The 106,822-nt window shown below is 69.0% G+C and carries 114 protein-coding genes and 1 riboswitch (1 of these 115 only partly in view); of the genes, 55 read left to right on the top strand and 59 right to left on the bottom strand.

What is annotated here, in order from left to right:
* Positions 1–104: 104 nt before the first annotated feature.
* The 4 genes from ACQ5SP_RS00580 to ACQ5SP_RS00595 all read right to left on the bottom strand — a co-directional run bounded on the left by ACQ5SP_RS00580 (position 105) and on the right by ACQ5SP_RS00595 (position 3,072).
* The gene (locus tag ACQ5SP_RS00580; RefSeq protein ID WP_430935341.1) at positions 105–371 is read right to left on the bottom strand and encodes a DUF3764 family protein; all 267 of its coding nucleotides are present in this window, start codon (positions 369–371) and stop codon (positions 105–107) included.
* Between the two features lie 62 nt (positions 372–433).
* Complete coding sequence (locus tag ACQ5SP_RS00585; RefSeq protein ID WP_430935343.1) at positions 434–961, bottom strand: cupin domain-containing protein; 528 nt, start codon at positions 959–961, stop codon at positions 434–436.
* Between the two features lie 303 nt (positions 962–1,264).
* Entirely contained in the window at positions 1,265–2,143 is an 879-nt protein-coding gene (locus ACQ5SP_RS00590; protein WP_430935345.1) for a LysR family transcriptional regulator, read from the bottom strand.
* A gap of 266 nt (positions 2,144–2,409) precedes the next feature.
* Positions 2,410–3,072 carry a GntR family transcriptional regulator gene (locus ACQ5SP_RS00595; RefSeq protein ID WP_430935347.1) on the bottom strand — a complete coding sequence of 221 codons (663 nt, stop codon included), beginning with the start codon at positions 3,070–3,072 and terminating at the stop codon, positions 2,410–2,412.
* A 137-nt stretch (positions 3,073–3,209) separates the two neighbouring features.
* On the opposite strand from ACQ5SP_RS00595, the gene dctP reads away from it, so the two are divergent.
* From dctP to ACQ5SP_RS00620, 5 genes are all read left to right on the top strand, one after another.
* The gene (dctP, locus tag ACQ5SP_RS00600) at positions 3,210–4,193 is read left to right on the top strand and encodes a TRAP transporter substrate-binding protein DctP (protein ID WP_430935349.1); all 984 of its coding nucleotides are present in this window, start codon (positions 3,210–3,212) and stop codon (positions 4,191–4,193) included.
* Positions 4,194–4,273: 80 nt separating this feature from the next.
* Positions 4,274–4,870: a TRAP transporter small permease gene (locus ACQ5SP_RS00605; protein ID WP_430935351.1), complete on the top strand. Its 597-nt coding sequence runs from the start codon at positions 4,274–4,276 to the stop codon at positions 4,868–4,870.
* Positions 4,870–6,186, top strand: coding sequence for a TRAP transporter large permease (locus ACQ5SP_RS00610; RefSeq protein WP_430935353.1), 1,317 nt, complete (start codon positions 4,870–4,872; stop codon positions 6,184–6,186). Before ACQ5SP_RS00605 ends, ACQ5SP_RS00610 begins: the two co-directional genes overlap by 1 nt.
* Positions 6,183–7,430 carry a malonyl-CoA decarboxylase gene (locus ACQ5SP_RS00615; RefSeq protein WP_430935355.1) on the top strand — a complete coding sequence of 416 codons (1,248 nt, stop codon included), beginning with the start codon at positions 6,183–6,185 and terminating at the stop codon, positions 7,428–7,430. Before ACQ5SP_RS00610 ends, ACQ5SP_RS00615 begins: the two co-directional genes overlap by 4 nt.
* A gap of 11 nt (positions 7,431–7,441) precedes the next feature.
* Entirely contained in the window at positions 7,442–8,959 is a 1,518-nt protein-coding gene (locus tag ACQ5SP_RS00620) for a malonate--CoA ligase (protein WP_430935357.1), read from the top strand.
* A gap of 227 nt (positions 8,960–9,186) precedes the next feature.
* Here the strand turns inward: ACQ5SP_RS00620 and ACQ5SP_RS00625 are convergent, their stop codons facing one another.
* Positions 9,187–9,840, bottom strand: a complete 654-nt coding sequence (locus tag ACQ5SP_RS00625) for a class I SAM-dependent DNA methyltransferase (RefSeq protein WP_430935359.1) — start codon at positions 9,838–9,840, stop codon at positions 9,187–9,189.
* 143 nt (positions 9,841–9,983) lie between these two features.
* Here ACQ5SP_RS00625 and ACQ5SP_RS00630 point away from each other — a divergent pair, with 143 nt between their 5' ends.
* Positions 9,984–10,964: a DUF808 family protein gene (locus tag ACQ5SP_RS00630; RefSeq protein WP_430935361.1), complete on the top strand. Its 981-nt coding sequence runs from the start codon at positions 9,984–9,986 to the stop codon at positions 10,962–10,964.
* Here ACQ5SP_RS00630 and modC read toward each other — a convergent pair.
* The 16 genes from modC to ACQ5SP_RS00710 form a co-directional block, all read right to left on the bottom strand.
* On the bottom strand, positions 10,961–12,052 hold the full coding sequence (modC, locus tag ACQ5SP_RS00635; RefSeq protein ID WP_430935363.1) for a molybdenum ABC transporter ATP-binding protein: 1,092 nt from the start codon (positions 12,050–12,052) through the stop codon (positions 10,961–10,963). The two genes, ACQ5SP_RS00630 and modC, sit on opposite strands and share 4 nt — an antisense overlap.
* The gene (gene modB / locus ACQ5SP_RS00640; RefSeq protein WP_430935365.1) at positions 12,049–12,747 is read right to left on the bottom strand and encodes a molybdate ABC transporter permease subunit; all 699 of its coding nucleotides are present in this window, start codon (positions 12,745–12,747) and stop codon (positions 12,049–12,051) included. The genes modC and modB overlap by 4 nt, the downstream gene beginning before the upstream one ends.
* Before the next feature lie 10 nt (positions 12,748–12,757).
* Positions 12,758–13,549, bottom strand: coding sequence for a molybdate ABC transporter substrate-binding protein (gene modA, locus ACQ5SP_RS00645; protein ID WP_430935367.1), 792 nt, complete (start codon positions 13,547–13,549; stop codon positions 12,758–12,760).
* 68 nt (positions 13,550–13,617) lie between these two features.
* Positions 13,618–14,001, bottom strand: a complete 384-nt coding sequence (locus ACQ5SP_RS00650) for a winged helix-turn-helix domain-containing protein (RefSeq protein ID WP_430935369.1) — start codon at positions 13,999–14,001, stop codon at positions 13,618–13,620.
* A gap of 67 nt (positions 14,002–14,068) precedes the next feature.
* The gene (locus ACQ5SP_RS00655; protein WP_430935371.1) at positions 14,069–14,878 is read right to left on the bottom strand and encodes a division plane positioning ATPase MipZ; all 810 of its coding nucleotides are present in this window, start codon (positions 14,876–14,878) and stop codon (positions 14,069–14,071) included.
* A gap of 97 nt (positions 14,879–14,975) precedes the next feature.
* Positions 14,976–15,197, bottom strand: a complete 222-nt coding sequence (gene rpmE / locus ACQ5SP_RS00660; RefSeq protein ID WP_430935373.1) for a 50S ribosomal protein L31 — start codon at positions 15,195–15,197, stop codon at positions 14,976–14,978.
* A gap of 11 nt (positions 15,198–15,208) precedes the next feature.
* A complete protein-coding gene (gene rplS, locus ACQ5SP_RS00665; protein ID WP_430935375.1) occupies positions 15,209–15,592 on the bottom strand; it encodes a 50S ribosomal protein L19 in 384 nt (127 codons plus the stop codon).
* Between the two features lie 49 nt (positions 15,593–15,641).
* Positions 15,642–16,475: a tRNA (guanosine(37)-N1)-methyltransferase TrmD gene (gene trmD, locus ACQ5SP_RS00670; protein ID WP_430935377.1), complete on the bottom strand. Its 834-nt coding sequence runs from the start codon at positions 16,473–16,475 to the stop codon at positions 15,642–15,644.
* Positions 16,472–17,389 carry a hypothetical protein gene (locus tag ACQ5SP_RS00675; RefSeq protein WP_430935379.1) on the bottom strand — a complete coding sequence of 306 codons (918 nt, stop codon included), beginning with the start codon at positions 17,387–17,389 and terminating at the stop codon, positions 16,472–16,474. The genes trmD and ACQ5SP_RS00675 overlap by 4 nt, the downstream gene beginning before the upstream one ends.
* Complete coding sequence (gene rimM / locus ACQ5SP_RS00680) at positions 17,389–17,895, bottom strand: ribosome maturation factor RimM (protein WP_430935381.1); 507 nt, start codon at positions 17,893–17,895, stop codon at positions 17,389–17,391. Before rimM ends, ACQ5SP_RS00675 begins: the two co-directional genes overlap by 1 nt.
* Positions 17,892–18,035, bottom strand: a complete 144-nt coding sequence (locus ACQ5SP_RS00685) for a hypothetical protein (protein WP_430935383.1) — start codon at positions 18,033–18,035, stop codon at positions 17,892–17,894. Before ACQ5SP_RS00685 ends, rimM begins: the two co-directional genes overlap by 4 nt.
* Before the next feature lie 16 nt (positions 18,036–18,051).
* Positions 18,052–18,459, bottom strand: coding sequence for a 30S ribosomal protein S16 (rpsP, locus tag ACQ5SP_RS00690; RefSeq protein WP_430935385.1), 408 nt, complete (start codon positions 18,457–18,459; stop codon positions 18,052–18,054).
* 46 nt (positions 18,460–18,505) lie between these two features.
* A complete protein-coding gene (locus tag ACQ5SP_RS00695) occupies positions 18,506–18,802 on the bottom strand; it encodes a chorismate mutase (RefSeq protein WP_430935387.1) in 297 nt (98 codons plus the stop codon).
* On the bottom strand, positions 18,799–19,314 hold the full coding sequence (locus tag ACQ5SP_RS00700) for a GNAT family N-acetyltransferase (RefSeq protein WP_430935389.1): 516 nt from the start codon (positions 19,312–19,314) through the stop codon (positions 18,799–18,801). The genes ACQ5SP_RS00695 and ACQ5SP_RS00700 overlap by 4 nt, the downstream gene beginning before the upstream one ends.
* Positions 19,311–20,807 carry a signal recognition particle protein gene (ffh, locus tag ACQ5SP_RS00705; RefSeq protein ID WP_430935391.1) on the bottom strand — a complete coding sequence of 499 codons (1,497 nt, stop codon included), beginning with the start codon at positions 20,805–20,807 and terminating at the stop codon, positions 19,311–19,313. The genes ACQ5SP_RS00700 and ffh overlap by 4 nt, the downstream gene beginning before the upstream one ends.
* A 236-nt stretch (positions 20,808–21,043) precedes the next feature.
* Positions 21,044–21,652 (bottom strand): FMN-dependent NADH-azoreductase, encoded by a 609-nt coding sequence (locus ACQ5SP_RS00710; RefSeq protein ID WP_430935393.1) that lies wholly within the window; start codon positions 21,650–21,652, stop codon positions 21,044–21,046.
* 101 nt (positions 21,653–21,753) lie between these two features.
* Between ACQ5SP_RS00710 and ACQ5SP_RS00715 the strand changes: the two genes are divergently transcribed.
* Positions 21,754–22,635, top strand: coding sequence for a LysR family transcriptional regulator (locus tag ACQ5SP_RS00715; RefSeq protein ID WP_430935395.1), 882 nt, complete (start codon positions 21,754–21,756; stop codon positions 22,633–22,635).
* A 47-nt stretch (positions 22,636–22,682) separates the two neighbouring features.
* Positions 22,683–23,609 (top strand): DMT family transporter, encoded by a 927-nt coding sequence (locus ACQ5SP_RS00720; protein WP_430935397.1) that lies wholly within the window; start codon positions 22,683–22,685, stop codon positions 23,607–23,609.
* On the opposite strand, the gene ACQ5SP_RS00725 is transcribed toward ACQ5SP_RS00720, so the two are convergent.
* A complete protein-coding gene (locus tag ACQ5SP_RS00725; RefSeq protein ID WP_430935399.1) occupies positions 23,592–23,942 on the bottom strand; it encodes an ArsR/SmtB family transcription factor in 351 nt (116 codons plus the stop codon). The genes ACQ5SP_RS00720 and ACQ5SP_RS00725 overlap by 18 nt on opposite strands.
* A gap of 228 nt (positions 23,943–24,170) precedes the next feature.
* Between ACQ5SP_RS00725 and ACQ5SP_RS00730 the strand changes: the two genes are divergently transcribed.
* From ACQ5SP_RS00730 to ACQ5SP_RS00750, 5 genes are all read left to right on the top strand, one after another.
* On the top strand, positions 24,171–24,551 hold the full coding sequence (locus ACQ5SP_RS00730) for an AtpZ/AtpI family protein (protein ID WP_430935401.1): 381 nt from the start codon (positions 24,171–24,173) through the stop codon (positions 24,549–24,551).
* The gene (locus tag ACQ5SP_RS00735; protein ID WP_430935403.1) at positions 24,535–25,287 is read left to right on the top strand and encodes a F0F1 ATP synthase subunit A; all 753 of its coding nucleotides are present in this window, start codon (positions 24,535–24,537) and stop codon (positions 25,285–25,287) included. Before ACQ5SP_RS00730 ends, ACQ5SP_RS00735 begins: the two co-directional genes overlap by 17 nt.
* 48 nt (positions 25,288–25,335) lie before the next feature.
* Positions 25,336–25,572 (top strand): F0F1 ATP synthase subunit C, encoded by a 237-nt coding sequence (locus ACQ5SP_RS00740; protein ID WP_430935405.1) that lies wholly within the window; start codon positions 25,336–25,338, stop codon positions 25,570–25,572.
* Between the two features lie 80 nt (positions 25,573–25,652).
* Complete coding sequence (locus tag ACQ5SP_RS00745) at positions 25,653–26,186, top strand: F0F1 ATP synthase subunit B' (RefSeq protein ID WP_430935407.1); 534 nt, start codon at positions 25,653–25,655, stop codon at positions 26,184–26,186.
* A 5-nt stretch (positions 26,187–26,191) separates the two neighbouring features.
* Positions 26,192–26,755: a F0F1 ATP synthase subunit B gene (locus ACQ5SP_RS00750; protein WP_430935409.1), complete on the top strand. Its 564-nt coding sequence runs from the start codon at positions 26,192–26,194 to the stop codon at positions 26,753–26,755.
* A gap of 66 nt (positions 26,756–26,821) precedes the next feature.
* On the opposite strand, the gene ACQ5SP_RS00755 is transcribed toward ACQ5SP_RS00750, so the two are convergent.
* The 3 genes from ACQ5SP_RS00755 to ACQ5SP_RS00765 form a co-directional block, all read right to left on the bottom strand.
* Positions 26,822–27,595, bottom strand: a complete 774-nt coding sequence (locus ACQ5SP_RS00755) for a FadR/GntR family transcriptional regulator (protein ID WP_430935411.1) — start codon at positions 27,593–27,595, stop codon at positions 26,822–26,824.
* Positions 27,596–27,695: 100 nt separating this feature from the next.
* Positions 27,696–28,355, bottom strand: coding sequence for an OmpA family protein (locus ACQ5SP_RS00760; RefSeq protein WP_430935413.1), 660 nt, complete (start codon positions 28,353–28,355; stop codon positions 27,696–27,698).
* A gap of 67 nt (positions 28,356–28,422) precedes the next feature.
* A complete protein-coding gene (locus tag ACQ5SP_RS00765) occupies positions 28,423–29,274 on the bottom strand; it encodes a methylated-DNA--[protein]-cysteine S-methyltransferase (RefSeq protein ID WP_430935415.1) in 852 nt (283 codons plus the stop codon).
* 146 nt (positions 29,275–29,420) lie between these two features.
* Between ACQ5SP_RS00765 and nth the strand changes: the two genes are divergently transcribed.
* Both nth and ACQ5SP_RS00775 read left to right on the top strand, forming a co-directional pair.
* Entirely contained in the window at positions 29,421–30,065 is a 645-nt protein-coding gene (nth, locus tag ACQ5SP_RS00770) for an endonuclease III (RefSeq protein ID WP_430935417.1), read from the top strand.
* The gene (locus tag ACQ5SP_RS00775; RefSeq protein WP_430935419.1) at positions 30,062–31,057 is read left to right on the top strand and encodes an adenosine kinase; all 996 of its coding nucleotides are present in this window, start codon (positions 30,062–30,064) and stop codon (positions 31,055–31,057) included. The genes nth and ACQ5SP_RS00775 overlap by 4 nt, the downstream gene beginning before the upstream one ends.
* 63 nt (positions 31,058–31,120) lie before the next feature.
* On the opposite strand, the gene ACQ5SP_RS00780 is transcribed toward ACQ5SP_RS00775, so the two are convergent.
* Positions 31,121–31,939, bottom strand: coding sequence for a sulfotransferase family protein (locus ACQ5SP_RS00780; protein WP_430935421.1), 819 nt, complete (start codon positions 31,937–31,939; stop codon positions 31,121–31,123).
* 127 nt (positions 31,940–32,066) lie between these two features.
* On the opposite strand from ACQ5SP_RS00780, the gene ACQ5SP_RS00785 reads away from it, so the two are divergent.
* Together ACQ5SP_RS00785 and ACQ5SP_RS00790 are read left to right on the top strand one after the other, a co-directional pair.
* Complete coding sequence (locus ACQ5SP_RS00785) at positions 32,067–33,644, top strand: DUF5928 domain-containing protein (protein WP_430935423.1); 1,578 nt, start codon at positions 32,067–32,069, stop codon at positions 33,642–33,644.
* A 9-nt stretch (positions 33,645–33,653) separates the two neighbouring features.
* Positions 33,654–34,034 carry an HIT domain-containing protein gene (locus ACQ5SP_RS00790; protein ID WP_430935425.1) on the top strand — a complete coding sequence of 127 codons (381 nt, stop codon included), beginning with the start codon at positions 33,654–33,656 and terminating at the stop codon, positions 34,032–34,034.
* Positions 34,035–34,050: 16 nt separating this feature from the next.
* On the opposite strand, the gene ACQ5SP_RS00795 is transcribed toward ACQ5SP_RS00790, so the two are convergent.
* A complete protein-coding gene (locus tag ACQ5SP_RS00795; RefSeq protein WP_430935427.1) occupies positions 34,051–34,995 on the bottom strand; it encodes an ABC transporter ATP-binding protein in 945 nt (314 codons plus the stop codon).
* A 108-nt stretch (positions 34,996–35,103) separates the two neighbouring features.
* Between ACQ5SP_RS00795 and ACQ5SP_RS00800 the strand changes: the two genes are divergently transcribed.
* The 5 genes from ACQ5SP_RS00800 (at position 35,104) to ACQ5SP_RS00820 (ending at position 40,572) form a co-directional block, all read left to right on the top strand.
* The gene (locus tag ACQ5SP_RS00800; RefSeq protein ID WP_430935429.1) at positions 35,104–35,295 is read left to right on the top strand and encodes a zinc-finger domain-containing protein; all 192 of its coding nucleotides are present in this window, start codon (positions 35,104–35,106) and stop codon (positions 35,293–35,295) included.
* 91 nt (positions 35,296–35,386) lie between these two features.
* Positions 35,387–38,197, top strand: coding sequence for a DNA polymerase I (gene polA / locus ACQ5SP_RS00805; RefSeq protein WP_430935431.1), 2,811 nt, complete (start codon positions 35,387–35,389; stop codon positions 38,195–38,197).
* Between the two features lie 70 nt (positions 38,198–38,267).
* On the top strand, positions 38,268–39,119 hold the full coding sequence (locus ACQ5SP_RS00810) for a methyltransferase domain-containing protein (protein ID WP_430935433.1): 852 nt from the start codon (positions 38,268–38,270) through the stop codon (positions 39,117–39,119).
* An 83-nt stretch (positions 39,120–39,202) separates the two neighbouring features.
* Positions 39,203–39,613: a universal stress protein gene (locus ACQ5SP_RS00815; RefSeq protein ID WP_430935435.1), complete on the top strand. Its 411-nt coding sequence runs from the start codon at positions 39,203–39,205 to the stop codon at positions 39,611–39,613.
* Positions 39,614–39,654: 41 nt separating this feature from the next.
* The gene (locus ACQ5SP_RS00820; protein ID WP_430935437.1) at positions 39,655–40,572 is read left to right on the top strand and encodes a cation diffusion facilitator family transporter; all 918 of its coding nucleotides are present in this window, start codon (positions 39,655–39,657) and stop codon (positions 40,570–40,572) included.
* 3 nt (positions 40,573–40,575) lie between these two features.
* Here ACQ5SP_RS00820 and ACQ5SP_RS00825 read toward each other — a convergent pair whose 3' ends face one another.
* The 3 genes from ACQ5SP_RS00825 to ACQ5SP_RS00835 all read right to left on the bottom strand — a co-directional run bounded on the left by ACQ5SP_RS00825 (position 40,576) and on the right by ACQ5SP_RS00835 (position 42,947).
* Complete coding sequence (locus ACQ5SP_RS00825; protein ID WP_430935439.1) at positions 40,576–41,571, bottom strand: Acg family FMN-binding oxidoreductase; 996 nt, start codon at positions 41,569–41,571, stop codon at positions 40,576–40,578.
* A 90-nt stretch (positions 41,572–41,661) separates the two neighbouring features.
* Entirely contained in the window at positions 41,662–42,360 is a 699-nt protein-coding gene (locus tag ACQ5SP_RS00830) for an SDR family NAD(P)-dependent oxidoreductase (RefSeq protein WP_430935441.1), read from the bottom strand.
* Complete coding sequence (locus tag ACQ5SP_RS00835) at positions 42,357–42,947, bottom strand: DUF1285 domain-containing protein (protein ID WP_430935443.1); 591 nt, start codon at positions 42,945–42,947, stop codon at positions 42,357–42,359. Before ACQ5SP_RS00835 ends, ACQ5SP_RS00830 begins: the two co-directional genes overlap by 4 nt.
* A gap of 94 nt (positions 42,948–43,041) precedes the next feature.
* Here ACQ5SP_RS00835 and ACQ5SP_RS00840 point away from each other — a divergent pair, with 94 nt between their 5' ends.
* Genes ACQ5SP_RS00840 through ACQ5SP_RS00855 form a run of 4 tightly spaced genes read left to right on the top strand, consistent with a single transcriptional unit; the run spans position 43,042 to position 49,787 of the window.
* Positions 43,042–44,052, top strand: a complete 1,011-nt coding sequence (locus ACQ5SP_RS00840) for an AAA family ATPase (RefSeq protein ID WP_430935445.1) — start codon at positions 43,042–43,044, stop codon at positions 44,050–44,052.
* Positions 44,049–44,936, top strand: a complete 888-nt coding sequence (locus tag ACQ5SP_RS00845) for a DUF58 domain-containing protein (protein WP_430935447.1) — start codon at positions 44,049–44,051, stop codon at positions 44,934–44,936. Before ACQ5SP_RS00840 ends, ACQ5SP_RS00845 begins: the two co-directional genes overlap by 4 nt.
* Positions 44,936–47,707: a DUF4159 domain-containing protein gene (locus ACQ5SP_RS00850; RefSeq protein ID WP_430935449.1), complete on the top strand. Its 2,772-nt coding sequence runs from the start codon at positions 44,936–44,938 to the stop codon at positions 47,705–47,707. Before ACQ5SP_RS00845 ends, ACQ5SP_RS00850 begins: the two co-directional genes overlap by 1 nt.
* A gap of 1 nt (position 47,708) precedes the next feature.
* Positions 47,709–49,787, top strand: coding sequence for a hypothetical protein (locus ACQ5SP_RS00855; RefSeq protein WP_430935451.1), 2,079 nt, complete (start codon positions 47,709–47,711; stop codon positions 49,785–49,787).
* Between the two features lie 9 nt (positions 49,788–49,796).
* On the opposite strand, the gene ACQ5SP_RS00860 is transcribed toward ACQ5SP_RS00855, so the two are convergent.
* Positions 49,797–50,495: a DUF599 domain-containing protein gene (locus tag ACQ5SP_RS00860; RefSeq protein ID WP_430935453.1), complete on the bottom strand. Its 699-nt coding sequence runs from the start codon at positions 50,493–50,495 to the stop codon at positions 49,797–49,799.
* Positions 50,496–50,579: 84 nt separating this feature from the next.
* Between ACQ5SP_RS00860 and ACQ5SP_RS00865 the strand changes: the two genes are divergently transcribed.
* The 5 genes from ACQ5SP_RS00865 (at position 50,580) to ACQ5SP_RS00885 (ending at position 55,982) form a co-directional block, all read left to right on the top strand.
* The gene (locus tag ACQ5SP_RS00865; RefSeq protein WP_430935455.1) at positions 50,580–52,025 is read left to right on the top strand and encodes an FAD-linked oxidase C-terminal domain-containing protein; all 1,446 of its coding nucleotides are present in this window, start codon (positions 50,580–50,582) and stop codon (positions 52,023–52,025) included.
* 49 nt (positions 52,026–52,074) lie between these two features.
* Positions 52,075–53,202: an FAD-binding protein gene (locus ACQ5SP_RS00870; protein WP_430936251.1), complete on the top strand. Its 1,128-nt coding sequence runs from the start codon at positions 52,075–52,077 to the stop codon at positions 53,200–53,202.
* Positions 53,203–53,214: 12 nt separating this feature from the next.
* Positions 53,215–54,498: a glycolate oxidase subunit GlcF gene (glcF, locus tag ACQ5SP_RS00875; protein ID WP_430935457.1), complete on the top strand. Its 1,284-nt coding sequence runs from the start codon at positions 53,215–53,217 to the stop codon at positions 54,496–54,498.
* A gap of 88 nt (positions 54,499–54,586) precedes the next feature.
* On the top strand, positions 54,587–55,372 hold the full coding sequence (locus tag ACQ5SP_RS00880; RefSeq protein WP_430935459.1) for a trypsin-like serine peptidase: 786 nt from the start codon (positions 54,587–54,589) through the stop codon (positions 55,370–55,372).
* Between the two features lie 133 nt (positions 55,373–55,505).
* Positions 55,506–55,982: an Hsp20 family protein gene (locus ACQ5SP_RS00885; RefSeq protein WP_430935461.1), complete on the top strand. Its 477-nt coding sequence runs from the start codon at positions 55,506–55,508 to the stop codon at positions 55,980–55,982.
* An 84-nt stretch (positions 55,983–56,066) separates the two neighbouring features.
* Here ACQ5SP_RS00885 and ACQ5SP_RS00890 read toward each other — a convergent pair whose 3' ends face one another.
* The 10 genes from ACQ5SP_RS00890 to ACQ5SP_RS00935 all read right to left on the bottom strand — a co-directional run bounded on the left by ACQ5SP_RS00890 (position 56,067) and on the right by ACQ5SP_RS00935 (position 67,458).
* Complete coding sequence (locus tag ACQ5SP_RS00890) at positions 56,067–58,226, bottom strand: esterase-like activity of phytase family protein (protein WP_430935463.1); 2,160 nt, start codon at positions 58,224–58,226, stop codon at positions 56,067–56,069.
* Between the two features lie 146 nt (positions 58,227–58,372).
* Entirely contained in the window at positions 58,373–59,848 is a 1,476-nt protein-coding gene (locus ACQ5SP_RS00895; protein WP_430935465.1) for an NAD-dependent succinate-semialdehyde dehydrogenase, read from the bottom strand.
* 80 nt (positions 59,849–59,928) lie between these two features.
* Positions 59,929–60,306: a phosphomannose isomerase type II C-terminal cupin domain gene (locus ACQ5SP_RS00900; RefSeq protein WP_430935467.1), complete on the bottom strand. Its 378-nt coding sequence runs from the start codon at positions 60,304–60,306 to the stop codon at positions 59,929–59,931.
* A 55-nt stretch (positions 60,307–60,361) separates the two neighbouring features.
* Positions 60,362–61,363, bottom strand: a complete 1,002-nt coding sequence (locus ACQ5SP_RS00905) for a P1 family peptidase (protein WP_430935469.1) — start codon at positions 61,361–61,363, stop codon at positions 60,362–60,364.
* 7 nt (positions 61,364–61,370) lie between these two features.
* Positions 61,371–62,111, bottom strand: a complete 741-nt coding sequence (locus ACQ5SP_RS00910; protein ID WP_430935471.1) for a glucose 1-dehydrogenase — start codon at positions 62,109–62,111, stop codon at positions 61,371–61,373.
* Between the two features lie 233 nt (positions 62,112–62,344).
* Entirely contained in the window at positions 62,345–62,584 is a 240-nt protein-coding gene (locus ACQ5SP_RS00915) for a zf-TFIIB domain-containing protein (protein ID WP_430935473.1), read from the bottom strand.
* Positions 62,585–62,653: 69 nt separating this feature from the next.
* Positions 62,654–64,108, bottom strand: coding sequence for an aldehyde dehydrogenase family protein (locus tag ACQ5SP_RS00920; RefSeq protein ID WP_430935475.1), 1,455 nt, complete (start codon positions 64,106–64,108; stop codon positions 62,654–62,656).
* Positions 64,095–65,699, bottom strand: a complete 1,605-nt coding sequence (locus ACQ5SP_RS00925) for an ABC transporter ATP-binding protein (RefSeq protein WP_430935477.1) — start codon at positions 65,697–65,699, stop codon at positions 64,095–64,097. The genes ACQ5SP_RS00920 and ACQ5SP_RS00925 overlap by 14 nt, the downstream gene beginning before the upstream one ends.
* The gene (locus ACQ5SP_RS00930) at positions 65,696–66,514 is read right to left on the bottom strand and encodes an ABC transporter permease (RefSeq protein ID WP_430935479.1); all 819 of its coding nucleotides are present in this window, start codon (positions 66,512–66,514) and stop codon (positions 65,696–65,698) included. The genes ACQ5SP_RS00925 and ACQ5SP_RS00930 overlap by 4 nt, the downstream gene beginning before the upstream one ends.
* Complete coding sequence (locus ACQ5SP_RS00935) at positions 66,511–67,458, bottom strand: ABC transporter permease (RefSeq protein WP_430935481.1); 948 nt, start codon at positions 67,456–67,458, stop codon at positions 66,511–66,513. The genes ACQ5SP_RS00930 and ACQ5SP_RS00935 overlap by 4 nt, the downstream gene beginning before the upstream one ends.
* Positions 67,459–67,773: 315 nt before the next feature.
* Here ACQ5SP_RS00935 and ACQ5SP_RS00940 point away from each other — a divergent pair, with 315 nt between their 5' ends.
* Positions 67,774–68,988 carry a M24 family metallopeptidase gene (locus ACQ5SP_RS00940; RefSeq protein WP_430935483.1) on the top strand — a complete coding sequence of 405 codons (1,215 nt, stop codon included), beginning with the start codon at positions 67,774–67,776 and terminating at the stop codon, positions 68,986–68,988.
* A gap of 19 nt (positions 68,989–69,007) precedes the next feature.
* Here the strand turns inward: ACQ5SP_RS00940 and ACQ5SP_RS00945 are convergent, their stop codons facing one another.
* From ACQ5SP_RS00945 to ACQ5SP_RS00955, 3 genes are all read right to left on the bottom strand, one after another.
* Positions 69,008–69,997, bottom strand: coding sequence for a DMT family transporter (locus ACQ5SP_RS00945; RefSeq protein ID WP_430935485.1), 990 nt, complete (start codon positions 69,995–69,997; stop codon positions 69,008–69,010).
* Positions 69,998–70,105: 108 nt separating this feature from the next.
* Positions 70,106–71,581: an ABC transporter substrate-binding protein gene (locus tag ACQ5SP_RS00950; protein ID WP_430935487.1), complete on the bottom strand. Its 1,476-nt coding sequence runs from the start codon at positions 71,579–71,581 to the stop codon at positions 70,106–70,108.
* Positions 71,582–71,658: 77 nt separating this feature from the next.
* Positions 71,659–72,951 (bottom strand): acetylornithine deacetylase/succinyl-diaminopimelate desuccinylase family protein, encoded by a 1,293-nt coding sequence (locus ACQ5SP_RS00955; protein WP_430935489.1) that lies wholly within the window; start codon positions 72,949–72,951, stop codon positions 71,659–71,661.
* A gap of 129 nt (positions 72,952–73,080) precedes the next feature.
* On the opposite strand from ACQ5SP_RS00955, the gene ACQ5SP_RS00960 reads away from it, so the two are divergent.
* Complete coding sequence (locus ACQ5SP_RS00960) at positions 73,081–73,674, top strand: DUF1523 family protein (protein WP_430935491.1); 594 nt, start codon at positions 73,081–73,083, stop codon at positions 73,672–73,674.
* Here the strand turns inward: ACQ5SP_RS00960 and ACQ5SP_RS00965 are convergent, their stop codons facing one another.
* The 5 genes from ACQ5SP_RS00965 to ACQ5SP_RS00985 are packed head-to-tail and all read right to left on the bottom strand — an operon-like array spanning position 73,675 to position 79,170.
* A complete protein-coding gene (locus ACQ5SP_RS00965) occupies positions 73,675–76,047 on the bottom strand; it encodes an aldehyde dehydrogenase family protein (protein ID WP_430935493.1) in 2,373 nt (790 codons plus the stop codon). It lies immediately after the preceding gene.
* Positions 76,048–76,051: 4 nt separating this feature from the next.
* Positions 76,052–77,104, bottom strand: a complete 1,053-nt coding sequence (gene deoC, locus ACQ5SP_RS00970; RefSeq protein ID WP_430935495.1) for a deoxyribose-phosphate aldolase — start codon at positions 77,102–77,104, stop codon at positions 76,052–76,054.
* Positions 77,105–77,141: 37 nt separating this feature from the next.
* Positions 77,142–77,936 (bottom strand): metal ABC transporter permease, encoded by a 795-nt coding sequence (locus ACQ5SP_RS00975; protein WP_430935497.1) that lies wholly within the window; start codon positions 77,934–77,936, stop codon positions 77,142–77,144.
* A complete protein-coding gene (locus ACQ5SP_RS00980; protein ID WP_430935499.1) occupies positions 77,936–78,676 on the bottom strand; it encodes a metal ABC transporter ATP-binding protein in 741 nt (246 codons plus the stop codon). Before ACQ5SP_RS00980 ends, ACQ5SP_RS00975 begins: the two co-directional genes overlap by 1 nt.
* On the bottom strand, positions 78,673–79,170 hold the full coding sequence (locus ACQ5SP_RS00985; RefSeq protein WP_430935501.1) for a transcriptional repressor: 498 nt from the start codon (positions 79,168–79,170) through the stop codon (positions 78,673–78,675). Before ACQ5SP_RS00985 ends, ACQ5SP_RS00980 begins: the two co-directional genes overlap by 4 nt.
* A 78-nt stretch (positions 79,171–79,248) precedes the next feature.
* Here ACQ5SP_RS00985 and ACQ5SP_RS00990 point away from each other — a divergent pair, with 78 nt between their 5' ends.
* Both ACQ5SP_RS00990 and ACQ5SP_RS00995 read left to right on the top strand, forming a co-directional pair.
* On the top strand, positions 79,249–80,259 hold the full coding sequence (locus tag ACQ5SP_RS00990; protein WP_430935503.1) for a zinc ABC transporter substrate-binding protein: 1,011 nt from the start codon (positions 79,249–79,251) through the stop codon (positions 80,257–80,259).
* A gap of 82 nt (positions 80,260–80,341) precedes the next feature.
* The gene (locus ACQ5SP_RS00995) at positions 80,342–81,250 is read left to right on the top strand and encodes a 2-dehydro-3-deoxygalactonokinase (protein ID WP_430935505.1); all 909 of its coding nucleotides are present in this window, start codon (positions 80,342–80,344) and stop codon (positions 81,248–81,250) included.
* A gap of 7 nt (positions 81,251–81,257) precedes the next feature.
* Here the strand turns inward: ACQ5SP_RS00995 and ACQ5SP_RS01000 are convergent, their stop codons facing one another.
* The 3 genes from ACQ5SP_RS01000 to ACQ5SP_RS01010 are packed head-to-tail and all read right to left on the bottom strand — an operon-like array spanning position 81,258 to position 83,748.
* The gene (locus ACQ5SP_RS01000; RefSeq protein ID WP_430935507.1) at positions 81,258–82,238 is read right to left on the bottom strand and encodes a threonine ammonia-lyase; all 981 of its coding nucleotides are present in this window, start codon (positions 82,236–82,238) and stop codon (positions 81,258–81,260) included.
* The gene (locus tag ACQ5SP_RS01005; protein ID WP_430935509.1) at positions 82,235–83,062 is read right to left on the bottom strand and encodes an alpha/beta fold hydrolase; all 828 of its coding nucleotides are present in this window, start codon (positions 83,060–83,062) and stop codon (positions 82,235–82,237) included. The genes ACQ5SP_RS01000 and ACQ5SP_RS01005 overlap by 4 nt, the downstream gene beginning before the upstream one ends.
* Positions 83,059–83,748, bottom strand: coding sequence for a haloacid dehalogenase type II (locus tag ACQ5SP_RS01010; RefSeq protein ID WP_430935511.1), 690 nt, complete (start codon positions 83,746–83,748; stop codon positions 83,059–83,061). Before ACQ5SP_RS01010 ends, ACQ5SP_RS01005 begins: the two co-directional genes overlap by 4 nt.
* Before the next feature lie 176 nt (positions 83,749–83,924).
* Here ACQ5SP_RS01010 and ACQ5SP_RS01015 point away from each other — a divergent pair, with 176 nt between their 5' ends.
* A complete protein-coding gene (locus ACQ5SP_RS01015) occupies positions 83,925–84,353 on the top strand; it encodes an FKBP-type peptidyl-prolyl cis-trans isomerase (RefSeq protein ID WP_430935513.1) in 429 nt (142 codons plus the stop codon).
* A gap of 106 nt (positions 84,354–84,459) precedes the next feature.
* Positions 84,460–84,852 (top strand): VOC family protein, encoded by a 393-nt coding sequence (locus ACQ5SP_RS01020; RefSeq protein WP_430935515.1) that lies wholly within the window; start codon positions 84,460–84,462, stop codon positions 84,850–84,852.
* On the opposite strand, the gene ACQ5SP_RS01025 is transcribed toward ACQ5SP_RS01020, so the two are convergent.
* From ACQ5SP_RS01025 to fabA, 4 genes are read right to left on the bottom strand one after another with little or no spacing between them, the layout of a single operon-like run.
* Positions 84,838–85,377, bottom strand: coding sequence for an AAA family ATPase (locus ACQ5SP_RS01025; RefSeq protein ID WP_430935517.1), 540 nt, complete (start codon positions 85,375–85,377; stop codon positions 84,838–84,840). The genes ACQ5SP_RS01020 and ACQ5SP_RS01025 overlap by 15 nt on opposite strands.
* Before the next feature lie 4 nt (positions 85,378–85,381).
* A complete protein-coding gene (locus ACQ5SP_RS01030) occupies positions 85,382–86,170 on the bottom strand; it encodes an enoyl-ACP reductase FabI (protein ID WP_430935519.1) in 789 nt (262 codons plus the stop codon).
* Between the two features lie 5 nt (positions 86,171–86,175).
* Complete coding sequence (gene fabB / locus ACQ5SP_RS01035) at positions 86,176–87,399, bottom strand: beta-ketoacyl-ACP synthase I (RefSeq protein WP_430935521.1); 1,224 nt, start codon at positions 87,397–87,399, stop codon at positions 86,176–86,178.
* Between the two features lie 34 nt (positions 87,400–87,433).
* On the bottom strand, positions 87,434–87,940 hold the full coding sequence (gene fabA, locus ACQ5SP_RS01040) for a bifunctional 3-hydroxydecanoyl-ACP dehydratase/trans-2-decenoyl-ACP isomerase (protein ID WP_430935523.1): 507 nt from the start codon (positions 87,938–87,940) through the stop codon (positions 87,434–87,436).
* A gap of 175 nt (positions 87,941–88,115) precedes the next feature.
* On the opposite strand from fabA, the gene irrA reads away from it, so the two are divergent.
* Positions 88,116–88,532 (top strand): iron response transcriptional regulator IrrA, encoded by a 417-nt coding sequence (gene irrA, locus ACQ5SP_RS01045; RefSeq protein ID WP_430935525.1) that lies wholly within the window; start codon positions 88,116–88,118, stop codon positions 88,530–88,532.
* Positions 88,533–88,538: 6 nt separating this feature from the next.
* Here irrA and ACQ5SP_RS01050 read toward each other — a convergent pair whose 3' ends face one another.
* Complete coding sequence (locus ACQ5SP_RS01050; protein WP_430935527.1) at positions 88,539–89,402, bottom strand: hypothetical protein; 864 nt, start codon at positions 89,400–89,402, stop codon at positions 88,539–88,541.
* Between the two features lie 164 nt (positions 89,403–89,566).
* Between ACQ5SP_RS01050 and miaB the strand changes: the two genes are divergently transcribed.
* The 17 genes from miaB to ACQ5SP_RS01135 all read left to right on the top strand — a co-directional run bounded on the left by miaB (position 89,567) and on the right by ACQ5SP_RS01135 (position 105,779).
* Entirely contained in the window at positions 89,567–90,892 is a 1,326-nt protein-coding gene (miaB, locus tag ACQ5SP_RS01055; protein ID WP_430935529.1) for a tRNA (N6-isopentenyl adenosine(37)-C2)-methylthiotransferase MiaB, read from the top strand.
* Positions 90,893–91,016: 124 nt separating this feature from the next.
* The gene (locus ACQ5SP_RS01060) at positions 91,017–92,036 is read left to right on the top strand and encodes a PhoH family protein (RefSeq protein ID WP_430935531.1); all 1,020 of its coding nucleotides are present in this window, start codon (positions 91,017–91,019) and stop codon (positions 92,034–92,036) included.
* A complete protein-coding gene (ybeY, locus tag ACQ5SP_RS01065; protein WP_430935533.1) occupies positions 92,008–92,532 on the top strand; it encodes an rRNA maturation RNase YbeY in 525 nt (174 codons plus the stop codon). The genes ACQ5SP_RS01060 and ybeY overlap by 29 nt, the downstream gene beginning before the upstream one ends.
* A gap of 40 nt (positions 92,533–92,572) precedes the next feature.
* Positions 92,573–93,460 carry a transporter associated domain-containing protein gene (locus ACQ5SP_RS01070; RefSeq protein ID WP_430935535.1) on the top strand — a complete coding sequence of 296 codons (888 nt, stop codon included), beginning with the start codon at positions 92,573–92,575 and terminating at the stop codon, positions 93,458–93,460.
* 2 nt (positions 93,461–93,462) lie between these two features.
* Positions 93,463–94,995, top strand: coding sequence for an apolipoprotein N-acyltransferase (lnt, locus tag ACQ5SP_RS01075; RefSeq protein WP_430935537.1), 1,533 nt, complete (start codon positions 93,463–93,465; stop codon positions 94,993–94,995).
* A 34-nt stretch (positions 94,996–95,029) separates the two neighbouring features.
* Positions 95,030–95,077, top strand: a riboswitch (SAM-SAH riboswitch).
* Between the two features lie 6 nt (positions 95,078–95,083).
* Positions 95,084–96,235: a methionine adenosyltransferase gene (gene metK / locus ACQ5SP_RS01080; protein WP_430935539.1), complete on the top strand. Its 1,152-nt coding sequence runs from the start codon at positions 95,084–95,086 to the stop codon at positions 96,233–96,235.
* Between the two features lie 79 nt (positions 96,236–96,314).
* Positions 96,315–97,025: a tRNA (guanine(46)-N(7))-methyltransferase TrmB gene (gene trmB, locus ACQ5SP_RS01085; RefSeq protein WP_430935541.1), complete on the top strand. Its 711-nt coding sequence runs from the start codon at positions 96,315–96,317 to the stop codon at positions 97,023–97,025.
* Positions 97,026–97,101: 76 nt separating this feature from the next.
* Positions 97,102–98,451 (top strand): 3-phosphoshikimate 1-carboxyvinyltransferase, encoded by a 1,350-nt coding sequence (gene aroA / locus ACQ5SP_RS01090; RefSeq protein WP_430935543.1) that lies wholly within the window; start codon positions 97,102–97,104, stop codon positions 98,449–98,451.
* A complete protein-coding gene (gene cmk / locus ACQ5SP_RS01095; protein ID WP_430935545.1) occupies positions 98,448–99,092 on the top strand; it encodes a (d)CMP kinase in 645 nt (214 codons plus the stop codon). Before aroA ends, cmk begins: the two co-directional genes overlap by 4 nt.
* Before the next feature lie 105 nt (positions 99,093–99,197).
* Complete coding sequence (rpsA, locus tag ACQ5SP_RS01100; RefSeq protein ID WP_430935547.1) at positions 99,198–100,883, top strand: 30S ribosomal protein S1; 1,686 nt, start codon at positions 99,198–99,200, stop codon at positions 100,881–100,883.
* Between the two features lie 309 nt (positions 100,884–101,192).
* Positions 101,193–101,474, top strand: coding sequence for an integration host factor subunit beta (gene ihfB / locus ACQ5SP_RS01105; RefSeq protein ID WP_430935549.1), 282 nt, complete (start codon positions 101,193–101,195; stop codon positions 101,472–101,474).
* A gap of 18 nt (positions 101,475–101,492) precedes the next feature.
* Entirely contained in the window at positions 101,493–101,834 is a 342-nt protein-coding gene (locus ACQ5SP_RS01110) for a LapA family protein (RefSeq protein ID WP_430935551.1), read from the top strand.
* Positions 101,835–101,863: 29 nt separating this feature from the next.
* Entirely contained in the window at positions 101,864–102,511 is a 648-nt protein-coding gene (locus ACQ5SP_RS01115) for a phosphoribosylanthranilate isomerase (RefSeq protein ID WP_430935553.1), read from the top strand.
* 1 nt (position 102,512) lies between these two features.
* Positions 102,513–103,745: a tryptophan synthase subunit beta gene (trpB, locus tag ACQ5SP_RS01120; protein WP_430935555.1), complete on the top strand. Its 1,233-nt coding sequence runs from the start codon at positions 102,513–102,515 to the stop codon at positions 103,743–103,745.
* 140 nt (positions 103,746–103,885) lie between these two features.
* Complete coding sequence (locus ACQ5SP_RS01125) at positions 103,886–104,596, top strand: hypothetical protein (RefSeq protein WP_430935557.1); 711 nt, start codon at positions 103,886–103,888, stop codon at positions 104,594–104,596.
* A gap of 92 nt (positions 104,597–104,688) precedes the next feature.
* Positions 104,689–105,210 (top strand): hypothetical protein, encoded by a 522-nt coding sequence (locus ACQ5SP_RS01130; RefSeq protein ID WP_430935559.1) that lies wholly within the window; start codon positions 104,689–104,691, stop codon positions 105,208–105,210.
* A 47-nt stretch (positions 105,211–105,257) separates the two neighbouring features.
* The gene (locus ACQ5SP_RS01135; RefSeq protein ID WP_430935561.1) at positions 105,258–105,779 is read left to right on the top strand and encodes a helix-turn-helix transcriptional regulator; all 522 of its coding nucleotides are present in this window, start codon (positions 105,258–105,260) and stop codon (positions 105,777–105,779) included.
* On the opposite strand, the gene ACQ5SP_RS01140 is transcribed toward ACQ5SP_RS01135, so the two are convergent.
* Both ACQ5SP_RS01140 and ACQ5SP_RS01145 read right to left on the bottom strand, forming a co-directional pair.
* Positions 105,755–106,141, bottom strand: coding sequence for a DUF2237 family protein (locus ACQ5SP_RS01140; RefSeq protein ID WP_430935563.1), 387 nt, complete (start codon positions 106,139–106,141; stop codon positions 105,755–105,757). The two genes, ACQ5SP_RS01135 and ACQ5SP_RS01140, sit on opposite strands and share 25 nt — an antisense overlap.
* A 30-nt stretch (positions 106,142–106,171) precedes the next feature.
* On the bottom strand, positions 106,172–106,822 hold the 3' portion of the coding sequence (locus tag ACQ5SP_RS01145; protein WP_430935565.1) for a DUF2332 domain-containing protein. 420 nt of this gene lie beyond the right edge of the window; only the last 651 of its 1,071 coding nucleotides appear in the window; the start codon falls outside the window, past its right edge; the stop codon is at positions 106,172–106,174.

A 106,822-nucleotide genomic window follows, 5' to 3' on the forward strand; every position in this document is an offset into this window, starting at 1 on the left:
CGGTTCCTCTGGGGCGGGCGCGCGTGTCCGGCGGCGCGGGCTGGTTGAGAAGCCCGGCGCCACGTCGATGTGGCGCCGGGCGGTGTCGCGGGAACGCGGCCCGTTCAGGTCAGGGCCACGGCCCTGGTGGTCTGCAGCAGATGCCCGGCCTTCGCGGCGTCCTCTGCATGCCCGGGCGCCTGCATGAAGCTGTTGAAGACCTTGAGACTTTCAGCCTCGAAGAGGCAGTAGACGGCTGCGGTGTTGTCCTGTTCGTGACCGCAGTAGATCTCGGTGATACCGGCGGCCTCGCGGGCCGGGGCTTTCGCGCCGTAGGCCTGGTGCCAGTCGGCGAAGGGCGTGCTGATCTCAAAAGTGACGAGGATTTTCATCTGGGGTGTCCTTGGGGCGTGGGATCAAGTGCGGCCCCGCCATGTCCGGCGGGGCCGGGGGATCAGGCCATGCCGAAGAACGGCTTGGCGCGCTCGGGCATGGCGCCCATGTCGACGATACAGCCGTAATCGGCGCCGGCCTCGGCGACGACGGCGCCCATTTCCATGGGGTCGGTCAGGCCGCGCGCGCGGATGCGCTTGACCACGTCGTCGAAGAAGAACTCGAAGCGGCTGTCCTGCGAGACGATGGTCAGCGCGCGGGCGGGTTGGTCGCTTTCGTTCCAGGTGGCGTGCAGGATGCCGCGCGGCAGGATCACGGTGCTACCGGCCGGCGCGGTCTCGACCCGGTCGCCGAGCATGAAGGTCACTTCGCCCTCGAGGATGTAGTAGACCTCGTCCTCGTGGGCATGGGTGTGCGGGGGCGCACCCGGTGCGCTGGGCGCGAAGTCGACGTCGAAGAGCGAGAAATTCGCGGCCAGGTCGGCCCCGTGGACCAGCTGTGACAGGCCATGTAGCGGGAACGGGATGATCCGCTTGTCATCCTGGGTGACGATCTTCGGGGTTGGGGTCGGGGTCTGCGTGTCGGTCATCTGAGGCTCCGTTATGCGCGGATGGGAAGGGATCGGGCAGGGTCGTGCGAGAGGCTGTCGCGCGCGGCGGTCAGCTGCTCGATCGCCGTGGCGGTGTGCGTTGTCTCTCGCCACGGAAATATCCGGGCCCGCGTCCCGGCAGCAGCCGCCATGCCGCAGAATGCATCTGCGAAAACGCAGACCATGCCACCGCCCTACACACCGAAGGGTGGGTCCAACGATCATTGAGGTTGGGAATTCGGCCGGGGCGTGCGCCGCCATCTGCGGGTATGCAGAATGCTTCGGCGAAAACGCCGAGGTTTTTCAGAGATCCTTGCGGGGAAACTCGTCCGCGATCTGCTTCATGCAGGCCCGCACCAGCTGGCGCGCATAAGCCTCGCGCGAGGCTACGAGCCAGCAATTGTGCCCGAACTCCGGGTGGCGGAAGCAGGGCACGAGGTCCGGGGTCGCGTCGCCGACGGAGCAGGGCAACAAGCCGACCGCCTGCCCCCCCTTCAGCGAGGCCACCATTCCGGGTACCGAACTCACCCGCAGGACGACCTGTGCGGGATCGAGCGCATCGCTCAGCCGTCTGATCGGGGCGATGGTGCGGGACATGCGGGCGGAATAGTGGATCACCCGGTGATCGGGCAGGTCGCGCAGATCCCGCGGCGCGCCCTTGGCCTGCTCGTAGGCCCGGCTGCAATAGAGCCCCCAGGGGACGGTGGCCACGCGACGCGCGATCAGGCTTTCGTCGTCGATCTCGTCGGTCATCCGAAGCGCGATATCCGCATCGCCGGCATTGAGATCGAGCTGCGTCTCACTCGTGTCGAGCTCCATGACGACGTCGGGGTGGGATGCCCGGAACCGCTCGAGGATCGGGGCGACCCAGTGATGGATTGCCTCGGCGGGCCCGGTGACGCGGATGTTCTCGGCCGAGGCGTCCGCCAGCCGCCGGGCGCGCGCCTCGACGTTCTCGAAGACCGCGCGCGCCGGTTTGCAGGCCTCGAGAAACGCCTCGCCGGTACGGGTCAGACGATAGCCCGACATCTCGCGCTGGAACAGCACAAGGCCGGTCTGGGCCTCGAGCGCGTCGAGCCTGCGGCTCACGGTCGTCTGGTTCACGCCGAGCCGCTTGGCGGCCCGCAGCGTGGAGCCTGCCTCAGCGACCGCGAGAAAGATCTTGATGTCATCCCACCGCATCGGCCGCCCTGCGTTTCCCTGCATATCTCGTCGCCGCTCGTGGCGCAGTGCCATGATCGTCGAGGGTAGCGGGGTGGGGCCATGCCGCAAGGCTGGATATTGACGCAGGATTGCCGAAAGGGGCTGCGCAGACGGCGAACGGGCGCTTTCCACCCGTCCTCGCCACAGAACGGCGCCTCGCGCCCGAACATACGGGAGAAAGCGGCCCGGTCCTCTGCCTTGAGCCCCGGTGCAATGGCCGGTGGTTTGCGCACAAGGCAAGAAAATCAGGAGACCGACGCGACTTTCTTGAGATTGGCCATCAGGTGATTGAATTTCTCGCCCTGGACGGCGACATGTGCCCGTGTCGCGTCGGCGGCGCCGTCGGCGTCACCGCGCTCGAGGGCTTCGACGATCTGCTCGTGTTCGGCCATTGATTGCCGCAGCCTGCCTCTCAGCCGAAGCTGGAGGCGACGAAACGGCATCAACCTGCGGTGCAGTCGATGGCTTTCATTGGCGAGAAAGGCGTTGCCGGACTGGCGATAGATTATGTCGTGGAAGCGCTCATTCTCTCGATAGTATTCGTCGGAGTCCCGGTCTTCGACGGCGCGCTGGCAGCGCGCGTTCGTGGCACGGAGGTCTTCCAGCGCCTCATCAGAGATACGCATGGCCGCGAAGCGGGCGCAGGCGGCTTCCAGTTCGGCCATGACCTCGAACATCTCGACCAACTCGACAGGGCCCGGGTGGCGCACGAAAACGCCGCGGCGTGGCAGCTGCTCCACCAGTCCGGAGAGTGCGAGACGCTGAAATGCTTCGCGAAGGGGCGTACGCGAGACCGCGAAGCGCTCCGCCAGCTGCACTTCGTCCAAGCGCTCGCCGTCGGCGAAAGACCCGTTCAGGATCAGGCTTTCAAGCTCATCGGCAATGATATCGGAGCGCTTCCGTTCCATGGGGTTCAATCTATCCACCCGGCACTTCGCCCACAAGACTATAATTCTTGTATACAAAACTATTGACCTTGCCGACATTGATTGCAAATCTCTGCAGATGGCCGGGCTCGGATTCGGCTCAAAGGGAGGAAGAAATCATGAAATTCACAACAGCCTTGGCTGCGGCGGCAGCGCTCTTCGCCGGCAGCTTCGCCGCGGGGGCAGAAACGCTTCGCCTGTCGCACCAGTGGTCCGAAGGTGATGTTCGCCACAAGGTGGCACAAATCGTGGCCGACGAGGTCGCGGCCGCCGGCGTCGATCTGGACATCCAGATCTTCCCGTCGCAGTCGCTCTTCAAGGCGCGCGAACAATACAAGCCGCTCGCGCGCGGACAGGTGGACATGATCGTCTTCCCGCTGTCCTATGCGGGCGGTCTGCGCAACGCGTATAACCTGACCCTGATGCCGGGGCTGGTGAAGAACCACGACCACGCCGCGCGGCTCAATGACTCGCCCTTCATGGACGAGATCTCGTCCATCATGGCCGAGGACGACATCATGGTTCTGGTGCACGGCTACCTGGCCGGCGGTTTCGCGGGCAAGGAGGAATGCATCACCGCCCCCGAGAATGTCGAGGGCAAGCAGATGCGTGCAGCGGGCAAGGCTTTCGAACAGATGCTGGCTGGTGCCGGGGCTTCGATCGCCTCGATGTCCTCGGCCGAGATCTACAATGCCATGCAGACCGGCGTTCTCGACGCGGCGAACACCTCGTCCTCTTCCTTCGTCTCGTACCGGATCTACGAGCAGGTGGCTTGCTTCACCCCGGCCGGGGAATATGCCCTCTGGTTCATGTATCAGCCGCTGCTGATGAACAAGTCGGTCTTCGAAGGCCTCTCGGCCGAGCAGCAAGAGGCCCTTCTGGCCGCCGCCGAAAAGGCCGAGGCCTATTACCTCGAAGAGGCCAAGAAGCAGGACTCCCATGCCCGTGACGTCTTCGCCAAGAACGGTGTCGAGATCGCGGACATGTCCGAAGAGGCGTTCAAGGCCTGGCAGGCGATCGCCCAGGACACGGCCTACAAGGCCTTCCTCGAGGGCTCGCCCGACGGGCAGCGTCTTCTCGATCTCGCGCTCAGCGTCGAGTGAGGTAGCGGCGCCGGCACCCGGGCCGTTCGGTCCGGGTGCCGGCCGGCAATCAACAGCCGTCCAACCAGGGAAGCACCGCCATGTCCGGATCCGTCCACCCGGTCGCCGCCGCTCGCACCGACGGGCCGCTGCCCCTGCGTGTGATCGCACGTCTCAGCCAGGCGTGCGGGGTTGTCGCCGCCTTGATGATCGTCGCGGCGGTCGTCATTACCTGCCAGATGATCTTCATCCGCTTCGTTTTGAACGGGTCGACGATCTGGCATACCGAGGGCGTCACCTACATGATGATCGCCGCGACCATGCTCGGTCTGCCCTATGTGCAATACCTGCGCGGGCACGTGAACGTGGATCTTCTGCCGCTCATGCTGCCCTTGAAGTGGAGAAAGGCGCTGGCCGCGCTGGTACTCGTCGGCACGCTGGCCGTCGTCGGCGTGATGCTTTGGCACGGTTACCATTTCTGGCACGAGGCCTGGGACTGGGGCGAGACCTCGAACACGCCCTGGAACCCCAAGCTCTGGGTGCCTTATCTCGCGCTGCCGCTTGGCTTCGGTCTCTACGCGCTGCAACTCGCCGCCGATTTCTACGCGATGATACGGGGCTTGGAGCCCCCTTTCGGCCTCCAGCCCGACGCAGCGCTTACCGACACCGACCCCACGCTCGTTGAAAGGGCCGACTGATGGATCCGCTAACGCTTGGCGCCCTGGTCGCGCTCGTCACCGTCGCCGTCCTGTTTTCCGGCATTTCCGTCGCCGCCGGCCTGCTGGTCGTGGCGGGGGGCTTCCTGATGGTGTTCGACGGGTTGCGGTCGCTGTCGCTGATGCCGGAGATCTTCTTCGGCAAGCTCGACAACTTCGCGCTGCTCTCGATCCCGATGTTCATCATCATGGGCGCGGCGATCGCCTCGACCCGCGCCGGCGGCGATCTCTACGAGGCGCTGGAGCGCTGGCTGACCCGGGTGCCGGGCGGTCTGGTCGTGTCCAATCTCGGGGCCTGCGCGCTTTTCGCCGCGATGTCCGGCTCCAGCCCCGCGACCTGCGCGGCCATCGGCAAGATGGGGATCCCGGAGATGCGCAAGCGCGGCTATCCCGACGGGGTCGCGGCCGGGTCTATCGCGGCGGGCGGCACGCTCGGTATCCTCATCCCCCCCTCTGTCACGATGATCGTCTACGGCATTGCCACCGAGACCTCGATCGGGCGACTCTTCCTGGCGGGCGTCGTCCCGGGGCTGCTGCTGGTCGGGCTCTTCATGGCCTGGTCGCTCTATTCCACCTGGCGTTCGGGCGATGCCTCGGTGCTGAGTGCCGGCAATTACACCTGGCGCCAGCGCTTCGAGATCCTGCCGCGCGTGTTGCCCTTCATCGCCATCATCCTCGGGGTGCTTTACGCGATGTATGGCGGCATCGCCACGCCGTCGGAGACGGCGGCGGTCGGCGCACTGCTCTGCCTCGTGATCGCGATGGTCATCTATCGCCTGTGGAACCCTCGCGATCTGTGGCGAGTGCTCCAGGACAGCACGAAGGAATCGGTGATGATCCTCTTCATCATCGGCGCCGCGGGCGTGTTCAGCTACATGCTGTCCTCGCTCTTCATCACGCAGTCCATCGCGGAATGGATCGGCACGCTCGACGTTAACCGTTGGGTTCTCATGGGGGCGATCAACATATTCCTGCTGATCGCGGGGTTCTTTCTGCCGCCGGTCGCCGTGATCCTCATGGCCGCGCCGATCCTGCTGCCGATCATCACCACCGCGGGGTTCGACCCGATCTGGTTCGCGGTCGTGCTGACCATCAACATGGAGATCGGCCTGATTTCGCCGCCGGTCGGGCTCAATCTCTATGTCATCAACGGCATCGCGCCGGACATCAAGCTCAAGACCATCCTCATGGGGTCGCTGCCCTTCGTGGCCTGCATGGTGATCGCCATCGTGCTGCTCTGCCTCTTCCCGGGGCTGGCGCTCTGGCTTCCCGACCTGGTAATGGGGCCGGAACTATGACCGTGTTCGCAGATCTCCTGTCCACGCTGTTCGAGCGCCGCTACCGCACCCCTTGGGCGGGCAAGCCCGACGACCGCCCGATCGCGGACATGATCGCCGATCTCATGGGCGCCGCCGGCGAGGTATCGGGCATCGCGGTCGCCAAGCAGATCCTCGACCGCTACGCGGCCATGGACGAGGACGAGAAGCGGGCATTCTTCCGCCATCTCGCCGAAGAGATGAACGTCTCGGCCGCGGCGGTCCGCGATGCGCTCGACGCCTATGAACAGGGCCAGACGAAGGCGAGCTACCGGGCCTTTATCGCCGCGGCCGAACCGCCCCGCCAGGAATTGATCCGGCGGCTGAACCAGGTTCCGGGGGCCACCCATTCGCTGGTTCAGATGCGGGCCGACCTGTTGCGTCTCGGGCGGGAAGATGACGCCCTGCAAGCGCTCGATCTCGATTTTCGCCATCTCTTTGCCAGCTGGTTCAACCGCGGTTTCCTGGTGCTGCGGCCGATCAACTGGGAGAGTCCGGCGCATATTCTCGAGAAGATCATCGCCTACGAGGCGGTCCATGCCATCGACAGCTGGGACGATCTGCGCCGCCGTTTGCAGCCCGCGGACCGCCGCTGCTTCGCGTTTTTCCATCCGGCCATGCCGGACGAGCCGCTGATCTTCGTCGAGGTCGCGCTGACCCGGGGCGTGGCCGGCTCGATCCAGAAGCTGCTGGCCGAGGATCGCGAGGTTCTGGACGGTGCCGCGGCCAACACCGCGGTTTTCTATTCCATTTCCAACTGCCAGGCCGGCCTCGCCGGGATCTCTTTCGGCAATCTGCTGATCAAACAGGTGGCGGCCGACCTCGCGGTCGAAATGCCGAACCTGGCGACCTTCGTCACCCTCTCGCCGATCCCGGGACTGGCGCGCTGGCTGGAGGAGGAGGGGCTCGCCGCCGATCCGTCGGCGCCAGACACCCTTCGGCAGCTGACCGCCCGCTATCTCCTCAAGGCGAAACGATCCGACGGCATGCCGCGCGACCCGGTCGCGCGGTTCCACCTGGGCAACGGCGCCACCATTCATCAGGTCCACGCCGGGGCCGACACCTCGGCCAAGGGGCGCGCGCAGTCGGCCGGGGCGATGGTGAACTATCTCTACGATCTCGCGAAGGTTCCCCAGAACCACGAACGCTTCGCCACCACGGGCGAGATCGCCGCTTCGGGAGAGATCAGGCAACTCGCCGCGGCCGGGGAAAAAACGCATGCATAGGACCAGTACAGATGGCTAATCCGCTCTATGATCGCCTCTTTGGCATTCACGCCGGCAAGGAGACCCCGTTCCTGCACCTGCCGGATGGCGAGACCCTGAGCCATGACGCCTTCCTCCGGATGGCGGCGCGGTTCGCGCATGGGCTGGCCGCGCTCGGCCTGGGGCCGGGCGACCGGGTCGCGGTGCAGGTCGAGAAATCTCCGGAGGCCCTGGCGCTCTATGCCGCCTCTGCGCAGGCGGGGGTCATCTTCCTTCCGCTCAACACGGCCTACACCGTCGAGGAACTGACCTATTTCATCGAGAACAGCGGCGCGGGGGCCGTCGTCTGCGACCCGCGGCGGGAACCGGACCTGGCCCCGGTCGCCGCCGGTTTCGGCGCGCGGATCGAAACGCTGGGCGCCGGGGGCGACGGCTCCTTCGCCGCCATGGCCGCCGAGATGCCGGACGCGTTCGACACGGTTGCCCGAAACGCGGACGACCTGGCCGCGTTTCTCTACACCTCGGGGACGACGGGGCGATCCAAGGGGGCGATGCTGACCCAGGAAAACCTGCTCTCGAATACCGCGACACTGGTCGATTACTGGCGCTTCACCGCGTCGGACGTGCTTCTCCATGCATTGCCGATCTTCCACACGCACGGGCTCTTCGTGGCCACCAACGTGACGCTGATGGCCGGCGGCGCGATGATCTTCCTGCCGAAATTCGATCTCGAGACGGTGCTGGCGCAACTGCCCCGCGCGACCAGCATGATGGGGGTGCCGACCTTCTACACGAGGCTTCTGTCGGATCCCCGCTTCGGCCGGGACCTCGTGGCGCATATGCGGGTGTTCATTTCGGGGTCGGCGCCGCTTCTCGAGGAGACGCACCGGCAGTTCGAGTCTCGCACAGGGCACCGCATCCTCGAACGCTACGGCATGACCGAGACGAACATGAACACCTCGAACCCCTATGACGGAGAGCGCCGCGCGGGCACGGTGGGCTTTCCCCTGCCCGGCGTGGAGCTCAAGGTGACCGATCCGGATACCGGCGCCGAGTTGCCGCGCGGCGAGGTCGGCCAGATCGAGGTTCGCGGCCCCAATGTCTTCAGGGGCTACTGGCGCATGCCCGAGAAGACAGCCGAGGAGCTGCGGCCGGACGGGTTCTTCATCACGGGCGATCTCGGGCGGATCGACGACGATGGCTATGTCCACATCGTGGGGCGCAACAAGGACCTGATCATCTCCGGCGGCTACAACATCTACCCCAAGGAAATCGAACTGGTGCTGGACGCGCAGCCCGGCGTGGTCGAGTCCGCGGTGATCGGCGTGCCGCACCCCGATTTCGGCGAGACCGTTCTGGGGGTTCTCGTGCCGGCGTCCGGCACGGCGCCGGATCTCGCGGCGATCGAGGCCGCGGTGCGGGATGCCCTGGCCCGTTTCAAGCATCCGCGCGATCTGATCCTGGTGGACGAATTGCCGCGCAACACGATGGGCAAAGTGCAGAAGAACGTCCTGCGAGAGCGCTACAGGGACCGGTTCGTACCGGCCTGATCGGGACCCGCCGCGGGCGCCCAGGGCATCTTGCCGCCATCGCCGGTGAACCTGTCTGGCTCCTCTGGCGGGTCGAGAGATCGGTCCCCGATCGCAGCCAGTCATCGACAATTCCGGCACGTATCTGAATTTTATAGAAATTTCTTATCCGCCCCGGTGCACCGCTTTCCCGGAAACGTTTCGCGAATGACAGACCGATCGTGCGGCCGGGGCACCGCGTCTCGCCGTCAGGCGACACGGCAAAGCGTATGGATGACCTTGATCTCGGCGCCGAACGCGTCGTTGCCGGGCAGGTAGTCACGCGGGGCGCTGACGTGCAGCGTTTCCCAGAGCCCGTCGCGGTCCAGCCGGGCGACCGTGTCCGCGAAGGACAGCGTATCCCACCGGTCGCTGCGCTGGGTGAAGGTCACGATGCCGCCGGGCCGCACGCAGCGGCAGACCGCGCGCAGCAACGCCTCGGCATCCTCGATATAGGTCAGAACGCCGATACAGGCGGCGCCGTCATAGGCGTCGGCGGGCACGGGCAGCGGCAGTTTCTGCAGGTCATGCTGGATCAGCTCGCCATAGCATCTGCGATCCCGGGCCTGGGCCAGCGATTCGGACGAGATGTCGATGCCGTCGATGCGATACGTGCCACGCCGGGCCAGCGTCGCGCCGAAAAGGCCGGTGCCGCAGCCGACATCCAGCACCCGCGCCCCGTCGTCCAGATGTGGCACGAGCAGCGCGGTTGCGTCCGCGGGCGCCTTGTAGTCCCAGTCCGCCAGGGTTTCGTCGTAGCTGTCGGCCCAGTCATCGTAGTAGCTTTGGACCGCCTCGGAATCCGTCGATCCCTCGCGCAGCGAGGCGAGCGCGCCGCCCCCGGATCCGTTCTCGGTGTCCATGAACTTCTCCTTTCCAGGTCGTGTCATGATCCTTGGAGTGGTAGACCCCCCGGAGCAACATGGCAAATCGGCCCGGCCCCGCGGGCATGGCGGTCGGCGTGGTCAGATGGCATAGTCGGGCCGCGACAGTAGAGGACAGGTTCATGAGCTCCGGCCTTCTCGCCCTTCTCGACGACATCACGCTGCTGGCCCGCGCCGCGGCGGCCTCCATCGACGATGCCGCGGCCCAGGCGGTCAAGGCCGGTACGAAATCGGCCGGGGTCGTGATCGACGATACGGCGGTCACGCCATCCTATGTCACCGGTCTGGCGGCCGAGCGCGAACTGCCCATCGTCGCGCGCATCGCGAAGGGATCGATCGTCAACAAGCTGGTTTTCCTGCTGCCGGCCGCGCTGGCGCTGTCGGCCTTCGCACCCTGGCTGATCCAGCCGCTGCTCCTGTTCGGGGGCATGTTCCTGGCCTTCGAGGGGGCCGAGAAGGTGCATCACTGGATCAGGCCGGCCGCGCATCACCCGGTCGATACCGATCTCTCCGCCGCGCCGGAGACGCCCGAGGAATTGCGCGCCTTCGAAGAGCGCAAGGTCGCGTCCGCGGTGAAAACCGATTTCATCCTTTCGGCGGAGATCATGGCGATCACGCTCTCGCAATTGCCCCTGGACATGAGCCTCTTCAGCCGCGCCGTCGCGCTGGCGCTCGTCGCGGTCGCGATCACCGTGGGGGTCTACGGCGCCGTCGCGCTGATCGTGCGCGCCGACGATGCCGGGGTGGCGCTGGCGCGCGCGCGGCGTGCCTCGGTGGCCCGGTTCGGCCGCGGGCTGGTCGCGGTGATGCCGGGCTTCCTCTCGACGCTGTCGGTCGTCGGGACCGTCGCGATGCTCTGGGTCGGGGGCGGGATCCTGATCCACAGCCTCGAGGTCTTCGGCCTGGCCGGCCCCGCGCACCTGCTGCACGACGCCGCGCATGCCGTGGAGACCGCGAGCCCGGTTCTGCCGGCCGTGCTCGGCTGGGCGGTGAGTGCGCTGGGCGCGGCGCTGGTCGGACTCGGCGTCGGACTGGTGCTCATGCCGGTGGTGGAAAAGGTGATCTTCCCGGCCTGGCAGCGGCTGCGTCCCGGCCGGGGCTAGCCGGCGCCGCCGACGTCGCCCTTGGCGACGGCCACCGACTTTACCACGGCAAAACAGGCCAGACCCGGCCCGATACCGAGCCGCTCGGCCGAGCGGCGCGTGATCCGCGCCAGGATCAGGTCCGTGCCGATGCGAAGCTGCACCGCCACGCCCGGCCCGGTGCCGGGGGTCACCGCGGTGACGGTGGCCGGCAGGATATTGAGCGCGGAGATGCCCTCGGGCCGGGCGAGCGACAGCATCACGTCCTTGGCCTCGATCCGGACCCGCAAGGATGTGCCCGGCGCGGCCGACTCCCGCGGGATCAGCAGGCGCCCGCCCGAGATCGCGACCTCTGTCAGCCCGTCGGGGTGGTGGGCGGCGATCCGGCCGGGAACCAGCGCGCCGGCCTCGCGCGGGCCGAAGCTGGGCACCGCCGCGGGATCGGACAGAACCTCGGCGGCCGGTCCGGCGCGGGTGACGCGGCCCGAATCGAGCACCACGACCGTCGTCGCAAGCCGCGCGATCTCGGTCACCGAGTGGCTGACATAGAGGACCGGGAGATCGGTCTCGTCACGGAGCCGCTCGAGATAGGGCAGGATCTCGGCCTTGCGCGGCGCGTCGAGCGCGGCCAGCGGCTCGTCCATCAAGAGAAGCCGCGGCGCCGAGAGCAGGGCGCGGCCCACCGCGACGCGCTGTTTCTCGCCGCCCGAAAGCGCGCCGGGCCGCCGGTCCAGCAGGTGCCCGATCCCGAGCATCTCCACCACGTGGTCGGTTTCCCGCCGGTTCGGCGCGACCGGCGCGAAGCGCCCCCCGTAGGACAGGTTCTTGCGCACCGTCATGTGCGGAAAGAGCCGGCCCTCCTGGAAGACGTAGCCGAGCCGCCGGCGATGTGGCGGCAGCCAAAGGTCGCGCGCGGTGTCGAACAGAACCCAGTCATCCACGGCGACGCGGCCCGCATCCGGCCTGAGAAGGCCCGCCACCGCATTCACCAGCGTCGTCTTGCCGGCCCCCGAGCGCCCGAAAAGCGCCGTGACGCCCTGCGGCGCGTCGAAGGCCGCATCGAGGGTCAGGCCCGGCAGGGCGTGCCGGATGCGCACCGACAGGGTCATATGCCGGACACCCGTTTCGCGACCCGCCGCGCCAGGATCTCGGAGGCCAGCAGCGCGCCCATCGCGATGGCCACCGAAACCCCTGCGAGCCGCAGGGCCGCGGTCTCGCCGCCCGGCACCTGCAGGAAGGCATAGATCGCCGAGGGCAGGGTCTGGGTCTGCCCGGGGATGTTCGAGACGAAGGTGATGGTGGCGCCGAACTCGCCCATGGCCTTGGCGAAGGCGAGGATCGCCCCGGCGATGATGCCGGGCAGGATCAGCGGCAGCGTGACCGTGGCGAAGACCCGTATCCGCCCGGCGCCGAGCGTGGCCGCCGCCTGCTCGAGTTTCGGGTCGACCGCTTCGATGGCCAGCCGGATGGCGCGCACCATCAGCGGGAAGGCCATGACCGCCGCCGCCAGCGCGGCGCCGGTCCAGCGGAAGGCGAACACGAGCCCGAGGCGCTCTTCAAGGAACCCGCCCACCGGGCCCTGCGTGCCGAAGGTCAGCAAGAGCAGGTAACCGGTCACCACCGGCGGCAGGATCAGCGGCAGGTGCACGATGCCGTTCACGATCTGCTTGCCCGGAAACGACCAGCGCGCCAGGGCCAGTGCCACGAGAATGCCAAGCGGCAGGCTCGCCACCGTCGCCCAGAAGGACACGCGCAGCGACAGCGCCACCGCCTGCCATTCCTCGGGGCCGAGCCAGCCGGTCATCCGGCGCCGCTCAGTCGGTCGCCAGGGCGAAGCCCTGCCGTTCGAAGGCCGCGCGGGCCAGGTCGCCGCGCAGGTGTCGCAGGAACGCCGCGGCGCGGGCCGGGTCCGCCCCGGTGACCGCCGCGGCCGGGTAGACGATCGGCGGGTGGCTGTCCGCGGGGAAGGTGCCGATGACGGTCACGTCGTCCTCCGCGCGTGCGTCGGTCGCGTATACGATGCCGAGCGGGGCCTCGCCCGTCGCCACCAGCGCCAGCGCGGCGCGGACGTTGTCGGCCTGTGCCACCTTCGGGGCGACGGCGTCCCATAGCCCCAGGCTTTCCAGCGCCGCCTTGCCGTAGATCCCGGCCGGCACCGCCTCGACCAGCGCCATGGCGAGCCGGTTCTCCCCCAGGCGCGCGGCGAGGTCGAATTCCGCGGAGAGGGACACCCCGCCGGCGTCCTGCCCGTGGGCGATCAGAACGATACGGTTTCCCAGCAGGTCGAAGCGGGTGCCGGGGTCGATCCGGCCCGCGGCCTCGAGATGGTCCATCCATCCCGGATTGGCCGAGATGAAGACATCGGCTGGCGCGCCCCGCTCGATCTGCCGCGCCAGCGCCGAGGACCCGGCATAGGATACGGTCAGCTCGTGGCCGGTCGCGGCCTCCCAGCCGGCCTCGACCTCGTCCATGGCCGTCTTCATCGACGCGGCGGCGAAGACCGTCAGCTCGCCCGCGCCCGCGGCCCCGCCGGTCAGCGGCAGGCCGAGCAGGGCGGAAAGCGCCACCACTCGCGCGGCGCGGGGGAACACGGGGAAATCGTGCATGGAGAACCTTTGCGTCGGGGCGCTATGTCGACCCGGATATATCGCAGCGCATGGTCGCCTTGCAAACGCTATGTTTCGCCAGACATATCGAGCAGCAGTCCGCGCAGCGCGTCGATCTCCGCCGCGCCGGCCTCGGCGGCCTGCGCCTCGAGCCTGCGGTAGTGGGACAGGACGCGTTCGCCGGTCTCGGTCAGGCTGGCCCCGCCGCCCCGTGCGCCGCCACGGCTGCTGGCCACCAGGGGCGCGCGGAAGGCCGCGTTCATCGCCTCGACCAGCGACCAGGCGCGCTTGTAGCTCATGCCCATGGCGCGCCCCGCGGCCGAGATCGAGCCGCGGTCACGGATCGCCTCGAGCAGGTCGGCCTTGCCGGGGCCGAGCATCGCGTCGGTGCCGAACACCACCCGCAGCCGCAGCCGCGTATCCTCGGGCGTCGGGGGGGTCTCGGTGGTCATGGGGCAGGTCCGTTGGCTGCGGTCATGCCCCAGCATAGAAAGCGCGGCAGGGCGCGGCAACGGGCGCTCAGATCGTGACGGTCACGCCGGGCAGGGCAAGCGCCTTCATCAGGTCGCGCAGCTCCTGGCGCGCCGCGATATTGGACAGGCTGAGCGTGCCCGTGCCGAGTTCCTTCAGGTCGAGCAGCGTCAGCCCGCGCGGAAAGAGCTCGCGGAAGATGACCCGCTCGGCGAAGCCGGGCACGGTGCGGAACCCGATCCGCCTGGCCAGGTCCGTCAGGGCCGTCCCGACCTTGCGCTTGTTGTGCATGTTCTGGCTGCCGAGCCGGTTGCGCAGCACGACCCAGTCGATCGGATCGAGCCCGGCCTCGGCCCGGAGCTGGCGCGCATGCCAGACCATTTCAGAGTAGATGGAGGGACCCTTGACCTTGCCGCTCTTGGCGTCGATCCGCGCCAGCAGGTCGAAATCGACGAAACTGTCGTTCATCGGCGTGATCAGCGTGTCGGCCAGCGAATGGGCGAGCTGGCTCAGCCGCGTATGCGAGCCGGGGCAGTCGATCACGATGAATTCCACGATCTGTTCCAGCCCGGCGATGGCCTCGCCCAGGCGGCGGTCCGACAGGTTCTCGCCGGGGGCGAGGTCGGCCTCTGTCAGGTCGGGCAGGGCCGCCATCAGCGGCGCGGGCAGGCTCAGCCCCTCGCTGTCGGCATAGGCGATGCGGTTTTCGACGTAGCGCGCGAAGCTGCGCTGGCGCACGTCGAGATCGAGCGCGCCGACCCGGTGGCCCATCCGGGCCAGGGCCGTGCCCACATGCATGCAGGTGGTGGATTTGCCCGAGCCGCCCTTCTCGTTGCCGACGACGATGATGTGGGCCATGCCCCAACCCCCTGCTGGTCGAGAAAAAAAGACGCGCCCGGCCGGGCGCGCCTCTCTATAGGGTATCGCTGCGGGCCGGAAAAGGCCCGGCGCCGCCTCAGAAGCCGAAGCCTTCGTACTTCTTCTTGAAGCGCGAAACGCGGCCGCCGGTGTCCATCAGGCGATGGCCGCCACCGGTCCAGGCCGGGTGCGCGGACGGGTCGATGTCCAGGGTGATCGTGTCGCCCTCGGCGCCGTAGGTGGAGCGCATCTGCACCGTGGTGCCGTCGGTCAGCTTGACGTCGACGAAATGATAGTCGGGATGGATGTCTTTTTTCATCGCGCGTCTCCTCAGGCCTCGGCGCCGGGCTTCGGCTTGTAATTGGTCTGCTCGGCGATCCGGGCGGACTTGCCGCGGCGCGAGCGCAGGTAGTAGAGCTTGGCGCGGCGAACCTTGCCGCGACGCACCACCGTGATGTTGTCGATATTGGTGGAGTGCAGCGGGAACGCCCGCTCGACACCCTCGCCGAAGGAGATCTTGCGCACGGTGAAGGTGCCGGCGATGCCGTCGCCGCCCTTGCGGCTGATGCACACGCCCTCGAAGTTCTGCACCCGGGTGCGCGACCCTTCGGTCACCTTGTAGCCGACACGGATGGTGTCGCCGGCCTTGAAATCCGGGATCTTCTTGCCGAGTTCGGCGATCTGCTCGGCCTCGATCTGTTCGATCAAGTTCATGACGGTCGTCCTTTTCTGCTCACGGTTTTCCCGCGAAGTTGGTCGCGCCTCAGAGCTCTCGGTCTCCTTCCGGGTCCCTATCCTGCGCCGCAAGATAAGCCCGCCAGAGGTCAGGTCGTCGTTCCTTTGTCAGCCTTTCGGCCTCGGCCTTCTGCCAGGCGGCGATCTTCGCGTGATGACCGGAGAGGAGAACCTCCGGTATCCTGCGACCTTCCCAGACAGTCGGCCGTGTGTACTGCGGGTGCTCCAGGAGACCGTCGGAGAAAGACTCCTCCTCGGCGGACGCCTGATTCCCGAGCACGCGGGGTATAAGGCGAACCGTCGCATCAATCAAGGCCTGAGCGGCGATCTCTCCGCCGGTGAGGACGAAGTCGCCGAGGCTGATCTCCTCGACACCGTAGGCCTCCAGCACGCGCTCGTCCACACCCTCGAACCGGCCGCAAAGGATCGTCACCCCGGCGGCCCCGCTCCAGCGCCGCGCGGTGGCCTGGGTAAAGGGCTTTCCGCGGGGCGAGAGATAGACCACCGGCCAGGCGGCGCGGTCGTCCGGCGTGCCCTGGCGGGCCGCCTCCAGCGCCGCGCCGACGACGTCGGGGCGCATCACCATGCCGGCCCCGCCGCCCGCGGGCGTATCGTCCACGTTGCTGTGCTTGCCCACCCCGAACTCCCGGAGCGGGATCGTCTCCAGCGCCCAGAGCCCTTCCTGCAGGGCCTTGCCGGTCAGCGAAAGGCCCAGGGTGCCGGGAAACGCCTCGGGGAAGAGCGTGACGATCCTGGCGGTCCAGACGCCGGCATGCCGGGGCGTCGGCGTCATGAGCTCGCGCGGCCGGGGGCTGGCCGAGATCGAGAGCCGGCCATGGGACCGGGGTTTGTCGTCGGTCATGCGTCCTCCTCCTCGGCGCGGAGATCCTCGATCCGGCCGGCGAGATCTGTCAGCAGGTCGGCCTCGCCCGGGTGCAGCGCCTCGATCTCCGTGGCGATCGTGGTCAGGCGGGCCGGGTCGGGCAGCGCCTGCCGGGCCGCCGGGTCATGCGTGAGCAGCGCCGCCGCACGGCTGGCAAAGAGGCGCAGCGCCACGACGTCCGCCGTCGCCACGACGAGGTCAAAAACCTCCTGCGCGGTGGCGTCGCGCGCGGCGCCGGGGTCGGTGACGTGCCAGACCGCGGCCAGGCGGTCGCGCGGCGTGCCGGTCGTCTCGGCGCGCACCAGCAGGGCCGGGCCCAGCCGGATATCCGTCACCGTGTCTTCCAGGCGGGCCAGGGCGGCGGCGATTTCCGCCTCGGTGACGTTGCCGCCGGCGGGCAGAGCCTCCAGCGCGTCGGTCTGCGTCAGCGCCACGCCGCCATCGGGCTGGGGCACCCGGCCTTGCGCCGCGCGGTCGGCCGCGGCCTGCCGCGCCGTCTCGTCCAGCCGCTTCAGCGCCGCCTCCGCCAGGTCCGCGCCGCCGTCGGACACGCCCCGCGGCCAGGCCATACGCCCGAGAAGGGCGCCGGCCAGCCCGACAAGCAGCCAGGCCGTCAGCGGGACCTCGGCATCGATCCCCGCGAGCGCGCGGAGCATGTGGCCGGTCCCCAGCAGCAGGCTGGCCAGCGCCAGGTGGATCGCGATGGTCACCGGCAGCATGGCCCGCGTTCCGGGCGCCAGCGGACCGCTCTCCGGGGACCGGGTCAGAACGGACCAGAGGAAGAACAGGCCGGCAAAGGCCAGAAGCGCGAGGTAGGGTGCCCCGGTGGCGCCGGCCGCTACGGGGGCGGCGAAGACCATGATCCCGGCCAGGAGGAACCCGGCGCGGCGCATCAGAACAGCCCGTCGGGCGGGTCGGCGATCAGCCGCCCGCCGGCGATGTCCACCGTCGGCACCGCCGCGCGGGTGAAGGGCAGCAGCACGGTATCGCCGTGTCCCGGCACCGCGATCTCCAGCAAATCCGTGGCCCCGTGGTTCTGCACGCCGCGGACGGTCCCCAGGTCGGTGCCGCCGGTGTCGAGCACCCGCAGACCGACAAGGTCGGCATGGTAGAACTCGTCGTCGGGCAGGTCGGGCAGCGCGTCCCGGTCGACGTAGAGCCGGGTGCCGCGCAGCGCGTCGGCGGCTTCCTTGGTGGCGACGCCTGACAGCCGGGCGGCGAAGCCGTTCTTGACCGCCCGTGTCAGCGTCACCTCGAAGCTGCGCCGGCCTTCTTCCGTCCAGAGCGGGCCGTAACCGGCGATGTCCGCGGCCTCGGCACAGAAGCTCTTGAGCCGGACCTCGCCGCGCACGCCGAAGGCGCCGGCCACGGCGCCGACGCAGACTCGGTCGCCGCTCATCGCTCCGCCCCCAGGCAGAGCCCTTGCGGCGTGACCGTGCCGCCCAGGTCGAGGCACCGGTCGACCGCGATGACGCGCTCGACCCGCATGCCCGCCCAGAAGGCGCCGGCGCAAAGGATCAGCATCAGCAGGCGCCGCATGCCGGCCTCCGCGGGTTTACTCGGTCGCCTCTTCGGCGGCCTCGGTCTCTGCCTCGGCCGGGGCGGCCTCGGCGGCGGAAGCGGCCTCGGCGGCCTTGGCGGCTTTCTCCTCGGCGCGCTCCTGGGCCTTCTGGCCCGGCTTGGCCTTGTTCGGGTTGTTCCGGGTCTTGGCGGTCAGGACGCCGGCGGCCTCGAGCATGCGGCTGACGCGGTCGGTCGGCGTCGCGCCGTGCTCGAGCCAGGCCTTCACGCGGTCGAGGTCCATCTTCACGCGCTCTTCCGAATCCTTCGGCAGAAGCGGGTTGTAGATGCCCAGCTTCTCGATGAAGCGGCCGTCGCGCGGCATGCGCGAGTCGGCGGCGACGATGCGGTAGAAGGGCCGCTTCTTGGTGCCGCCGCGGGCGAGACGAATCTTGATAGCCATGTGATCTACTCCTGTATTTGGCTGTCGATCGGGCGCTCGGCGCCCGTCATTCCTGCAGTTTCTCGTGGTGCCTGATGACTTCTGAGATGATGAAGCTCAGGAATTTCTTGGCGAATTCCGGGTCGAGATCGGCCCGTTGCGCCAGGTCTTCGAGCCGCTCGATCTGGCGCGCCTCACGCGCGGGATCGGACGGGGGAAGGTTGTGTTCGGCCTTGAGTCGCCCCACCGCCTGGGTGTGTTTGAAGCGTTCGCCCAGCGTGTAGACGAGGATCGCGTCGAGCCGGTCGATGCTCTCGCGGTGTTCCTTCAGCAGCGCGGCGGCCTGGGCGGTGGCGTCTTTCATTGCAGGGTCTCCGGGGCGGGGTGGCGGTAGACCAGGTCGGCGTAATCGGTGCGGGGGGCCTGGGGATCCTCGATTGCGCCCAGCCGGCGCGCGACCGCGATGGAGCGGTCGTTGCGGCTGTCGATGTAGCTGACGAGACTGCCGACGCCGATCCCCGACCAGGCATGGTCGCGGAGCCGCGACGCGGCCTCGGTGATGTAGCCCTTGCCCTCGTGTCCGGCGAAGGCGATCCATCCGAGCTCGGGCTCCGGGTAGTCGGGCGGCTGGATCACCGACACCTGGCCCACGGTCTTCCCCGTCGCCGTTTCGATAACGGCAAGCCCGCCATGGCCCAGAAGATCCCATTGCGCGACATCCGAGGCGAACCAGCCCCAGGCCTCGGTCGCGCTGTAGGGTCCGCCCATGTAGACCGCGCGCTCCGACGTCATCACCGCCGCATAGGGCGGGAAATCCGCCATCAGATGCGGACGGAGCGTCAGCCGCTCTGTCGTCAGGGTGGGTGCCGCGGTCATTTCTTTTTCCCAAACCCCGAAAGGCCCGGCGGCAGGGGCATGCCCTTCTGCCCGCCCGCGCCCGGGAAGCCCGGCGGCAGCCCGCCGCCCTGGCCCTGCAGCGCGGCCGGGTCCATCCCGGCGAGGTCCTTGGGCATGCCGCCCTTGCCGAAGAGCTGGCCCATGGCCTGCTTCATCATGCCCCGGCCGCCCTTCTTTCCGAGCTTCTTCATCATGTCCGACATCTGCCGGTGCATCTTCAGCAGCCGGTTCAGGTCCTGCACTTCCTGGCCCGAGCCCGCGGCGATGCGCTTCTTGCGGCTGGCCTGCAATATCTGGGGATTGGCACGCTCTTTCTTGGTCATGGACTGGATCAGCGCCACCTGCCGGCGGATCACCTTGTCGTCGTAACCCGCTTCCTCGACCTGCTTGGCCATCTTTCCCATGCCGGGCATCATCGACATGATGCCCTCCATGCCGCCCATCTTCTGCATCTGCTCGAGCTGCATCTTCAGGTCGTTCATGTTGAACTGACCCTTCTGGAAGCGCTTCATCATGCGCTCCGCCTGCTCGGCCTCGATGGTTTCCTGGGCCTTCTCGACAAGGCTGACGATATCGCCCATGCCGAGAATGCGGCCGGCGATGCGCTCGGGCTCGAAGGTCTCGAGCGCCTCCATCTTCTCGCCGAGGCCGACGAACTTGATCGGCTTGCCGGTCACCGCGCGCATCGACAGCGCCGCGCCGCCGCGGCCGTCACCGTCCATGCGGGTCAGGACGACGCCCGAGATGCCGATCCGCTCGTCGAAATTCTCGGCGGTGTGCACGGCGTCCTGGCCGGTCAGGCCGTCGACGACCAGCAGGGTCTCGCGCGGGGTGGCGACGTCGCGGACCGCCTCGACCTCGGACATCAGCGCCTCGTCGATCGAGAGACGCCCGGCCGTGTCGAGCATGTAGACGTCGTAGCCGGCCAGCATCGCCTGTTGCTTGGCGCGCTTGGCGATCTGGACGGCCGTCTCGCCCTTGACGATGGGCAGCGTGTCGACGCCGATCTGCCGGCCGAGCACCTCGAGCTGTTCCATCGCCGCCGGGCGGTTGGTGTCGAGCGAGGCCATCAGGACCCGCTTGCCGTCCTTTTCCCTGAGCCGCTTGGCGAGCTTGGCGGTCGTCGTCGTCTTGCCCGAGCCCTGCAGGCCGACCATTAGGATCGGCGCGGGCGGGTTGTCGATCTTGAGGCTGCCCGGCTCGCCCTCGCCGGCGAGGACCGCGACCAGCTCGTCATGGACGATCTTGACGACCTGCTGACCCGGCGTGACCGATTTCGTCACCGCCTGGCCCGTGGCCTTTTCCTGCACCGACTTGACGAAGTCGCGCGCCACCGGCAGCGACACGTCGGCCTCCAGCAGCGCGACCCGCACCTCGCGGAGCGCGGTCTTGACGTCCTCTTCGGAGAGCGCCCCCTGCTTGGTCAGCCGGTCGAAGACACCGGACAGGCGTTCGCTCAGACTTTCAAACATGCCCTCGGTCCTCCTTCGACCCTTGCCACGTCTGCCCCCTCATGTGGGAAGGGGCGGCTCAAACGCCAACGGCACCCGCGGGCGAAACCTCGCTGACGGGTGGCGATCCCGGCTCTCGGCACGGGACCGGAAGGGTTGGCACTCTTCCGGATATCCCCGCGCGTCTACGCGGGGCCGCGGACGGAGTCAAGTCGGGAAGAGGGGTGCCCGGGGCGCGGCGGCCCCGGGCGGGCACGTCATGCCGCCAGCGGCAGGGCGTCGACGCGGGCCTCTGCGGCCTGCATCTTCTCGTCGCGGCCACGCATCAGGGCGTCCGCGATCACAAAGCTCACATCGGTGATGCCGAAGAAGCCCAGCATGTGCCGCAAGTAGCCGGAGGCGAAATCGACGTCGGACCCCTCGGCCGTGCCGTCGGAGGCCATGGCGACGATCGCCCGCTTGCCCGTCATCAGGCCTTCCGGGCCGTTCTCGGTATACCTGAAGGTCACGCCGGCCCGCGCGACCTGGTCGATCCAGGCATTCATCTGCGTGGGCACCGTGAAGTTGTAGACCGGCAGGCCGATGACCAGCGTGTCGGCGGCCTGCAGCTCGGCGATCAGCTCGTCCGAGAGCGCGAGCGCCTGCGCCTGGTCCGGTGTCCGGTCGGTTTCGGGGGTGAAGGCCGCGTCGGTCCAGGCGGCATCGACGAAGGGCAGCCCGCCCGACAGGTCGCGGCTGACGACGCGGGCCGCCGGGGCCGCGGCGGTGAGCCGGTCGAGGATCCGGCCGGTCAGCGCGCGGGTCACGGACCGCGCGCCCCTGATGGAGGTGTCGATGCGCAGGATCTGGCTGGGTTGTTCGGTCATGGGAGGTCTCCGTTCGGTTTCTGGGGTCGACTCCTGAAATAACCTGCGCCCAGAAAAACGAAACACTGGCTTTCGCACATTGACTGTGCAAAATTTTGAGAATGGATAACTGGGACGAGATCCGCACCGCATACCAGGTCGCGCGGCATGGGACGGTCAGCGCGGCCGCGACGACGCTGGGCGTCCATCACTCCACGGTCATCCGTCATGTCGATGCGCTGGAGGCGCAGCTCGGCGTGAAGCTCTTCCAGCGTCATGCCCGCGGCTACACCCCGACCGAGGCCGGGCAGGACCTGCTGCAGGTCGCGGCCACCACGGACGACCAGTTCGCCCAGCTCGAGGGACGGTTGCGCGGCCGCGGCGCGGCCGTCACGGGCGAACTGGTGGTCACGGCCCTGGCCGAGGTGTCGAGCCTGGTCGCCCCGGTTCTGGTCGCGTTCCAGGAACGCAACCCGGACGTGACCGTGCGCGAGATCGCCGACGAGCGGGTGCTCAAGCTCGAATACGGCGAGGCGCATGTGGCGATCCGCGCGGGCCGCGCGCCGCAGGAACCCGACAACGTTGTGCAAAAGCTCGCACGGATGCCGGCCGCGGGCTTTGCGCACCGGCGCTACGTATCCAGCCACGGGGAGCTGCGCGATGACGCCGATCTCGCGCGGCATCGCTTCATCGGGGTTGGCGGCGAGGATGCCCGCGCGCCGACCGCCGTCTGGATGCGGGCCAACCTGCCGCCGGACCGCATCACCTATCACGTCTCGCATCAGCGCGGGGTGCTGGACGCGGTCCGCGCCGGCGGCGGTATCGGCTTCCTGCCGGTCTGGCGCGGCCGCGCGGAGGAAGGCCTGGTCGAGCTGATGCCCCCGCGGGACGACTGGGCCTCCAATCTCTGGCTGGTGACGCATGTGGACCTTCACCGCACGGCCAAGGTGCAGGGCTTCGTCAAGCTGCTGAAAGAGGCGGCGCGGGGCTGGCCCGCCGCCTGATCGCCGGGGTGCTGGCGATCCGGCGCCGGCTGGTCTATGCCTCCCGCATGACACGCCTTTCCTCCTCCGCCCAGGGGCACCTGGCGATGCTGCTCTTCTCGGCGCTGGTGGCCGGCTCCTTCAGTTTCGGCAGCATGATCGCCAACGATATCGCGCCGGTCGCCGTGAACGTCGTGCGCTTCGCGCTCGCGGGGGTGATCATCGGCACGGCGGCCGCGCTCGGGCCCGGGATCCGGCGCGCGCATTTCCGCGCGCCCTGGCGCTACCTTGTCCTGGGCGGCGTGTTCGCCAGCTATTTCGTGCTGATGTTCGAGGGGCTGAAGACCGCCGCGCCGGTGTCCACCAGCGCGGTCTTTACCCTGACGCCGGTCATGTCGGCCGTGTTCGGCTGGCTGGTGCTGCGCCAGGTCACCACGCCGCGCATGGCGCTGGCGCTGTCCATCGGCGCGGCGGGCGCGCTCTGGGTGATCTTCCGCGCCGATCTCGCGGCGCTGGTCGCCTTCGATCTAGGGCGGGGCGAGGCGATCTATTTCGTCGGCTGCATCGCGCATGCGCTCTATCCGCCGCTGGTGGCGCGGCTGAACCGCGGCGAGCCGGCGCTGGTCTTCACCTTCGGAATGATGATCGGGGCGATCGCGCTGATGGGGCTCTATGGCTGGGAGTCCCTGCGCGCGACCGACTGGGCGGCGCTGCCGGCCCATGTCTGGGCCGTGCTGGCCTATCTCGCGGTCTTCGCCAGCGCCGCCACCTTCGTGCTGCTTCAGATCGGTTCGATGCGGCTGCCCTCGGCCAAGGTCATGGCCTACACCTACCTGACGCCAAGCTGGGTCACCCTGCTGCAGGTCGCGCTCGGCAAGGAGACGCCTTCGGCGCTGGTGCTGGCCGGGGTGGGGCTGTCGGCCGTGGCGCTGGTGCTGCTGCTCAAGGACGAGGGCGGGGCCGATCCGTCCAAGCCGTCAGTCCGCGCGGTCTGACCCGCCGGACGGGCCGTCGATCTCTGCCTCCAGGAACCGCTCGAAGGCATCGAGGTTCACCGCCTCGAACTGGCCGAAGCTCTGCATCCAGATCGAGGCGTCGCGCAGCGCGTCGGGTTCCAGCTTGCACCATTTCACCCGGCCGCGTTTCTCCTGCGAGATGAGACCCGCCCGGGTGAGGATGCCGAGATGCTTCGAGATCGCCGCCAGCGACATCTCGAACGGCTCGGCCACGTCGGTGACCGCCATGTCGTCCTCGAGGAGCATGGTCAGGATCTCGCGCCGGGTGCGGTCGGCCAGCGCCGCGAAGACATGATCGAGCGGGTCCGTCATGGGCAGGCCATTAGGACCGGCCCCGCCCATCGTCAACCGTTTGGTTGAATATGGCCTTTTGCCCGGATTCCACGCCGCAGCGCCGCATCGCGCTTGTGCCCGCATGTCGCAGGCTTTTAAAAATACAGCAAAAACAGTTATTTATGCGGCCGTTAAGACATGCGTAACGCGCTTGACTCGGACCACCCCCCTTTCTAGGTTCCGCGCAACTGCCAAAGGGGGTGGCGCATGTCCGACGGGCCCGATCCGGAGCGTCTCAAGGCGCTCGAGGACAAGCTCGCCAAGCTCCGCGGCAAGAAGCCCGTCGGCCCGCGCGCCGGGGGGCACGCCACCCACGCCCATGCCGGGTGGCGAATGGTGACAGAGCTCGTGACGGGGATCGTCATGGGGTTCGGCATCGGATGGGGGCTCGACAGCCTTTTCGGCACGCTGCCGATCCTGATGGTGCTGTTCACGATGCTGGGGTTCGCGGCGGGCGTCCGGGTGATGCTGGGCACCGCGCGGGAGATCCAGGGATACAGCCAGGACGCCGAGGCGCCCGGCACGGACGACACGGCCCCCGACCGGACGGGGCAAGAGAAGGGGAACGCAGGTGGCGACGGAAGCTGAAGGCGGCGGTATCAAAATCGATCCGATGGGGCAGTTCGTGGTCGAACCCCTGTTCGGGGGCGATCACGTGGCATGGTACACCCCGACCAACGTGACGCTCTGGATGGCGATCACGGTGCTGGCGGTGATCGTGCTGCTGGTGCTGGGAACGCGGGGCCGGGCCATCGTGCCGTCGCGCTCGCAATCCGTTGCCGAGCTGACCTACGGCTTCATCCACCAGATGATCGAGGACGTCGCCGGCAAGGACGGCCTGAAGTACTTCCCCTACATCATGACGCTGTTCCTGTTCATCGTGTTCGGGAACACGCTGGGCCTGTTGCCGACCGCCTTCACCACCACCTCGCATCTCGCGGTGACGGGCGTGCTGGCGCTGCTGGTCTTCGTGACGGTCACCGTGATCGGCTTCGTCAAGAACGGCGCCTCGTTCCTGTCGCTCTTCTGGGTGTCGGCCGCGCCGCTCGCGCTGCGCCCGGTCCTGGCGGTGATCGAGCTGATTTCCTACTTCGTGCGGCCGGTCAGCCATTCCGTCCGTCTGATGGGCAACATGATGGCCGGCCACGCGGTCATCAAGGTGTTCGCCGGCTTTGCCGGGGCACTCGGGCTCGGCGCGGTCTTCCCGGTCGTGGCGATCGTGGCGATCTACGGGCTGGAGGTCATGGTGGCCTTCGTCCAGGCCTATGTCTTTACCATCCTGACCTGCGTCTATCTCAAGGACGCGCTGCACCCGCATCACTGACGGTCAGGCCCCCAAACACAGCCAATTCCAACGCAAGGAGATACGGATATGGAAGGCGATATCGCACAAATGGGTCAATTCATCGGTGCCGGCCTCGCCGGTATCGGTTCGGGCGCCGCGGCCATCGGTGTGGGCCACGTTGCCGGCAACTTCCTGGCCGGCGCGCTGCGCAACCCCTCGGCTGCCGCGTCGCAGACCGCGACCCTGTTCATCGGCATCGCGTTCGCCGAAGCGCTCGGGATCTTCTCGTTCCTCGTCGCGCTTCTGCTGATGTTCGCCGTCTGATCGCCTGCGAACCAGTCCAGACGCCGGACGGCGCGCCATCGGGCGCCCGTCCGGTGTAATATCGGTTCCAGGAGGGAAACATGGCAACAGAGGCACAAGGGGCCGAGGCCGCCGGCAATGCACCGGGCATGCCGCAGCTGGATTTCTCGACCTTCCCCAACCAGATCTTCTGGCTGCTGGTCACCCTGGTGGTCATCTACCTTGTCCTGAACAAGGTGGCGCTGCCGCGGATCGCCAGCGTTCTGTCCGAACGGCAGGGCACGATCGCCAATGATCTGGCCGCGGCCGAAGAGCTCAAGGGCAAGGCCGGCGAAGCGGAAGAAGCCTACAAGAAGGCGCTTGCGGATGCGCGCGCCGAAGCGAACCGCATAATCGCCGATGCCAAGGCCGAGATCCAGAAGGATCTCGACGCAGCGACCGAGAAGGCCGACGCGGAGATTGCCGCGAAATCCGCGGAATCGGAAAAGCGGATCGGCGAGATCCGCGCGAGCGCGATGGAAAACGTCGAGGCCGTCGCCAAGGACACCGCGATAGAGGTCGTGCGGGCCGTTCTGCCCGCCGCCGAAGACGCGTCCGCGGTGGACAAGGCCGTCGACCAGCGGCTGAAAGGGTGAGCGCCATGAAGAGACTTCTGACACTCACCGCCGGCGCCACCGCGGCGGCCACGCCGGCCCTGGCGGCGTCGGGGCCGTTCTTCTCGCTTGCCAACACCGACTTCGTGGTGCTCATCGCGTTCCTGCTGTTCATCGGCGTGCTGGTCTACTTCAAGGTGCCGTCGCTGCTGGGCGGCATGCTCGACAAGCGGGCCGAGACCATCCGCAGCGAACTCGAGGAAGCCAAGGCGCTGCGCGAAGAGGCGCAGGCGGTGCTGGCCTCCTACGAGCGCAAGCAGAAGGAAGTGGCCGAACAGTCCGAGCGGATCATCAAGAACGCCAAGGACGAGGCCGCCGCCGCCGCCGAGGAAGCCAAGGCCGAACTGAAGCGTTCGATCGAACGTCGCCTTCAGGCGGCCGAGGAACAGATCGCCTCGGCCGAGAACGCCGCGATCCGCGATGTGCGCGAGCGGGCGATCCAGGTCGCGGTCTCCGCCGCGGCCGAGGTGATCGCCCAGAAGATGTCGGCCAGCGATGCGAACAAGCTGATCGACTCGGCCATCGACGACGTCAAAGCCAAGCTGCACTGATCCGGACATCGGAGCGGTGCGCGCGGCCCGGCCCCCGTGGCCGGGCCGTTTTCGTGTCGGGACGGGTCAGGCGTCGCGGCCGGTTTCGTGCTCGAAGCGGAGCCGCGCGATGGCCTCGTTGCGCTCGGTCCGTTTTTGGTCGCTCAGCGCCTGTTCGACATAGTCGAGATGCGCCTCCACGGCCGCGCGCGCGGCTTTCGGGTCGCGCGCCTGCAGCGCGGTGTTGATCGCCCGGTGCTGGTCGAGCAGCGCCTCGCGCGTCGTGCGTTGCTGGAACATGACCTGGCGGTTGTAGAAGACGCCTTCGCGCAGCATCTGGAACATCGAGCGCATCATGTGCAGCATCACGACGTTGTGGCTCGCCTCGATGATCGCCATGTGGAACTCGGCGTCGAGCCGGGCCTCGTCGGCCGGGTTGCGCTTGCCGTGGGCGGCTTCCATCTTGCGCAGCACCGCGTCCACCACGGCGAGATCGGTGTCCGATCCAAGCCGGGCCGCGCGCTCGGCCGCGAGCCCCTCGAGATCGCGGCGGAAACTCACATAATCGAAGAGGGCTTCGTCATGGGTGGCGAAAAGCTCGATCAGCGGCGGCGCGAAGGCCGAGCCGAGCACGTCGGCCACGAAGACCCCGGCGCCGGCCCGCGTCGTCAGCAGGCCGCGGTGCTGCAGTTCCGACAGGGCCTCGCGCAGGCTGGGGCGCGAGACGCCCATGCGATCGGCGAGTTCCCGCTCTGACGGCAGGCGCTCTCCGGGGCGCAGGATACCGCGCAGGATCAACTGCTCGATCTGGCGGATGACGGCGGCGGAGAGCTTTTCGGACTGGACCTGGCGAAACGGCATGAATTTTCCCTGATTGGTCAAAACATATGACCACCATGATGCCGAGGCAAGGAAAAGGGGCCGCGCCGTGGCGCGGCCCCCCGCCTGCGATCCGTTCCGATCAGGTGTTCGGGCGGATGATGATTTCCACCCGTCGGTTCTGCTGGCGGCCCTCGGCCGTCAGGTTCGAGGCGACCGGGGCGCTCTCGCCGCGGCCATAGGCGCGGATGCGCGACGGCCGGACGCCGGCGCCGATCAGAACGTCGGCCACGGACGCGGCCCGCCGCGCCGAGAGATCCTGGTTATAGGCCGCGGTGCCGGTATTGTCGGTATGCCCGATCACGTCCACCGTGGTGTCGGGATAGCTCTGCAGGCTGCGCGCCAGTTCGCGCAGATCGGCGCGCAGGGTGCTGGTGACGTAGGTGCTGTCGACATCGAACAGGATATCCTGCGGCATGGTCACGACGAGTTCCTCGCCGGTGTTGACCACGGTCACGCGGTCGTCCATCGCCGCCCGCAACTCGCGTGCCTGCCTGTCGAGCTGCTGGCCGACGACGCCGCCGACGGCCGCGCCGACACCGGCGCCGACCGCGCCCTTGATCAGGCGGTCACGGGTGTCGTCACCCTGGGTGAGGCCGAAGATGCCGCCGAGCATGGCGCCCATCACCGCGCCTTCCTGGGTGCGATTGCGTTCGGGCTGGGGATTGTTGGGATCGACGCAGGCGGTCAGGGCCATCAGGCCGGCCGTCGCGACGATAAGGGGGGTGCGTGTCTTGATCATTGGTCTTTCCCGGGTTGATCCTGCCCCAAGATCTACCAGCATCGGCAAAAGGTTGCACCACTGGAAGTCACGTTTCGGCAGCTTCCCGCATATCGGCCCGCGCGCCTTCCCAGGCCAGCAGGGCCCGCTTCACCCGCACGCCCCAGTGATATCCCCCCAGCGCCCCCGATTTCCGGAGCGCCCGGTGACAGGGAATCAGGAAACCGACCGGGTTCCGCCCGACCGCCGTGCCGACGGCGCGCACCGCGCCGGGGCTGCCGATGGCGCGCGCGATCTCGGAATAGGTGGTGACGTGGCCTTCGGGGACCGCCAGCAGCGCCTCCCAGACCTTGATCTGGAACGGTGCGCCGATCAGGTGAAGCCGCGCCTCGCCGCGCCGCCGGAAGGCGGCGTCGACCCAGGGCGCGATTCGGTCCGGATCCTCGACATGGCGCGCGGCCGGCCAGCGCGCCCGCAGATCGGCCAGCGCCGCGTCGGGCCCGGTCTCGGCGGCGAACGCCAGGCCGCAGAGCCCCGTGTCGGTGCCCATGGCGACGACCTCTCCGAAGGGGCTGTCGAACCGCCCCCAGGCGATGGAGAGCCCCGCGCCGCCGCGGGCGTAGTCCCCCGGGGTCATCGCTTCCCACCTGAGGAACAGGTCATGCAGCCGCCCTGTGCCCGAGAGTCCCGTCGCATGTGCCGTGTCCAGCAGGGTGAAGCGCTCGCGCAGCATCCGCCGGGCCTGGTCGAGGGTCAGGTATTGCTGGTAGCGCTTCGGCGACACGCCGACCCAGCGCGAGAAGAGCCGCTGGAAATGCGCCGGGCTCATGCCGAGCGCGGCGGCGAGCTCTTCCAGCGACAGGCCGTGATCGGCGCCGTCGATGATCTCGATGGCCCGGGCCATGACCCTGTAATGATAAGCGCTGTCCGTCTCTGCCATGCCGTCCATTGCATCCTCCCGGTGCCGGGCTGTCCAGACCGAGCCATAGCCGCGCCGGCCGGATCCCGCGACCCGGAAGCTGCGCAAAGGTCGCGGCCACGGTCTCGGGACTTGCCCCGGCCGGGCCGAGCGGGCAAGAGAAACCCATGGCGAAGCAGTTGGACTATCCCACGATCCGCGAGATCTTCACCCGTTTCCGCGCCCATGAGCCGGAGCCGAAGGGCGAACTCGCCCATGTGAATGCCTACACGCTGGTCGTGGCCGTGGCGCTTAGCGCGCAGGCGACCGATGCCGGCGTGAACAAGGCCACGAAAGAGCTCTTCAGGATCGCCGACACGCCCGAGAAGATGCTGGCGCTGGGCGAGGCGGGGCTGATCGAGCACATCAAGACGATCGGTCTCTACCGCAACAAGGCCAAGAACGTCATCAAGCTGAGCCGCATCCTTCACGAGGAGTATGGCGGCGAGGTGCCCTCGTCGCGCGCGGCGCTCGAAAGCCTGCCGGGCGTCGGGCGCAAGACGGCGAACGTCGTGCTGAACATGTGGTTCCATCACCCGGCGCAGGCGGTCGACACGCATATCTTCCGCGTCGGCAACCGCACCGGCATCGCCGCCGGCAAGGACGTTATCGCCGTCGAGCGTGCCATCGAGGACAACGTTCCGGTGGAGTTCCAGCTGCATGCCCATCACTGGCTGATCCTGCATGGGCGCTACGTCTGCAAGGCGCGCAAGCCGATGTGCCCCAACTGCCTCATCCGCGATCTCTGCCCCTACGAGGACAAGACCCTATGACCAAGCGCTTCCAGGTCGTCGGCATCGGCAACGCGATGGTCGACGTTCTCTGCCACACCGAAGAGAGCTTCCTCGCCGAGAACGGCGTCGAGAAGGGCATCATGCAATTGATCGACCGTGACCGCGCGGTGGAGCTGTACGGCCGCATGGGGCCCTCGATCGAGGTCTCCGGCGGCTCCGCGGCGAATACGATCGCCGGCATCGCGGCGCTGGGCGGGCGCACGGCCTATGTCGGCAAGGTCAAGGACGACCAGCTCGGTGCGATCTTCGCGCATGACATGCGCGCCCAGGGCGCCGTCTACGAGACACCGATGGCCCCCGGCGACGCGGCGCACGAGACCGGGCGCTGCATGGTGCTGGTCACGCCCGACGGCGAGCGGTCGATGAACACCTATCTCGGCATGTCCGAGCATCTCGGCCCCGACGACATCGACACCGACATGATGGCCGACGCGGACTGGCTGTACCTCGAGGGCTACCGTTTCGACGGGCCCGACAGCCACGAGGCCTTCGCCAGGGCGATCCGGGCCTGCAAGGCCGCGGGTGGGCGCGTGTCGCTGACCCTGAGCGACCCGTTCTGCATCGAACGGCACCGCGATGCCTTCCGCCGCATGATCGTCGAGGATCTCGACCTGCTGATCTCGAACCGCGCCGAGATGCTGGCGATGTTCGAGACCGAGGATCTCGACTCGGCGCTCGACGCCGCGGCGCGCGCGGTCGACATGGTGGTCTGCACCGAGTCCGAGAAGGGCGCCCATGTGGTGACCCGCGGGGAACGCTGGCACGTCCCGGCGGTGCCCACGGATATCGTGGATGCGACCGGCGCGGGCGACCTGTTCGCCAGCGGGTTCCTCTGGGGGCTGGCCGAGGGGCACGCGCCGCGCCTGTGCGCGCAGATGGGCAACGTCGCGGCGTCCGAGGTGATCAGCCATCTCGGGGCGCGTCCCGAAGCCGATCTCGGCGCCCTCTACCGCGCGCACGGCCTCGCCTGACCCTAGGGCCCCGGGCGGTCCCGGGCGCGGGGCCATGGCGACCCGGCGCGCGGAGGGGCGCCCCTAGTCGCCGAGCTTCGCATGGATCTCGGCGAGATCGATCTCTGCCGTGGGCCGCGGGTTCCCGGGATCGTCGGGATCGTATTTGAAGAGTTCGAAGTCGCGCTTGTAGATCTCGTAGACCAGGTGACGCGACAGGTCGTCGTAGTAGTCGGCGACCGGGTGGGCGCGTTCCGGGCCATGCCCGGCGGATTCGTTGAACCGGGGGATCGCCGACAGGTCAACCTCGTGCCGGGTCTCGGCCCGGTCGAGCACGCCCTGCATCCCGGCCCGGAAGTCCTCGGTGCAGAAGATGTGGTCGAACCGCCCGCCATTGGCGACGAAGGTACCGATATGGCTGGACATCGCCGACCAGTGAATGTCGGGCTCCATCGGGCGCCGCCAGCGGATCGTATCGCGCGCGAAGAGCAGGAAGCGCCGGAAGGAGCGGACCTGGTCGAAGGGCGCCCGGCCGTCGGCACCGCCGACCTCGACCCCGTAGGTCTGCACCAGAAGCGGCACGAGCTTGCCGCGGTAGCGCTTGCCGTTGCGCTGGATGCCGCAGATCTTGTCGAGAAAGCTCGACAGGATCCGCGCGTAGGGGTTGCGCACGCAGGTGAAAGCCGGCGCGGACCGGTCCCGTATCCGGTCCGAGATCAGCGGGCGGCTGTCCTCGAAAGCCCATTTGTGCAGGCCCTCGGCCGCGTCGTGGATGTCGCCGTCATAGAACCTGCCATGGTCCGAGAAATACATGATCTGGCCGATGGTCGAGCAGGCGCATTTCGGGACCACCCGGTAGACCATGCTTTGACTCTCGGTCATCCAGATTCCGGGAAAGCCCATTACCGATCCTCTTGCACTGTTTACAACGTTGAGTAGAAATCAACGGGATTGAGAAAAGTAGCTCGCGTATCCTGTCCAGTGCCGTCTGCCCCGTCGGGCCACGGCTCGTAAAGAGTAATCCGCGTCAATGGTGAAGATCGCCTATATCCTGCTGTGCCACAAGGACCCCGAGGCCGTGATCGCCCTGGCGCGGACGCTGAGCGACGCGGGCGACACGGTGACGATCCATCTGGACGCCAGGGCGCCCGACGCCGATTTCCAACGGCTCCGCAAGGCGCTCGGCATGGCGCCGAACGTTGCCTTCGCGCGCAGGCGGGTGCGCTGCGGCTGGGGGGAATGGTCGCTGGTGCGGGCGACGCTGGTCGCGCTCGAAACGGCGCTCGCGGCGTTTCCGCGTGCCACCCATGTCTATCTCGTTTCGGGCGACTGCATGCCCATCAAGTCCCATCGCGCGATCCACGACATGCTGGGCGGCGCCACCGCCGACCACATCGAGGCGGTGGATTTCTTCGCGTCGGGCTGGATCAAGACCGGGCTGCGCGAGGAGCGGCTGATCTATCGCCACTACGTCAACGAACGCGCGCGAAAGCGCCTGTTCTACGGGATGCTCCGGGTCCAGAAGGCGCTCGGCCTGTCGCGGCGCATCCCGGACGGGCTGCAGGTCATGATCGGCAGCCAGTGGTGGTGCCTGCGCCGCCGGACGGCCGAGGCGGTGCTCGACTACATCAGGCGCCGGCCCGATATCCCGCGTTTCTTCCGGAAGACCTGGATACCGGACGAGACCTTTTTCCAGACCCTCGTGCATCAGCTGGTGCCGGCGCAGGAACTCCGGAACTGGACGCCGACCTTCGCCGTGTTCTCCGATTACGGGGTTCCCGTCACCTTTCACGACGATCATCACGACGTGCTGATCGGGCAGGATCGCCTGTTCGCCCGCAAGATCTCGCCCGACGCCCTGGCGCTGAGGCGGCGCCTGGCGGCTCTCTACGCGACCACCCGTCGCGACACGCCCGCGACGGGCGATTTGCGGGCGCTCTACGTCTTCCAGACCGGGCTCGGCCGGGAGGGACTGCGCCATGCGCCCCGTTTCTGGGAGTCCGGCCGCGACCGCGACGGGACGCGGCGTCTCTTGATCGTCGCCTGCAAGAAATGGCATGTCGGCCGCCGGTTCGTCGCCCGGGCCCGGGACGTTACCGGGATTCCCGGGGTCGGCTATCTCTTCGACGAGCCCGACGCCGACCTGCCTGCGCTGGGCGGGATCGAGTCCGCGATCGCCAAGCGCAACCGCCACCGCCGATCCTTCCTGCGCCTGCTCTTCGACAGCTTCGAAACCGGGCGGCTGATGATCTGCGTCGATATCTCGGCGCTTGATGCGATACGGGACTTTCACGAGGGATTGCCGGCCACGCAGATCCTGGAAATCGACTGTGTCTATGACAGGGCCTACCTGTCCGGTCACGCGGCGCGGCTCGGCCTGATCGGCCCGGGCACCGGCCCGGAGGACGGCGCGGCGGTGACGTCGATGATCGAGGCCCAGTTCGCGCGGGAACGCGCGCGTCTCGGCGACGCCGCCTTCCCGGCGCATCACCGGATTTCCGAGACGGCGACGCCGGCGCGGAACGCGGCGGCGCTTGCGTCCTTTTTCGATATCGCCGAGGAAAAGGCACGGGCGATTGCCCAGACCAAGGATTTGTTTGCCGATTAGGGGAAGCCAATGGCCTACGATTACGACGACCAGAACGTGTTCGCCAAGATCCTGCGCGGCGAGATCCCGAACGACACCGTGATGGAAACCGATCACTGCCTCGCCTTCAACGACATCGGCCCGCAGGCGCCGGCGCATGTGCTGGTGATTCCCAAGGGCGCCTATGTCAATTACGACCATTTCGCGCTTGAGGCCTCGGCCGAGGAAATCGTGGATTTCACCCGCACCGTCGGCGAAGTGTGCCGCATGCTGGGTCTGCGCCCCGGCGGGGGCGGTGACGGCTATCGGCTGATTTCCAACGCGGGCCAGGACGGTGTGCAGGAGGTGCCGCACCTGCACGTGCACATCCTGGGCGGGCGCCCGCTGGGGCGCATGCTGCAGAAGGGCTGAGCCCGCGGCGCCCGGTTCAGGCCGCCGTGTCCCTCTTCGAGGTCAGAGAAACGAAGACGTCCTCGAGGTCGGCCTCCTCGGTGGCGACGTCGCGGATGCGGATGCCGGCCTCGTGGACCAGGCCGAGGATCACGTCGGCCGAGGTCTGGGCACGGCGATAGCCGAAGGCCAGCGCGCCGTCGGCGCGCAGGTCGACGGTGACGCCCTCGGGCACGGGCGGGGGCGTCGTGACCGGGGCCTCGGGCTGGATGACCAGCGTCTTGGCATCCATCCGCGCGACGAGCGTTTCGGTCCGGTCCTGCGCGATCACCCGGCCCTCGTCGATGATGGCGATCTCGTCGCACATCTCCTCGGCTTCCTCGAGGTAATGGGTCGTGAGGATGATCGTCACACCGCGCGCGTTCAGCGCCCGCACGTTTTCCCAGAGCATCTGGCGGAGTTCGATGTCGACGCCGGCGGTCGGCTCGTCCAGCACCAGCACCTGCGGGTTGTGGACCAGCGCCTTGGCGAGCAGCAGCCGCCGGCGCATCCCGCCCGAGAGGTTGCGCGCGTAGGCCTCGGCCTTGTCCTCGAGCCCGACCATTTCCAGGATCTCGTGGGTGCGCCGCTGCGACTTGGGCACCCCGTAGAGGCCGGCCTGCACCTCGAGCGCGCCGGCGGGCGTGAAGAACGGGTCCAGGTTCAGCTCCTGGGGCATGACGCCGATGGAGGCGCGGGACTGGCGCGGGTTCACGTCCTGGTCGAATCCCCAGATCCGCACCTTGCCGCCGGTCTTCACGACGAGACCGGCCAGGATGTTGATCAGCGTCGATTTCCCCGCGCCGTTCGGCCCGAGCAGCCCGTAGATGCTGCCCTTGGGGATGCGCAGGTCCACGCCTTTCAGCGCCACCTTCGCCGGTGCACGGCGGGTCGCGGCATAGGTCTTTTCCAGTCCTTCGATCTCGATGGCGTAGTCGGTCATGGCGCTCCCCGAACCTTGCGCGGTCCGGCCTTGTCCGCGTCTTGCGGATCGCTATCATGCGGTGCAAACAAGGGTCAATCGCACACCAGAACGAAGCGGAGCCAGACCATGCCTCTCGACGCACCCGAAACCGAGGTCGTCACCAAGACCCGCGTTGCCTGCGACGGCGGCGGCGGCGCGCAGGGCCACCCGCGCGTCTGGTACTCGATCCCCGAGGATACGGGCTATGTCGAGTGCGGCTACTGCGACAAGAAATTCATCCTCAAGGGCGGCCCGGCGGACGCCGGGTCCCAGGGCTGAGCCGCCCCGGATCCGCAGACCGCGTCGCGACGCGGCTGGCCGTCCCAGGGCGGGCGGCGGACCGACGGCGCCCATATGACGGGAGAGCGCGATGGGCAGCTTCGGCAAGGGCCATCATCTACATCTGATCGACGGCTCGACCTTCATCTTCCGGGCCTACCACGCCTTGCCGCCCCTAACGCGCAAGTCCGACGGGCTGCCCATCGGCGCCGTGGCGGGGTTCTGCAACATGGTCTTCAAGTATATCGAGGACAGTGCCGGCCCGGACGCACCCACCCATGCGGCGGTAATCTTCGATCATTCCGGAGAGACCTTCCGCAACGAGATCTTCGAGCAGTACAAGGCCAACCGCCCGGAAATGCCCGAGGATCTGCGCCCGCAGATCCCGCTGACCCGCGAGGCGACACGCGCCTTCAACATCGCCTGCCTCGAGGTCGCGGGCTTCGAGGCCGACGACATTATCGCCACGCTCGCCCGCGCGGCGCGCGAGGCCGGCGGGCGGGTCACGATCCTGTCCTCCGACAAGGACCTGATGCAGCTGGTGGGCGGCGGCGTGACGATGCTGGACCCGATGAAGTCACGCGTTATCGATACCGAGCAGGTCGAGGAAAAGTTCGGCGTCGGCCCGGACCGCGTGGTCGACGTGCAGGCGCTGGCGGGCGACTCGGTGGATAACGTGCCGGGCGCGCCGGGCATCGGGGTGAAGACCGCGGCCCTGCTGATCAACGAATTCGGGGATCTCGACACGCTGCTGGACCGCGCGGGCGAGATCAAGCAGCCCAAGCGCCGCCAGACCCTTCTGGACTTCGCAGAGCAGATCCGCGTCAGCCGTGAACTGGTGAAGCTCGACGACCGGACCCCGCTCGACGTCGCGCTCGAAGACCTCGAAGTCAGGGATCCCGACCCCGATACCCTGATGGAGTTCCTCGGCCAGATGGAATTCCGGACCCTCACCAAGCGCGTGGCCGAGAAGCTTGGCGTCGAGCCGCCGGCGATCACGGATACCGACCCGGCGGGGGCCGAGCCGCAGGAAGACAAGGCGCCGCTCGCCCCGTTCGAGGACGCGGTCTACGAGACCGTGCGCGATGCCGAGGGGCTGGCGCGCTGGGTCGCGGCGATCCACCAGCACGGCCATGTCGCGGTGGACACAGAGACCACCAGCCTGAACGAGATGCGTGCCGAGCTGGTCGGCATCTCTCTCGCGGTCGAACCGGGGCGCGCCTGTTACATTCCCATCGGCCACAGGGCCACCGATGGCGGCGAAGGGCTCTTCGGCTCGGAGGACCTGGCCGAGGGGCAACTGCCGCTGCCGAAGGTTCTGGCCGCGCTTGGCCCGATCTTCGAGGACGACGCGATCCTCAAGATCGGTCAGAACATGAAATACGACGCCAAGGTGCTGGCCCGCCACGGCATCCGCATCACCCCCATCGCCGACACCATGCTGATGTCCTATGCCATGAACGCCGGTCTGCACGGCCATGGCATGGACGCCCTGTCCGAGCGATACCTCGGCCACAATCCGATCCCCATCAAGGAGCTGATCGGCAGCGGCAAGAGCCAGATCACCTTCGACCGCGTGGCCATCGACAAGGCCGCGCACTACGCCGCCGAGGATGCCGACATCACCCTGCGCCTCTGGCGGCTCTTCAAGCCGCAGCTCCACCAGCGCCAGGTCACGACGGTCTACGAAACGCTGGAACGGCCCATGGTGCCGGTGCTGGCCGACATGGAGATCGCCGGGATCAAGGTCGACCGCGACACGCTGAGCCGCATGTCGAACGCCTTTAGCCAGAAGATGGCGGGGCTGGAGGCCGAGATCCACGACCTGGCCGGCGAGCGCTTCAACGTCGGTTCGCCCAAGCAGCTGGGCGAGATCCTCTTCGACAAGATGGCGCTCGAAGGCGGCAAGCGCGGCAAGACCGGCGCCTACGGCACCGGGGCGGACGTGCTGGAAGACCTCGCCGCCGAGGGCCACGACCTGCCGGCGCGGGTTCTGGACTGGCGCCAGCTCTCCAAGCTGAAATCGACCTATACCGACGCGCTTCAGGATCACATCAATCCCGAGACCGGGCGCGTCCACACCTCCTACATGATCGCCGGTGCCAATACGGGGCGTCTCGCCTCGACCGATCCGAACCTGCAGAACATTCCCGTCCGCAGCGACGAAGGCCGCCGCATCCGCGAGGCCTTCGTCGCCGAGACGGGCAAGCTGCTGGTCAGCCTCGACTACAGCCAGATCGAGCTGCGCATCCTGGCCCATATCGCCGATCTCGCGACGATGAAGGCCGCCTTCCGCGACGACCAGGACATCCACGCGATGACCGCGTCCGAGATGTTCGGCGTCCCGGTCGCGGGCATGGACGCGTCCGTGCGCCGGCAGGCCAAGGCGATCAATTTCGGGGTGATCTACGGCATCTCGGCCTTCGGGCTGTCGCGGAACCTGCGCATCCCGCGCGACGAGGCCAAGAGCTTCATCGATACCTATTTCGAGCGCTTCCCGGGCATCAAGGACTACATGGACGACACCGTCGCCTTCGCCAAGGAGCACGGGTTCGTCCGCACCCTGTTCGGCCGCAAGATCCACACGCCCGAGATCTCGGCCAAAGGGCCGGCGGCGGGCTTCGCGCGCCGCGCGGCGATCAATGCCCCGATCCAGGGCACGGCGGCCGACGTGATCCGCCGCGCGATGATCCGCATGCCTGGCGCGATCGCGGCGCTGCCCGCGCGCATGCTGCTGCAGGTCCATGACGAACTGATCTTCGAGGTGGACGAGGACGCGGTAGACCGGACCGTCGCCGTGGTGCGCGAGGTCATGGAGCACGCCGCCGAGCCGGTGGTGAAACTGTCGGTGCCGCTGACGGTGGATGCCGGACATGGCAGGAACTGGGCCGAGGCGCATTAGGCGCCGGGCGCCGTGGATTCACCTTTTCAGGTGAATTGACCCCCTGACATGCGCGGCGTATGCTTTTCCGATGACCGGAAACAAGCATGCGTCGCGGGCCGGGATCGACGCGTTCTACGGCGACCGGCTGGCGGCGCCTGCCGCGGCCGGAGAGACGCCCCTCCTGGCGCCGGACTACGACCCGGCCGCGCTGGCCGCCCTTCCCGACGGGCTCGTGGCGACCAGCTTCGGATGTGGCGATCCGCTGGCCTTCGCCGCGGTGGAAACCGGTGCGACCGTGCTGGACCTGGGCTGCGGCGCCGGGATGGATCTTCTGCTCGCGGCGGAACGGGTCGGGCCGGCGGGGCGGGTGATCGGCCTCGACTCGAATCCCGACATGGTGCGCCGCGCGCGGGAGAATGCCGCGCGGGCGGGGGCCGGACAGGTGGAGGTCATGGAAGGCCTGATCGAGGCGCTGCCGCTGCCCGACGAAAGCGTCGACTGGATCATCTCCAACTGCGTGATCAACCTGTCGATGGACAAACCCGCGGCCTTTGCCGAGATCGCGCGGGTGCTCAAGCCCGGTGGCCGGATCCTGGTTTCCGACCTGGTGGCGGAGACCCTGCCGGACTGGATCGCGGCGCATCGCGATCTCTATGCCGCCTGTATCGCCGGGGCGGTCGCGGAACGCGACTATCTGGCCCTTGCCGAGGCCGCCGGTCTCGACGATGTCCATGTCCTCGATCGGATGACCTACGGTGCGACCGAGGTCCGGGCCCTGGTCGCGGGCGAGTTGCCCGTCGCGATCGACTCCCTGGCAGCGCGGCTCGGCGTGACGCGCGACGACATGCTGGACCGGATCGCCGCCGAGATGTCCGGCAAGGTCCGCAGCATCAAGCTTCATGCCCGGCGCGGGGGCGGGGAGGCGGCGACGGTGGCCTGAGCCCGTGACGTCGTGTAGGGTGGCCCGCACGCCGGCGGGTGCCCCCGAGAAAGGCACCGGCCGCAGCAAGGAGAGGCCGCGCCATGCCGAGCGATATCCGCACCATTCTCTGCCCCGTCAACCTGCGCCACGCGGCCCATGCCAGCAAGGCCTACGAGACGGCGCTGCAACTGGCCAGGTGGCACGGCGCCGAACTGTTGGTCGTCACCGTCGCGCCAGAGATGGAGCGCAACCTGAACATCTACGATTCGCGCAAATACTGGGGCGAGAAGCTGCAGGAATTCCTCGAGGCCTTCCCGCCGGGTGATGTGAAGGTGCGCACACAGGTGCTGATCGGCGCGGCCCACCGCCAGATCGTGAAGATGGCCGACCAGGACAAGGTCGACCTCGTGGTGATGGAGGCCGCGAACCCGCGGGTGCGCGACTACCTGCTCGGCACGACGGCCAGCCATGTCGTCACCCATGCCGATTGCGCGGTCTACGTGGTGCGCTGAGCGCGCTTGATCCGGTGAGGACCGGCGGCTAGGTCTCGTCCATGGGCGGGCATCACCACCATCATCACGTCGACCCGGACGCCGGCGACGCGCGCGTGGCACTGGCCGTGGGGGTCAACCTTTTCCTGACGGTGGCGCAGATCGCGGGCGGGCTTGTTTCGGGCTCCGTTGCGCTGATCGCCGATGCGGTCCACAACCTGTCCGACGCGATCTCGCTCGGCATCGCCTTCTTCGCGCGGCGCATCGCCCGGCGCCCGTCGGACGCGGCGATGACCTTCGGCTATGGCCGGGCCGAGCTGGTGGCCGCGCTCATCAACTACACGACGCTCGTGGTGATCGGGCTCTACCTCGTCTACGAGGCCGTGCTGCGGCTGATCGATCCGCCGGGCGTCGAGGGCTGGATCGTGGTGGCGGTGGCCGGGGTCGCGCTGGTCGTCGACCTGGTGACCGCGCTGCTGACCTACCGGCTCTCGCAGGAAAGCGTGAACATCCGGGCGGCTTTCCTGCACAACCTGGCGGATGCGCTGGGCTCGGTCGCGGTGATCGTCGCGGGCACGCTGATCCTGCTTTATGACTGGCGGCTCGTGGACCCGCTGGTGACCCTCGGCATCGCGGGTTACATCCTGTGGATGGCCATCGCCGAGATCGGGCCGGTCATCCGGATCCTTATGCTGGGCAGCCCTCCCGGCATTGCCGCGGGCGAGGTCATTGCCACGATGGAGGCCGTGCCGGGCGTGGAGGGCGTCCATCACCTGCATCTCTGGCAGATGAGCGAACGCCGCGTGTCGCTCGAGGCGCATATGGTCGTCTCGGAGTCCGACTGGCCCGCGGCGGCCGAGATCAAGAACCGGGTCAAGGCGCGCCTCGCCGAGGCGCACGGGATCGGACACGTAACGCTCGATATCGAGACCGCGGGCAACGGCTGCCCGCATCCGAGCCGGATCGGCGACGGGTCCTGACGTTCAGGCCAGCACGTCCTCCACCGGCCGGCGGACGGAGGCGGGTGCCGGCAGGCTTGGCTGGCCGATCCGCAGCAAGAGCTGCGGAGACCCGGACAGGCCGAGCGCGGCGCCGAGTTTCGGACGCAGGGACGCCACCTCGATCGGCTGGTTGAGATAGGCGGCGGCGAGGCCGGCCCGTTCGAGCCGGAGCAGCACATCCATGAGGGCCCGCCCGGTTGCCAGCCAGGCCGGTTTGCCGTCGCCCTGGGTGGCCAGCGCGGCCAGCAGCGGAGAGCCCTGCATGATTTTCCTGGCGTCGTCCGCCGCGATCCCGTCCCCCATGTCGAAGGTGCGGATGGCCAGCCGCGCCGCCGGCGCCAGGATGTCCGGCATGCCGAAGGCCGCGGCCGACATCCCGTCATGGCTGCCAAGCGTCGTGGAATGCACCCAACAGGCCAGTTCGGCCCGGAAAGCGGCGTCGGCAAGCTGTTCCTTGTCGCCCTCGGCCACGAGATCGGCAATCGTCTCGCGGGTGTCTTCGCGGGCCGCGACGAGCATCACGTCATGGGCCGCCGCCGCCGCGGCCAGGTCGTCCCAGAGCGCGTCGTCGGGCGGATCGCCGGCGAAGGCCGCGCGGTTCGTCCGCCGCGTCGCCAGCGCGTCCGCGCAGGCGGCGTCGTCCGGCGCCGCCTTGCCGCGCGTGCCCAGCCGGACACGCGCCAGCACGTCGAAATCATGGGGCAGGGGAAAGACCTCGGTCTCGGGCGTGAACCCGCGGGCGCGCGCCGTGACCTCCAGCGCGCCGGTGACCGCGCCGCAGCTGATGATCAGTTCGCGGCCTTCCGGGTCGACCACCGGCAGGCTGCGCTGCCAGTCGGCGAGCACGTCGATATGATGGTCATGGATGCGGAATCGCCAGGGCTGGGAGTTGTGGCTGGACGGGGCCTTGGTCGCTTCGGCGATCAGGGCGCGCGCGACGTCGTGGAAGCCCGCGCCGGGTCTGGTGTCGTCGGACATCCCGGGTCTCCTTGGTCGATCTGTCGCGCCGACCCTGGCACACCGCGGCGCGCTGCGGCCATGATCTGTGTCAACCGGCGCGGTACGGCGTCAGAAGCGTTCCACCCAGGGGCGCAGCGTCAGCTCCGACGACCAGGCGGAACGGTCCTGGTCGATCAGCTGAAGATAGGCCGCCGCGATCGCCTCGGGATCGAGCATGCTGTCCGGGGCCTCCGCGGGCTCGGTCCGGCCGGGATTGCGGATCGCCCCGTCGATATTGACCCAGGCGACATGGATGCCCTGCGGGTGCAGTTCGCGCGCCATCGATTCCGCCAGCCCGCGCTGGGCGAACTTGCCCATGGCAAAGGGCGCGGAGTGCGGGAATCCCTTCACCCCTGCCGAGGCCCCGGTGAACAGGATCGTTCCCCGCACCCCGGCCTGTGGCTCGGCCGCCAGCATCCGGCGTGCGGCCGCCTGGCCCGTCAGGAAGGCGCCGATCGCCGTGACCTCCACGGCCTTGCGCACCGCCTCGGGGTCGAGATCGGCGACAGGTCCGCGCACGCGTGCCGACGGGTTGTAGATCACCACGCGGGGCGCGGCGTCGAGCCCGTCGAAGAGCGTGGCCACCGCCGCCGGGTCCCGCGCGTCGAGCGCCGTGGTCCCGGCGCCGGTCTGCGCGGCGAGCGGGCCCAGCTTGTCGACGTTGCGCGCGGCCAGAACAAGGCGGTAGCCTTGGCCGGACAGCTGGCGGGCCAGCGCCGCGGACAGCCCGTCGCCGACGCCGATGATGACGGCCAGCGGCGCGGTCATGTGGCCTCCAGCTCTGCCGAGGGGATGATCGGGAAGAAATCGCCGCCCGACCAGACCCCGAACCAGCCTGTGCCGTCCCGCTCTTCATGGGTTCCGATATCGACCAGCCGGTAGAAGCTCTTGCGGTCGATCAGCGCCTCGAGGTTCGCGCGGACCAGAACATAGGGCGACGGCTCGCCCGTTTCGGGGTCGCGGGCCACGCGGATCGGGTGATCCGGGCCCGCCGTCACCACGTCGTCGACATTGGTCAGGAAGGTCAGGCTCTGGTCGCGGCCATCGCCGTCCACCTCGAAATCGATCGCGACGAAGGGGGCGTCCTCGACGGTGATTCCCACCTTTTCGACCGGGGTGACGAGGAAATAGGCGTCTCCGTCTTTCCGAAGGATCGAGGAAAACAGCTTCACCAGCGGTTTCCGGCCGATGGGCGTGCCGAGGTAGAACCAGGTGCCGTCGCGGGCGATGCGCATGTCCAGGTCGCCGCAGAAGGCCGGGTTCCAGAGATGCACCGGGGGCGGGCCCTTTTCCGATGCCGCCTTGGCGGCTTCGGCGAGGGCTTCGGCCGAGGGGGTCACGATGTTTTGTCCCATAGCGGATTTTGCCATTTGTCCGTGCCGCTTTATCTCGATTTAATAGGCGGCGGATCGCTTTCAACAGACCATAGCGCCGGCGGAAAGGGGAGTCATGGCCGAAACCGACGAAGAGCTTCTGCACGAGATCGAGGCGCTGGGGGGCAAGCTGGCCCAGGCGCGGCGCAGTATCGGCAAGCGGATCATCGGCCAGCAGGAGGTCGTCGACCTGACGCTGACGGCCCTGCTTTGCGGGGGGCACGCGTTGCTCGTGGGGCTGCCGGGGCTGGGCAAGACACGGCTGGTGGACGCGCTCTCGACGGTCATGGGGCTTGCCGGAAACCGCATCCAGTTCACGCCGGACCTGATGCCGGCGGACATCCTCGGCTCCGAGGTGCTGGAGACCGCCGCCGATGGCAGCCGCGCCTTCCGCTTCATCGAGGGGCCGATCTTCTGCCAGTTGCTGATGGCCGACGAGATCAACCGCGCAAGCCCCCGCACGCAGTCGGCGCTGTTGCAGGCGATGCAGGAAAAGGCGGTGACCGTGGCCGGCGAGGAGCGGGCGCTCGACAAGCCTTTCCACGTGCTCGCCACGCAGAATCCCATCGAGCAGGAAGGCACCTACCCGCTGCCCGAAGCCCAGCTTGACAGGTTCCTCGTGCGGGTCGACGTGGCCTATCCCGACCGCGACACGGAACGCGAGATCCTGCTGACCACCACCGGGACCGACGACGCCGAGTCGGAGGCCGTCTTCACCGCTGCCGAGCTGATCGCCGCGCAATCCGTTGTCCGCCGCATGCCGGTGGGCGAGGGGATCGTGGAATTGATCCTCGACCTGGTGCGCGCCTGCCGCCCCGACGAGCCCGAAGCCACCGAGGCCGTGCGCGACCAGGTGAGCTGGGGACCGGGCCCGCGTGCCGCGCAGGCGCTGATGCTGACGGTGCGCGCCCGCGCGCTGCTGGACGGGCGCCTGGCGCCGACACCCGAGGACGTGTTCGCGATGGCGCGGCCGGTGATGATCCACCGCATGGCGCTGTCCTTTGCCGCGCGCGCCCGCGGCGAGGATCTCGGCACGCTCATCGACGAGGTCGCCCGGCAGATCACTCGCATCGAGGAGGCCGCTTGACCGACCCGCACGCCCTTCCTGCCGCGCGCCTGCGCCACCGGGCCGAGGGCGTTTCAGCCGGCCTGCCGCCGCTGCTGGCCGCGGCCGAGCACCTGGCCGCGACGGTTATCCTGGGCGAGCATGGCCGCCGCCGCGCCGGCCTCGGGGACGAGTTCTGGCAGTACCGGGCCGCCCATCCGGGCGACGCGTGGCGCGACATCGACTGGCGCCGGTCGGGCCGGTCGGACGTGGCCTTCGTGCGGGAAAAGGAATGGCAGGCGGCGCAGAGCGTCCTCTTCTGGATCGACACCGCCCGCGCGATGGCCTTTTCCGGGTCCGACGACCGGCCCAGCAAGGGCGACCGTGCCAAGCTGCTCGGCCTGGCCGGGGCGATCCTGCTGAACCGCGGCGGCGAGCGCGTCGGGCTGATGCAGGATCCCGAGCCGCCCCGCCACGGCGAGGCGCAACTTCTGCGGATCGCGGCCGAGCTCGACGAGGAGGATGCCGCCGATTACGGCGTCCCGGTCGAGCGCCCGATGCCGACCGGCGCGCGTGCCGTGCTGATCTCGGATTTCCTCGGCGACTGGTCGCGTGTCGAGACGGTGCTTTCCCATGCCGCGGATCGCGGGGTGAAGGGGGTGTTGCTGCAGGTGCTCGACCCGCAGGAAGAGGCCTTCCCCTTCGACGGGCGCACCATCTTCGAAAGCATGAGCGGCGCCGTCAGTTTCGAGACCCTGAAGGCCGGCGAGCTGAAACCGCGCTATCTTGAACGGCTGGCGGCGCGCAAGGCACGGCTGGCCGATGTCGCGGCGCGCACCGGCTGGCAGTACAGCTGCCATCATACCGGCGAGTCCGCGCAGTCGGCGCTGCTCTGGCTCTACCGGGCGCTGGAAGGGGGGCGCTGATGTGGTCGATCGGCCCGCTTGCCTTTACCACGCCCTGGCTCCTGCTGGGGCTGGTGGCGCTGCCCGCGCTCTGGTGGCTGCTGCGCGCCGTGCCGCCCGCGCCGATCCGGCGGCGGTTCCCGGCGGTCACGCTGCTGCTCGGGCTTCGTGACGAAGAGACCGAGAGCGACCGCACGCCCTGGTGGCTGCTTTTGCTGCGCTGCCTGGCCGTTGCCGCGCTGATCGTCGGCTTTGCCGGGCCGGTCCTGAACCCGCGCGACGCGCGCGAGGGGGCCGGTCCGCTCCTGATCCTGATGGATGGCAGCTGGGCCTCCGCCCAGGGCTGGGGGCTGCGCCGGGACAAGGCGGCCGAGCTGCTCGACGTCGCGCGCCAGGCGGGGCGGCCTGTCGCCGTGGCGGCCCTGACGGACCTGTCGGCGGGCGGGCCGGAATTCCAGTCGGCCGAGGCCTGGGCGGAACGTTTGCCGAGCCTCGCCCCGGCGGCCTGGATGCCGGATGACGCGGCCGCGGTCGACTGGGTGCGCGGGGCCGCGCGGGATTTCGACACCTACTGGATGTCCGACGGGCTGGCCCGGGCGGGGCGGGCCGATCTCCTGGCCGCGCTCGAAAGCCGCGGGACCGTCACGGCGTTCGAATCCGGCGCGGGGCGGCTTGCGCTGCGTCCGCCGGCCTTCGAGGACGGCGCCATCAGGCTCGACGCCATGCGGGCGGGCGCTGCCGTCGCGCGCGAGATCACCCTGCGGGCCATCGGCCCGGACCCGGCCGGGATCGAACGGGTGCTGGCCGAGCTGCCGCTCAGCTTCGAAGGCGACGGCACCCGCGCCGAGGGCGCGCTGTCGGTGCCGGCCGAGCTGCGCAACCGCATCCGGCGATTCGAGATCGCCGGAACGCGGTCGGCCGGCGCGGTGAGCCTGACCGACGACGCGCTGAAGCGGCGGCAGGTCGCGCTCTTCGCCGCGCGCGAGGACCGCGAGGGCACCGAGCTGCTGTCGCCGCTGCATTACCTGCGCCAGGCGCTCGAGCCGACCGCGGACCTGATCGAGGGCACGCTGGACGATATCCTGCTGGCCGATCCCGACGTGATCGCCCTGGCCGACGTGGCGCAGCTGACGCCGCTCGAATCCGACGAGATCGAGGCCTGGGTCGAGGAGGGCGGCCTGCTGCTGCGCTTCGCCGGTCCGCGGCTGGCGGCCAGCGACGTGGCGCGCGACGAGGAGCCGGCGCTGATGCCCGTGCGCCTGCGGGCCGGCGGGCGCAGCGTCGGCGGCGCCATGAGCTGGGGCGCGCCGAAGGAATTGCGCCCCTTCCCCGAGGACTCGCCCTTTCACGGCCTCGCCATCCCGGAGGACGTCACCGTCACCAGCCAGGTGGTGGCCCAGCCCGATCCGGCGCTCGCCGACCGGGTGATCGCGGCGCTTGCCGACGGCACGCCGCTGGTGACCCGCAAGGCGCTGGGCCAGGGGCAGGTCGTGCTGTTCCATGTCACCGCCAACGCCGAATGGTCGAGCCTGCCGCTCTCGGGGTTGTTCGTGCAGATGCTCGACCGTCTCGCGGTCTCGACCCGCCCGGTCCAGCCCACCGCCGCGGAACTCGAGGGAACGACCTGGGAAGCCGTCCGCGTCCTCGATGGCTTCGGGGTGGAACGTGACGCGGGTGCACTGGCTGGCGTGGACGGCACGGCACTGGCCGAGGGCATTGCCGGCCCGGCGTTGCGGCCGGGGCTCTATGCCGACGGCGAACGGCGCGTGGCGCTCAACGTGATCGGGCCCGAAGACGAGATCGCGGCGACGGAGTGGCCCGCCTCGGTGCCCGTCGAGGGGCTCGGCGTGACGCGCCAGACCGGGCTCAAGGGGGCCTTGCTGGCGGCGGCGCTGCTGGCGCTCATGGCCGATGTCGTCGCCACGCTCTGGCTGGCGGGCCGGCTGACCGGGCCCAGGCAGGGGGCGGCAGCGCTCTTGGCGCTGGTGCTGCTGGCGCCCGGCGGGGCAGAGGCACAGCAACCCGGGGGCGCGGGCGAGGCCCGTGCGATCGAGGCCACCACCGAAACCGTGCTGGCCTATGTCGTGACCGGCGATGCCGCGCTCGACCGGATCTCCGCGGCGGGGCTCCGGGGGCTGTCCCTGACGCTGGCGCGGCGCACCTCGGTCGAACCGGAAGAGCCGATCGGCGTCGATCTCGAGACCGACGAGCTGGCCTTTTACCCGCTGCTCTACTGGCCGGTTACCGAGACCCAGCCGCGCCCCTCGCCCGAGGCCTATGCCGAGCTGAACCAGTACCTGCGGACCGGCGGCATGATCCTCTTCGACACGCGGGACGCCGATATCGGCCGGTTCGGCACCGGCACGCCCAACGGGCGCAAGCTGCAGCAACTGGCCGCGCCCCTGGACGTGCCGCCGCTGGAACCCGTGCCCGAGGATCACGTGCTGACGCGGACCTTCTACCTTCTGCAGGATTTCCCGGGTCGCCACGACAGCCGCGACGTCTGGGTCGAGGCGGCGCCGCCGGATGCCGAGCAGATCGAGGGCATGCCGTTCCGCGATCTCAACGATGGCGTAACCCCGGTGGTGATCGGCGGCAACGACTGGGCAGCGGCCTGGGCGGTGGGCCAGAACGGGCAGTACCTGTTTCCCGTCGGCCGCGGCTATGGCGGCGAGCGGCAGCGGGAATACGCGCTGCGTTTCGGGATCAACCTGGTGATGCATGTGCTGACCGGGAACTACAAGTCCGACCAGGTGCACGTGCCTGCGCTGCTGGACAGGCTGGGGCAATGACATGAGCCGCGAGATCGTCTTCGACCCGCTCCTGGCCCTGCCGGTTCTTGCCGTTCTCGCGGCGCTGGCCTGCGTCGTGCTCGGCTTCGCCTTGTGGCGGCGCCTGGCCGGCTGGTGGCTCCGGGGGCTGGGCGCGCTCGCCGTGCTGGCGGCGCTTGCCAACCCGTCGCTCCAGGAAGAGGCGCGCGACCCGCTGACCGACATCGTGCTGGCCGTGGTGGACCGGACGGCCTCGCAGGGCATTTCGGACCGGGCCGCGCAGACCGATGCGGCGCTGGCCGAGCTGGAGCGCCGGATCGCCGCGCGCGCGAACACGGAGCTGCGCATCGCCCGTGTCGCCGACGCGCCCGAGGGCAGCGAGCGTGGCACGCTGCTGATGACAGCGCTGTCCGAGGCGCTGGCCGAGGCCCCGCGCGGGCGCATCGCCGGGGCGGTGCTGATCACCGACGGGCAGCTGCACGATCTCGACATGGCGCCCGAGATGCCGGCGCCGGTGCACGCGCTGCTGACCGGGCGCGAGGGCGACTGGGACCGGCGTCTGCAGGTGCGCAACGCGCCGGCCTTCGCGATCATCGGCGAGCCGGTCACGCTGCGGCTGCGGATCGAGAACCAGGGCGACGTGCCGGCCGATGCCGAGGGCATGGTCGAGCTCTTCGTCACCATCGACGGCGGCGAGCCCCAGAGCTTCAGCGTGCCCGTCGGCCGTGACATGGAGGTGCCGATCCGGCTGCCGCATGGCGGGATGAACGTCATCCAGTTCGAGGTGCCGGCTGCCGAGGGCGAGCTGACCGACCGCAACAACGCCGCGGTGATCTCCATCAACGGCGTGCGCGACCGGCTGCGCGTGTTGCTGGTGTCGGGCGAGCCGCATGCGGGCGAACGAACCTGGCGCAACCTGCTGAAATCCGACAGCTCGGTCGACCTGGTGCATTTCACCATCCTGCGTCCGCCCACCAAGCAGGATGGCGTGCCGGTCAGCGAGCTGAGCCTCATCGCTTTCCCGACGCGCGAGCTTTTCCTCGAGAAGATCGACGAGTTCGACCTGATCGTCTTCGATCGCTATCGCCAGCGCGGGATCCTGCCGCCCATCTACCTCGACAATGTCCGCCGCTACGTCGAGGACGGCGGCGCCGTGCTGCTGGCGGCCGGTCCGGAATTCGCCGGGGCCGAAAGCCTCTGGCGCTCGCCGCTGGCCGAGGTCCTGCCCGGCATGCCCACCGCCCGCGTCGTCGAGCGGGGCTATACCCCCGAGGTCTCGGAGCTCGGCGCGCGTCACCCGGTGACCGCCGGGCTCGAGGATTTCGCGCCGCGCCCCGCGGCCGAGGACGGCACCCCCGGCTGGGGGCGCTGGTTCCGCCAGATCGACGTGACCGCCGAGACGGGCGACACGGTCATGCGCGGCGCGGACGCGCGCCCGCTCCTGGTGCTCGACCGCGTCGAGGCGGGGCGCGTGGCGCTGCTGGCCTCCGACCATGCCTGGCTCTGGCATCGCGGCTACGAGGGTGGCGGGCCGCAGCTCGAACTGCTGCGCCGGCTGGCGCACTGGATGATGAAGGAGCCCGAGCTCGAGGAAGAGGCGCTGCGCGCCGAGGCACAGGGGCAGACCATCAACATCACGCGCCGGTCGCTGGCCGAGGGCGCGCGCAGCGTCACCGTGACGACGCCCGCCGGCGAGGAGGTCGCCGTCGAGCTGACCGAAACCGCCCCGGGCCGCTTCACCGCCAGCTACGAGGGACCCGAGACCGGTCTCTACCGGCTGGCCGACGCCGAGAAGGACGCGGTGATCGCGCTTGGCCCCGCCGCGCCGCGCGAATACGCGGAGACCATCGCCACCGGCGACAAGCTCGCCCCGGTGGTGGAGCGCCAGCGCGGCGGCATCCTGCGGCTGGAGGACGGTTTTCCGGGGATCCGGGACGTCCGCGCGGGGCGGGTCGCGGCCGGGCGTGGCTGGGTCGGGCTGACCCCGCGCGAGGCCTATCTCACGACGGATATCCGCATCCGGCCGCTGTTGCCGGCGGTGCTGTTCCTGCTGCTCGCGGCCGCGCTCAGTCTCGGGGCCTGGCTGCGCGAGGGGCGCTAGCGGCGGCGGTCAGGTCGTATCGCCCAGAAGGATCGTGCGCGACCGCGACCGGAACTCGCGGCGGTAAAGCACGAGAAACGCCGCGAGCGTGGCCAGGATGAGCGGGATCGCCCCGAGCAGCCAGGCCAGCGCGGCCAGCGCGAAATAGACCGATCGCAGACCGCGGTTGAAGCTGCGCGACGCGGTGATGTTCAGCTCGGCCGCCTGCGCGGCACGGGGCGCGGCCTGCGGATCGTCGGGCTCGTTCGGGATCGAGGCCATGACGACCGCGCAATAGCCGAAGAGCCGGTGCGACCAGACGAATTTCAGGAAGGCGGACGCCACCAGCAGCAGCGCGAGCAGGATCTTGATTTCCCAGACGACCTCCGGCGCGCTGTCGAGCGTCAGGTCCCGGGCCACGCCGCGAAGCCGCTCGGTATTGCCGAGCAGCGCGAGGCCGCCGCCGATCGCGATCATGCAGGCGGAGGCGAAGAAGGTCGTGCCCTGCCGGAGCGTGGACAGGATGTTGGCGTCGAAGATCCGCGGCTGACGGGTGAGGAATTCGCGCATCCAGTCCCGCCGGTAGCGCCGCATCAGCGCCGAGGTCGAGGGGCGGGTCTGCGACTCGCGCTCGATCATCAGCCCGATCCCGAGCCATGCGGCGAACAACAGCCCGACGGCGATGCCGTCGAGCACCGAGAAAAGCGTGAGGCGCGCGAGAAGATCCATGCCGTTACGGTATATGCCGGAGATTTTCCTTGCATAGGTCAAAATTGGTAATATGATTTTACCAAATACGAAGGAAACGCGCCCATGGAGATGCCCGCCCCCGACGCCGCGATCCTGTCGCGGAAGGACAAGATCATCGCCCGGCTGGCCAAGGAGCTGCCGGCCGACGCGCTGATCCACGATCCCGCGGAAACGCGCGCCTATGAATGCGACGCGCTCACCGCCTATCGCTGCCCGCCCCTGGCGGTGGTGCTGCCGGCCTCCACCGGGGAGGTGTCGGCGGTGCTGCGCATCTGCCACGAGGAACGCGTGCCGGTCGTCCCGCGCGGCGCCGGCACCTCGCTGGCCGGGGGCGCGCTGCCGACGGCCGACAGCGTGATCCTGGGCGTGGCCCGCATGAACGACGTGCTCGAGACCGACTACGCGAACCGGTTCATCCGTGTCCAGACCGGGCGCACCAATCTTTCGGTCACCGGCGCCGTGGAGGAAGAGGGCTTCTTCTATGCCCCGGATCCGTCGAGCCAGCTGGCCTGCGCGATCGCCGGCAACATCGCGATGAACTCGGGCGGGGCGCATTGCCTGAAATACGGCGTGACGACGAACAACCTGCTCGGCGCGACGGTGGTGCTGATGGACGGCAGCGTGGTCGAGCTTGGCGGCGCGCATCTCGATTCCGGCGGGCTGGATCTCCTGGGCGTGATCTGCGGGTCCGAGGGGCAGCTCGGCGTCGTGACCGAGGCGACGCTGCGCATCCTGCGCCAGCCCGAGGGCGCGCGCCCGCTGCTGATGGGCTTTTCCTCGAACGAGGTGGCGGGCGCCTGCGTCAGCGACATCATCAAGGCCGGGGTGCTGCCCGTGGCGATCGAGTTCATGGACCGGCCCTGCATTCGCGCCTGCGAGGATTTCGCCCATGCCGGGTATCCGGACGTCGAGGCGCTGCTGATCGTCGAGGTCGAGGGCTCGGCGGCCGAGATCGACGAACAGCTCGGGCTGATCAAGCAGATCGCCGCGACCCATAATCCCGACGAACTCCGCGAGAGCGGCTCTGCGGAGGAATCCGCGCTGATCTGGAAGGGCCGGAAATCGGCCTTCGGCGCGATGGGGCAGATCAACGACTATATCTGTCTCGACGGCACGATCCCGGTCTCGGAACTTCCGCGGGTGCTGAAGGGGATCGGCGATCTCTCGAAGGCATACGGGCTTGGCGTGGCGAATGTCTTCCACGCCGGGGACGGCAACATGCATCCCCTGATCCTGTTCGACGCGAACGCGCCGGGCGAGCTGGAAAAGGCCGAGGCGCTGGGCGCCGACATCCTGACGCTCTGCGTCGAGGCGGGCGGCTGCCTGACCGGCGAACATGGCGTCGGGGTGGAAAAGCGCGACCTGATGGCGGCGCAGTACGCGCCCGAGGACATGGAGGCGCAGATGCGGGTGAAGGACGTGTTCGACCCGGACTGGCTGCTGAACCCCGCCAAGGTCTTCCCGCTGGAGACCAGCGCCAGCCGTCGCCCTGCCATGGCCGCCGAATGACCGGGGGCGCTGCCCCCGGACCCCCGGGATACTTGGACCACTTGGAATGATGACACCGGAAACAGAAGAGGCGCTGGCCGAGGCCGTGCGCGCGGCGCGCGACCCGTTCCGCATCCAGGGCGGGGGCACGCGTCCGGTCGGGCGCCCGGTGACCGGCGCGGCGCTCAGCACGGCGGGGCTGAGCGGCGTGCGGCTTTACGAGCCGGGCGCGCTGACCATGGTGGCCGGCGCGGGCACGCCGCTGGCCGAGATCGAGGCGGCGCTGGCCGCCGAGGGTCAGCGCCTGGCCTTCGAGCCGATGGACCATCGCGGCCTGCTGGGCACGGAGGGCACGCCCACCATCGGCGGCGCCGCGGCGGCCAATGTTTCGGGCCCGCGGCGCATCTCGGTCGGGGCCTGCCGGGATTTCCTGCTCGGCCTGCGCTTCGTCGACGGCACCGGGGCGGTGGTCAAGAATGGCGGGCGGGTGATGAAGAACGTCACCGGCTACGACCTGGTGAAGCTCATGGCCGGGAGCCACGGCACGCTGGGCGTGTTGACGGAGGTCTCCTTCAAGGTGCTGCCGGCGCCGGCGGCCGCGGCGACGCTGACGATCCGCGGCCTGTCGGACGCGGCGGCGGTGGCCGTTCTTGCCCGCGCGTTGGGGTCGCCCTTCGAGGTGACGGGTGCGGCGCACAGGCCCCTGGGCGCGGCGGGCGCGCCGGAGACGCTGATCCGGATCGAGGGCTTCGAAAGCTCTGTGGCCTATCGCGCGAGGCGCCTGTCGGCGTTGCTCGGCGATGCGGGCGCGGTCGCGGTGGAAACCGATCCCGACCGGGTGGCGGAGGCCTGGACCGGGGTGCGCGACGTGGCCGATTTCCACGGGCGCGCGGGCGATGTCTGGCGGCTGTCGGTGAAGCCGGGCGACGCGCCCGCGCTGGCCGAACGGCTCGGGGCGGCGGCGCTGCTCTACGACTGGGGCGGCGGGCTCGTCTGGGCGCTGATGCCCGAGGGCACCGATGCGCGCGCGGCGCTCGGGACCTATGCGGGCCACGCCACGCTCGTCCGGGCGTCGGCGGAGACGCGGGCGCGGATCCCGCCCTTCCAGCCCGAGGTTCCGGCGCTGGCGCGGATCAGCGCGGGGCTCCGGGCCAAGTTCGACCCGAAGGGCCTGTTCAATCCCGGCCTGACGGGCTGAGGCGGAGGCGAGATGCAGACGAACTTTACCCCCGAACAGCTGGCGGATGCCGCCACCGCGCGGTCCAACGAGATCCTGCGGGCCTGCGTGCATTGCGGGTTCTGCACGGCGACCTGCCCGACCTACCAGGTGCTGGGCGACGAACTCGACAGCCCGCGCGGGCGGATCTACCTGATCAAGGACATGCTCGAGAAGGGGCGGCCCGCTGACGAGAAGACGGTCAAGCATATCGATCGCTGTCTCAGCTGCCTGGCCTGCATGACCACCTGCCCGTCGGGCGTCCATTACATGCACCTGGTCGATCATGCCCGGGAATACATAGAACAGACCTACAGGCGCCCCTGGCGCGAACGCGCGCTGCGCTGGATGCTGGCCCGCATCCTGCCCCATCCGACCCGGTTCCGCCTCGCGCTGCTGGGCGCGAAGATCGGGCGGCCCTTCGCCTTCCTGATGCCGGATGCACGGCTGAAGGCGATGCTGGAAATGGCCCCGAAAACGATCCCGCCGGTCAGCCGCAACGACGATCCGCAGGTCTTCCCCGCCGAAGGCCCGCGCAAGAAGCGCGTGGCGCTGATGACGGGCTGCGCGCAGCGCGCGCTCAACACCGATATCAACGACGCGACGATCCGGCTGCTGACCCGGCTGGGCTGCGAGGTCGTGGTGGCCGAAGGGCAGGGCTGCTGCGGCGCGCTGACCCACCACATGGGAAAGACCGGCGAGAGCCATGCGAGCGCGGCGCGGAACATCCGCGCCTGGAACCGCGAGATGCAGGGCGAGGGGCTCGACGCGGTGGTGATCAACACCAGCGGCTGCGGCACCACCGTCAAGGATTACGGGCACATGTTCCGCGATGAGGCCCTGGCCGCGGAGGCGCGGGCGGTATCGGAGATCGCGATGGACGTGACCGAACTGCTGGCGACCCTCGATCTGCCGGCGGAGGGCGCGTCCCCGATGCGCGTGGCCTATCACGCGGCCTGTTCGCTCCAGCACGGCCAGAAAATCACCGCCGCGCCGAAGACCCTTCTGAAAGCCGCCGGGTTCGAGGTGGTGGAACCGGCGGACAGCCATCTTTGCTGCGGCAGCGCGGGCACCTACAACCTGATGCAGCCCGAGATCTCCAAGCAGCTCAAGGCCCGCAAGGTGCGGACGCTGGAGGCGAAGGCCCCCGAGGTCATCGCCGCGGGCAATATCGGCTGCATGATGCAGATCGGCGGCGGCACCGCGATCCCCGTGGTGCACACGGTCGAATTGCTGGACTGGGCCACGGGCGGGCCGCGCCCGCCGGCGCTCGGCTGATCCAAGCTTTCCGCTTGGTCGCCATAATGTCGCCAAACCGCGGGGCTATCCCGGCCAGCACCCAATAGCCGGTGAAGAGGTCCGAGGAATGCGCCTTATCGCGCTGCTTATCGTTTCGATCTGGGTTTATGTCGCCGTCGGCCCGGTCAACAGCACCGACGCCGCCAGCCTGACGACCCTCGATACCGCGGACCGGAGCCGCGGCTGGGAGGGCGTGGGCCGCGTGAACCTTGACGGGGCGGGGTTCTGCACCGGAACGCTGATTTCGCCCGAGCTGGTGCTGACCGCGGCGCATTGCATGTATGACAGGCAGTCCGGGGACCGGATCGCGGACAGCCGGGTCGCGTTCCTGGCCGGATGGCGGAACGGCGAGGCCGCCGCCCAGCGGCGGGCGCGCCAGGTCGTGATCCATCCCGACTACGTCTATGCCGGCCATAACCGGATCGATCGGGCCGCCCGGGATCTCGCCGTCATCCAGCTCGACCGCCCGATCGCCGCGGAGGGCGTGCCGCCCTTCAGCGCCGGGCGCGCGCCGGAGATCGGCGACAGCGTCGAGCTGGTCTCCTATGCCATGAACCGCGACAACGCGCTGTCGCTCGAGAAGCAGTGCCATGTTCTGGGCAAGGATCCGGGCGTCCTGGTCCTGTCCTGCGACGTCGATTTCGGCTCTTCGGGCGCGCCGGTCTTCATCGAGACCGACGGCATGCCGCGGATCGTGTCGGTCGTCTCGGCCAAGGCCCGGTGGCGCGAGCGCAAGGTGGCGCTGGGCACGGCGCTGCCGGAGCCGCTCCAGGAGGTGCTGCGCGCGCTCGAGACGAAGGCGACCCGGCCGCAGAACGTGCGCCCCGTCTCCGGCACCGCGCAGGAGCCCTGAGACCTCTTGAAAGCCGCGCCGCGCGCGCCCAAATCAGCCTCGTCCGGACGCCGGAAACCGGGTCCGGGCGGCTGATTGGCCCTGCCTTCGGGAGGGTCGCATCGACAGACATCGCTCAAAGGAGGATGACGTTATGCGTACATTCGATCTGTCCCCGCTCTACCGGTCCACCGTCGGGTTCGACCAGTTCGCTGATCTGCTGGACCGCGTGCTTTCCCAGGATATCGGCCAGACCGGCTATCCGCCCTTCAACATCGAGAAAACCGCCGATGACGCCTACCGCATTTCCGTGGCGGTGGCCGGGTTCTCGGATGACGACCTTTCGGTCGAGGTTCGCGAGAACGCGCTGATCGTGTCGGCCCGCAAGGCCGAGACCGAGCAAGACCGCGACCGCACCTTCCTGCATCGCGGGATCGCGACGCGGGCCTTCGAGAAGCGGTTCCAGCTGGCCGACCACGTCAGGGTGACCGGTGCCGTCCATGAAAACGGCATGCTGCACATCGATCTGCAGCGCGAGGTGCCCGAGGCGCTGAAGCCGCGCCGGATCCAGATCGCCAGCGGCGACGGGGTGTCGGCCGGAGCGCTGGAACAGGACAAGGCCGAGGCCTGAAAAACGGCGAAAGCGCGCGGGGGGACCCGCGCGCCCTGACGCCCGGGGCTCCCGCAGTGCTGCGGGAGCCTTCGCGTTTCCGGCTCAGTCGATCTTGCCGATCGAGAAGAACATCGTCTCGCCGGAATGATCGTCCACGCCGTCGTTGTCGGTCGAGACCCAGGCGGTTCCGTCGGCCTGGATGGCCAGGCCTTCGACCTTGTCGAGCACGTAGCCGCCCGTCGCGGTGAGTTCGGGGATCAGGTCGCGGACCTCTTCCTTGGTCACCACCGGCAGCGTGCCGCCGAGCGGCGCGGGCTGCATCTGGTCCAGCGAGACGCGGAAGATCTTCTTGGTCACCGCGGCATCGGCATGCTGGTTGTCCCGCTCGATGACGTAGACGTGATCGCCATGGGCGGTAATCTCCGACAGGCCCACCCAGCCGGTCGCCGGCTCGGCCTTGGGATAATGCACCGCGCCCCATTCGCCGGTCTCGAGGTTGTAGGAGACCAGCTTGACGTGGTTCTTCGGATCATCGTCCCATTCACGCTGGATCGCGATCCAGAGCGTGTCGCCGAGCCTTGTGATGCCTTCGGACGCGTGCCGGCGTTCGACGGCCATCAACTCCTTGGGGAAGGGGATGACCTCGGCGATCTCGCCATCGGCCGCGACGTGGTAGATCGCATGCAGGATGCCGCGGCCCGGCCGACCTTCGGAGACCACGTAGAAGCCGCCCTCGCCGTCGAGCGTGATGCCTTCCATGTCCATCAGCTGCGCCGGGCGGCCGGCGCGCGTCACCGGAATGGCGTCCACGATCCGGGCCGGGGTCTGGCCGGGGTCGATGTGGAAGATCGTCGGCTGGAAGGCGTAGAAGCTGTCGTTCACCGCGTAGATCGTGCCGTCCTCGGCCGCGACCATGCCGGAATTCGCACCCCAGCCGATCAGCCTGTCGGCGCCTTCCGAGGTCAGGTGCGGATAGACCGCGGGCGCGTCCTGGTATTCGAAGATCATCACATGGGCGCGCGCCGCGCCGTCCTCGAGGCCGTCATACTCGTTCGCCGTGGCGAGGAGGCCGCGCTCGGGAATGGCCACCGCGCCTTCGGGCGAGATGCCCGAGGGCAGCAACTGGGTCAGGACCGGGTTGGCGGGATCGGTCACGTCGTAGACGCCGATGATCGAGGACCGCTCGGCGAGAAGGAAGACATAGGGCGTGCCGTTGAAGACCGCGAATTCCATGCCCTCGGGTTCGACACCCTTCGAGTCCGACCGCTTGTCCGGGTAATGGCCGATCTGGACGATGGCATGCTCGAAGCTGGTGCCGCTTTCCCAGACGACCGTGCCGTCCTTGTGGAAGATGGTCATGCCGCGCGCGCCGCCGTCCATGTCGCCCTCGTTGGCGATGGCGAAATGGTCGTCGTCGATCCACTGCAGCCCGTCAGGCTCGCGCAGGCGGTTCTTCTGGCTGGCGGTGAAGGTCAGCGCGGCGCGCTCGTCCTCGACGTCGATGTTGTCGAGATCCACGCCGCCGGCCGAGAAATGCGACACGATCGAGCCGTCGCGTGCGACGACGGCGATGTGGTTGTTCTCCTGCAGCGTCACCGCGGTCTCGCCCAGCCCGTTGATGTCGGCGAATTCCGGCTCGGGGTCTTCCGGGGCGACATCGGCCAGGCCGGTCAGGTCGGCCCGGGTCAGGCTGGTGCAGTCGAGCGTACCGTCGGTCACGTCGATCATCACCAGGTTTCCGGCGGGCATCTGGGGCACGCGGCCGTCGCCGGCGTCTTCGTCACGCTCGTTCTCGATGGCGATCGAGATGAAGGAGCCGTCCGGCGCAGCGGCGGTCGAATCGGGCTGGCCGCCCAGGTCGCAGCGCGCCAGCTCGGTCATGGAGGGCACGTCGATGGCCTTCACCATGCCCGATGGCTGGGTGTAGCTTTCCGAGGTGTTGATGCCCACGAAGGCGGTGGTGCCGATGATCGAGACCGCGGTCGGCTCGCCGTCCATTTCCATCACGCCGAGAGGCTTGGGGTTGGCCGGGTCGGTGATGTCGATCGCTCCGATCACGCCGCCGGGGCTGTCGGAGTAGACCAGCGTCATCCCGTCGGCCGTGACCGAGATGATCTCGGGCGCGGTTTCGTCCGGCGCGGCGCCGGACCAGTTGGATGCGACCGGGAAGGACGCGATGCGGTTGAAATTCATCTCGGCCGCGGCGGGAAGCGCCGCAACCAGTGCCAGCGCCGAGCTGGCAGTCAGAAGCTTCGGGGACATGGTGCACTCCGGTTATGGGTGTCTGCGATCCCGGAGTGACGTCAATCCATGACATGCGCGTGACGGATGTCTAGCGGTTCTGTAAAATGCGCCGCCGGGCCCGGTGCGGTCACCGGGCCCGGCGGGCATGCGTGTTTGCAACGGCTTCAGATGCTCATGCAGAGATATTTCATCTCGGTGAACTCGTCGATGCCGTGGCGCGAGCCCTCGCGGCCCAGCCCGGACTGCTTGACCCCGCCGAAGGGCGCCACCTCGGTCGAGATCAGGCCGGTGTTGATGCCGACCATGCCGTATTCCAGCGCCTCGGCGACCCGCCAGACGCGGCCGAGATCGCTGGCGTAGAAATAGGAGGCCAGGCCGAAGATCGTGTCGTTGGCCTTGGCGATCACGTCCTCCTCGTTCTCGAAGCGGAAGAGCGGTGCGACGGGGCCGAAGGTTTCCTCGGTGCTGACCTTCATGTCCTGGGTCACGCCCGTCAGAACGGTCGGTTCGAAGAAGGTGCCGCCCTTCTCGTGGCGCTTGCCGCCGGCGACGATCTTGGCGCCCTTGGAAAGCGCGTCGGCGATGTGCTCCTCGACCTTCTTGACGGCATCCTCGGTGATCAGCGGCCCGGCGGTGGTGCCGTCCTCGAACCCGTCGCCCACCTGCATCCTGCGCGTGGCCGCGGCGAGTTTCTCGGCGAAGGCGTCGTAGACGCCGGCCTGCACGTAGATGCGGTTGGCGCAGACGCAGGTCTGGCCGTTATTGCGGTACTTGGAGATCATCGCGCCCTCGACCGCGGCGTCGAGATCGGCGTCGTCGAAGACGATGAAGGGCGCGTTGCCGCCGAGCTCCATCGAGGCCTTCTTGATCTGGTCGGCCGACTGGCGCATCAGGATGCGGCCCACCTCGGTCGAGCCGGTGAAGGTGATCTTCGCGATGATCGGGTTCTCGCAGAATTCCTTGCCGATGGCGGAGGCCCTGGACGAGGTCACGACGGACAGCACCCCCCTGGGCACGCCGGCGCGCTCGGCGAGGACCGCCATGGCGAGCGCCGAAAGCGGCGTTTCCGAGGCGGGTCGCGCGACGAAGGCGCAGCCGGCGGCCAGCGCGGGCGCCACCTTGCGCGCGATCATCGCGTTGGGGAAGTTCCACGGCGTGATCGAGGCCGCGACGCCCACGGGTTGCTTAAGCACCACGATGCGCTTGTCGGGCTGGTGGCCGGGGATCGTCTCGCCGTAGACGCGCTTGGCTTCCTCGCCGAACCACTCGATGAAGGAGGCGCCGTAGAGGATCTCGCCCTTGGCCTCGGCCAGGGGCTTGCCCATCTCGGCGGTCAGGATCACGGCAAGATCGTCGGCGTTCTCGACCATGAGATCGTACCACTTGCGCAGGATCGCCGCGCGCTCCTTGCCGGTCTTGGCGGCCCAGGCCTTCTGTGCATCGCGCGCGGCCTCGATGGCGCGGCGGACCTCGGCCACGCCGAGATCGGCGACCGGCGTCAGCACGTCGCCGCGGGCGGGATTGGTCACGTCGAAGGTGGCGCCGTCCCCGGCATCGATCCACGCGCCCGCGACATAGGCCTGTGCGCGCAGCAGATCGGGGTCCTTCAGCATGGAAATCAGGTCTGTCGTGTCGCGCATGGCTCGGTCTCCGCTATCTGGAATGGCTGGGGAATGGGTGCCACAGCCCCTTGCCATCCGCAAGATGCCCGCGCGCCGCGTCAGTGCCCCGTCGCGGGGATCACGTCGTCGTCTTCCAGGTAGCCGCCCATCTCGATCGAGATCAGGTGCAGGTCGACCCGGCCGGGATTCTCGATCCAGTGCCGGGCGCCGACCGCGAGATCGAGGGTATCGCCCTCGAGCAGGTCGCGCGGTTCGTCGTCGACGCTGGCGCGCGCCGCGCCCTGCAGCACGACCCAGTGCTCGACACGGTGGAAATGCGCCTCCGTCTCGGTGCGGGCGCCGGGACGGATCACGCGGTGGCGCACGAGGCAGCGCGGATGGTGGCTGGCGACATGCTCGCCGCCCCAGCGCGTGGGGCGCCAGCGCGCCTTGAGGCTGTCGAGCAGGCTTGCCGGAACCGGAACTGTCTGTGTCATCGGGCCTCCCCCTTGGAATGGGGGCAAGGCTAGGGAAAAGGCGGTTAACGTGCGCTTAAGGGCCTCCGAAACGCGCCTGCCAGGTCGGATGCGTGTCGCCGGGCGCCGGTTGCGCCGCGTGGACGCCGCGCGCGATGGCCCGCGCCAGGCAGAGCGCCGCCGCGTGTCCCAGGCGCAGCGGGTCCCAGGTCGGGTCCGGCAAGGGCCGCGCGCCCGTGGCGGCGGCGAAGACCAGGTCGCCGTCGAAGGGCGTGTGGCTCGGGACGATGGCGCGGGCCATGCCGTCATGGGCGGCGGTGGCCAGCCGCGTCGCCTCGGCCTGGGTCAGCCGGGCGTCGGTCGCCACGATCGCTATGGTGGTGTTGCCGCCGGTATCGACCTGGGCGGCCGGGTCCGGCTCGTGGCCCGGCTGCCAGTCGGCGGCCATGCCGAGCCCGCCGAACTCGTCATCCATCTCGTAGGGCGCCGCCCAGAAATTTGGCCGGCCCTGCTGGATCACCGACCCGAGGGCATTGACCGCGACCAGCGCGCCCACGGTAATCCCGTTCTCCATCACCACCGAGGCCGATCCGAGTCCGCCTTTCAGGTCCTGCGTCGTCGCCCCGCAGCCCGCCCCCGTGCTGCCGAGCGCGAACGCGGCGCCCGCGGCATCGAGCGCCGCCCGCCCGAGCGGCTTGTAAGGGTTGTCGGCCCAGGCCTTGTCGCCCCCGTTCAACAGGTCGAACAGGATCGCGCCGGGCACGATCGGCACCCGCGCATCGCCCACGGCGAAGCCGCGGCCCATGGCGCGCAGCCCGTCGGCCACGCCCGAGGCCGCGTCGAGCCCGAAGGCCGACCCGCCCGACAGCACCAGCGCGTCTACCTCCTGCACCAGCCGGTCCGGGGCCAGCAGGTCGGTCTCGCGCGTGCCGGGGGCCCCGCCCATGACGTGGACGGCAGCGGTGAAGGGCGCATCGCCAAGCAGAACGCTCACGCCCGATTTCAGCCGGTCGTCGGACGCGTTGCCGACCTTCAGGCCCGGCACGTCGGTGATCAGGTTGCGTTTGCCCGGTTTCATCGCGGCCTCAGATGCAGCGCCCGCCATCGACCTCGAGCACGGCGCCCGTCACCATCCCTGCCTCGTCCGAGCAGAGATAGCAGGCCGCGTTGCCCATGTCCCCGGGTGTCGAGAACCGGCCGAGCGGAATGGTGGAAAGGAACTTCGCCCGCGTCTCGGGCGTGTCGCCGCCCATGAAGCTGGCCAGCAGCGGGGTCTCTCCGGCGACGGGGGCCAGCGCGTTGACCCGGATGCCGTCGGGGGCAAGCTCCACCGCCATGGTCTTGGTCGCGGTGATCATCCAGCCCTTGGAGGCGTTGTACCAGTTGAGCTGCGCACGCGGGCTGATCCCGGCCGTCGAGGCAACGTTCAGGATCGTGCCATGCCCGGCTTTCTTCATCGCCGGGACGGCGTGCCGCGCGGTCAGGTAGACCGATTTGCAATTCACCGCGAAAACCCGGTCGAAGGCGTCCTCGGGCACGTCCTCGAGGGCGCCGCGCTCATGGGTGATGCCGGCATTGTTGACGAGAATGTCGACCCGCCCCCAGGCGTCCAGCGCGGCGGCGCACATCGCGGCCACGCTGTCGCTGTCCGAGACATCGACCGCCTGCGCCACCCCGCCCAGTTCGGCCGCGATCTCCCGGGCCGCCTGCGCGTTGATGTCGGCCACCATGACGGTCGCGCCCTCGGCCGCGAATTTTCGCGCGATCCCGGCCCCGAAGCCCGAGCCTCCGCCGGTGACGATCGCCGTTTTTCCGTGAAGTCTCATGTCGTCCCGCCTCCCGTCTGTCCGCCCGACTGTTCGCCAGCCGGGCGTGAAAGGCAAGGGTGGGTCACCCCTGGCAGGCCAGTTCGCCGGCCATGCGCCGCGCCGGCCGGCGGATCGGTGCGCCGATCGCCATGGCGATGGCGAAGCCGGGCGACGTGCAGAAGCACATCACGGCCCTGCCAGCACGGCCGCGCGGGCCCGTGCGAGCATCGGAATGCTCCGTTGCGCCTCGATCAGAAGTCGAAGAGCTCGCTCAGGAAGCTTTCCTTTTTCTTGCGCTTGTAGGGGCGCTGCGGGTCGTCGTAGCGCGGGGCCCGTTCGGGCTGGGGCGGCGGCGGCGGGGCGGCGCGCTCGATGATCTTGTCGAGTTCACCCCGGTCCAGCCAGACGCCGCGGCATTTCGGGCAGTAGTCGATCTCGACGCCGCTGCGATCCGCGATCACCAGGGTCTCTCCGTCGATAGGGCACTTCATGGGAGCGGGTCCTCCGTCACTGGGATACACCCGCTCAGATGGGGGCAGGACCGGGCCGCGGCAAGTCACTCAGCCGTGATGCGCCGCCACCGTCTTGAGCGCCGAGAACCCGTAGAGCGCCTCGAAGCCCTTCTCACGGCCATGGCCGGATTTCCCGACGCCGCCGAAGGGCAGTTCGGCCCCGCCGCCCGCGCCGTAATTGTTGACGAAGACCTGGCCGGCGCGCAGCCGCTTGGCCAGCCGCATCTGCCGCCCGCCGTCCCGCGACCAGACGCTGGCCACCAGCCCGTAATCGGTGCCGTTCGCGATGGCGACCGCCTCGTCCTCGTCGTCGAACGGGATGACGCACTGCACGGGGCCGAAGATTTCCTCGCGTGCCAGGACATGCCCGGGCGTCACGCCGGCCAGCAGGACCGGCGCGACGTAGTGACCGCCGCCGGGCGCGTTGCCGACGATTTCGCCGCGCGCGGCCTCGGTCAGATCGCCGGCCCGGTCCAGGTATCCCTCGACGATCTGTTTCTGCCGGGCCGAGATCAGCGGTCCCACGTCGAGATCGGCCACCGCGGGTCCGGTGCGCAGCGCGCGGTAGCGGTCGGCCATGCGGGACAGCAGTGCGTCATGGATGCGCCGCTCCACCAGGATGCGCGAGGCGGCGGAACAGGTCTGCCCGGCGTTCTGGATGCCCGCGTTCACCAGGAAGGGCAGCGCCGCGTCGAGATCGGCGTCGGCAAAGACCAGCTGCGGGGATTTGCCCCCGAGCTCCAGCGTGACCGGGACGATGTTGCGGGCCGCCGCGGTCTGCACCAGCGCCCCAACGCCCACGGAGCCGGTGAAGCTCAGGTGATCGACGCCCGGGTGCCCGGCCAGGGCGGCGCCGGCCTCTTCGCCCAGGCCCGGCACCACGTTCAGCGCGCCCGTGGGCAGGCCGGCCTCGGCGGCGATATGGGCGAAGGCCAGCGCGGTGAGGCAGGCCTCCTCGGCGGGCTTGAGGACGCAGGCATTGCCCATCGCCAGCGCCGCGCCGACGGACCGGCCGATGATCTGCATCGGGTAGTTCCAGGGCACGATATGGCCCGTCACGCCATGCGGCTCGCGCAGGGTGTAGACCGTGTACCCGTCGAGATAGGGGATCGTCTCGCCCATGACCTTGTCGGCCGCGCCGCCGTAGAATTCCATGTAGCGCGCCAGCGCGAGGGCGTCCGCGCGGGCCTGCTTCAGCGGTTTGCCGACATCCGTCGCCTCGATCTCGGCAAGCGTGTCGGCCCGCGCGGCGACCAGCTGGCCGATGCGGGACAGGATGCGGCCGCGCTCGGTCGCCGTCATCCGGCCCCAGTCGCCGTCGCGCGCGGCCCGGGCCGCGGCCACGGCGGCGTCGATGTCCGCCGCCCCGCCGCGTGCGATGGCCCCGATCCCGGAGCCGCTGGAGGGATCTTCCAGCGGCAGGGTCGCGCGGCCCTCTGGCGGCTGCCAGCGCCCCCCTATAAAGAGCTGTTCCGGGTCAAACCAGAGTTTATCCAGTGCCATGTCTGTCCTCCGTCCAGTGGGCCGGGATGGCCGGGGCGGCCGCGATCAGTTGCCGCGTGTAGGGATGGGCGGGTGCGTCGAAAACCGTCTCGGTCCGGCCTTCCTCGACGATCTCGCCGGCCTTCATCACCAGCACCCGGTCGGTGATGGCGCGCACCACCGTCAGGTCATGGCTGATGAACAGGTAGGAGAGCCCGAAGCGCCCCTGCAGATCGGCCAGCAGATCGAGGATCTGCGCCCGGATCGACACGTCGAGCGCCGAGACCGCCTCGTCCAGCACGATCAGCTTGGGCCGGATGATCAGCGCCCGGGCGATCGCGATACGCTGGCGCTGCCCGCCCGAGAACTCGTGGATGTAGCGCGCCCCGTCGGCGGGGGACAGGCCCACCGCCTCCAGCGCCCCGGCGATCCGGTCGTCGCGGTCCTCGGGCGCATGGTCGAGCAGGTGGAATGGCTCGGCCACCAGCCGGGCCACGCGATGGCGCGGGTTGAACGAGCCGAAGGGATCCTGGAACACCACCTGCATCTTGCGCCGCAGCGTCGCCGGCATGCGGCGTCCCGCATGCACGGTCGCGCCGTCCAGCGTGATCCTGCCCCCTTGCAGCTCTTCCAGCCCGAGGATCGCGCGTGTCAGCGTGGATTTCCCGCAGCCGGATTCCCCGACCAGCCCGAGGCTCTCGCCCGCGTGCAGGGTAAAGCTGACCCCGTCGACCGCCCGAAACGTCGGCGCTGCGCCGAAGAGCCGGGTGCCCGGCAGCGCGTAGTCGCGCACCGCCCCGCGCACGTCCAGCAGCGGCGTTTCGCGGGGCGCGCCGTGGCGTTCGGGCACATGGGCCGTCGCCGCGAAGAGCCGGTCGGTATAGGGATGCGCCCTGCGCCGGAAAAGCGTCTCGGTCGCGGCCGCCTCGACGATCCGTCCGTCCTGCATGACCGCGACGTGATCGGCCATGCCGGAGACCACCGCGAGATCGTGGGTGATCAGCATCAGGCTCATGCCCTCCTCGGCGACGAGCCCCTTCAGCAGATCGAGGATCTGCGCCTGGGTCGTCACGTCGAGCGCCGTCGTGGGCTCGTCGGCGATCAGCAGCTTCGGCCGCAACGCCACCGCCATGGCGATGCAGACCCTCTGGCGCTGCCCGCCCGAGAGTTCGTGCGGATACCGCGACAGCGGGAAACGCTCCGCCGGCAGCCCGACCCGCGCCAGGCGGTCCCGCGCGGCCGCGGCCGCGCCGGCGCGGTCGGCCGCGCCGTGCACGATCAGCGTTTCGGCCACCTGGTCGCCGACGGTCTGCACCGGGTTGAGCGCGGTCATCGGCTCCTGGAAGATCATCCCGATCTCGTTGCCGCGCAGCCCGCACATCGCCCGCTCCCCGAGAGAGAGCAGGTCGCGCCCGCCGAAGCGCGCCGCGCCTTCGGCCCGGGCGCCGTCGGGCAGCAGCTGCATCAGGGCGAGCGCCGTCATCGATTTCCCCGATCCGCTCTCGCCCACGAGCCCGAAGACCTCGCCCGCGCCGATCTCGAAGGAGACGTCCCGCAGGATCGGCTCTGCCCTGATGGCGAGCGACAGGGTCTCGACCGAGAGCAGGCTCATCGCGCCCTCCGGAGCCTGGGGTCGAGCAGGTCGCGCAGGCCGTCACCTATCAGGTTCAATCCCAGAACCGTCAGCACGATGGCCAGCCCGGGGAAGATCGCGAGATGGGGCGCGAAAGAGATCATCGTCTGGCTCTCGGCCAGCATCCGGCCCCAGGACGGCGTCGGCGGCTGCGCCCCGAGCCCGACATAGCTGAGCCCGGCCTCGGCCAGGATGCCGAGCGAGAACTGGATCGTGGCCTGCACGATCAGAAGGTTGGCGATATTGGGCAGGATATGCTCGACCGAGATGCGAAAACCGCCCTTGCCCGCGACGCGCGCGGCAAGGATGTAGTCCAGCGTCCAGAGGCTCAGCGCCGCGCCGCGGGTGACCCGCGCGAAGACCGGCGTGTTGAATATGCCGATGGCCAGGATCGCGTTCAGCGCCGATGGCCCGAACACCGCCGTGATCAGGATCGCGATCACCAGCGCCGGAAAGGCGAAGATCAGGTCGTTGCCCCGCATCACCACCTCGTCCACGAGCCCGCCGCGCCGGGCGGCGGCCAGCAGCCCCAGCGGCACGCCGAGCATCACGCCCATGCCGACGGCCACGATCGCCACCGCGATCGATGTCCGCGCACCCACCATCAGCATCGACAGGATGTCGCGCCCGAAATGGTCGGTGCCGAGCCAGTAGGTGGCGCCGGGCGTCCGGAGTTTCTCGGCGATGTTGAGCCCCTCGACCCCGTGCGGCGTCCAGACGAAGGACACGAGCGCCGCGACCGCGAAGACCGCGGTCAGCGCCCCCCCAAGCAGCAGGGCCGGCGGCCACCTCATCGCCGCCTCCGCAGCCGCGGGTCGACCGCGGCATAGGCGAGATCGACCAGGAAATTGACGGTGATGACCGCGAAGACCAGCAGCATCACGACCGACTCCACGACGACCAGGTCGCGCTGCGTGATTCCCTGGAAGATGAGCCGCCCGAGACCCGGCAGGAAAAAGACGTTCTCGATGATGATCGCGCCGGCCAGCAGGAACGAGAACTGGAGCCCGATAATGGTCAGCACCGGGATCATCGCGTTCCGGAGCGCGTGACGGAACACCGCCTGGCGCCGGGTCAGCCCCTTGGCCCGCGCGGTGCGGATGTAGTCCTGGCCGAGCGTCTCCAGCACGCTCGAGCGCATCACGCGGGCGAGAATCGAGGCTTGCGGCAGCGCCAGCGCCACCGCCGGCAGGGTCAGCGCCTTGACGTTGATCCAGATCCCCTCGTCCCAGCCGGGGAAGCCGCCCGCCGAGAACAGCCGCAACTGGATCGCGAAGACCAGCACCAGCAGCATCGCGAACCAGAAATTCGGCACCGCGATGCCCAGCTGCGTGGCCCCCATGATGCCGGCGTCCACGGCGGTGCCGCGCCGCGCCGCCGCGATCAGGCCCACCGGAAAGGCGATCGCCGTCGAGAGGGCCAGCGCGTAGGCCGCCAGCGGCAGCGACACCCAGAGCCGGGCCGCCACCAGGTCGGCCACCGGCACGCGGTAGGTGTAGGAGATGCCGAAATCGCCCCGCAGCATGCCGCCGATCCAGTCGAGGTAGCGGGCCGGCAGGCTGCCGCCCAGTCCCAGTTCTTCCCGCAGCGCGGCGACCGCGGCCGGATCTGCGTTCAGACCCAGCATGAAGGCCGCCGGGTCGCCCGGAACCCCCTCGATCACCGCGAAGATCACGAGGCTCGCGACGATCAGGCTCAGCCCCAGCGAGACGAGGCGCGAGATGGCGAAGCGGAGCATTCCGGCGAGGGTCCTCCCTGGTCCGGCCCGAGCCTAGGCGCGGCCTGCACGGGGGTCCAGCCCGAAGCGCGACCGGCCCGTCCAAGTGGTCCAAATATCCCCCGCGCGGCGCGCATGAAATCCGCGCCCGAAGGGCGCGCCGGGCTTGCCAGGCCGGTGATTCCATCCGATAACGGCGCCGAGCCGTGGCGATGGCGTCGCCACCGGGGCCGGCACGTGGCCCCGCGCTCGCGGGCGGATCGCCCGCTGTCGTCCTGCACGCCGGGACCTTTCGAGGGGTCCGGGCGCACCGGCCCCCGTGGACGGAGGTCGAAGATGACAGATACCCAGAGACCGGAATTCTATCGTTTCCACAACGGCGAGAAGGCCGCGCTGCCGTTCGCGGCGGAAGAATACGCCGCGCGGCTGGCCGGGCTGCGCGCGGCGATGGACGAGGCGGGCGTGACGGCCGTGGTTCTCACCTCGATGCAGAACGTCGCCTATTACGCCGGCTTTCTCTACTGCGCCTTCGGGCGGCCCTATGCCTGCGTGGTCACGCCGGCGGATTGCGTGACGATCTCGGCCGGGATCGACGCGGGCCAGCCCTGGCGCCGCTCGGCCGGCGACAACATCACCTATACCGATTGGGCGCGCGACAATTTCTGGCGCGCGGTCCGGTCGGTCGCGGGCACCGGCGGGCGGATCGGCTACGAGGGCGATCACCTCACGCTGGAACAGTCCGGGAAGCTGCAGGCGTTCCTTGCCCCGGCCGCGACGGTGGACATCGCCCCGGCCACCATGCGCCAGCGCATGCACAAATCGCCCGCCGAGATCGACCTGATCCGCCAGGGCGCCGCGGTGGCCGATGTCGGCGGCTACGCGATCCGCGAGGCGGTCCGCGAAGGCACGCGCGAGATCGACGTCGCCATGGCCGGACGCGACGCGATGGAGCGCGAGATCGCGCGCCGCTTTCCCGAGGCCGAGTACCGCGACACCTGGGTCTGGTTCCAGTCGGGTCTCAACACCGACGGGGCGCACAACCCGGTCACCGGGCGCGCCCTCGCGCGGGGCGATATCCTGAGCCTCAATACCTTCCCGATGATCTCGGGCTACTACACGGCACTGGAGCGCACGATGTTCCTCGGCGCGGTCGACCCGGCGTCGCGCGAGATCTGGGAGGCCAACGTCGCGGCCCACGAGCTCGGCATCTCGCTGATCCGGCCGGGGGCGAGCTGTTCCGGCATCACCGCCGAGATCAACGCCTTCTTCGCCGACCGCGATCTGCTGCGGTATCGCAGCTTCGGCTACGGCCACAGCTTCGGGATTCTCAGCCATTACTACGGCCGCGAAGCCGGCCTCGAGCTGCGCGAGGACATCGACACCGTGCTGGAACCCGGCATGGTCGTGTCGATGGAGCCGATGCTTACGATCCCGGACGGTCAGCCGGGCGCGGGCGGCTACCGCGAGCACGACATCCTCGTGGTGACCGCGGACGGGGCCGAGAACATCACCGGCTATCCCTACGGCCCGGCGTTCAACGTGGTTGGATAGGCGGCAGGCCCGCGCGGCGTCAGTGGCGCCGCGCGGGCCGCCGGCTGGCCACCGGGCGGGCCTTCTGACGCTCGCGCAGGAAGACGAAGAGCCCCGCGCCCACGATCAGCGCGATACCGGCCCAGACCTCGGGGGCGGGCAGATCGCCCCAGATCGCCCAGCCCCAGAGCACCGCCAGCGGCAGCCCGACATATTCGAAGGGGGCGACCGTCGCCGCGCTGGCGATGCGATAGGCCGCCGAGAGGCAATAGCCGATCACCGCCGAGCAGAGCCCGAGACCGAGGAACAGCCAGCGGTCCGTGCCCTCGGGCCAGATCCACGCCCGCAGCAGGAAACGCAGGCTCTCGTTTTCCATCCCGGCGGCGAAGCGCCCGTCGCCGGCCACGAGCCAGAACAGCGCCGAGACCAGCAGGAAGCTGCCCTGGATGTAGACCGCCATCGCCGAGGCCCGCGCGCCGACGCCGAGCTTGCGGGTCATGAGTTGCATCATCGCGTACATGAGCGCGGCGAAGACCGGCAGCAGCAGCACGGCCCGCGGCACGTCGAGCGCGGCCTCGCCGGCCCAGGGGCGCTGCATGATCACCACCCCGAGGAAACCGACCACGACCGCCCCGATCCGGAGCGGTCCGACCTTCTCGCCGAGGATCGGGACCGACAGCACCGTGATGAAGAGGGGCGCGGCGAAAAAGAGCGCCGTCGCCTCGGCCAGGGGCAGCACGGCAATGGCGGCGAAGAAGGACATGTTCGCCACCACGATGCAGAGACCGCGGAAGAGATGCAGCAGCGGCCGGTCTGTCTTGAGCAGCCGCCAGCCGCCTTCGAGCTGCACCAGCGTCAGCGTGAAGACCAGCGCGATGGCCGAACGCGTGAAGACCAGCTGATGCAGCGGGTAGCCGCCCGAGAGCTGCTTGATCAGCATGTCGTTGACCGAGATGGCCGTCACGCCCAACAGGATAAGGGCGATGCCGACGGCCGGCCGGTCGGGCGCGGTACTCTCTGGCGTTGTCATGGTCGGGTCCCGGGCCGGGCGAAATGGCCCGGCTCAGCCCGATGGTTCGCACCGGCCTCCCGCGCCGTCAAGTGTGCGGCACGGGCGGGCGGCCGGCGACGGTCGGTGTCACTCTTCCCAGTAGACGCCGGTGAGATCGTTCGCCTGGGTCGGCGCGTTTTCCCAGAGCCCGCGCAGCTCCGCCCGGGCCACGCCCGTCCGGGCGAGCTGGAAGAGATACCCGTTCACGTAGTCGTCGGCGATGTGGCGCTGGGCGGCCTGCATCAGCTCGGAGCGTTTCGCCGGGTCGGTCGCCTGGGTCAGCGCATTCATCAGCGCCTGGAACTCCGGGCTGTCGTAGTTGAAGTAGTACTCCGGCCGGGCATAGATGCCGATATCCATAGGCTCGGTGTGACTGACGATGGTCAGGTCGTAATCCGTGCCCTTGAAGACCTGCTCCAGCCACTGGGCCCATTCCAGGTTCTCGATCTCGGTCTCGATCCCCACCGCGCGCAGCTGCGCGGCCACGATCTCTCCGCCGCGGCGGGCGTAGGAGGGCGGCGGCAGTTTCAGCGAGAGCGTCAGGCCCTCGCCATGGCCGGCCTCTTCCAGCAGCGCGCGGGACTTGTCCGGATCATGGGCGGATTGGCCGGTCAGATCCACGTAATCGGGGTGATGCGGGGCGAAATGGGTGCCGATGGGCGTGCCGTACCCGAACATCGCCCCGTCGATGATCTCCTGGCGGTCGATCGCGTGGGCGATGGCCTGCCGAACGCGGATGTCCGACAGCACCGCGTCGGCGTTGTTGGTCGACAGGATCGTTTCGCCCTCGGTCGAGCCGATCAGCAGCTGGAACCGCGGATCGGCCTCGAACTGGGCCAGCGTCTCGGGGGCGGGATAGCCCGGGAAGGCGTCGATGTCCTCGGCCATCATGGCCGAGAACGCCGCCGTCGGGTCCGAGATGAACTTGAAGGTCGCGGACTCGAGCGCCGGGGCCTCGCCCCAGTAATCGGGGTTGCGCACGATCTCGACCCGGTCGCCCTTGACCCATTCCTCGAACATGAAGGGGCCGGTGCCGACCGGCGCGGTCGCGGCCTGGTCGATGGATTCGGGCGCCACGATCACCGCGTCGCCCCAGGCCATCTTGGTCAGGAAGCCGCCATCCGGCGCCGAGAGCGTGACCCGCACGGTCAGCGGATCGATCACCTCGACATCGGTGATCCCGGCGAAGAGCGCCTTTTGCGCGTTGGTCGACTCCTCGGCGCGGGCGCGGTCGAGCGTGAATTTCACGTCCTCGGCGGTCATCTCGGAGCCGTCGTGGAAGGTCACGCCCGCGCGCAGGTCAAAGGTGTAGACCGCGCCGTCGCCGGAAATCTCCCAGCTCTCGGCCAGGGCCGGCGCGATCGAGCCGTCGGCCTGGTAGCGGGTAAGACCCTCGAAGATATTGGCGTAGACGACCTCGTCGATGGCGGCCGCGGCGCCGCCGGTCGGGTCCAGGTTGGGCGGCTCCAGCTGCATCCCGATCGTGATGTCGGTCTGGGCGGCGGCGGCGGTCGCGCCGGCCAGCAGCGCGGCGGCGGCGGCGGTTGTCAGGCGCTTCAACATGAATGTCCCTCCCCGTGGGTCTGTCTTTGGCCGCAGGCTATCCCGAAAGCCCGCGGCTTGGGAAGTGCCGGGCGCGGTCAGCGCGCCAGCAGCAGTTCGGCCAGCGTCAGCGTCAGCACCTTCGCGCTGTCGGCCATGTCGTCGATCCCGACCCATTCGTCCGGCTGGTGGGCCAGGTCGAGGATCCCCGGGCCATAGGCGATGCAGTTCTTCATGCGCCCGATCCGGTCGATGTGCTTCTGGTCGTATGTTCCGGGGCTGACGACGTAATCCGGCGCGCGGGCCAGCACGCGCTCGATCGCGGCGCTGACGGTCCGGACAACGGGCGCGTCGCGCTCGGTCATGGACGGCACCACCTCGTGCATGTCCCGGATCTCGTAGTCGAAACCCGGCCGGCCCGCCTTGATATGCTCCATCATCGCGCGGATCTCGGCCTTCACGGTGGCGATATCCTCCTCGATCAGGAAGCGGCGGTCGATCACGATGCGGCAGCGGTCCGGCACGCAGGGCGCGGGAAAGCCGTCATAGCCCGCCTCGTGTTCCGGCTCGCCGCCATGGATCGAGTTGATGTTCAGGGTGGATTGCTTCGCCCCGTCCGGCACCACCGGCATATCGGTGTGCTTCGAGGCGAGCAGCGGGAAGAGGTGGGTCTCCATCTCGGCGAGGACGGCCCCCATGTGGCGCACCGCGCAGTCGCCCAGGAACGGCATCGAGCCGTGCGCGATTCGTCCCTTGGTCTCGATCTCGGCCCACCAGACGCCCCGGTGGCCGAGGCAGACGCGGTCCTTGTTCAGCGGTTCGGGGATGATCACGTGCTGGACGCGCTCGGGCGTGAAATAGCCCTGGTCCGCCATCCAGGCGACGCCGCCGTAGCCGCCCGATTCCTCGTCCGCCGTGGCCGAGATCTCGATAGCGCCGGCATGGTCCGGAAAGCAGGCGACGAAGGCCTCCGCGGCGACGATCGCCGTGGCGATGCCGCCTTTCATGTCACAGGCCCCGCGGCCATAGACGCGGCCGTCCTTCACCGTGCCGCCGAAGGGGTCGGTCGACCAGCCCTGGCCGACCTCGACCACGTCCGTGTGGCCGTTGAAATGAACGCAGTCCCCGGGGCGCGTGCCCTCGCGCCGGGCAAGGAGGTTCCAGCGCGGGTACTTGTCGCTGTCGGCCGGCGCGCCTTCGGCCCGCAGCAGCTGCACCGTGAATCCCGCGGCATGCAGCCGGGGCTTCAGCGCCTCGCAGATGTCGCGGTAATGCCGGCCCGGCGGGTTCAGCGTGGGAATGCGGATCAGCGCCTGCGTCAGGGCGACCAAATCGTCGCGCCGGGCGTCGATCTCGGCGGTCAGGCGGTCCATGTCGGCGGGTGCGGTCATGGCGCGGAGCCTAGCGGCCGCCCAACGTGCCGGCAATCCGCATCTTCCATCCGCGGGCCGCGCGCCCCATATCGGGCATGGCCAGCCCTGCCGCGCGCTGCTATCAGCCCGCCAAACGAGGAGAGTGCCATGGCTTATGTGAAATGGGGCGTGATCGCCGCCGTGCTTGCCGCCTTCGTCGGGCTGCTGCACTGGTCGCTGCCGCAGCGCGACATCGTGCAGATCGTGGGAACCGACGTGAAGCGCGAGGACGTCACCCGCGGCGACGGCGAGATCATGAGCCGCGACGTGCGGTTCATCAATGCCCGGACCGAGGAAGGCCGCCCGCGCGTGTACCGCAACGAGGACACGGGGTGGGGGTTTCCCTTCTACTTCAAGTTCGACACCGGCGACCTGACCGCCGAGGCGCAGAGCCTGGCCAAGACCGACCAATGGGTGGCGGTGACCCATTACGGCTGGCGGATCCCGCTCTTCTCGATGTTCCCGAACGCGGTCAGCCTGCGCGAGGTCACCGGACCGGCGGCGAGCTTCTTCCCCTGGTTCAACGTGATCTTCCTGACCGTTCTGGCCCTGGCGCTTTTTGCGATCTACCGCCGCATCCAGCGTTTCCGGCGCCGCCGCATCGACCCGGTGCTCGAGGATATCGACGAAAGCTGGGACGAGATGGGCGACCGCGCCAGCGGATTGTGGCAGCGGGTCAGGCGGTTCTTCTCGGGGCGCTGATCACGCGCCCCAGGGCACCCAGATGTTCTTGACCTCGGTCGCCTGGCGCAGAAACTCCTGCCCCTCGCCATCCGGCCCGGCCCAGTCGCGGCCCAGGCCGTCATTGAACCATGTCCGCTTCAGGTTCCCGGCGGACTCCGCCTCGATCGTGGCGGAAAGTTCCGCCGCCCCGAAACACCAGACCGCGTCCACGTCGAGATGCCCGGCCAGCGGCCCGGCCAGGTCGCCGTGGCGGCCGGTGACGATGTTGACGACGCCGCCCGGCAGGTCCGAGGTGTCGAGCACCTGGTAGAAGTCCGTCGCCGCCAGCGGGGCGGTCTCGGAGGGCACCAGAACGCAGGTGTTGCCCATCGCCACCGCCGGTCCCATCACCGACACAAGCCCGAGCAGCGGCGCCGCGTCGGAACAGATCGCCCCGATCACCCCCACCGGTTCGTTCATGGCCAGCGCCATGCCGCGCATCGGCACGTCATGGGCCGCGCCGTCATACTTGTCGGCCCAGGCGGCATAGGTGAAGAGCCGCTGCACCGCGGCGTCCACCTCGGCCGTGGCGGCCTTGACCTGCTGGCCGGTCATCGTGCGGATGCGCGCGGCGAACTCGTCCGCGCGGGCCGACAGGTTTTCGGCGATGAAGTAGAGGATCTGCGCCCGCTGGTGGCCATGTGTCCGCCCCCAGGCATCGGCCTTGCGGGCGGCCTCGACGGCGTTGCGGATATCCTTGCGGTTGCCCAGCCCCACATGCCCGGCGAGCCGGCCGCGCGGCCCGGCGACGGGCATGGCATAGCCGCCGTCCGGGCGGGCCTGCTTGCCGCCGATATAGAGCTTGGCGGTGCGGTCGATCCCGTCGCCGGCGCGCGGGGCGGCGCGCGCTGCACCCTGTCGCGCGACCAGCCGTCTCGGCGTCGCCACCGGGATCTTCCGGGTATAGGCATAGAGCCCTTCGCGCCCGCCCTCGCGGCCGAAGCCCGACTCGCGCCGCCCGCCGAAACCCGCGGCGGCGTCGAACATGTTGGTGCCGTTCACCCAGACCACGCCCGCGGCCAGCCGCGGCGCGATGTCGAGGGCGAGGTTGATGTTTTCCGACCAGACGCTCGCGGCCAGCCCGTAGCGGGTGTTGTTGGCCAGCGCCACGGCCTCGGCGGGGGTGCGGAACGTGGTGGAGACCAGCACCGGGCCGAAGATTTCCTCTTGCATCAGCGGGGCTGCCGGATCGAGGCCGGTGACCAGCGTCGGCGGGTAGTAGCAGCCGCCCTCGGGCAGGGGCGCGGCGGTGCGATGCACCTGCGCGCCCTCGGCGGTGCCGTCCTCGACCAGTCGCGTGATCCGGTCGAGCTGGCCGCGATCCACGATCGCGCCCACGTCCACGGCCTTGTCCAGAGGATCGCCCACGCGCAGCTTATCCATCCGCGCCCTGAGCCTGGCATAAAAGCCGTCCGCCACGCTTTCCTGCACCAGCAGCCGCGAGCCGGCGCAGCAGACCTCGCCCTGGTTGAACCAGATCGCGTCCACCAGGCCCTCGACGGCGCTGTCCAGGTCGGCGTCGTCGAAGACGATGAAGGGCGACTTGCCGCCAAGTTCCAGCGTCAGCCGCTTGCCCTGGCCGGCCGTGGCCGCGCGGATGCGCCGACCGATGGTGGTGGACCCGGTGAAGGCCACCTTGTCGACGCCCGCATGCGCGACCAGCGCGGCGCCGGTCTCGCCGGCGCCGGTCAGGATATTGACGACGCCCGCCGGCAGCCCGGCCTCCCGGCAGATCTCGGCGAAGAGCAGGGCGGTCAGCGGTGTCTGCTCGGCGGGTTTCAGCACCACCGTGTTGCCCATGGCCAGAGCCGGGGCGATTTTCCAGGCGAGCATCAGCAGCGGGAAGTTCCACGGGATCACCTGCCCGCAGACGCCCAGCGGCGCCTGGCCGGGCATCTCGGTTTCCATCAGCTGCGCCGCACCGGCATGATAGTAGAAATGCCGCGCGACGAGCGGGATATCGATGTCGCGGCTCTCGCGGATGGGCTTGCCGTTGTCGAGCGTCTCGAGCACCGCGAGCAGCCGCGCGTGTTTCTGCACCAGCCGGGCCAGGGCATAGAGATGCCGGGCCCGCGCATGCCCGCTGCGCCGAGCCCAGCCGGGCTGGGCCTTGCGGGCCGCAGTCACGGCGGCGTCCACATCCGCGGCCCCGGCTTCGGCCACATGGGCGAGGGTCACCTCGTCTGCCGGGTTCACGGTCTCGAAATGCCGCCCGGAAAGAGGCGCGCGGAACGCGCCACCGATGAACAGTCCGAACCGGCGGTCGTTACCGTCCAGCCAGTCCATCGCCGGGCGCGCATCCTCGGGGGCCGGGCCGTAGTCCATGGTCTCGAAGATCTCTTTCACGGTCATGGCCTTACCCCATCGGATGGCGGTAGCCGGCCGAGTAATGGCCGGTGACATGGTGTTCAAGCTGGCGCTCGATATCGCCCAGCAGGCTCGAGGCGCCGAAGCGGAAGAGATGCGGGCGCAGCCAGTCGTCGCCCAGTTCCTCTTTCATCAGGGTCATCCAGGTCAGCGCATCCTTGGCCTTGGAAATTCCGCCCGCCGGCTTGAAGCCGACGGCGTGGCCGGTGCGCGCGCCGTAGTCGCGGATCGCGCGCAGCATGGTCAGCGAGACGGGCAGGGTGGCGTTGACGGGCTCCTTGCCGGTCGAGGTCTTGATGAAATCGGCCCCGGCCATCATGCACACAAGGCTCGCCCGGGCCACGTTGCGCAGCGTGCCGAGCTCCCCGGTGGCCAGGATCGCCTTCACATGCGCGGGGCCGCAGGCCGCGCGAAAGGCGTGCATCTCGTCATAGAGCGCCTGCCAGTCGCCGGTCAGCACGTGGCGGCGCGAGATCACGATGTCGATCTCGTCCGCGCCGGCCTTTACCGACTCCTCGATTTCCGCGATCCGGAGATGCAGCGGCGAGAGCCCGGCCGGAAACCCCGTCGAGACCGCCGCGACCGGGATACCGCTGCCCGCAAGCGCGGCGACCGCGGGCGGCACCATTTCGTGATAGACGCAGACCGCCCCCGTGGTGAGCTTCGTCCCGGTCATCCCGAGCGCCTCCAGCAGGTCGTCGCGGACCGGGTGGCGCGCCTTGGCGCAGAGCCGCCGCACGCGGCCCGGCGTGTCGTCTCCCGCGAGCGTCGTCAGGTCGATCAGCGTGATCGCGCGCAGTAGCCACGCGGCCTGCCAGTCCTTCTTGACCGACCGCCGCCCCGGCAGGGTCTTCGCGCGGCGTTCGATGGCGCTGGTATTGGCCTGCACGGCAGCGACCCAGTCCAGATCGAGCGCGGTCCCGGGGTTGCGCTGTGGCTGGACCTGGGGCAGGTCGGGCACCTTGGCCCCGGCCTGCGCGTGGGTGGACGTCTGCACGGGGAAAGCCCTCGTCTCGGCTGCCATCGCGGCGGAGCGTTGCATGGAAGCCGGGGCGTTTCAAGCTGCCCGGCGCGCGGGGTCAGTCCTGCCGGATCGCCCGCCCGGCGGCGAGTGCGACGGCGAAGCCGGCCGCAGCGACCGCGACGATCGTGGGCCCTGTGGGGGTGTCCCAGTGAAAGGACGCCCCAAGCCCGGCCAGCGCCGCCCCGGCGGCGAAGAGCGCGGCGAGCGCGGCCATGCCTTCGGGGGATCGGGCAAAGCTGCGCGCCGCGGCGGCCGGGATGATCAGCATCGAGGCGATCAGCAGCGCCCCCACCACCTTGATCGCCACCGCGACCACCAGCGCCAGCGCCAGGGTCAGCACCATCCGCTCGCGCCGGGGATCGATGCCCGAGGCGAAGGCGAGATCGGCGTTCAGGGTTGCCGTCAGCAGCGGCCGCCAGCGCCAGGCCAGCAGCCCGAGGACCGCCGCCGCGCCGCCCCAGATCACCGCCAGGTCGGCGCGGCCCACCGCGAGAATGTCGCCGAAGAGATAGCCCAGCAGGTCGACCCGCACGCCGTCGAGAAGCGAGACCGCCACCAGCCCCAGCGCAAGGGTCGAATGCGCGACGACCCCGAGCAGCGTGTCGGTGGAATGGGCGCGCCCGCCAAGGCCGGCCACCACCGCCGCGGCGGCGAGGGCCACGGCCAGAACGCCTGCGAAGATCGAGATCTCCAGCGCCAGCGCCAGCGCGACGCCGAGGATCGCGGCATGGGCCGTCGCATCCCCGAAATAGGCCATGCGCCGCCAGACGACGAAACAGCCCAGCGGACCGGCGGCCAGCCCGAGTCCGACGCCCGCCAGCGCCGCGCGCAGGAGGAAATCGTCCAGCATCAGCCGTCCCCCGGCCCGTGGGCGTGGGCATGTTCGTGCCCGTGATCGTGCTCATGGCGGTAGAGCGCCATCGTCCCGCCGGTGCCCGGCCCGAACAGCGCACGGTATTCCGGCGCGGCCGAGACAACGGTGGGCGTGCCCTCGCAGCAGACATGGCCGTTGATGCAGATCACCCGGTCCGAGGCGCTCATGACGACGTGGAGGTCGTGGCTGACCATCAGCACCGCGCAGCCGGTTTCGGCCCGAACCTGTTCGATCAGCTTGTAGAATTCCGCCGTGCCCGGCTGGTCGAGGCTTTGCGTCGGCTCGTCCAGGACGAGGATGTCCGGGTCGCGCAGCAGCGCCCGGGCCAGCAGAACCCGCTGGAACTGCCCGCCCGAGAGCCCGCGCAGGCTGCGGCCGACCAGGCCCGGTAACCCGACGCGTGCGAGCACGGCCGCGACGGCCTCGGGCGGCTGCGGATCCGGCAGGTCGAGGAACCGGCCGACCGTGACCGGCATCGTTTCGTCGAGGTGAAGCCGTTGCGGCACATATCCGATCGAGAGCCCGGGCGCCCGGCGCACGCGGCCCCGCGCGGGGCGGAGCGCGCCGACCAGCGTGCGGATCAGCGTCGATTTGCCGGACCCGTTCGGTCCGACCACGGTGACGATCTCGCCGCGCGCGATCCGGAAATCCACGGCCTCCAGCACGGTTTGACCGCCCAGCCGGACGGTGACGTTCTCGGCGTCGATCAGGCTCATGGGCGCGGCTCCGGCGCGGTGCAGGCCGGGCAGAGCCCGACCGCCTCGATCACGGTGCGGTCGATGGCGAAGCCCAGCGCCGCCGCCGCCGCGTCCAGCTCCGTGCGGGCCGCGGCGCTGTCGGCTTCGGCGACCGAGCCGCAGTCATGGCAGATCAGGAAGGCGGGCGCATGGGCCTCGCCGGGATGCATGCAGGCCGTGAACGCGTTGAGCCGCCGGATCCGGTGGGCAAAGCCGTTCTCGACCAGGAAATCCAGCGCCCGGTAGGCGACCGGCGGCTGGTGGCCGAGTCCTTCGGCGGCGAGACGCTCCAGCACGTCGTAGGCGCCCATGGCCGCGTGGGTCTCGAGCAGGATTTCCAGCACCCGGCGCCGCACCGGCGTCAGGCGCAGCTTTTCCCGGTCGCAGACCGCCTCGACGCGCGCGATCACGCCGGCCACGCAGCCGGCGTGGTCATGGCTCTCGAAGGCGACGGAGTGAACAGGGGCGGACATGGCGACTTTCTGATTGTTATAGTATTACATATCATATATGCAGGAGCCGTTCCCGGCAATAGACAAGGCGAGACCGCGATGAAACCCCTTTTTCCAGTGCTAGCGAGCTTTTCCGTGTTCTTCTCCGGCGCCGTCGCGGCGGACCCGCCGCGCGTCGTCGCGGACATCCCGCCGATCCATGCGTTGACCGCGCGGGTGATGGAGGGGGTCGCGGATCCCGATCTCTTGCTGCGGCCCGGTGCCTCGCCCCATGACTACGCGATGCGCCCTTCCGAGGCACGGGCCCTGTCCGAAGCCGATATCGTGTTCTGGGTCGGCCCGGTCCTGACCCCCTGGCTCGACGAGGCGCTGGACACGCTTGGCGGCACGGCCGAGATCATGACCCTGTCGGAAACGCCCGGACTCGCCCGCCTCGAAATGCGCGAGGGCGCGACATTCGAGGCCCATGATCACGACCACGCCCATGACGACGACGACCACGGTCATGACGATGACGACGACCACGCCCATGACGACCATGCTCACGACGACCACGGTCACGACGACGATCACGACACTCACGACCATGGCGCGATCGACCCGCATCTCTGGCTCGATCCGGCGAATGCCGCGCTCTGGCTGAACGCCATCGCGGCGGCCCTGTCGGCCGCGGACCCGGAGAATGCCGACACCTATCGCAGCAACGCAGCCCTGGCCGAGGAGGAACTCGAAGCGCTGGTCGCGGAGACGGATGCACGGCTGGCCCCGGTGCGCGGCCTGCCCTTCGTGGTCTTCCACGACGCCTATCACTATTTCGAGGCGCGTTTCGATATCGAGGCCGCGGGCGCGGTCTCGGTCTCCGATGCGACGGACCCGGGTCCGCGCCGCGTGGCCGAGATCCGTGACCTGATCCGCGACACCGGCGCGGCCTGCGTGTTCACCGAACCCCAGTTTCCGCCGCGGCTCGTCGACACGCTGATCGAGGGCAGCACGGCGCAGACCGGAACGCTCGACCCGCTGGGCGCGGATCTCGCGCCGGGGGCGAAACTCTATCCCGCGCTCATCCGCGGCCTCGCCGACGGGATGATCGACTGCCTCGGGACGCGCTAGCCGGTGTTGACGCCACCGCCGGCCCGGCAGTAGGCCGGGCCGGTGCCGCGGGCGGGCCGCGGCGGAATCGCCGGAGACCCAGATGACAGACGACGCAGGCGCAGTGGACTGGATCGCCGCGGACTGGGGCAACACGCGGCTCCGGGCCTGGGCGATGTCCGCGGGGGGCGAGGTGATCGGCCAGACGACCGGTCCCGGTGTCGCCGCGCTTTCCGGGGCGGGGTTCGCCCCGGCCCTGGCCGACCGGATCGGGCACTGGCTGGCCGATGGCCGGCGGACGCCCGTCCTGGCCTGCGGCGCGATCGGGTCGCGCGAGGGCTGGACCGAGATCCCCTATCGCAAGGTGCCCTGCACCCCGCGCGCCGAGGCCCCGCCGCCCGAACTGCCCTGCGACGACCCGCGCATCGCGCTGCGTATACTGCCGGGGCTCTGCCAGGACAACCCGGCGGCCGTCATGCGTGGCGAAGAGACCCAGATCGCCGGGTTCCTCGCCGGCCGGCCGGATTTCGACGGTGTGCTCTGCCTGCCCGGCACGCATAGTTTCTGGGTTCAGATCAGCGCCGGCGAGGTGGTGAGTTTCCAGAGCTTCATGACGGGAGAGCTGTTCGACCTGCTGGCCGCGCGCTCGATCCTGCGCCACGGCATGGGGCAGGGCGGCTGGGAGGCCGGGGCCTTCCGCACGGCGCTCGACGACGCGCTGTCGAAACCCGAGCGCGTGGCGGCACGGCTTTTTGAACTGCGCGCCGAATACCTTCTGAAAGACCTCGCCCCCGAGGCCGCCCGGGCGCGGCTGTCGGGGCTCCTCGTCGGGATCGAACTGGCCGCCGCACGGCCCTACTGGCTTGGACAAGAGGTCGCCGTGATCGCCGGGGAAGGGCTCGCCGGGGTCTATGGCGCGGCGCTGACAGCGCAGGGAATGCCGCCGGCAAGCGAGGATTCCGGGCGCATGGTGCGCGCCGGGCTCGCCCGCATCCGGGCCACGCTCGACTGACCCGGGCTCAGCCCGTGCCGAAACGCTCCAGCGCGGCCGTGTAGGTCGCGGCGTCCGTGTTTCCCCCGGTGGCGACCACGATCACCGTGTCCCCGGCGACCGCATCCGGCTGGAACAGCGCCGCGGCCAGCGCCACCGCGCCGCCCGGTTCGAGTACGATCTTCAGCCGAAGAAAGGCCTGGGCCATTGCGCGCAGGCAGTCCTCGTCGCTGGCCACGATCCCCGGGCCGCAGAGTTTCCGCAATATCGGAAAGGTGAGCTGCCCCGGTTCCGGCGTCATGATCGCGTCGCAGATCGAGCCGGTCAGCCGGTCGTTGCCCAGGACGCGCCCCGCCGCGAGCGAGCGGGCCGTGTCGTCGAAGCCTTCGGGTTCGCAGGGCCGCGCGCGCAGCCCCGGTGCGCGGGCCTCCAGCGCCAGCGCGATGCCGGCGGTCAGGCCGCCACCGCCGCAACAGACCAGGACGTCGGCCTCGGTCACCCCGGCCGCGGCGGCCTGCTCGGCGATCTCGAGCCCGCAGGTGCCCTGGCCCGCGATCACCTCCGGTTCGTCATAGGGCTTGATGAGCGTCAGCCCGCGATCCGCGGCCATGCGGTCGCCGATCTCCTCGCGGGACTCGCGCGCGCGGTCGTAGAGCACGACCTCCGCGCCCAGCGCGCGCGTGTTCTCGATCTTGAGCCGCGGTGCATCCGACGGCATCACGATCACTGCCGGCGCGCCGAGCGCCGCCGCGGCACGCGCCACGCCCTGCGCATGGTTGCCCGAGGAATAGGCGATCACGCCCGCCCGGCGCGCGGCCGCGTCCAGTGCCGAGACCGCCGCCCAGCCACCCCGCGCCTTGAACGAGCCCGTGTGCTGCAGGCATTCGGGCTTCACCAGGACGCGCTGCCCGGCAAGCCGGTCGAGAAACGGCGAGGACAGGAGCGGCGTGCGCCGCACATGGCCCTCCAGCCGCGCGGCGGCGGCCTCGATCATGGTGATGTCGGTCATTGGCAACGGTCCAGGAATTCGCGGATCACCGTCAGGCTCTCCGCTTCGTCGAGAAAGGGGACATGGGCGCGGCCGGGCACCTCGGCGAAGAGCATGTCCGGGCGCCGCCGGCGCATCTCGTCGGCAACGCGGCGCGAGAGAAGATCGGAGTTCGCACCGCGGATCAGTGCCACCGGCAGCCCTTCCAGCGCGTCGAAGAGCGGCCAGAGATCCGGTTGCTCGCCTTCGAAGGCGGCCAGGAAAGACTGCCGCAGGCCGGGATCGTAGTTGATGCGCAGCCCGTCCGGCGTCTCGTCGAAATGGTGGCGCACCTCGTCCAGCCAGCGGCCCGCGGGGACGTCCGAGAAACCGGTCATCAGCGCGGGCATGGCGGCGGCGGCGTCCGCGTGGCTCCCGAAGGCGGGATTCCGGCCCACATAGTCGAAGATCTTCTTAAGCCCGGCGCGCTCGATTTCCGGGCCGACGTCGTTCATCAGCAGCCCCGCCAGGCGATCCCTGGCCGTGGCGGCGAGGAAGAGCCCGATCAGCCCGCCACGGGACGTGCCGATCACCGCGGCCCGCTCGAGACCGAGATGGTCCAGCAGTTCGAGCGCATCGCGGGCCTCCACGGGGACCGCGTAGCTCATCGGGTCGTCGGACCACGCCGACTGCCCGCGGCCGCGGTAGTCCATGCGGATCAGCCGCCCGCCGTCAAGCTGCGCCGCCATGTAATCGAAATCGGAGGCGTTGCGGGTGAGCCCTGAAAGGCAGAGCACGGGCAGGCCCGCGCCCTCGTCGCGGTAGGCAATGCGCAAGCCGTCGGAACTGGTGAAAAACTGCGTCATTCCACCCCCGCGAGCGCCGGGATGCCCGTCAGGTCCGGCAGGACGTGCTGCGGCGTCCAGGGCAGGCGATCCATCGGGTCGCCCGCGCGGTTCACCCAGGCCGTGGTAAAGCCGAAGCCGCTGGCCGCGGCCGCGTCCCAGCCGTTGGACGACACGAACAGCACCTCGTTCCGGTCGCAGCCGAAGCGCTGACCGACGAGATCGTAGACCCCGGCATGGGGCTTGAAGACGCCGACGCTTTCCACGCTGAGCACGTCGTCCAGCATGTCCCCGAGCCCGGCGGAGTCGACCGCGCCGGCCAGCATGGCGGGAGAGCCGTTCGACAGGATCGCCGTGGTGCGGCCTGCCGCCTTGAGCGCGCCGAGCATTCCGGGCACTTCCGGGTAGGCCGCGAGTTCCCAGTAAAGCGCGAGCAGGCGTTCGCGCAGTTCGGCCTGGCCGTCGAGCCCGGTCTTCTCCAGCGCCCAGTCGAGCCCGTTCTGCGTGACCTCCCAGAAATCCGCATGCGTGCCCGATACGGCCCGGAGCCAGGTATACTGCAGCTGCTTCTGCCGCCAGTGCTCGGCCAGCTCCCGCCACCGTGCGGCCAGCGCGTCCCGACCGGGTTCGCCGGCGGCCTCGCGGGCCGCGGCGGCGACGTCGAACAAGGTGCCGTAGGCGTCGAATACGCAGGTGGTGACGGGCATCTCTCCTCCTCCTCGGGGGCGAACTCTTGCACAGCCCCGGCGCGGTTGATACCCCGATTCCCGCCCCGAGGGTTTACATAAGCGAGATCGTGTTTACCTTGGGTCCGAACCCCGGAGAACCTGCGCCTGCGCGCGCGGCCTCTCAAATCAACCCTCCCAAAAACAGAGAGTACCTCATGACCCAGGCAAAGCCGGGCGACAAAGTCCGCATTCATTATACCGGCACGCTGAGCGACGGATCGACCTTCGACTCTTCCGAGGGACGCGACCCGCTGGAATTCACCGTCGGCTCGGGCGAGATCATCCCCGGCCTCGACAAGGAGGTCGAAGGCATGGCAGTCGGCGAGGCCAAGTCGGTCACCGTCGCCGCCGCCGAGGCCTATGGCGACCACGATCCCGGCCGCACCCAGGCGGTGCCGCGCGACCAGGTGCCGGAGCACATCCCGCTGGATATCGGCACCCAGCTTCAGCTGCAGACGCCGGACGGCCAGGCCGTCGCCGTGAGCGTGGCCGAGGTGACCGAGGACGAGGTCGTCCTGGACGCCAACCACCCGCTCGCCGGCAAGGATCTCAACTTCGCCGTCGAACTGGTCGAGATCGTCTGATCGCGACGGCCCGGGCCGGTGGGCCCGGGCCCCCGATTTCGCGCGCCAACGCCGCCGGAATCATGTATCCTCGTGGCTCTGAGTACGAGTTCGAGGAGCGTTTTCCATGTCAGAACAACACGGGGCCATCTGGTGGTCCGAACTGATGACCCGCGATCCCGCGGCGGCGATGGCCTATTACGGGCAAGTCTGCGGCTGGAGCTGGGACGAGATGCCGATGCCCGGCGGAACCTATTTGGTCGCCATGCGCGACGGTCAGCCCGTGGCGGGCGTCATGGACATGACCGGGCTGGAGGAACTCGAAGGCGTTCCCGCCCACTGGTTCACCTATATCGCGGTCGATGATCTCGATGCCGCGATCGCCGACACCGTCGCCGCGGGCGGCGCGCTGGCGCGCGAACCCTTCGAGATGGCGGATGTGGGCCGTATCGCGATCCTTTCCGATCCGACCGGTGCGATGGTCGGGCTGATGACCCCGGCCGGGTCAGAGATCGGCTGACCCTGCCGCGGTCTTGCGGGCCAGCGCCTCCGCCAGCGCGGCGGCGGCCCCGTCGGGGGTAAGCCGGGCGGTGTCGAGCGTCAGGTCGGCCTCGGGCCAGGCTTCGTAATGGCGTGCCTGTATCGCCTGCCAGTCAGGCAGCGCGAGCCCGGGTACGCCCGGCTCGCGGGAGTCTGCCCGGTGACGGTGCTGCTCGCGGTCGCTGCAGACGATCTCGGCTTCGAGCGTAGGCACGCCGGCACGGCGGGCGACGTCGCGCCAGCCCTGCCGCGTCAGGGCAAGCGCGTTCACGCTGTCGGCCACGACCACGCGGCCCAGCGCCAGGTTATCCGCCGCGATCCCGTGTGCCACGACGTACCCCGCCGGGCCCATCTCCGTGCCGGCCAGCCCGGCATCGCGGATGCCCTGTTCGATGGTGTCGATCCGCAGGTGAACCGCCCCGGCGGCCCGGGCGAAATGCCGGGCCACGGTCGACTTCCCCGTGGCCGGCAGCCCGCCCAGCACGACGAGGGCCGCACCGGACATGGGCTCAGAGGTTCTCGATCTGCGGCATGCCGAGAACGTGGTAGCCGCCATCCACCTTGACGATCTCGCCGGTGGTGCAGGCGCCGTAATCCGAGGCCAGGTAGACGGCGGTGCCGCCCACCGCCTCGAGCGTGGCGTTCGCGCGCAGGGGCGCGTTGATCTCGGTGGTCTTGAAGGTCTTGCGCGCGCCGCCGATGGCCGCCCCGGCGAGGGTGCGCATCGGGCCGGGGCTGATCGCGTTGACGCGGATCTGCTCGGGGCCGAGATCGTTGGCGAGGTAGCGGACCGCGGATTCCAGCGCCGCCTTGGCCACGCCCATGACGTTGTAATAGGGCGTCACGCGGTTGGATCCCTGGTAGGTCAGGGTCAGGATCGCGCCGCCGTTCGTCATCAGCGGCCGGGCCCGGCGCGCAACGTCGATCAGCGAGTAGCAGGATATGGTCAGCGAGTCGCGGAAGTTCTCGCGGGTCGTGTTGATGAAGCGCCCGGTGAGTTCGGTCTTGTCCGAATAGGCGATGGCATGGACGATGAAATCGAGGCTGCCCCACTCGCCGGCGAGGGTTTCGAAAGCCCGGTCCATGGACTCGTCGTTCATGACGTCGGCGTCCATGATGAAGTTCGACCCGAGCGACTGCGCAAGCGGTAGGACCCGCTTGCCGAAGTTTTCCCCCTGGTAGGTGAAGGCAAGCTCCGCGCCTTCGGCCGCCATGGCCTTGGCAATGCCCCAGGCGATGGACTTCTCGTTCGCGACGCCCATCACCAGGCCGCGCTTGCCCTTCATCAACTCCGCCATTCCGCTCATCCGTGATACTTGCTGAAGACCAGCGTTGCGTTGGTGCCGCCGAACCCGAAGCTGTTGGACAGCACCGTGTCGAGTTCCGCCTCGCGCAACTCGGTCACGATCTCCTCGGGTTTCAGCGCCGGGTCGAGCTCCGTCACGTTCGCGGAGGCGGCGATGAACCCGCCATGCATCATCAGGAGCGAATAGATCGCCTCGTGCACGCCGGTGGCGCCGAGGCTGTGGCCGGTCAGCGACTTGGTCGAGGCGATGGGGGGCACGTTGTCCGCGCCGAAAACGTTGCGCACGCCCTCGACTTCGGTCACGTCGCCCGCGGGCGTCGATGTGCCGTGGGCATTGATGTAATCGACCTTGCGGTCGCCGATCGTCGAGAGCGCCAGCTTCATCGACCGTTCGCCGCCTTCGCCCGACGGTGCCACCATGTCGTAGCCGTCGGAGGTGGCGCCGTAGCCCGTCACCTCGCCGTAGATCTTGGCCCCGCGCGCCTTGGCGTGCTCAAGTTCCTCGAGGACCAGGACACCGCCGCCGCCGGCGATCACGAAGCCGTCGCGGGTGGCGTCGAAGGGGCGCGAGGCCGTGGTCGGCGTGTCATTGTACTTGGAGCTCATCGCCCCCATCGCGTCGAAGAGGCAGCTGAGCGTCCAGTCCACTTCCTCGCCGCCGCCGGCGAAGACGATGTCCTGCTTGCCGAGCTGGATCTGTTCCACCCCGTTGCCGATGCAGTGCGCGCTGGTCGAGCAGGCCGAGGTGATCGAGTAGTTCACGCCCTTGATCTTGAAGGGGGTGGCGAGGCAGGCCGAATTGGTCGAAGACATGCAGCGGGTCACCATGAACGGTCCCATCCGCTTGGGCGCGCCCTTTTCCAGTACGGTCATGTGTGCGGTCAGGAAGTTCGAGGTCGACGGCCCGCCGGACCCGACGATCAGCCCCGTGCGTTCGTTCGACACGTCCGACTCCTCGAGCCCGCTGTCCTCGATCGCCTGCTGCATGGCGATGTAGTTGTAGGCCGCCCCCGGACCCATGAAGCGCAGCTGGCGCTTGTCGATGTGGTCCTCGAGCACGATGTCGGGCTTGGCGTGGACCTGGCTGCGGAAGCCCTTTTCGGCGTAATCCTCGGCGAAGGTGATGCCGGAGCGGCCTTCGCGCAGGGATTTCGTGACGTCTTCCTGGCTGTTGCCGATCGGGGAAACGATACCCAGTCCGGTTACGACGACGCGGCGCATGCGTGGCCTCCTTTTCCGGCGGTGCCGGGGTCTATCAATCCGTGAACAGACCGACTTTCATGTCGGTCGTGGTGTAGATTTCCTCGCCATCCGCCAGCATCCGGCCATTGGCGAGGCCAAGCTTGAGCTTGCGGTCGATGACGCGTGTGAAATCGACGTAATAGGTAACCTTGCTCGTCTCGGGCGTCACCATGCCGGTGAACTTGACCTCGCCCACGCCGAGCGCGCGGCCGCGGCCGGTCATGCCGCGCCAGCCCAGGTTGAACCCCGTCAGCTGCCAGAGCGCGTCCAGCCCCAGGCAGCCGGGCATGACCGGGTCGCCCGGGAAATGGCAGGCGAAGAACCAGAGATCGGGGTGAATGTCGAGTTCCGCCACCACGTGGCCCTTGCCGTGTTCGCCGCCATCGGCCGAGATGTCCGTCACCCGGTCCATCATCAGCATCGGCGGTTCCGGCAGTTGCGGATTGCCCGGACCGAACAGCTCGCCGCGCGCGCACCGGAGCAGTCCGTCCTTGTCGAAATGGGTTGGGTAATCCGGCATTCAGGCTCGCCCCCGTGGTTTTTGCGGTATGATCCGCTTCCTCCTATCACCCCGCTCGGAGAATAGGCAATAGCCACACCGGCCGCCGCGGGCGGCCGTGCCGCACCCGATTCCGTTTGAAAACAGGGCCCGAAGGCTCCATATTCAGCAGAGACGAAAAGGACAGAACCGCCGCATGAAACCGGAGACCCTCGAAAAAGGCGCCGAATGGCTGCGCAGCGCGGGGCTGCGCCCGACGCGCCAACGCATGTCGCTGGCCGCCCTGCTCGTGGGCGACGGCCAGAACCGGCACGTCACCGCCGAGAGCCTCTACGACGCGTCGCGGTCGGCGGGCGAGGGCGTTTCCCTGGCCACGGTCTACAATACCCTGCGGGCGTTCTGCGACGCGGGCCTCATCAAGGAGGTCACCGTGGACGGCAACAAATCCTATTTCGACACCCGGATCGACGATCACCCGCATTTCTTCTGGGAAGACACCGGCGCGCTGACCGATGCCCCCCAGGACGAATTGCGGATCGACAGCCTTCCGCGGGCCCCCGAGGGGACGGAAATCGCCAAGGTCGACGTCGTGATCCGGCTGCGCCGCAGCTGAGCCGGCTCAGAACCACTGGCCAGGTTCCATCAGGCCCAGATCCATGAGTTGCTGCGCGCGCCACTCGAACCGCACAGAGTGATCCCACGTGAAACGCCCGATCTCGAAGCGTGAGCCGGGGTTCGCGCGCAGCGCCTTGGCGCTGCGGAACGAACAGATCGCGGCGGTCACGTTGTTGTGCCAGGGGCAGGCATAGGTGTTGTATTCCTGGATGTTGAAACGGTGATCGTCGCCAAGCCGCAGGCCGGGCGCGGCGCGGAAAAGCCCGACCCGGTCGATCCGGCGCCGCGCCGGCGGCACGTGTTCCTCGAAGCGGAACTTCAGGCCGCCGTAGAAGTCCAGCTGCCGCTCGTGGGGATGGCCGGTCGCGGTCCGGCGGGGCAGCGCGAAATAGCCGGCACGGTCCATATGGGCATCCTCCGGCGCGACGCCGTCCGGATGGGCGGCGAGATCCCCGGCGTAGAGATCGACCACGAATGTCAGCACCGACGCGCGCCGTTCCGTCTCGACGAAGGTCACGAGATCCCGAATCGAGCGGGATTCGCAAAACGGGAAGAACAGGAATTCCGCGTTGAAGCAGTAATGGATCCAGCGCCCCGGCGTCGCGGCCGTCACCGCGTCGACCGCCGCCGCGACGGCGCCCGGAACCGTGGCGTCATAGCGGATCCGGTCGACATGGGCGGCATGGGCCGGGTTGAGCGCGTGGTGCGGCGCGCCGAGCACGGCGATCCGCGCAAAGCCGAGGCGGCGCAGATGCTGCACCGTCGCGCCGGCGGCACGCCCGTCTTCCAGGAACACGAGCGCCAGCGGCGCGTCGCGGCGCTCACGCGCCGCGCGGTCGAGGAAGGCGTCGATATCGTTGAAAACCATCGGGCGGACCTTGCCGCGGCAGGGATAACACACCATTACCGGATAGGGGTCCCCGTCCTGCGCGAGCAATCGCCGGATCGGGGGGAATCGGCCCGGCGGGGCGTTGCGGGTCCAGTCCGCATCGTGTAGACCGCCGGCCTTGAACGCGCGACAGGATACCGACGATGGCCGAGCCGAAGAAACTCTTCATCAAGACCTATGGCTGTCAGATGAACGTCTATGACAGCGAGCGGATGGCCGAGGCGCTGGGCGCTTCGGGCTACGCGACCACGGATCGCGCCGACGATGCGGACATGATCCTGCTGAACACCTGTCATATCCGCGAGAAGGCCGCCGAGAAGGTCTATTCCGAGCTGGGGCGCTTCAAGGGGCTGAAGGCCGAGAAGCCGGATCTCAAGATCGGCGTTGCCGGCTGCGTGGCCCAGGCAGAGGGCGAGGAGATCATGCGGCGCCAGCCGCTGGTCGACCTTGTCGTCGGCCCGCAAAGCTATCACCGCCTGCCCGCGATGGAGGCGAAGGCCCGCGCCGGCGAGAAGGCGCTCGACACCGACTTCCCCGAGGAAGACAAGTTCGAGATCCTCAAGGATCGTCCCAAGGCCAGGCGCGGCCCCACCGCCTTCCTGACGGTGCAGGAGGGCTGCGACAAGTTCTGCGCGTTCTGCGTCGTGCCCTATACCCGCGGCGCCGAGGTCAGCCGGCCGGTGGACCGCATCCTGCGCGAGGCCCGCGACCTGGTCGCGCGCGGCGTGCGCGAGATCACGCTGCTGGGCCAGAACGTCAACGCCTATCACGGCGAGGGGCCGGACGGGCGCGACTGGTCGCTGGCGCGGCTGATCCGGACACTGGCGGAGATCGACGGGCTGGAGCGCATCCGCTTCACCACCTCGCATCCCAACGACATGGAGGACGACCTGATCGCCGCCCATGGCGACTGCGACAAGCTGATGCCCTACCTGCATCTGCCGGTGCAGTCGGGCTCGGACCGCGTTCTCAAGGCGATGAACCGCAAGCATACCGCCGAGAGCTATATCCGCCTGATCGAACGCATCCGCGCCGCGCGGCCGGACCTGCTGCTCTCGGGCGATTTCATCGTCGGCTTCCCCGGCGAGACGGAGGCGGATTTCCGCGACACCCTCGCCCTGGTCGAGACCGTCGGCTACGGGCAGGCGTTCTCGTTCAAGTATTCCGCGCGCCCGGGCACGCCCGCGGCAGAGCAGGAGGAGGTCCCGGAGGATCGGAAATCCGAGCGGCTCCAGCGGCTGCAGGCGCTTCTGAACGAGCAGGCGCGCGCCGCGCAGGAGTCGATGGTGGGCCGGACGCTCGACGTGCTGTTCGAGAAGCCCGGCAGGCTCGAGGGTCAACTCGTGGGCAAGTCGGGTTACCTGCACGCCGTCCATGCCCAGGCTGCGCCGGAGATGATCGGCCGCATCGCCCCTGTCCGCATCCTGCGCGCCGAACCGCATTCGCTGGCCGGCGAACTCGCGCTCTGAGCCGGCCCGCGCCCGCCCCGCCGCCCGGCTCTGTGTCGGCAAGATGAAGTTTGCCCATGCCTCTTGATTGGATGTCCCGGAGTTGGCACCTTGAAAGAGCAGAAACTCTGGAACGGAGCCGTTCTTGGCGACAAGCGCCCTGACCCCCCCGCAGATCCCCGAAGACGTCCGCGAGACGGCTCTGGAATTTCCTGACAACCGATTGCTGATCGATCTCTGCGGAGAATTCGACCGGAACCTTGCCCAGATCGAGGATCGGCTCGAGGTGCAGATCCTGCGCCGCGGCAACCAGCTGGGGGTGCTCGGCGACGAGGAGGCCCGCGGCCAGGCGGTCGACGTGCTGCAGGCGCTCTACCACCGGCTCGAACAGGGGCGGCCCGTGGATCCGGCCGATATCGACGCGGCGATCCGCTTCGGTGACAGCTACGCGGAGACCGGCAGCCGCGACGGCGACCAGCTGGAGATGTTCCAGGGCGGCAAGGTCGAGGTGAAGACCCGCAAGAAGGTCATCGAGCCGCGCACCCAGACCCAGAAGGCCTATGTCGAGTCGCTCTTCTCGCACGAGCTGTGCTTCGGTATCGGGCCGGCGGGGACCGGCAAGACCTACCTCGCCGTGGCGGTCGCGGTGTCGATGTTCATCGATGGCCACGTGGACCGGATCATCCTGTCGCGCCCCGCGGTCGAGGCCGGCGAGCGGCTGGGCTTCCTGCCCGGCGACATGAAGGAGAAGGTCGATCCCTACATGCAGCCGCTCTACGATGCGCTGAACGACTTCATCCCCGGCAAGCAACTGGCCAAGCTGATGGAGGAGAAGCGCATCGAGATCGCGCCGCTGGCCTTCATGCGCGGCCGGACGCTGTCCAATGCCTTCGTGGTGCTGGACGAGGCCCAGAACGCCACCGCGATGCAGATGAAGATGTTCCTGACGCGCCTGGGCGAGGGGTCGCGCATGGCGATCACCGGCGACCGCAGCCAGGTGGACCTGCCGCGCGGCATGTCCTCGGGGCTGGCCGAGGCCGAGCGCATCCTGCGCGCGGTCGACGGCATTTCCTTCACCTATTTCTCGTCCCGCGACGTGGTGCGCCACCCGATGGTGGCCAAGATCATCGACGCCTATGACCGGGATCTCGGCGGCGATGGATGATCTCGTCGACGCGGTTGTCGAGGATGACCGCTGGACGGCCACGGATCTCGAGGCGCTCGCCGCGCAGGCCTGCGCCGCGGCCCTGCGAGAATGCGGATACGATCCGGCCGGCTTCGAGATCGGGCTGCTGGCCTGCGACGATGGCCGCATCGCGGCCCTGAACGCCGATTTCCGGGACAGGGCGCGCCCGACAAACGTGCTGTCCTGGCCGGCGCAGCACCTGGTCGCGGACGCGCCGGGCGCGGTGCCGCCGGGTCCTGCCGCCGACCCGTTCGACGCGCGCACGCATCTCGGGGATATCGCGATCGCCTATGACACCGTCGCCCGCGAAGCCGCGGCGCAGGGCAAGGCGGTCGCGGATCATTGCCGGCATCTCCTTGTGCATGGAACCCTTCATTTGTTGGGCTATGATCACATATCTGAAAAAGATGCCCTCCTGATGGAGGGGGTGGAACGCCGCGCCCTTGCAACGCTCGGGGTGGCGGACCCATATTGAACGGGCCCGACGCGTTCGGGTTTTTGTGTTGGAAAGAGAGATGGGCGAGACGACCGACGGATCCTCTAGCGCGGCGCAGGGCGCGCAGGATACGGAAGAAAACAAGGAAAAGGGCCTTTTCGAAAGGCTTTTCGGTGCATTCGGCGGCGAGGACGAAGACGCCGCGGACGGCCATGACCATCACGACGAGCTCGGGAACCTGCAGGTGCCGCGCGGCGGCATGGGCAATCTCCGACAGATGCGGGTCGAGGACGTGGCGCTGCCGCGCGCCGAGATCGTGTCGGTGCCGCAGGACATCGGCCTGCCGGAACTGGTCGAGGTCTTCCGCGAAAGCGGCCTGACCCGGCTGCCGGTCTATGACGGCACGCTCGACACGCCGGTGGGGCTCATCCACCTCAAGGACCTGGCGCTGCGCCACGGCTTCAACGGCAAGGGCGGCGGCAATTTCGATCTCAAGACCATGGTGCGCCCGCTCCTGTTCGCGCCGCCCTCGATGCCGATCGGGGTGCTGCTGCAGAAAATGCAGAGCGACCGGCGCCACATGGCGCTGGTGATCGACGAATACGGCGGCGTGGACGGGCTGGTGACGATCGAGGATCTGATCGAGCAGGTCATCGGCGAGATCAGCGACGAACACGACATCGACGAGGACAAGTTCTGGCTTCTCGAGAAGCCCGGCGTCTATCTTGCGCAATCGCGCACTCCGCTCGACGAGTTCGAGGCCGAAACCGGCCTCAAGCTGGTCGATGAGGACGACGAGGAAGAGATCGACACGCTGGGCGGGCTCGTCTTCGTGCTGACGGGCCGCGTGCCGGGCCGGGGCGAGGTGATCCGCCATCCCGCCGGCGCGGAGTTCGAGATCGTCGACGCCGATGCCCGCCGGATCAAGCGGGTGCGCGTGCGGCTCAACCCCCATCCCGCGGAATAAGCGTGGGCGCAGGCGGCGCCTCCGCCGTGCCGCGGCGCGCGCTCTCGCCGCGCCGCGCGCTGGCACTTGCGGCGCTGGCCGGGCTGGCCGGCGCGGCGGGGCATGTGCCGGTGGCGCTGCCGGTCCTGGCCCTGCCGGGCCTTGCGCTGACGATCTGGCTCGTGGCCACGGCGCCGGACGCCCGGGCCGCGCTCTGGCGCGGGTGGGCGGCGGGCTGCGCCTATTTCGCCGGCACGCTGTTCTGGATCGTCGAGCCTTTCATGGTGGACCTGGCGCGCCATGGCTGGATGGCGCCCTTCGCGCTGGTCGGCATGGCGGGGGGCATGGCGATGTTCTGGGGCGCCGCCGCCTGGATCGCGCACCGCCTTGGCACCGGACAGGCCAGCCGCGCGCTGGCGATGGCGCTGACCCTGACGCTGGCGGGGATCCTTCGGGCCTATGTGCTGACGGGCTTTCCCTGGGCCCTGCCGGCCTATGTCTGGACCGAGACCCCGGTGATCCAGCTGACCGCCTATGCCGGCGTTCACGGGGTTGGCCTGGTGACGCTGCTGGCCGTGGCCCTGCCGGCGGCCGCCGGTTGGTCGCGACGGGGCGGCGCGGCAGCCGGGCTCGCCCTGGCGGTTCTGGGGGCGGCCTGGGCCGCGGGGACGGTGCGGCTGGCGGAGCGCGCGCCGGCGACGCAGACCCAGGTGCGGCTCGTGCAGCCCAATGCCGCGCAGCATCTCAAGTGGCGTCGCGACATGATCCCGGTCTTCTTCGACCGCGCGCTCGACCTGACCGCCGCCCCGTCGGACACGCCCCCGGACGTGGTCATCTGGCCCGAAACCGCGATGCCGTGGCTGCTGAACGGCGCGGAACCGGCAATCGAAGAGATGCGCGCGGCGGCCGGGGCTGCGCCGGCCCTGATCTTCGGGGCGCAACGCCGAAGCGATGCGGGGTATCACAACAGCCTCGCCGTGATCGCCGAGGGCGCCGCGCCCTCGGCGCTCTATGACAAGCATCATCTCGTGCCCTTCGGGGAATACCTGCCCTTCGACTCGCAGCTGGCGAAGCTTGGGCTCTACGGGATCGCCAGCCGGGTCGGCGGGGGATACGTCCCCGGTCCCGGGCCGGAGCTGCTGGAGATCCCCGGGCTGGGCCGGGTGCTGCCGCTCATTTGCTACGAGGCCGTCTTTCCACAGGACGTGTTCGGCGCGCCGGACCGGCCGGACGTGCTCGTGCACATCACCAACGACGCGTGGTTCGGGCGCGTCGCCGGGCCCTATCAGCATCTCGCGCAGTCGCGGGTGCGCGCGATCGAGCAGGGCCTGCCGATGCTGCGCGCGGCCAATACCGGCGTTTCGGCGGTGATCGACGCGCATGGGCGCGTCACCGCCGCGCTGCCGCTCGGCGAGGCGGGCCATCTCGATGCCCGCCTTCCCGGCCGCCTGGCGCCGACGCCTTACAGCCGCTGGCCGGACTGGCCGGTGCTGGCGGTGCTGCTGGCGGGGCTCGCGGGGCTCGGCGCGCGGCGGCGGCGCGCAGTATTGGATTGACGCCCGGCGCCAGGCTCAGTAACCCAGGTCGCATTGCCCGTCACAACGGCTTCCTGGCGTGACGGGACTTTTTAATGGAGCACTTCCCATGCCGCGTCAGAACTACATCTTTACCTCGGAGTCGGTGTCCGAGGGCCACCCGGACAAGGTCTGCGACCGGATCTCCGATGCCGTGCTGGATGCCTTCCTCGCCGAGGATCCGCATTCCCGCGTCGCCTGCGAGGCGTTCGCGACGACCAACCGCGTGGTGATCGGGGGCGAGGTGCGCGGCCCCGGCGAGGTCATCCGCCGGGTCGAGGAGATCGCCCGCGACTGCGTGCGCGATATCGGCTACGAGCAGGAGGGTTTCCACTGGGCCAACCTGCATGTCGACAATTACCTGCACGCGCAATCGGCGCATATCGCGCAGGGCGTCGACAAGGACGGGGCGGGCGACCAGGGCATCATGTTCGGCTATGCCTGCGATGAAACGCCCGAGCTGATGCCGGCGCCGATCCTGTTCTCGCACGCGATCCTCAAACGCCTCGCCGAACTGCGCAAGAGCGGCGCGGAAGACCGGCTCGGCCCCGATGCGAAATCGCAGCTGACCGTGCGCTACGAGAACGGTCGCCCGGTCGGCATCACCTCGGTGGTGCTCTCGACCCAGCACATGGACCCGGCGCTGACCTCTGAACAGGTGCGCGAGATCGTCGAGCCGCATATCCGCGCGACCCTGCCCGAGGGATGGCTCCTGCCCGAGACCGAATGGTGGGTGAACCCGACCGGCGCCTTCGTGATCGGCGGGCCGGACGGCGACGCCGGCCTGACCGGGCGCAAGATCATCGTCGACACCTATGGCGGGGCGGCACCCCATGGCGGCGGCGCCTTTTCCGGCAAGGATCCCACCAAGGTGGACCGCTCGGCGGCCTACGCGGCGCGATACCTGGCCAAGAACGTCGTCGCCTCGGGGATGGCGGCGCGCTGCTCGATCCAGCTGTCCTACGCGATCGGCGTGGCCAAGCCGCTGTCGGTCTACGTGGACACCTACGGCACCGGCGCGCTGGCCGAGGAAAGGATCGAGGCCGCGCTGCGCCAGGTGATGGACCTGACGCCCCGCGGCATCCGCGAGCACCTCGCGCTCAACCGCGCGATCTACCAGCGCACCGCGGCCTATGGCCATTTCGGGCGCAAGCCCGAGGATGACGGTGGCTTCAGCTGGGAAAAGACTGATCTCGTGGCCGAGCTGAAGGCGGCCGTCTGAGGCCGCTGCGCGGCGGAATCATGCCTCCGGCGGGGATATTTCCGCCACTTGGACCCGGGCGAGCGAAATGGGGACGCGCATGAGCGGAGACGGTGCGGCGCGCCGGCCGGTGACCCGGAACTTCTACGGCCGCCGCCACGGCAAGCAGCTAAGGCCGGCGCAGCGCGCCTATCTCGAGGATCTCGAGACCTTCGCGCTGCGCGGGGTCGACTGGGACGCGAACCCCGATCGCAGGCCACTCGACTTGGGCGCGCTCTTCGGGGGGCGCCCGGTCTGGCTGGAGGTCGGTTTCGGCGGCGGCGAGCACATGGTGCACCAGGCCGCCGGGACCCCCGGGGTCGGCATCATCGGCTGCGAGCCCTTCATCAACGGCGTCGCCATGCTGATGGGCAAGATCCGCGCGGCCGGCGTGGAGAACCTGGCGGTGCATCCCGGCGACGTGCGCGATCTCTTCGACGTGCTGCCCGCGGCGAGTCTCGACCGGGTCTTCCTGCTGTATCCCGATCCGTGGCCGAAGAAGAAGCATCACCGGCGCCGGTTCGTGACGCCGGAATACCTCGTGCCGCTGGCCCGCGTGATGAAGCCGGGCGCGGTTCTGCGCGTGGCGACCGATATTCCCGACTACGTGCGCCAGGCATTGGAGCAGGTGCCGCGCCATGGCTTCGACTGGCTTGCAGAACGCCCCGCCGACTGGCGAGAGCCGTGGGACGACTGGATGTCCACGCGTTACGAGCAGAAGGCGCTGCGCGAGGGGCGCGTCCCCCACTACCTGACCTTCCGGCGCCGCTGAGGTCCCGATTGGCGGTGGACCGCCCGCGGCGCTTTCGCTAAGCCTCGCCCGGGACCGAGACTTTTCGAGGGTGCAGATGTCAGCACATGGTGATCCGATTCCGATGACGGCCCGCCGCGCCGGGCCCCTGATGGGGGTGGCCGAGGTGCCGGGCGACAAGTCGATCAGCCACCGGGCGCTGATCCTTGGCGCGCTGTCGGTGGGCGAGACCCGGGTGACCGGCCTGCTGGAAGGGCAGGACGTGCTCGATACCGGCAAGGCGATGCGGGCCTTCGGCGCCGAGGTGACCCGGACGGGCGCGGGCGCCTGGACGGTGCACGGCGTGGGCGTCGGCGGCTTCGCCGAGCCCGCGGACGTGATCGATTGCGGCAATTCCGGCACCGGGGTGCGGCTCATCATGGGGGCGATGGCCACTTCGCCCATCTCCGCCACCTTCACCGGCGATGCGAGCCTGCGGGCGCGGCCGATGAACCGGGTCACCGATCCGCTGCGTCTTTTCGGGGCGGAGGCGCATGGCCGCGCCGGCGGGCGGCTGCCGCTGACGCTGAAAGGCGCGGTCACGCCGGTGCCGGTGCGCTACACCGTGCCGGTCCCGTCCGCGCAGGTGAAATCCGCGGTGCTGCTGGCCGGGCTCAACGCGCCGGGCGAGACCGTGGTCATCGAGACCGAGGCGACACGCGATCATACCGAGCGCATGCTGGCGGGCTTCGGGGCCGGGATCGGGGCCGAGGACACGCCGGAGGGGCGTGTCATCACCCTGACCGGGCAGCCGGAGCTGCAGCCCCAGGAAATCGTTGTGCCCCGCGACCCGTCGAGCGCGGCCTTCCCGGTGGCGGCCGCCCTGATCGTCGAGGGCTCGGACGTTCTGGTGCCGAATATCGGCCTGAACCCGACGCGCGCGGGCCTTTTCACCACGCTTTGCGAGATGGGCGCCGATCTCGTCTTCGAGAACGAGCGGGTCGAGGGCGGCGAGCCCGTGGCCGACCTGCGCGCGCGGTTCTCGGCGCTTGCCGGCATCGAGGTGCCGCCCGGGCGCGCGCCCTCGATGATCGACGAGTACCCGATCCTCGCGGCGGTCGCGGCCTGCGCCGAGGGCAAGACCGTGATGCGCGGCATCGCCGAGCTGCGGGTCAAGGAAAGCGACCGGATCGACGCGATGGCCCGCGGGCTCGAGGCCTGTGGCGTGACCGTCGAGGAGGAAAAGGACACGCTGATCGTGCACGGCATGGGGCCGGGCGGCGTGCCGGGCGGCGCGACCTGCGCAAGCCGGCTCGACCACCGGATCGCGATGTCCTTCCTCTGCCTCGGGCTGGCCGCGCGGAAGCCGGTGACGGTCGATGACGGCGGACCGATCGCCACCAGCTTCCCGGTCTTCGAGCCGCTGATGCAGGGGCTCGGCGCCGATATTGCGCGCGCCGAGGCATGAGGTTCACGGTCGCGATAGACGGCCCGGCCGCGGCCGGCAAGGGCACGATCTCGAGGGCCGTGGCCGCGCGCTTCGGCTTTGCCCATCTGGATACCGGGCTGCTTTACCGCGCGGTCGGGCGCCGCGCGCTCGACGGGGCGGCGGGCGGCGAGATCGACGCCGCGACGGCCATCGCGGCGGCCCGCGCGCTCGATCCGGCGGACCTGAAGCGCGACGACCTGCGCACGCCCGCGGTCGCGCAGGCGGCCAGCGTCGTGGCCGCGATCCCCGAGGTGCGCCAGGCGCTGCTGGACTTCCAGCGCGATTTCGCGGCGCGCGACGGCGGCGCGGTGCTGGACGGGCGTGACATCGGCACCGTGATCTGCCCCGACGCGGAGCTGAAGCTGTTCGTCACGGCGAGCGACGCGGTCCGGGCCGAACGGCGCTACCTGGAACTGGTGGCCGGGGGGCACGACACCACCCGCGCGGCGGTTCTGGAAGACCTCAAGGCACGCGACGCGCGCGATGCCGCGCGGGACGCGGCGCCGTTGCGGCCCGCGCAAGAAGCGGTCTTGCTCGACACGACGGAGTTGTCTATAGAAGCAGCCGTCGAAGAGGCGGTCAACGCCGTTGAAGAACGGATCGAGCAGGGTCGGGGATAATCACCGGCCCTGATTGTTTAGTGGACCACCTGACCTGACCAACCCAAGACCGGCGGAGACAACCGCCAGGCCGGAAAAAGACTGACTGTAAAGGAAACGAACTGAATGTCTGCTAACGCATCGATGGAGGAATTCGAAGCCCTCCTGCAAGAAAGCTTCGAGATCGACACGCCGAGCGAAGGCGCGGTCGTCAAGGGCAAGGTCATCGCCGTCGAGGCGGGCCAGGCCATCATCGACATCGGCTACAAGATGGAAGGCCGTGTCGATCTCAAGGAATTCGCGAGCCCGGGCGAAGCGCCCGAGATCGAACCGGGCGACGAGGTCGAGGTCTATCTCGAGCGCGTCGAAAACGCCCGTGGCGAGGCCGTCATCAGCCGTGACAAGGCCCGCCGCGAGGAAGCCTGGGACCGCCTCGAAAAAGCCTATGCCGACGACGCCCGCGTCGAGGGCGCGATCTTCGGCCGGGTCAAGGGCGGCTTCACCGTCGATCTCGGCGGCGCCGTGGCCTTCCTGCCGGGCAGCCAGGTCGACGTGCGCCCCGTGCGCGACGCCGGCCCGCTCATGGGTCTCAAACAGCCCTTCCAGATCCTCAAGATGGACCGCCGCCGCGGCAACATCGTGGTCTCGCGCCGCGCCATCCTGGAAGAGTCCCGCGCCGAGCAGCGCGCCGAGGTCATCGCCAAGCTCAACGAGGGCGACGTGGTCGACGGCGTGGTCAAGAACATCACCGAATACGGGGCCTTCGTGGATCTCGGCGGTGTGGACGGCCTGCTGCACGTCACCGACATGGCCTGGCGCCGCGTCAACCACCCCTCCGAGATCCTCTCGATCGGCGAGACGGTCAAGGTGCAGGTGATCAAGGTCAACAAGGAAACGCACCGTATCTCGCTCGGCATGAAGCAGCTCCAGGAGGATCCCTGGACCAATGTCGAGGCGAAGTTCCCGATCGGGACCGTGCATACCGGCCGCGTCACCAACATCACCGACTACGGCGCCTTCGTGGAGCTGGAGCCGGGCGTCGAAGGCCTGGTGCACGTCTCCGAGATGTCCTGGACCAAGAAGAACGTCCATCCGGGCAAGATCGTGTCCACCTCCCAGGAAGTGGACGTCATGGTGCTCGAGATCGACACGGCCAAGCGCCGGGTGTCGCTCGGCCTCAAGCAGACCATGCGCAACCCGTGGGAAGTCTTCGCCGAGACTCACCCGGTCGGCACCGAGGTCGAGGGCGAGGTCAAGAACATCACCGAGTTCGGTCTGTTCATCGGTCTCGACAACGACATCGACGGCATGGTGCACCTGAGCGACCTGAGCTGGGACATGGCTGGCGAGCAGGCGATCCAGGAGTACAAGAAGGGCGACGTCGTCAAGGCCGTCGTCACCGAGGTCGACACCGAGAAGGAGCGTATCTCGCTCTCCATCAAGGCGCTCGAGGGCGACCCGTTCCAGGATGCCGTCGCCGGCGTGAAGCGCGGCTCGATCATCACCGTGACCGTGACCGCGATCGAGGATGGCGGCATCGAGGTGGAGCACGAGGGCATGAAGTCCTTCATCCGCCGGTCCGATCTGAGCCGCGACCGTGCCGAGCAGCGCCCCGAGCGCTTCCAGGTGGGTGACAAGGTGGACGTGCGCGTGACCAACGTGGACGCCAAGTCGCGCCGTCTGGGGCTCAGCATCAAGGCGCGCGAGATCGCCGAAGAGAAAGAGGCCGTGCAGCAATACGGCTCGTCGGACTCCGGTGCCTCGCTCGGCGATATCCTTGGGGCCGCGCTCAACAAGCAGGACGACGACTGATCCGCCATCGGCGGTATCGATCGAGGACATTGCAGGGGGCGGCCCGCCGGGCCGCCCCTTTCGCTTTCGGGGCGCCGAATCAGCCCCGCCGCGCCGCCCGGCCGCGCCCGACGCGCCCCGCCTCTTGCGGCGGCGTATGCCCGATTTCCGGAACTGCTTGCCAATAGAGCCGGATTTCAGCGACTTAGCGCGTCAAATCCGCATCGCCGGGGTGGCTTCCTGTTTCCAGCACCCCGGGTTTCCGACTATAGTTGGACAAAACCGGGCCCGGCGCGGGCGCGCCGAATGGAACGAGGGGGACACCGCTGCATGATACGCTCTGAACTCATTCAGAAGATCGCCGATGAAAACCCCCACCTCTACCAACGCGATGTCGAGCGTATCGTGAACACGATTTTCGAAGAGATCATCGACGCCATGGCCGAAGGCAACCGGGTCGAGTTGCGTGGCTTCGGCGCCTTCTCGGTCAAGCAGCGCGACGCGCGCACGGGGCGCAACCCGCGCACCGGCGAGGCCGTCCATGTCGAGGCCAAATGCGTTCCCTTCTTCAAGACCGGCAAACTGCTTCGCGAACGCCTCAACGGCGGCTGAGCCCACAGGACTGAACACATGCGCTATCTCCGCCTGGCCTTCCTGGCCGTCGTCGGCATCCTGCTTCTGACCGTGGCGCTGGCCAACCGCCACCCGGTGACCCTGCGTCTCCTGCCCGAGGAAATGGCCGCCTTCCTGCCTTTCGGCACCTCCGTGACCATGCCGCTGTTCCTGGTCGTCCTCGGCGGTGTGCTGGCCGGGCTGGTGATCGGCTTCGTCTGGGAGTGGTTCCGCGAACACAAGCACCGCAGCGAGGCCGCGCGCGAGCGTCGCCACGCCCGCGAGCTCGAGCGCGAGGTGAAGTCGCTCCGCGACAAAAAGGCGGACGGCAAGGACGACGTGCTCGCGCTGCTTGAGTGATCCGGCCGGATCGGGCAGAAGCTGACGGCATGACAGATGAAATCCGCGTCAAGATCTGCGGCCTGACCAGCAGCGCCGATATTCCCGCCGCGCTCCTCGCGGGGGCGAGCTACCTTGGCTTCGTCTTCTTCGCCAAGTCGCCGCGCCACCTGAGCATCGCGGAGGCCGCGGAGCTGGCTGGCCCGGTGCCCGAGGGCATCTGCAAGGTCGGCCTGATCGTGGATGCCAGCGACGCCGATATCGATGCGATCACCGCGCGGGTGCCGCTGGACATGCTGCAGCTCCACGGCTCGGAAAGCCCCGAACGCGTGGCCGCGATCCGCGAACGGTCCGGCCTCCCGGTGATGAAGGCGATCGGCATCGCCGACGCGGCCGACCTGGCGCAGATCGCGCCCTATGGGCGCGTCGCCGACCAGCTGCTGGTGGATGCCAAGCCGCCGAAAGGGGCAGAGGTGCCCGGCGGGCACGGGCTGCCCTTCGACTGGCGGCTCATCGCGGATGTGCGCTGGCCGGTGCCGTGGATGCTGGCCGGCGGGCTCGACGCCGCCAACGTTGCCGAGGCGATCCGGCTGACGGGCGCGCGGCAGGTGGACGTGTCCTCGGGCGTGGAAAGCGCGCCGGGGGAAAAGGATGCGGAGAAAATGGTGGCCTTCGTCAGGGCCGCAAAGGGAGAGTGAGATGCCAGACGATCTTCCGAATTCCTACCGCTCCGGCCCCGACGATCAGGGCCGGTTCGGGATTTTCGGGGGGCGGTTCGTCAGCGAGACGCTGATGCCGCTGATCCTCGAGCTGGAGGCCGAATACGAGCGCGCCAAGGACGACCCGTCCTTCTGGGCCGAGATGGATGATCTCTGGACCCATTACGTGGGCCGGCCGAGCCCGCTCTACCACGCGGCGCGCCTGACCGAGCGCCTGGGCGGCGCGAAGATCTACATGAAGCGCGACGAGCTCAATCACACCGGCGCGCACAAGATCAACAACGTGCTGGGCCAGATCCTGCTGGCGCGCCGGATGGGCAAGGAACGCATCATCGCCGAGACCGGCGCGGGGCAGCACGGCGTCGCGACCGCGACCGTCTGCGCCAAGTTCGGGCTGAAATGCGTGGTCTACATGGGCGCCCATGACGTCGAGCGCCAGGCGCCCAACGTGTTCCGCATGCGGCTTCTCGGCGCCGAGGTGGTGCCGGTGACGTCGGGACGCGGCACGCTGAAGGACGCGATGAACGACGCGCTGCGCGACTGGGTGACCAATGTCCGCGACACCTTCTACTGCATCGGCACGGTCGCCGGGCCGCATCCCTATCCGGCGATGGTGCGCGACTTCCAGTCGATCATCGGCAAGGAGACGAAAGAGCAGATCATGGCCGCCGAGGGGCGCCTGCCCGACACGATCATCGCCGCGATCGGCGGTGGGTCGAACGCGATGGGCCTGTTCTACCCGTTCCTCGACGATGCGGAGGTCTCGATCATCGGTGTCGAGGCCGGTGGCAAGGGCGTCAACGACAAGATGGAGCATTGCGCCAGCCTGACCGGCGGGCGTCCCGGCGTGCTGCATGGCAACCGGACCTATCTGCTTCAGGACGAGGACGGCCAGATCCTCGAGGGGTATTCGATTTCGGCCGGGCTCGACTACCCGGGCATCGGCCCGGAGCATTCTTGGCTGCATGATATCGGCCGGGCCAAATACGTCTCGGTCACCGATGCCGAGGCGCTGGAGGCGTTCCAGCTGTCCTGCGAGACGGAGGGCATCATCCCGGCGCTGGAGCCGTCCCACGCGCTGGCCCATGTGACCAAGATCGCCCCCGAGCTGCCGTCCGACCACGTCATCGTCATGAACATGTGCGGCCGGGGCGACAAGGACATCTTCACGGTGGCCAAGGCGCTGGGCGTCGATATGGGCGGAACCGCATAAACTTCGGTTTATGCCCGTTCGCCGCGGGTTTATCGGCGGCGGATTAAACCCCGGTCCAATGGGCCGGGGTTCTGTTTTGCGCTGTCTTCGGGACGTGACCTGCACGCGGCAGGGATACGTCCACAGGAAAGGAACGACAGATGCATATCAAGAGCTTCATCGCCCTCTCGGCCACCGCGGCCCTCATGTCGGGCACGGCGCTCGCACAGCAGGGCAGCCTCGACGAGTTGATCCAGCAAAAAGCCCAGGAATTCGGCGCCGCGGGCTTCTCGCGCGTCGAGGTGGATCGCGGGTTCCTCGGGATGCGCTTCGAACTGGAAGCGACCGACGCCAACGGCCGCAAGCTCGAGCGGACGTTCAACCGGCAGGGCGTCCTGCTCAAGGAAGAGAGCACGGAGAACGGTGTCGAGACTGAACGGACCTACGGCGCCGATGGCACCATCATGAAGGAAGAAGTCAGCAGTGCCGGGTTCGAGCGCGAGGTCTACTACGACGAGAACGGCATCGTGCAGAAGGTGGAGACGACCGAGAACGGCGTCGAAACGGAAACCTACTACGACGCGGCTGGCAACGTGACCGGCCGCAAGGAAGAGCGCATCGAGAACGGCATGGAGATCGAGACCTATTTCGATGCCGCGGGCAATGTCATCGCCACGGAAAGCGAGCCCGTCGACGATGACGACGATGATGACGACGACGATGATCGCTTCGACGATGATGACCGCGACGATGACGACGACAACGGCGGCGACGACGACGACGGTGACGATGACGACGGCGACGACGATGATGGCGGCGACGACGACGGCGGCGACGATGACGGCGACGACGACGACGGGGATGACGACTGAGCCCCACAGGTTACACTAAGAAGTGCCGCCCCCGGTCCATTGGTATAGACTGGGGGCGGCGCCCTTTGATCCCGGCCTAGGATTGCATAGTGATGAAATCTGCCTTGACTGCCTGTCTCGTCGCCGCGGCACTGACGCTGGGTGGCCCGGCGCATGCGGACGAAGCCTATGACCCCATCGTCGCGCAGCTGCAGCAGCAGGGGTTCGACGAGATTCGCATCTCGCGGACCTGGCTTGGGCGGACCCGGATCGTCGCGACCAGCGACACGCTCTGGCGGGAACTGATTCTCAATACCCGGACGGGGGAGATCCTGAGAGATTACTGGCGCGGCACGGATGACGACGACGACGACGACGACGCGGACGGCCTCTTGTTCGATCCAACCGCGGATGACGACGACGATGATCGCTACGACGACGACCGGTACGACGACGATGATGATGATCGCTACGACGACGACCGTGACGACAGCGACGACGAGGCTGACGACGACAGTGACGATTCCGACGACAGTGACGGATCCGATGACAGTGACGACTCCGACGACAGTGACGACTCCGACGATGGCGGCGACTCCGACGACGGCGGCGGCGACTCGGACGATGATGATTGAACCGCAAGCCGCCGGGACGGCCTGACGGCGCAGGGTGGAGTGAAGATGTGAAAAGCCGCTTTCTGCTTTGGCCCATCTACCTGCTGCAGTTCGCCTGCGCCGTTTTCTTCATTTCCGACATTCTGCTCGGGGTGATCGGGGTGCGTGCCCAGCCGATCAGCTGGCAGACGCGCGAGCTGCTGGAGATCGGCGCGGCGCTCGGGCTTATGCTGGGCCTTTTCCTGGGGGCGGTGGCGCTCAGCCGGACGAACCGGCGCCGCCAGAAAGTCGAGGCCGAGCTGCGCGCGGCCTCGGGGGCGTTCATGGAAATCCTGGAAGAGCGTTTCGCCGACTGGCAGCTGACCCCGGCCGAGCGCGATGTCGCGTTGTTCGTCATCAAGGGGCTCTCCACCTCCGAGATCGCGGAGTTGCGCGAGACCAGCGCCGGTACGGTCAAGGCGCAGACCAACGCGATCTACCGCAAGGCCGAGGTCAGCGGGCGCGCACAGCTGCTGAGCCTTTTCGTCGAGGAACTGATGGGGGACGGGCTGGTGGACCGCGCGGCTCAGCCGGCGGCATCGGTGGCGTAGCGGCGCAGGATATCCATCGACACGATGTCCAGCGCGGCCTCGTGTGTCGCCCCGAGGTGAACGTCCGGCGCGCAGCCCTCGTCATGCGCCTGCAGGAACCGCCCCGCGCAGAGGCACCAGCGGTCGCCGGGCTTCAGCCCCGGAAAGCCGAATTCGGGCCGCGGCGTCGAGAGATCGTTGCCCACGTATTTCGAATAGGCCAGGAACTCCGCCGTCATGACGGCGCAGACCGTGTGGCTGCCCCTGTCCGACGGCCCGGTGTCGCAGCAGCCGTTGCGGAAGAACCCGGTCATCGGGTCCGAGGAGCAGGGTTCCAGCTCTTCGCCGAGAACGTTGATCGAGGGGGCGCGTTCAATGCTCATGGGCCGAGGCTAACGCGATCGTGCCGGGGTTCAAGGGCGCCGTGCGCCGTGCCCGGACCCGACCCCGGACCAACGCACCCAGCGGCCGTGGAAATCCACCCGGCCGAGCCGTCGCCGCCGCCCGCCCGGCCAGCAGGTCAGGTGCAGCGCGGCGCCCTCGGCCCGCCCGTCGCTTTCCAGTTCCAGATGCGCCAGCGGCGCGTCGGCGCTGGCCTCCGCCCCCGCCTCGGCCAGCAGCGCGCGCCCCGCCGCGCGGGCCGCGGGCGGGAAGTACTGCCAGGCGATGCTGTGATAGACCACGTGGAGATGGCCGGGCCGCCGGGCGGCCAGCCGCCCGCGCAGCCAGTCGATGGCGTCCGCGCGGGTCACCGGGGCGCCTGACAAGCCTTGCAGGTCGAGCGCCCGCCGCGTCCGCGCGATCCGGTCGGGCTGGTCCGGCCAGAGATAGGCCAGCGCGCGCAGCCGGTCCTCCGGCTTGGCCCCGTCGAGTGGGCGCAGGTCGGCGCCGGCCCGCTCCGCCACCTCGATCCGCGCCGGGGCAGGGGGCGTCCCGGTCCAGCCCGGCGCAAGGATCACCGGCGAGTCCGCCGGACCGTAGGCGGCGGTTCCCAGGTCGAGCCGGTAGCGGTCCCAGAAAAGGTTGAGACCCGCGCTGGCCCCGAGTTCCGACAGCACGAGCGG

The organism is Rhodovulum sp. YNF3179, assembly GCF_050586465.1.
Lineage (GTDB): Bacteria > Pseudomonadota > Alphaproteobacteria > Rhodobacterales > Rhodobacteraceae > CAJXYS01.

What these genes read in the sequence shown, in the direction of transcription:
- ACQ5SP_RS01005 (WP_430935509.1), bottom strand. Translation starts at nt 83,062, where the DNA reads ATGACGCAGTTTTTCACCAGTTCCGACGGCTTGCGCATTGCCTACCGC.
- fabB (WP_430935521.1), bottom strand. Translation starts at nt 87,399, where the DNA reads ATGCGCCGCGTCGTCGTAACCGGACTGGGTATCGTTTCCCCGATCGGC.
- ACQ5SP_RS01070 (WP_430935535.1), top strand. Translation starts at nt 92,573, where the DNA reads ATGGGCGAGACGACCGACGGATCCTCTAGCGCGGCGCAGGGCGCGCAG.
- ACQ5SP_RS01140 (WP_430935563.1), bottom strand. Translation starts at nt 106,141, where the DNA reads ATGAGCATTGAACGCGCCCCCTCGATCAACGTTCTCGGCGAAGAGCTG.
- ACQ5SP_RS00825 (WP_430935439.1), bottom strand. Translation starts at nt 41,571, where the DNA reads ATGTCCGACGACACCAGACCCGGCGCGGGCTTCCACGACGTCGCGCGC.
- ACQ5SP_RS01015 (WP_430935513.1), top strand. Translation starts at nt 83,925, where the DNA reads ATGACCCAGGCAAAGCCGGGCGACAAAGTCCGCATTCATTATACCGGC.
- ACQ5SP_RS00820 (WP_430935437.1), top strand. Translation starts at nt 39,655, where the DNA reads ATGGGCGGGCATCACCACCATCATCACGTCGACCCGGACGCCGGCGAC.
- ACQ5SP_RS00725 (WP_430935399.1), bottom strand. Translation starts at nt 23,942, where the DNA reads ATGACGGACCCGCTCGATCATGTCTTCGCGGCGCTGGCCGACCGCACC.
- ACQ5SP_RS01025 (WP_430935517.1), bottom strand. Translation starts at nt 85,377, where the DNA reads ATGTCCGGTGCGGCCCTCGTCGTGCTGGGCGGGCTGCCGGCCACGGGG.
- ihfB (WP_430935549.1), top strand. Translation starts at nt 101,193, where the DNA reads ATGATACGCTCTGAACTCATTCAGAAGATCGCCGATGAAAACCCCCAC.
- ACQ5SP_RS01115 (WP_430935553.1), top strand. Translation starts at nt 101,864, where the DNA reads ATGACAGATGAAATCCGCGTCAAGATCTGCGGCCTGACCAGCAGCGCC.
- ACQ5SP_RS00990 (WP_430935503.1), top strand. Translation starts at nt 79,249, where the DNA reads ATGAAACCCCTTTTTCCAGTGCTAGCGAGCTTTTCCGTGTTCTTCTCC.
- ACQ5SP_RS00960 (WP_430935491.1), top strand. Translation starts at nt 73,081, where the DNA reads ATGGCTTATGTGAAATGGGGCGTGATCGCCGCCGTGCTTGCCGCCTTC.
- ACQ5SP_RS00630 (WP_430935361.1), top strand. Translation starts at nt 9,984, where the DNA reads ATGAGCTCCGGCCTTCTCGCCCTTCTCGACGACATCACGCTGCTGGCC.
- modB (WP_430935365.1), bottom strand. Translation starts at nt 12,747, where the DNA reads ATGACCGGCTGGCTCGGCCCCGAGGAATGGCAGGCGGTGGCGCTGTCG.
- ACQ5SP_RS01030 (WP_430935519.1), bottom strand. Translation starts at nt 86,170, where the DNA reads ATGGCGGAGTTGATGAAGGGCAAGCGCGGCCTGGTGATGGGCGTCGCG.
- ACQ5SP_RS00810 (WP_430935433.1), top strand. Translation starts at nt 38,268, where the DNA reads ATGACCGGAAACAAGCATGCGTCGCGGGCCGGGATCGACGCGTTCTAC.
- ACQ5SP_RS00715 (WP_430935395.1), top strand. Translation starts at nt 21,754, where the DNA reads ATGGATAACTGGGACGAGATCCGCACCGCATACCAGGTCGCGCGGCAT.
- ACQ5SP_RS00675 (WP_430935379.1), bottom strand. Translation starts at nt 17,389, where the DNA reads ATGCGCCGCGCCGGGTTCCTCCTGGCCGGGATCATGGTCTTCGCCGCC.
- ACQ5SP_RS00655 (WP_430935371.1), bottom strand. Translation starts at nt 14,878, where the DNA reads ATGGCCCACATCATCGTCGTCGGCAACGAGAAGGGCGGCTCGGGCAAA.
- ACQ5SP_RS01110 (WP_430935551.1), top strand. Translation starts at nt 101,493, where the DNA reads ATGCGCTATCTCCGCCTGGCCTTCCTGGCCGTCGTCGGCATCCTGCTT.
- nth (WP_430935417.1), top strand. Translation starts at nt 29,421, where the DNA reads ATGGCGAAGCAGTTGGACTATCCCACGATCCGCGAGATCTTCACCCGT.
- ACQ5SP_RS00740 (WP_430935405.1), top strand. Translation starts at nt 25,336, where the DNA reads ATGGAAGGCGATATCGCACAAATGGGTCAATTCATCGGTGCCGGCCTC.
- ACQ5SP_RS00590 (WP_430935345.1), bottom strand. Translation starts at nt 2,143, where the DNA reads ATGCGGTGGGATGACATCAAGATCTTTCTCGCGGTCGCTGAGGCAGGC.
- ACQ5SP_RS00795 (WP_430935427.1), bottom strand. Translation starts at nt 34,995, where the DNA reads ATGACCGACTACGCCATCGAGATCGAAGGACTGGAAAAGACCTATGCC.
- ACQ5SP_RS00620 (WP_430935357.1), top strand. Translation starts at nt 7,442, where the DNA reads ATGGCTAATCCGCTCTATGATCGCCTCTTTGGCATTCACGCCGGCAAG.
- ACQ5SP_RS00915 (WP_430935473.1), bottom strand. Translation starts at nt 62,584, where the DNA reads ATGAAGTGCCCTATCGACGGAGAGACCCTGGTGATCGCGGATCGCAGC.
- ACQ5SP_RS00595 (WP_430935347.1), bottom strand. Translation starts at nt 3,072, where the DNA reads ATGGAACGGAAGCGCTCCGATATCATTGCCGATGAGCTTGAAAGCCTG.
- ACQ5SP_RS01125 (WP_430935557.1), top strand. Translation starts at nt 103,886, where the DNA reads ATGCATATCAAGAGCTTCATCGCCCTCTCGGCCACCGCGGCCCTCATG.
- ACQ5SP_RS00835 (WP_430935443.1), bottom strand. Translation starts at nt 42,947, where the DNA reads ATGGGACAAAACATCGTGACCCCCTCGGCCGAAGCCCTCGCCGAAGCC.
- ACQ5SP_RS00755 (WP_430935411.1), bottom strand. Translation starts at nt 27,595, where the DNA reads ATGCCGTTTCGCCAGGTCCAGTCCGAAAAGCTCTCCGCCGCCGTCATC.
- irrA (WP_430935525.1), top strand. Translation starts at nt 88,116, where the DNA reads ATGAAACCGGAGACCCTCGAAAAAGGCGCCGAATGGCTGCGCAGCGCG.
- ACQ5SP_RS00890 (WP_430935463.1), bottom strand. Translation starts at nt 58,226, where the DNA reads ATGTCCCCGAAGCTTCTGACTGCCAGCTCGGCGCTGGCACTGGTTGCG.
- ACQ5SP_RS00610 (WP_430935353.1), top strand. Translation starts at nt 4,870, where the DNA reads ATGGATCCGCTAACGCTTGGCGCCCTGGTCGCGCTCGTCACCGTCGCC.
- fabA (WP_430935523.1), bottom strand. Translation starts at nt 87,940, where the DNA reads ATGCCGGATTACCCAACCCATTTCGACAAGGACGGACTGCTCCGGTGC.
- ACQ5SP_RS00760 (WP_430935413.1), bottom strand. Translation starts at nt 28,355, where the DNA reads ATGATCAAGACACGCACCCCCCTTATCGTCGCGACGGCCGGCCTGATG.
- ACQ5SP_RS00985 (WP_430935501.1), bottom strand. Translation starts at nt 79,170, where the DNA reads ATGTCCGCCCCTGTTCACTCCGTCGCCTTCGAGAGCCATGACCACGCC.
- ACQ5SP_RS00935 (WP_430935481.1), bottom strand. Translation starts at nt 67,458, where the DNA reads ATGCTCCGCTTCGCCATCTCGCGCCTCGTCTCGCTGGGGCTGAGCCTG.
- ACQ5SP_RS00905 (WP_430935469.1), bottom strand. Translation starts at nt 61,363, where the DNA reads ATGAAACCGGGCAAACGCAACCTGATCACCGACGTGCCGGGCCTGAAG.
- ACQ5SP_RS00765 (WP_430935415.1), bottom strand. Translation starts at nt 29,274, where the DNA reads ATGGCAGAGACGGACAGCGCTTATCATTACAGGGTCATGGCCCGGGCC.
- ACQ5SP_RS00720 (WP_430935397.1), top strand. Translation starts at nt 22,683, where the DNA reads ATGACACGCCTTTCCTCCTCCGCCCAGGGGCACCTGGCGATGCTGCTC.
- ACQ5SP_RS00780 (WP_430935421.1), bottom strand. Translation starts at nt 31,939, where the DNA reads ATGGGCTTTCCCGGAATCTGGATGACCGAGAGTCAAAGCATGGTCTAC.
- ACQ5SP_RS00745 (WP_430935407.1), top strand. Translation starts at nt 25,653, where the DNA reads ATGGCAACAGAGGCACAAGGGGCCGAGGCCGCCGGCAATGCACCGGGC.
- polA (WP_430935431.1), top strand. Translation starts at nt 35,387, where the DNA reads ATGGGCAGCTTCGGCAAGGGCCATCATCTACATCTGATCGACGGCTCG.
- deoC (WP_430935495.1), bottom strand. Translation starts at nt 77,104, where the DNA reads ATGCAACGCTCCGCCGCGATGGCAGCCGAGACGAGGGCTTTCCCCGTG.
- ffh (WP_430935391.1), bottom strand. Translation starts at nt 20,807, where the DNA reads ATGTTTGAAAGTCTGAGCGAACGCCTGTCCGGTGTCTTCGACCGGCTG.
- ACQ5SP_RS00995 (WP_430935505.1), top strand. Translation starts at nt 80,342, where the DNA reads ATGACAGACGACGCAGGCGCAGTGGACTGGATCGCCGCGGACTGGGGC.
- rpsP (WP_430935385.1), bottom strand. Translation starts at nt 18,459, where the DNA reads ATGGCTATCAAGATTCGTCTCGCCCGCGGCGGCACCAAGAAGCGGCCC.
- modC (WP_430935363.1), bottom strand. Translation starts at nt 12,052, where the DNA reads ATGACCCTGTCGGTGCGCATCCGGCACGCCCTGCCGGGCCTGACCCTC.
- ACQ5SP_RS00930 (WP_430935479.1), bottom strand. Translation starts at nt 66,514, where the DNA reads ATGAGGTGGCCGCCGGCCCTGCTGCTTGGGGGGGCGCTGACCGCGGTC.
- dctP (WP_430935349.1), top strand. Translation starts at nt 3,210, where the DNA reads ATGAAATTCACAACAGCCTTGGCTGCGGCGGCAGCGCTCTTCGCCGGC.
- ACQ5SP_RS00750 (WP_430935409.1), top strand. Translation starts at nt 26,192, where the DNA reads ATGAAGAGACTTCTGACACTCACCGCCGGCGCCACCGCGGCGGCCACG.
- ACQ5SP_RS00945 (WP_430935485.1), bottom strand. Translation starts at nt 69,997, where the DNA reads ATGACAACGCCAGAGAGTACCGCGCCCGACCGGCCGGCCGTCGGCATC.
- rplS (WP_430935375.1), bottom strand. Translation starts at nt 15,592, where the DNA reads ATGAACTTGATCGAACAGATCGAGGCCGAGCAGATCGCCGAACTCGGC.
- ACQ5SP_RS00615 (WP_430935355.1), top strand. Translation starts at nt 6,183, where the DNA reads ATGACCGTGTTCGCAGATCTCCTGTCCACGCTGTTCGAGCGCCGCTAC.
- ACQ5SP_RS01010 (WP_430935511.1), bottom strand. Translation starts at nt 83,748, where the DNA reads ATGCCCGTCACCACCTGCGTATTCGACGCCTACGGCACCTTGTTCGAC.
- ACQ5SP_RS00855 (WP_430935451.1), top strand. Translation starts at nt 47,709, where the DNA reads ATGAGCCGCGAGATCGTCTTCGACCCGCTCCTGGCCCTGCCGGTTCTT.
- ACQ5SP_RS00920 (WP_430935475.1), bottom strand. Translation starts at nt 64,108, where the DNA reads ATGGCACTGGATAAACTCTGGTTTGACCCGGAACAGCTCTTTATAGGG.
- ACQ5SP_RS00815 (WP_430935435.1), top strand. Translation starts at nt 39,203, where the DNA reads ATGCCGAGCGATATCCGCACCATTCTCTGCCCCGTCAACCTGCGCCAC.
- ACQ5SP_RS00790 (WP_430935425.1), top strand. Translation starts at nt 33,654, where the DNA reads ATGGCCTACGATTACGACGACCAGAACGTGTTCGCCAAGATCCTGCGC.
- ACQ5SP_RS00840 (WP_430935445.1), top strand. Translation starts at nt 43,042, where the DNA reads ATGGCCGAAACCGACGAAGAGCTTCTGCACGAGATCGAGGCGCTGGGG.
- ACQ5SP_RS00850 (WP_430935449.1), top strand. Translation starts at nt 44,936, where the DNA reads ATGTGGTCGATCGGCCCGCTTGCCTTTACCACGCCCTGGCTCCTGCTG.
- ACQ5SP_RS00880 (WP_430935459.1), top strand. Translation starts at nt 54,587, where the DNA reads ATGCGCCTTATCGCGCTGCTTATCGTTTCGATCTGGGTTTATGTCGCC.
- ACQ5SP_RS00895 (WP_430935465.1), bottom strand. Translation starts at nt 59,848, where the DNA reads ATGCGCGACACGACAGACCTGATTTCCATGCTGAAGGACCCCGATCTG.
- ACQ5SP_RS00830 (WP_430935441.1), bottom strand. Translation starts at nt 42,360, where the DNA reads ATGACCGCGCCGCTGGCCGTCATCATCGGCGTCGGCGACGGGCTGTCC.
- cmk (WP_430935545.1), top strand. Translation starts at nt 98,448, where the DNA reads ATGAGGTTCACGGTCGCGATAGACGGCCCGGCCGCGGCCGGCAAGGGC.
- ACQ5SP_RS00625 (WP_430935359.1), bottom strand. Translation starts at nt 9,840, where the DNA reads ATGGACACCGAGAACGGATCCGGGGGCGGCGCGCTCGCCTCGCTGCGC.
- ACQ5SP_RS00695 (WP_430935387.1), bottom strand. Translation starts at nt 18,802, where the DNA reads ATGAAAGACGCCACCGCCCAGGCCGCCGCGCTGCTGAAGGAACACCGC.
- ACQ5SP_RS01020 (WP_430935515.1), top strand. Translation starts at nt 84,460, where the DNA reads ATGTCAGAACAACACGGGGCCATCTGGTGGTCCGAACTGATGACCCGC.
- trpB (WP_430935555.1), top strand. Translation starts at nt 102,513, where the DNA reads ATGCCAGACGATCTTCCGAATTCCTACCGCTCCGGCCCCGACGATCAG.
- ACQ5SP_RS00925 (WP_430935477.1), bottom strand. Translation starts at nt 65,699, where the DNA reads ATGAGCCTGCTCTCGGTCGAGACCCTGTCGCTCGCCATCAGGGCAGAG.
- ACQ5SP_RS00800 (WP_430935429.1), top strand. Translation starts at nt 35,104, where the DNA reads ATGCCTCTCGACGCACCCGAAACCGAGGTCGTCACCAAGACCCGCGTT.
- rpsA (WP_430935547.1), top strand. Translation starts at nt 99,198, where the DNA reads ATGTCTGCTAACGCATCGATGGAGGAATTCGAAGCCCTCCTGCAAGAA.
- ACQ5SP_RS01050 (WP_430935527.1), bottom strand. Translation starts at nt 89,402, where the DNA reads ATGGTTTTCAACGATATCGACGCCTTCCTCGACCGCGCGGCGCGTGAG.
- modA (WP_430935367.1), bottom strand. Translation starts at nt 13,549, where the DNA reads ATGCACGATTTCCCCGTGTTCCCCCGCGCCGCGCGAGTGGTGGCGCTT.
- ACQ5SP_RS00730 (WP_430935401.1), top strand. Translation starts at nt 24,171, where the DNA reads ATGTCCGACGGGCCCGATCCGGAGCGTCTCAAGGCGCTCGAGGACAAG.
- ACQ5SP_RS00975 (WP_430935497.1), bottom strand. Translation starts at nt 77,936, where the DNA reads ATGCTGGACGATTTCCTCCTGCGCGCGGCGCTGGCGGGCGTCGGACTC.
- ACQ5SP_RS01130 (WP_430935559.1), top strand. Translation starts at nt 104,689, where the DNA reads ATGAAATCTGCCTTGACTGCCTGTCTCGTCGCCGCGGCACTGACGCTG.
- ACQ5SP_RS00700 (WP_430935389.1), bottom strand. Translation starts at nt 19,314, where the DNA reads ATGACCGCGGCACCCACCCTGACGACAGAGCGGCTGACGCTCCGTCCG.
- aroA (WP_430935543.1), top strand. Translation starts at nt 97,102, where the DNA reads ATGTCAGCACATGGTGATCCGATTCCGATGACGGCCCGCCGCGCCGGG.
- metK (WP_430935539.1), top strand. Translation starts at nt 95,084, where the DNA reads ATGCCGCGTCAGAACTACATCTTTACCTCGGAGTCGGTGTCCGAGGGC.
- ACQ5SP_RS00605 (WP_430935351.1), top strand. Translation starts at nt 4,274, where the DNA reads ATGTCCGGATCCGTCCACCCGGTCGCCGCCGCTCGCACCGACGGGCCG.
- ACQ5SP_RS00685 (WP_430935383.1), bottom strand. Translation starts at nt 18,035, where the DNA reads ATGCGGCGCCTGCTGATGCTGATCCTTTGCGCCGGCGCCTTCTGGGCG.
- miaB (WP_430935529.1), top strand. Translation starts at nt 89,567, where the DNA reads ATGGCCGAGCCGAAGAAACTCTTCATCAAGACCTATGGCTGTCAGATG.
- ACQ5SP_RS00885 (WP_430935461.1), top strand. Translation starts at nt 55,506, where the DNA reads ATGCGTACATTCGATCTGTCCCCGCTCTACCGGTCCACCGTCGGGTTC.
- ACQ5SP_RS00710 (WP_430935393.1), bottom strand. Translation starts at nt 21,652, where the DNA reads ATGACCGAACAACCCAGCCAGATCCTGCGCATCGACACCTCCATCAGG.
- ybeY (WP_430935533.1), top strand. Translation starts at nt 92,008, where the DNA reads ATGACCGGGATCTCGGCGGCGATGGATGATCTCGTCGACGCGGTTGTC.
- ACQ5SP_RS00870 (WP_430936251.1), top strand. Translation starts at nt 52,075, where the DNA reads ATGACACCGGAAACAGAAGAGGCGCTGGCCGAGGCCGTGCGCGCGGCG.
- glcF (WP_430935457.1), top strand. Translation starts at nt 53,215, where the DNA reads ATGCAGACGAACTTTACCCCCGAACAGCTGGCGGATGCCGCCACCGCG.
- trmD (WP_430935377.1), bottom strand. Translation starts at nt 16,475, where the DNA reads ATGACCGACGACAAACCCCGGTCCCATGGCCGGCTCTCGATCTCGGCC.
- ACQ5SP_RS00580 (WP_430935341.1), bottom strand. Translation starts at nt 371, where the DNA reads ATGAAAATCCTCGTCACTTTTGAGATCAGCACGCCCTTCGCCGACTGG.
- ACQ5SP_RS00955 (WP_430935489.1), bottom strand. Translation starts at nt 72,951, where the DNA reads ATGACCGCACCCGCCGACATGGACCGCCTGACCGCCGAGATCGACGCC.
- ACQ5SP_RS01000 (WP_430935507.1), bottom strand. Translation starts at nt 82,238, where the DNA reads ATGACCGACATCACCATGATCGAGGCCGCCGCCGCGCGGCTGGAGGGC.
- ACQ5SP_RS00940 (WP_430935483.1), top strand. Translation starts at nt 67,774, where the DNA reads ATGACAGATACCCAGAGACCGGAATTCTATCGTTTCCACAACGGCGAG.
- ACQ5SP_RS00650 (WP_430935369.1), bottom strand. Translation starts at nt 14,001, where the DNA reads ATGACCACCGAGACCCCCCCGACGCCCGAGGATACGCGGCTGCGGCTG.
- trmB (WP_430935541.1), top strand. Translation starts at nt 96,315, where the DNA reads ATGAGCGGAGACGGTGCGGCGCGCCGGCCGGTGACCCGGAACTTCTAC.
- ACQ5SP_RS00900 (WP_430935467.1), bottom strand. Translation starts at nt 60,306, where the DNA reads ATGACACAGACAGTTCCGGTTCCGGCAAGCCTGCTCGACAGCCTCAAG.
- ACQ5SP_RS00965 (WP_430935493.1), bottom strand. Translation starts at nt 76,047, where the DNA reads ATGACCGTGAAAGAGATCTTCGAGACCATGGACTACGGCCCGGCCCCC.
- ACQ5SP_RS00950 (WP_430935487.1), bottom strand. Translation starts at nt 71,581, where the DNA reads ATGTTGAAGCGCCTGACAACCGCCGCCGCCGCCGCGCTGCTGGCCGGC.
- ACQ5SP_RS00980 (WP_430935499.1), bottom strand. Translation starts at nt 78,676, where the DNA reads ATGAGCCTGATCGACGCCGAGAACGTCACCGTCCGGCTGGGCGGTCAA.
- ACQ5SP_RS00775 (WP_430935419.1), top strand. Translation starts at nt 30,062, where the DNA reads ATGACCAAGCGCTTCCAGGTCGTCGGCATCGGCAACGCGATGGTCGAC.
- ACQ5SP_RS00785 (WP_430935423.1), top strand. Translation starts at nt 32,067, where the DNA reads ATGGTGAAGATCGCCTATATCCTGCTGTGCCACAAGGACCCCGAGGCC.
- rpmE (WP_430935373.1), bottom strand. Translation starts at nt 15,197, where the DNA reads ATGAAAAAAGACATCCATCCCGACTATCATTTCGTCGACGTCAAGCTG.
- ACQ5SP_RS00910 (WP_430935471.1), bottom strand. Translation starts at nt 62,111, where the DNA reads ATGAGACTTCACGGAAAAACGGCGATCGTCACCGGCGGAGGCTCGGGC.
- ACQ5SP_RS00860 (WP_430935453.1), bottom strand. Translation starts at nt 50,495, where the DNA reads ATGGATCTTCTCGCGCGCCTCACGCTTTTCTCGGTGCTCGACGGCATC.
- ACQ5SP_RS00585 (WP_430935343.1), bottom strand. Translation starts at nt 961, where the DNA reads ATGACCGACACGCAGACCCCGACCCCAACCCCGAAGATCGTCACCCAG.
- rimM (WP_430935381.1), bottom strand. Translation starts at nt 17,895, where the DNA reads ATGAGCGGCGACCGAGTCTGCGTCGGCGCCGTGGCCGGCGCCTTCGGC.
- ACQ5SP_RS00865 (WP_430935455.1), top strand. Translation starts at nt 50,580, where the DNA reads ATGGAGATGCCCGCCCCCGACGCCGCGATCCTGTCGCGGAAGGACAAG.